We start from the raw sequence: 93,780 nt of genomic DNA on the forward strand, positions 1-93,780 counted from the left end.
TCATGAAGAGCACCACGTCGTTGGTCTTCACCTCGTTCGAAATCCAGTCCTGGATACCGCTCATAGTCGTTCTGTCCTTCCGTTCTTCCGGATTCAAGGTCCGGGGAATCGTCTTTCTCGTGCGATCGTTCGATTTGGTTGCCGACCACCCGCATCCGCAATGCGGGGCAGAAACTTACTCCGGCGCCGAAGTCTGCAGGGCAAGGGCGTGCAACTGCCCTCCCATGTTTCCCTTCAACGCGTTGTAGATGAGCCGATGCTGCTGGACGCGGCTCTTGCCGCGAAACCTCTCCGAAACCACCGTCGCTGCATAATGCTCGCCATCTCCCGCGAGATCCCGGATTTCGACCCGGGCATCAGGAAGCGCCGCCTTGATCATCGATTCGATTTCGCGTGCAGCCATCGCCATCGGCAGTCGCCTCCTCGCCTATCTGTCAGCCCTGTTATCAGCCCATGTAGTCCGGGAACCAATTCTCATGGGCTTTTCGCAGATTTGCAACGGATATGGAGAGGATGCCGTTAACTGTCAAATCCGCGCCGCCGACCGTTCCAAGCCGAACCAGCGAAATTCCGGTTTCCTGCGCCTTCGCTTCGACCGTCTTCGCGCTGTCGGCGGTGAAGATGACGAGATAACGGGCCTGATCCTCGCCGAAGAGACGGGCATGAATCGCCACATCGCTGTCCGGCATAGCGATCTCCGCGCCCTTGTCGCCCGACATCGCCATTTCCGCCAGCGCGATCGCCAGGCCGCCGGAGGAAAGATCGTGGCACGCGGTCAGCGCACCGGAACGGATGAGCCCGCGCACCATGTCGCCGGTCTTCTTCTCTCGCGCCAGATCGACGTCCGGAGCGGAACCCTCGATACGGCCGAGAACATCGCGCAAGTAAGCCGACTGGCCAAGATGCGTGCCCTCCCCGCCTACAAGCGCGACCACATCGCCCTCGTTGACGAAGCCCGCACCGACACGGACCTCCACGTCGGGCAACAGGCCGACGCCGCCGATTGCCGGAGTCGGCAGGATACCCTCGCCGAAGGTCTCGTTGTAGAGCGAGACGTTGCCGGACACGATCGGCATCTCAAGCGCGGTGCAGGCCTCGCCGATACCGCGAATACAGGCCACGAGCTGGCCCATGATCTCCGGCTTTTCCGGATTGCCGAAATTCAGATTGTCGGCCGCCGCCAGCGGCTCCGCACCGACCGCGGTGAGGTTGCGCCAGCATTCCGCCACCGCCTGACGGCCGCCCTGAACCGGATCGGCTTTGCAGTAGTGCGGCGTCACGTCGACAGCAAAGGCCAGCCCCTTGGAGGTGACTTCACCGTCCGAACCGATGACGCGGATGACACCGGCATCCCCACCGGGCGTTGCGAGCGAATTGCCCTGCACCAGCGTGTCGTACTGCTCATAGACCCAGCGGCGCGACGAGCCGTTGGCCGAGCCGACGAGCGCGGTGAGCGCGGTGGCATAATCTTCAGGTGCGGGCACGTCGGCCGCCGCCAGAGCGGCTTCCGGCACCGGCTCAACCCACGGGCGGTCATATTCGGGAGCCTCGTCGCCCAGTTCCTTGATCGGCAGATCGGCGACCACGTCGCCCTGGTGCTTGACGATGAAGCGCAACGTGTCGGTGGTCTTGCCGACGATCGCGAAGTCGAGCCCCCACTTCTTGAAGATCGTCTGCGCCTCGTTCTGCTTTTCCGGAGCAAGCACCATAAGCATGCGCTCCTGGCTCTCCGACAGCATCATCTCATAGGCCGACATGCGCTCTTCGCGCACCGGCACCAGATCGAGATCAAGTTCAATGCCGAGGTCGCCCTTGGCGCCCATCTCAACGGCCGAACAGGTGAGACCCGCCGCGCCCATGTCCTGAATGGCGATGACCGCACCGGACGCCATCAACTCAAGGCAGGCTTCCAGCAGGCACTTCTCGGTGAAGGGATCGCCGACCTGAACGGTCGGGCGCTTCTCCTCGATGGTCTCGTCGAATTCGGCCGACGCCATGGTCGCGCCGCCAACGCCGTCGCGCCCCGTTTTCGCGCCTAAATAGACGACAGGCAGGTCGACACCCTTGGCTTCCGACAGGAAGATCTTGTCGGCATCCGCAAGGCCCGCGGCAAAGGCGTTGACCAGGCAGTTGCCGTTATAGGCGGCGTCGAATTCCACTTCGCCGCCAACCGTCGGCACGCCGAAGGAATTGCCGTAACCGCCGACACCGGCCACCACGCCGGAGACCAGATGCTTGGTGCGCGGATGATCCGGCTCGCCGAAGCGCAGCGCGTTCATCGCCGCCACCGGGCGCGCGCCCATGGTGAAGACATCGCGCAAGATGCCGCCGACACCGGTCGCCGCGCCCTGATAGGGCTCGATATAGGAGGGATGGTTGTGGCTCTCCATCTTGAAGACCACGGTCTGCCCGTCCCCGATATCGACCACGCCGGCATTCTCTCCCGGTCCCTGAAGGACGCGCGGGCCCTTGGTCGGCAGGGTCTTCAGCCATTTCTTGGAGGATTTGTACGAGCAGTGCTCGTTCCACATGGCTGAGAAAATGCCGAGTTCGGTGAAGCTCGGCTCACGGCCGATCAGCTCCACGATACGGTCATATTCGTCCGGCTTCAGGCCGTGGGCAGCGATGAGATCCGGGGTGATGGCGATGTCACTGGGAATCATGGGCGGAATCTTGGGGGTCCGGGAGAATCTGTCTGACGCTTTCGGTGAAGCCGTCTGCTGGCTTGCCCAATAGCAGATCGCGCGCTGAAAGGGGAGGGGAAAGGCAACAGTGTCCAAATCGCGAACCACAAAAGCAATTATCCGCGCCTGAGCCGCACGAGAACAATTTGTTACATTTATAAATAAGTAGAAACACTTATCGAATCGACGCCGTTGCCGCTGCGATCGCGTTGCTTCACGCAAGACGTCTCGATTGCCGCGGTGACTCTGAAAGTACCGCGAAAATTCGAAGGATATGTTTCCCTGTTTCGCAGTCGAAATGTCACAAAATTATCAACCGCCGAGGCCGATAGCTCTGACGCTTTACTTGTGAGCAGCAACGCCTATTCCGAGATTTTCTCGGCATTGGCCAGCCTGGACAAAGGAGAAACGACAAATAACCTCGACAAGTTACGCGACGACGTGGCCTCCGCCCTCCTCGCGTTCCGCCAATCTCTGGCCGGGCGAGATGAGGCAATCCTCCGCCATGCCGTGCAATTTTCGATGCAGGCCAGCGAGGCAATGGCCGCCACGACCCGGATCACCGGCGAAGTTCGCGAAACCGACACGCGGTCGCAGAGCATGGCGGCCGCCGTGGAAGAACTGACCGCCTCCATCGATCAGATCGCGACCACCGCAACCGGCGTCGCCGGATCGATGGAAGAGGTTTCCGCAGGCATGAGATGCGGCGCCCAGGCGACCGAGCAGACGGCGCAGGCAAGCCGAAAGATCGGCGAGGCCTTTCAGCGCATGACCGCGTCAGCCGACCATCTGGCCATCGCGGCGGAACAGATCGGCACCTTTGTCGCAACCATCGACGGGCTAACCCAGCAGACGAACCTGCTGGCGCTCAACGCAACCATCGAGGCCGCACGCGCGGGAGAGGCCGGCAAGGGCTTCGCCGTCGTGGCATCCGAGGTCAAGGTCCTGTCCGGGCATACCGAGAAAGCCACTGACGACATTCGCGCACGCATCGAACGGCTCGGAGAGCATGTCGAGGAGGTGCTGAAGACCGTCCATGACGTTCAGATTCTGGTGGAACAGAGCGTCAGCCAGTCGGAGGATGCGGCAAGCCAGATCGTCAAGGTTCTGGACGATGTCGCGGCCAACGGCGAGCGTATGAGCGAGATCGCCATAGTGCTGAGCCAGCAGAGCGAGGCGGTGCAGGAGATTTCGGAAGGCGCCCAGGCGATCGCCGCCCATGCCGCGCACTCCGACGCCTTTTCCGGCGACGTCATCAAGTCGGTGGGCCAGTCGGAAGAGATCGCGGCCGAACAGCTTCAGGAACTCGAGAAACGCTCGATCCCCAATTTCGTGCTGCACAAGGCGAAGGCGGATCATCTCATGTGGAATAAGCGACTGTCGGAAATGCTGGCCGGGCTTTCATCGCTGCACCACAAGGAGATATCGGATCATCGCCACTGCGATCTCGGCATCTGGTATGCCGCCGTCACCGACGAGCGCATCCGGCGTCATCCCGCATTTTCAGCGCTGCTGCCGGTGCATGAGGCCGTCCACAAATGCGCCCGCGAGGCAGCCCGCCTCCATGCGCAGAGCGACCGCGAAGGAGCATTGGAGGCAGCCAGGCAACTGGATGTCACCTCGCGCGACGTCGTGCGCGATATAGATGCCCCTAATCGAGGTCTGCGAAAGCTGACCGCAAAGGGTGCGAGTGGGAGGGCAGCCGGCGTTTCTTGCCCTCTCACCCCTCCAGAAGTTTCGCCGCCATGGCAAGCCCGGCGGCACACTCCCCGTCATTCCCCTGCCCGTCCGCCAGTCCGTTCAAAGCCGTTCCCGACGCCAGCGAGGCGAAGTCGTAAAGCCCGGTATCGAGCAGATGGCTCGGCCGCGTATCGGGCAGCACGCGGAACATGACCTGCGTGCGGCCGGGTTGCTCGCGTTCCCATTTCGCCAACATGTCCTTGATCTTCTGACGCTGGAGCCCGTCCTGCGAACCGCACAGATCGCAAGGGATGATAGGGAATTGTAGGGCGGAGGAAAACCGCGCGAGATCGGCTTCCGCCGATCCCGCAAGCGGCCGCAGCACCGTCAGATCGCCGTCCTCGTTGAGGAGCTTGGGCGGCATAGCCGCAAGCCGTCCACCGTAAAAGAGATTCAGCAGGAAGATCTCGACGATGTCCTCGCGGTGATGGCCGAGAACGACCGCCTCGCAGCCCTGTTCGCGGGCGATACGATACAGATGACCGCGCCGCAGGCGGGAGCAGAGCGAGCAATAGGTCTGCCCCGGCGCCATCTTGTCGGTAACGATCGAATAGGTATCGCGCCGCTCGATCACGTGCGGAATTGAGTGGCGCTCCAGAAATTCCGGCAGGATATGGGTGGGGAAGCCCGGCTGGGCCTGATCGAGATTACAGGCAATGAGATCCACCGGCAAAAGCCCGCACCATTTCAGATCCGTGAGCACGGCCAGCAGCGCATAGGAATCCTTGCCCCCCGACAGGCAGACGAGCCACTTCGCCCCCGGTCGCACCATGGCGTAATCGGCAAGCGTCTGGCGCACCTCGCGGATGAGGCGCTTGCACGGATTGCGGAAATTGACCGATTTCGGCGCATGCGCAAACAGCGGGTGCTCGCCGCAGTCGGGATCGCCGCCGCTGACTGAGGGCTTCGAGAGGTTCGTCGATTGTATCGGGTGCGCTCATGGGCGGCTTATAGCGTGAAGCGGAAGGCGCGCAAAGCGCTGGCTCACGCGCTCTGCCCGGCCGGGAAGGAAGCGCCGGGACCGGTCACGACGTTCAGTTGCGCCTGCGACCAGGTGATGAACTCGTTCAAGGGAAGCGGCCGGGCGAACATGTATCCCTGCCCGTAACGGATCCCCGCCTTCAGTCAATAGTCCAGATCCGCCTCGCTCTCGATCCCCTCCTCCACCATGGGCAGTTCGAGATCGTCGCACACCCGCGCCATCGCCTCGCCGAGCGCACCGAGCCGCTGATGGACCTCGTGCCCGGCACTGCGTCGGGCAAAACCGCTGCCCGCCTGCACGAAACTGCGGTCGATCTTGATGATGTCCGGCCGCAACGTCTTGAGATCATTAAAGGAGGAGTATCCGGTTCCGAAATCGTCGAGCACCACCCGGATGCCCTTGTCCTGAATGCGCCGGATAATATCGCTGCGGCCGCCGTCGACCTTCAGCGCGACACTCTCGGTCAACTCGATTACCAGCCGGTTCTGATCGATGCCGTTGCAGGCGATCAGATCCGACAGTTCGTTCAGAAAGCTCTCGGAAATCTGCAGGGTCGAGACGTTGATCGACAGATAGAGATCGGGCACGCCGGGAACCATCTGCAGGACCTTCAGCGCCTGCAATCCACGCCCCAGCACATGCAGACCGATCTCCGGCATCAGCCCGCAATCCTCGGCCACGGGAATGAAGGAGGCGGGAGATAGCGCGCCCTGAATGGGATGGTTGAGCCGCAGCAGCACCTCCCCGCCCACCGGCAACCGCGTCTCCAGATCGACGATCGACTACACCGCGATATCGAAATGATCGCCGAAGAGTCCCTCCGCCAGCGCCAGTTCGGTGGAAACCCTCTTGCGGGTGCGCAAACCCAGATGGTGCGTATAGGTTGGCCGGCTGGTTCTCCACCGACTTCTTCATTTCGTACATGGCCGCATCGGCCTTCATCATCAGCGAGGTCAGCACATAGTCGTTGGTCGACGCCACGAAGCCGATCGATCCGATCGGGCGCAGCCGGTGCCCGTTGAGAACCAGTTCGCCACCGATTTCGCGATCGAGCCGCTCCGCCAGTTCCGGCGCCAGCGCATCGACGTCACGGTCCAGCGTCATGACGACGAACTCGTCGCCGCTGAGCCGCGCGGTGACGACATTGCGCGGCGCATTGGCGGCAATGTGTTCGCCGACCGTACGCAGCACCGCATCGCCCACCGTATGCCCGAACGTGTAGTTGATGCTCTTGAAGCGATTGAGGTCGATGAACAGCATGATCACGCCAAGCCCCTCGGCCTGTGCCTGCAACAGCATGGCTGAGGCCACCTCCTCGAACCCCGCCCGGTTCTTGAGGCCCGTGAGACTGTCCTCGCTCGCCGCCCGCCTGAGCCTGGAATTGATCTCCAGCAGCGCCTGCTCGTCGCGGTCGAGCCGCGCCTGCATGGCGTTGAAGCCGTCGATGACGGTGCCGAACTCGCCGTCGGTGTTGAAATCGACGCGGTGACGCGTGCCGTCGCGCCGGGTGCGGGTGATCGCTCCGGTCAGATGCTTGAGCGGCAGGATCACGCTTTTCTGCGCCAGCCTGGAGGTGATGACCAACGCAACCACCGTGGTCGCCAGCGTCAGCAGCAGGCTGTGCAAGCCGATCCACAGCGCCACCCGCCACAGGGCGCGGTTGGAATAGGCAATATGCAGGTGCCCACCACGACGACCGAGTTGGCTTTCCGGTGGACCATCGGCACCTCCTCGACGCCCGCGATATCCGCTGGATCGATCTTCCCGGCGCGCGCCACTTCATAGCCCGTGTCGTCGGTCACCCAGGTGGATTCGATGGAGCCGGAGCGCGGGAAATCGTCGAGCAACGACTGCAGGTGATCGAATCCGAAATCGTGCAACGGCTTGGCGACGGTAAAGACCAGAGACTGCACCACATCATCGCGCGCGGCTTCCACCGTCTTGCCCGCCGACGCGAGCCCCCAAAGGGTCGCACCGCCTGCCACCAGCAGATTGACGACGACGATCCCCGGAATGAGCGTCGTGTAGAACCGGAACGCAAAGCTCTCCTGGCGTCGCTCGCGGAACCAATTGAGCGGGCGCATCGCCTGCACACTCAATGAACGGAAAGGGAAGCGCATGACCCCGCACAATCCTTTTGACCGGAGCGAATGGCTGCGATGAGAGCAGGAACGCTGAAATCGTAGTCGGACGGATCGCCGTACTTGCTGATAAGAAACCGCGAAAAATCAATCCCGTCAAAGGCGGAGCGCACGATGATATCCCCGAGCGCGGCCCGAAACGCCTCGATATTCGCCGCATTCACCGGCGACATCTGAAATCTCAGCGTGCGTGCGGAGCCCGGATAGCCCACGCCGTCAAACAGATCGCACAGTACCACCATAGCCCATGCTCCGGCAAAAAAACGTCCGCCATCGCTCATCAGGAGCGTGCCTTGCGAAATCGCGGTCAGCGCCTCGGGCGACCAGTTGAGCCCAACCACCCCGATATCGATCCCCGGTTGAAGCCTGTGTGCACGCAAGGCCTCTATGGCGTCGAGAGCAATGGGATCGTTCGCCGCCCATACCCCGGACCGGTCGGCGCGTGCCGCTGCGCTCATAGTGATCCAGAACTCGCGACATCAGCGAACGGGCCTTTTCCGCGTGCCAGTCCGCGATCAGCTCGTGATCGAGTTCGAGAGCGTATTCGCCCTCCTCCACCACGTCCCGCAAGCCGCCGTTGCGCTCGATCGAGGCCGGGGTGATCGTATCCCGTAAAGCGCAACGATGGGGCGAACGACCGCCTCCCCGCTTTGCGCGCTCGCATCGTCCGCGCTCAATTCCGGCTGCGCCAGCCCCTTTTCAAGCGCAAAGACGCCCAGCGCATTGGCCATGCGCCGCCCTGCGATTGTCGGGCACGATCGCGCCGATCCAGTTGGGAAATTTCTCGCCGGGCTCCCCGGTTTCGGCCCGGTCCTCGCCAACGATATCGTTGAGCAGCATCAGCACCTTGATGCCGTGCGCATCGGGAACTTTCATCAGATCCCACCCCGGCCTGCTCCTCGTTGACCAGCACGAGAGCATCCGGCTTGCGCTAGCCCAGAATGGTCGCCAGCGCCAGTTCTTTCATGCGCACCCGGTTGCGCTCCGCCATGTCGATGGTCAGATCGATGCCGAACTGGTCCGCGGCGGCCTGCATGGTGTGCGAAACGAGCCGCCAGAACACCTCCCCCGTGGTGCCGGGATTGACGAATACGACCCACGGCCGCTCACCGCTGGCTGCCGAAGCAGACCGAACGAATGCCCCGACGCCCATCGCGATGGCGGTCAGAACCGTGAGCACGAACATCCGTCTGCCGGAATACGCCATTCACTCCCTAACCCCGAGCGCGCACCGATCGAACGCCTGACCGGATCATTGCCGCCAAACAAGCGAAAGCCGCTGCGTAAAATAGCGCACGATGGTTTAAAAATTAGTTAATTTAATTATTGAAATTAATATCTATCTCGTAGCAGAATAATCGGACGCCACTCGGCACCACGCAGAATACGTGCCGCAACCGTCTCGTTCCTAGGCCCCGTGGGTTTCCGCGCGCCCGGACGCCGGGGCAGGTATCCATGACCGGCAAGAGCCCCGTCGACCCGGCCGATCATACCTACCGTTACGGAATTTTATGCCGTAAGGGATATTTTTTAACATATTGACGAGAAACGGAAAATCGACGCACTGGGAGATCCCTCAGTCGCTCCCCGCCCCAATGCCCAATCTCACCGACGTCATCCCAGCCGACAATGACCGCGAGAGCGCTATTCAGAGAGGTCCAGAGGCCCCCCCCCCCACAGGTCGGCGTCGCAATCACCCTCGACCCGGTTTCGCCCCTCCGCCTTGGCCCGATAGAGGCAATTGTCGGCGCGCAGATAGAGATCGTCAGCGTTTTCTCCCGCACGATATTCGGCCACGCCGACGGAAACCGTGACCCGGATGAAGTCCTCCTGCCCCGTCCCGCCACCGCGCGACGGAGCGGAAATCGTCTCGACAACGCGGCGCAGGCGTTCCCCGGTCTTGCATGACCCCGGCGATACCGGTATCCGTCAGCACGACGATGAATTACTTGCCACCCAGCCGTCGGACCCGGTTCGCCTCACGGATGGCACCGCGAATGCGGTCGGCGATGGAGCGCAGCACCTCGTCGCCCACCTGGTGGCCGCACTTGTCGTTGACCTGCTCGAAGTGATCCGCATCGACGACGAGGATCGAGCAGTCGCGCTGATAGCGCTGGGCACGGGACAGTTCCCGCTCCAGTTCGTCGAGAATGGCGCGCCGGGTCAAAACCCTGGTCAGCGCATCGCGGGTGGCAAGCTCGAACAACTCGGCCTAGCGCTGCTTCTCCTCGGTAATGTCGGACAGAAAGCCGACGGTCGCCCCTGAAGCGGTCTTGGTCTCGCTGATGCGAAGCCACCGACTGTTGAGGATCGGCAGATCGCGCGAACCTTCAGGCTCCCGATGATAGGCGAGCGCCTGTTCCAACCACGTCTCCTCGTTGCCGACAGCCTCGGGAAACAGGCCTAAGGTCACGGCGCCGCGCAGCAGGGTTTCGTATTTCTCCCCGCGCCGCAGAATCTCTTCCTCGCGCCCGTAGAACTCGGTCACCCGACGGTTACAATAGACCCAGCCGGTCCTCTTCGTCGAACAACATGAAGCCATCCGACAGCGCCTCCACGGCCGCGTAGAGATCGTCCCGCGCCATTTCCGCCTGAACCTTCTCCCGTTCCGCCAGAACCTTGTCCCGGCGCAAGACGAGCGTGTCCACCGCCATGTTCGCGAAGCCGACAAGTCTGGCCACCTCGTCATCAGTGAACCGGCGCGGGCGCATATCGCAGACGGAAATGGTGCCGATGCGCACCCCCAGCGCAATAATCAGCGGCGCTCCCGCATAGGCGCGTACATGCGGCTCCCCGGCCACGAACACATTGTTGCTGAAACGCGGATCTCGGCGCAGATCCTCAACCAGCAGTGGGTGGTCCCCGTCAATGGCAACGGCGCACCGCATCCCCTCGCGCGGCACCAGCCCGATCCCCAGACCGCTTTCCAATTTGAACCACTGGCGATCCCGGTCGATGAAGGAAAGCGAAGCGATCGACGTGTCGAGGAAGTCCCACGCCATCTCGACCAGCCGGTCAAACGCTCTTTCGCGCGCCGTGTCGAGAACATGGTGGGCAGCAAGGCAGGACAGCCACTCGGCTTCCGATACGGCCCCTCCGGCACGCCCACCGTTATGACGATGCATCATGGCCGGTTCAAGCACACCGATTCCTCCATATAAACAGTAATTACAATAGTAAATCGTCCATAGACATATCTACATTACCCTACGTAAAAGTTATATTAAAATAAATCACCCAAAAGATAATAAATAAATTAATAACAAATTGTTTCAGGACACTTCACTTGCCTGCGTCAACTAAATACCGGCTTTTATTCGGCCCTCTGACCTTAACCCCTTTGGTAGTCGGGCTTTTTCCGCGTCGATCAGAATAGATCACGCGCGGTCCGGAAGCTCCTCCCTCCTCTCAACACCCTAAACGGATGTCCACAGACGCGCTCCGTTGTCGGCACAAGCCTCCCAGCCCAATGCCCGAAGCATGACCGGAGGATGAGACGACGATTCGACGCAAGTCCTGCGCGAGGACGCGGAAACGATATGGCGAATGAGGGAGAACGGGCGGCGGATACGAAAAAGGCCGCCCGAAGGCGGCCTTTTGAAAGCGCCGTGTCGCGGTAAGCGGCGAGGCTTAGCGCGAGTAATATTCGACCACGAGGTTCGGCTCCATCAGCACCGGATACGGCACTTCGGCGAACGATGGGGCGCGGGTGAAGGTGGCGGTCATCTTGGAATGGTCGGCAATGATGTATTCCGGCACGTCGCGCTCAGCCGTCTGAACGGCTTCCAGAACGATGGCGAGCTGCTTGGACTTCTCGCGAACCTCAATGACGTCGCCCGGACGCACGCGGTAGGACGGGATGGTGACCCGGCGACCGTTCACCTTCACGTGGCCGTGGTTGATGAACTGGCGCGAGGCGAAGACCGTCGGCACGAACTTGGCGCGGTAGACGATGGCGTCGAGACGACGCTCCAGCAGGCCGATCAGGTTCTCGGAGGTGTCGCCCTTCAGGCGCGCGGCCTCAACGTAGATCTTGTGGAACTGCTTCTCGGAGATGTTGCCGTAGTAGCCCTTGAGCTTCTGCTTGGCGCGCAGCTGCACGCCGAAGTCCGAGAGCTTGCCCTTGCGGCGCTGGCCGTGCTGGCCCGGGCCGTATTCGCGGCGGTTGGCGGGGCTCTTCGGGCGACCCCAGATGTTCTCGCCCATACGCCGATCTAGCTTGTACTTCGAGCTCTGACGCTTGGACATTCGCGTGGCCCTTGATTGGTCTGGTTATAAGGACAGGCCCTCCTCTGTGCCGTGTTCCCTGCGACCGGAGCCGGGGAATTCGCGACACTGACAGGAACGACGGCAAAGCGTTTGCCGCATCCCGCGGGTGCGTGAAATACCACGCGGGCCCCGAGGGACCCGCATGAACAGGCGTTGATCTAGTCGAATGCGGCCCATCTGTCAAACGCGGATGGGGATTTCCCGCGCCATGACGCGGGATTCAGGCGGCGTAAGGCGGTCAGACGCCGAACTGGACCGGCCCGCTATTGGCGTGCCCCTGCCCCTTGGCGCGCGAGGCGTTGGTGTGGCTGCCCTGGCCCTTGCGGTGCGGTTTGCGACCCCGGCCGTCGCCCCGATTCTCGCCCCGGCTCTCACCGCGAGCTTCCCAGCTCTTGCCGCCGCCGTTCTTGGCGAAACGCAACTTGCGGCCCTCGCCCTCGCGACATTCGCTGCGGTGGTCTGCCCCCTCGCGGCGTTCTCCGTTCTCGCGACGATCGGGACGCGGACCGCGGGCGGCGCGCGCCTCACCGTTGCCGCGCGAACGATTGCGACCCGAGCGGCCGTTCTTCTTCGTCTAGCCTTAGTGGCCAAAGCCCGGCTCGCCGCGCAGATCGCTCGCCGGATCCTCGCCCGGCATCAGATCGAGCGGATGCTTGGTCAGCCTCTCGATATCGCGCAGATAAGCGCGCTTTTCCGGCATGCACAGCGAAATGGCAATGCCGTCGGCACCCGCACGGGCCGTACGGCCGATGCGGTGGACGTAGGTTTCCGGCACGTTGGACAACTCGTAGTTGATCACGTGGGAAATGCCGTCGACATCGATGCCGCGCGCCACGATATCGATCGCGACCAGAATGCGCAGACCGCCGTCGCGGAACGCACCCAGCGCACGCTGGCGCTGGCCCTGGCTCTTGTTGCCGTGAATGGCGGCTGCTTCCAGACCGGCCCGGTCGAGATCGCGCACCACCCGGTCCGCACCGTGCTTGGTGCGGGTGAAGACGATGGCACACTCCACCTCGGCGCTGCCCAGAAGGCTGCGCAGACGGGAGATCTTGTCGGCTTTTTCCAGGAAGATGACGCGCTGATCGACCTTCTCCGCCGTGGGGGGCGACCGAGACCTTGACCGGATCGCTCAGATATTCGGAGGCAAGCTCGGCGATCTGCCTGGGCATGGTTGCGGAGAAGAACAGCGTCTGCCGCTCCTTCGGAACCAGCTTGGTGATGCGCCGAAGATCATGGATGAAGCCCAGATCGAGCATCTGGTCGGCTTCATCCAGAATGAGCGTATGGATGGAGGAGATGGTCACCGCCTTCTGATCGATCAGATCGAGCAGACGGCCCGGCGTTGCCACCAGGATATCGGTGCCCGTGGACAGCCGACGGATCTGGCCGCGGATCGACACACCAGCGCCGCCGCCGACGGTGGTGCGCAGACGCAGATACTTGGCGTAGCTTGTAATATTGTCCGCCACCTGCTGCGCGAGTTCACGCGTGGGCACCAGAATGAGGGCGCGGGTGGAGCGGGGCGCGAGCTTTGCACGCTCCTGCGACAGCTTCTCAAGCAGAGGCAGCGCAAAAGCTGCGGTCTTGCCGGTGCCCGTCTGGGCAATGCCAAGCAGATCGTGGCCTTCCAGAACCTGCGGGATGGCCTGAGCCTAGATTCGGGGTCGGCTCAGAATAATTCTCGTCGGCCAGCGCCTTCAGAAGGGGCGCGCCAAGGGCGAGATCGGAAAACTGGATCAAAGAGATACTTTCGGTTTTGGCCGCAAAGACGTAACCACGCGCCAACAGGCACCGGACTGCAAGGCGGCAGGATAAATCGCAGTTCGTCTATTTGGGAGGAACCGCTCGCGTCGATCGCTGGACACCGCGCCCGTTTCGGCACGGTCCGCCACTAATCCCTTGGTGAAGACAGCTCCTGCTGCCGGGGCGACGCGGTAACGATGGCGTCTTATGTGGCGGGTGCGCCATATAAGTCAAGGTAATTCTAAGTCAAGGTAATTCGCGTAGGGAACCGCCAAAGCGCAGGGCATCCCTCGTGCACAATGACTTGAAAGGCTGCGCGGCACGGAAGGACCATCCCTCGCCGAGACATTCGCAAGCGTCCACGCAATGTCGAACACGCACGATTGTCACCCCCGCGCAGGCGGGGACCCAGTAACCATCGAATCAGATTGTGGCGCGAGAACCACGAACGTCTCTGGAATGCTGGATCCACGCCTGCGCGGGGATGACAGTCGGGGGCAAAACCAGGTCAAATTCCAATTGTCCAGAAACCTGCCCTAGAACGCTTCCCAGTGCCCGCTTTCATCGAAGGCGCGCGGAAAGACCTCCGCGGCGGCGGCGTCGACAGGTAGCGCAGGCTCCCCTGCCCCGCGGGCGCATCCAGGATCAGCGTGGCGAGCCTGCGCGCGATTGCAGGCGCCGGGTAGATCCACGCCACCAGCCAGGGAGCAAGACGCTCGAACACGCCCTGCAGGAAGGGATAGTGCGTGCAGGCCAACACCACCGTATCGGTGCGCGCGCCGTCGCGTTCCACGAAGACCGGTGCGATTTCGGCATCGATCGCTCCGTCCGGCATCTCGCCGCCAGCCAGCAGGATTTCCGCCAGATGGGAGAGCCCCTTGGCCCCCACCAGCTTGACCGCCACATCGGGCGCAAACTGGCGAATCAGCTCGAGCGTGTAGTCGTGCTTGACGGTGCCGGGCGTCCCAGCACGGAGACGAGCCCCGAACGCGTTTCCCGCGCCGCCAGCTTGATCGCCGGAACCGTGCCGACAAAAGGCACGCGGAACTGTTCGCGAAGCGCGGGTAACACCAGTGTGGAGGCGGTATTGCAGGCGATCACCACCGCGCGCGGATTGTGCGTGGCGATCAACCGATCCATCAAGCCGACCACATGGGCAACAAGATTGTTCTCCGCCCAGTCGCTGTAGGAAAAGCCCGCATGATCGGCCGCATAGACCAGATCGAGATCAAGAATCTGCAGCCGCACGTGGCGCAACACCCACAGCCCGCCAATGCCGGAATCGAAGATGAGGACCGGGCGGGTCATTTGAAGGCGGAGCTCATTCTTTTTCGGCTTCCGTGGGTGCCGTCGGCTTGACGCCGCCCAGCAGCGAGCCCTTCGGTGTCACGGCAGGGCCCTTGAGCTTGGCGGCGCGCGGCTTGCGGCCCTGAAGGGCGGCGACGACACCACGAAGCGTCTTCACGTCCTGCTCTGACAGGCCTGCCTTGTGCAGGATGTTGCGAAGCTGGCGCACCATCGCCGACTTCTTGTCCTCGGTGCGGAAGTAATTGGCATCCTCCAACGCACCTTCCAGATGATCGAACAGACGGATCAGTTCCTCGCGGCTGGCCGGCTCTCCATGCGCTTCATGGAAGGGTAGTACGCCGCCGGTGGCGAGCTTGCGCCATTCGTAGGCGATCACTAGCACGGCCTGGGCGAGATTGAGCGAGGCGTAGGTGGGATCGACCGGCAGGGTGACGATTTCGTCGGAAAACGCCACTTCCTCGTTGTTCAGCCCCCAGCGCTCGCGCCCAAACAGAACGCCCGTCGCCAGTCCGTTGCTGCCGTGGGTAACCAGCGTCTTTGCCGCCTCGTCCGGCCCGCGCACGGGCTTGGGGATCTCGCGCGAGCGCGCCGTGGTGGCAAAGGCGAAGTGCAGATCGGCGACCGCGTCCTCCACCCGGTCGAACACCTTCACCGCATCGACCACGTGATTGGCCCGGCTGGCGGCCGCATAGGCGCGCTGATTGGGCCAACCGTCGCGCGGATTGACGATGCGCAGGTCCTTCAGGCCGAAATTGGCCATGGCGCGCGCCGTCGTGCCGATATTCTCGCCAAGCTGCGGCTCGCACAGGATGATCACCGGCGGGAGAATGAGCGAAGGCGGCGCCGGGACGGCGCCGGTATCGGAACCAGTATCTGGAGTTATGTCGGACATGGCCGAGGGGTTTAGCTCAAGCGGCAAGGGTTGGGAAGTGGGAGAAACGGCGGTCACGCACCGGCAGATGGCAGAGCGCCACTTTTCCCGGTGCGCGCCATCTCTCCATCGCCGAAGTTCAGCTTCACCGCCATCATCCCCCGACAAAGTCCGGGGGATCCATCACCCCAAACACATGTCGATCGTGCTGAATTGCCCGGACGAAGCCGGGCAATAACGAAGGAGAGGCGGCAGCCAGGATGTCCGCCTCGCCTCCCCCTTTTCCTCAAAGCTTCGAGAACACCACCGAGGCGTTCACGCCGCCGAAGCCGAAGCCGTTGGAGAGCACGTGGCGGAGCTTCTTCTCCCGAGCGCCCTCGTTCAGCATGTCGTAGGCGCGCGGCCTCGTCCGGCTCGCAGAGGTAGCGAAGGCGGCATGATGCCGGTGATCAGCGCCTTGACCGCCGCAATCGCCTCAGCCGCACCGGCAGCACCCAGAAGATGCCCGATGGCCAACTTTCGACGAGATGGAGAGATCCTTGCCGCGATTGGCGAAGATGGAGTAGATCGCCGTCAGCTGCGCCGCATCGCCCAAAGGCGTGAAGGTCAAGTGCGCGTTGATGTAGCCGATACCGGATTGCGACAGCCCGGCCACTTCCAGCGCATGGCGCCCTTCTGCCCGCGCGCATCTTCCGGCGACGCGGTGACATGGTGCGCATCGGCCGTGGTGCTGTAGCCGGTGATTTCGGCGAGCGGCTCCGCACCGCGCCCTTCGGCGTGCCCCAGCGTCTCCAGAACGAGAACGCCCTCGCCCATCACGAAACCGTCGCGGCCCGCATCGAAGGGACGCAAGGCGCCCTGCTGATCTTCGTTGCGCTTGGTGGACAGGGCACGCACGCGCGGCCGAAAAACCCGCATAGGAGACGGGATCGATGCAGGCTTCCGCACCGCCTGCGACCGCGACTTCCGCTTCACCTGTACGCAGCATGCGGAAGGCATCGCCCAGCGCCTGAACACCGGCCGCACAGGCGGTGACCGGCGTGCCGAGCGGCCCGCGCAAGCCGTGGCGGATGGAAATCTGCCCGGCGGCAAGATTGGCAAGGGAGGACGGCACGAGGAACGGAGACACCCGGCGCGGCCCCTTTTCGGCCACCAGCTTGGCCGCGACCGTCATGGCCGGGAAACCGCCGATACCGGAGGCGATGATGGTCGCGGTCTTTTCGCGGTTCTCATCGGTTTCCGGCTTCCAGTGGGCCTGATTGAGCGCTTCCTGAGCCGCGGCAAGCGCGAAATGGATGAAGCGCTCCATGCGCTTCTGCTCACGCGGTTCGATGAAATCATTGGGATCGAACCCGCCTTCCGGGTCCTCCTCGCGCGTCGGCACTTCCTCGGCCACCTGACAGGCGTGCTGGGAGGCGTCGAAGCGGGTGAGTTTGCGCAAGCCGCTCATGCCGGACACGAGGCGCTTCCAATAGGTCTCCACGCCGACGCAGAGAGGCGTCAATGCGCCCATTCCGGTGATGACGATGCGCTTCATGACAGTGTCCATTCCTTCGAACTGTGTGAGGGCATTGATAAGGGAAAGTGGAGAGGTTCGCGGCAAAGGGCAAGGGGGGGTAGGATGTTTGTCGCAGGCCTCAAAAGGCAATCTTACTCCTTTTTGCGCACGCGACCCGACGTTTCTCAAAAATGAAATTCCGGGCACACCGCATGGTTGCGACGGAACGTCAGGAATGGCCGTGCGGAGGGGACCTCGTCAGAACCGACGGGGGCGAAGGCTCACTGGTGGAAAGCCGAGGCACCCGATCCCGCCCCGCAACGAAACACCGACGCTAGGGTGCTGCCTCCTCGTCTCTCATTCCCTCTCCTCCCCTCCGCTGTCATTCCCGTGAAGGCGGGGATCCAGTAACCACAGAACGCAAGAATTGCTCGAAATCGAGAGGCCTCTGGAATGCTGGATTCTCGCCTTCGCGGGAATAACAATCGAAGACGGGAGAGAGCGTTGTGCTCCAGATGTTACCGAAGCAGGAGAAGACTGCGCTGATCCGCTTGGGCGGCGATTGAAAAGACACAAGTCCCCTCTCCCATGGGAGAGGTAATCTCGCTGCGTTCCCCGAGATGCCTCCGCGAAGCTTCTCGCTCCCTCACGCCTTCGCGCGCATATCCTCCAACACTTCTCAGTCGATCATCGCGTCATCCCTCAGGCGATTGTCGTAGTTCTCCATGCCCATGAAGCGCTTCAGCGCGGCGATGTCGTCGGCGAGCCACAGGCCGCCCTCGCTTAAATTGGAATAACCGCGCGCCGACAGGATCGTCTTCAGCTCCCGCGCCAGATCGCCCGAGATCGGGATCAGATCCTCCTCACGGCTCGGGAAATAGGAAAGCCGGTGCAACCGGTAGCAGCGCACCAGTTACTCGATCGGCTCGGCATGGTCGTAGACGGAAATGTCCACGTGCGCGACCCCCGATCCGTCGTAGCCGCCACCCGCCTTCATGACGAGGACCGCCGCCGATTGCTGACCGCGCAGCTCTCCGCCCGCATCCCAGCCCGCACGAAGTGCTGCGACGAGGCGCTCGGTGAGCTCGCCTTCCACTGCCCCGAAGGCAGTTACCATGTCGGAAAGGACGCAATCGGAAGCCAGGGCGTTGCCCGTGGTGACGCAATGCGCCCCCGTGCAGGAACCGACAGCCCCTTCCCAGCTCACCGCCGTCTCGCCGGTGAAGGCGGCGGGCGGGGTGGTGAGCGTCATGGCCGCGATCTGGCGCTCGTCGCACACATCGTCGTCGCCGGTCAGGATGGCGAGCGCCTCGGCGGGCGTTGCGCCGCGCTCCATCAGGGTGAGACCGTCATCGCCGTGACGCGGGTTGGAAAACGCCTGTGTGGTGAGGCAGGCCGCCCCTTCCCCGCCGGCAAAGACCCGGCCGTGCAGCACGATCGAGCCCACGCCAGGAAACTTCGATTGTACGGCACAGCCGATCTCGCCGGTTTCCGGGTCACGGCCGATGATGGAATAAGTCATGCGCAGGCCCTGTCTGGAAAAGCAATATCCATTCCCTAGGCCAAGGCATGAGCACGGTTCAACCGTACCTTCGCAAAAAATGACCGGCACGCCGGAAAGCATCGCCGGTCAACGGGAACACCCAGAAAGGCGTCGAGCGGCACTCGACCGAAAGAACCTGCCGCCATGAGAATGGCAGGCGTAGATCAGTTGCCGATTGCTACAAATGAGAACTGCTGGTCCTGCTTGTTGTCGCTACCGTTGCCGGTGATGGCCATCGCGTTGGCCGTATTCAGAAACGGAAAGGCGACGTTACCGAGCGAACTCCGGTTCAAAGTTCCATAGCCGGTCTGCGACCCCACGAGCGGCGGGACGGAAGCAAAGCTGGGCTCGAAATCGAGGACGTAGACGCCCTCCTGCTGGCGAGAGATCGAGCAACCTTCGCCCGATATCAGCGTTCCGTCTGCAACAACCGTCCCCCAACTATCCTGGTCATTGTATTTTCCTCCAATTTTCAATTGATGCCCAAAAGGTATACCTTCCGGACGAAAATATTAATAAAATTAAATATGTATGAAATAATGATTTCCAACCATATTTACGCTGCCAAAATAGAATTGCAGCGTTATATTTTGTCCAAAAAAAGAAAAATTATTGTCAATATTAAAAGCTGTATTACACATTTATATGTATTTTTACGTGTAGAGCGCAGCATATGGTTGGCTGCCGATCGCCTGGAGACCATGGCAAGTATTGCACCGCACTCCGCCAGTGAATAAAACAGCGTCGATTCAATTTCGGCCGCCGCCATCCCCTTGGTAGCGGAGCGGCCGGGGCGGTCGGGAGGTCCGCGCGAGAACGACCGTCAATTGCCGACACATTTTCAGGTCACCGTGAGCGGTAAGCTCCACCCGCGTCCCCACCCACGATCCCGACCCGACACCTTCAATCCAAGCGTCAGGAACAGACACGACATGGCCGCACGCCCCGACATCATCTACACCAAGGTCGACGAAGCCCCGCAGCTTGCGAGCGGCTCCCTGTTGCCGATCATCCGCGCCTTCACCGGTCAGGCAGGTGTCACTGTCGGAACGAAGGACATCTCGCTGGCCGCGCGCATTCTCGCAGCCTTCCCCGAGTACCTGAGCGACGAGCAGAAGCAGTCCGATGATCTGGCGGAACTGGGCAAGCTGGTGAAGGAGCCGGATGCCAACGTCATCAAGCTTCCCAACATCTCCGCGCCCGTCTCGCAGCTGAACGCCTGCGTGAAGGAACTGAACGCGCAGGGCTTCAAGATCCCCGCCTACCCGGACGATCCCAAGACGGACGAGGAAAAGGCGATCCGCGCCAAGTTCGACGCGGTCAAGGGCTCGGCCGTGAACCCGGTACTGCGCGAGGGCAATTCCGATCGCCGCGCGCCGAACGCCGTCAAGAAATACGCCAAGAAGCACCCGCACTCGATGGGCGCCTGGAAGACCTCCTCGAAAACCCACGTCGCCACGATGGGCCATGACGATTTCTTCTCCAACGAGAAGTCGGTGACGGTCGCCGCCGCATCCGCCGGCAAGGCTAAGATCGAGTTCGTCGCCAAGGACGGCGGGGTCACCGTGCTGAAGAGCGACTTCGCGCTCGACGAGGGCGAAGTCATCGACGGCACCTTCATGTCGGCCAAGGCGCTGTCAAAGTTCCTCAAGGAACAGATCAAGGACGCCAAGGAACAGGGCGTGCTGTTCTCCGTCCACCTCAAGGCCACGATGATGAAGGTCTCCGACCCGATCCTCTTCGGCCATGTGGTCAAGGCGTTCCTGGAGCCGGTTTTCGCCAAGCACGGTGAGACGCTGAAGGAAATCGGCGTCGATCCCGATTACGGCCTGGCCGATCTCTACGCCAAGGTCGCCACCCTGCCCAACGACGTGCAGGCGAAGATCGAGGTCGACATCGCCGCCGCGCTCGAAGCCGGGCCGGACATGTACATGGTGAACTCCGACAAGGCCATCACCAACCTGCACGTTTCCTCCGACGTGATCGTCGACGCCTCCATGCCCGCGCTGATCCGCGCAGGCGGCAAGGGCTGGGGCCCGGACGGCGAGAAGCACGACACCAAGTGCGTGATCCCCGACAGCTCGTATGCCGGTGTCTACCAGGCGGTGATCGACTACTGCCGCGAGAACGGCGCGCTCGACCCGGCCAAGATGGGCACGGTGCCGAATGTCGGCCTGACGGCGCAGAAGGCCGAGGAATACGGCTCCCACCCGCAGACCTTCAAGGCACCCGGCAACGGCACGGTGCGTGTGGTGGATGCCGCCAGCAACGTGCTGATGGAGCACGCGGTTGAGGAAGGCAACATCTGGCGCATGTGCCGGACCAAGGACGCCCCGATCCGCGACTGGGTGAAGCTCGGCGTCACGCGGGCCCGCCTGTCCGGCATGCCCGGCATCTTCTGGCTCGACAAGAAGCGGGCCCACGATGCCGAACTCATCAAGAAGATCGATCAGTACCTGCCCGAGCACGACATTGACGGGCTGAACCTGAAGATCATGGCGCCGGAAGCGGCCGCCCGCCTGTCGGTAGAACGCATCGCCAAGGGCGAGGACACGATCTCCATCACCGGCAACGTGCTGCGCGACTACCTGACCGACCTGTTCCCGATCCTGGAAGTCGGCACCTCGGCCAAGATGCTCTCCATCGTGCCGCTGATGGCCGGCGGCGGGCTGTTTGAGACGGGTGCGGGCGGTTCCGCCCCCAAGCACGTACAGCAGCTCATCGAGGAAGGTCACCTGCGCTGGGATTCGCTGGGCGAGTTCTGCGCTCTCGGCGCTTCGCTGGAACATCTGGCCAACAAGAACGGCAACGAGAAAGTGCAGGTTCTGGCCGATGCGCTGGATGCGGCGATCGGCAAGCTGCTCGACGAGGACAAGTCCCCGCGCCGCAAGGTCGGCGAACTCGACAATCGCGGCAGCCACTTCTTCCTGGCGAAATTCTGGGCCGAAGCCTTGGCCGCACAGGACAAGGACGCGGAGCTGAAGGCGCATTTCGCGCCCATCGCCAAGGTGCTCTCCGATAACGAGACGAAGATCCTGGAAGAACTGACAGCCGCGCAGGGCGCGCCGGTGGATCTCGGCGGCTACTACCACGCGCCCGAGGCCAAGGTCACCGCCGCCATGCGCCCGAGCGCAACGCTGAACGGCATCTTCGGCTGATCAGGGTTTAGATCATCCGACAAGAATGAAGAAGGGGCGGCCGCGGAGGCTGCCCCTTTTTGTTGTTGTGGTGTCTCTCCAAGGCAGGCCAGAAACGGGCACGCCTCCTCCTGACTGTCATTCCCGTTGCACGCGGGCAACACCCCGCCGTCTCATGACCTGATGGACAAGACAGGGGGTTGCGATCGGCCGCGCAAAAGCGCATCTGAATGGCCCGCCGAAAGCCGGCAATCGCTTTTACTTTGAATACGGGACGCCGCCGCAAATGCACATCGCGAGCCGCTTGCCCACGAGGGCAGCCCCCCTGCGCTAGAGACCGCGTTAGCGGCCCGGCCGGGATATGCGGGACAGGGCACAAGCCCCTCGTACCGACCTCTCCCCGTGTTCAAAGGTATCCCACATGGGCAATCCTTTTGCGGACGACTCTCCGGGCTTCTCCGGCGAGGCGTCCATCCATGCATTCTATTCCGACGCATCCTGGATCGAAGGCGCGGCGGTCGATCAGTTGCGGCAGGTTTCGCGGCTGGAAGGCGTTCAACGGATCGTGGCATTTCCCGATCTTCATCCCGGCAAGTACGGCCCGGTCGGCAGCGCAATCCTGGCGAGACAGCTCTATCCGCACCTGATTGGCAACGACATCGACTGCGGCATGTCGCTCTTCGTGCTCGACATCCCCGCCCGAAAGCTGCGGCTCGACAAGATCGCGGAGAAGTTGAAGGAGCTTGAAGGCGGCTGGGACGGTGACGCTCCGGCCCGTCTTGCAGAAACCGGCCTGCCGCGCGACCTCTTCCTCGAGGCGCTCGGCACAATCGGCGGCGGCAAACACTTCTGCGAGCTGCAGGGCGTGGCAAGCATCACCGAGCCCGAAGCCCTGGCGGCCGCGGACCTCACGCGCGACAGCACGTTGCTGCTCGTTCACTCCGGCTCCCGGTCGCTCGGGATCTCCGTCTTCGACACGATCCGCGATGTGGCCGACGGTCTTGACGGCAGCTGCGAGCGCTCGACGGCATATCTCAGGGCGCATGACGATGCGCGGTCGCTTGGGCGGCGCTCAACCGTGAGGTGATCGCCGAGCGGGCGGCCGAGGCATTGCGTGCCAAGTGTCGTCTGATCGCGAACGTGCCGCACAACCTGATCGAGGTACAGGCGGGCGCCTTCCTCCATCGAAATGGCGCGGCCAAGGCCGACATAGCGCTCGTTCCGATCGCCGGCTCGCGCGATACGCCGAGTTTCCTCGTGAAGCCGACGGCTAATCGCGAGGAGGCGCTTTCCTCGCTCGCGCATAGAGCGGGTCGCAAATACAACCGCAGCTCCATGACGGGGCCGTATCGGTCAGACACGATCGGAGCGTGACAGGCTCGCCCGCAATGCCTCGGGCAGTCTAGTTATCTGCGACGACCGCGCCCTGCTGATCGAAGAGGCTCCGGCCGCTTACAAGAACCCGGTCCATGTGATCGAGGATATTGAGCGGCACGGTCTCGTCACCACGATTGCGACGTTGAAGCCGCTCGTGACCTTCAAGAAATCCGCGTCCCGAGATGAGCGGGAGGTCGAGCAGCGCCCGGCCCGATCAAAGCGGATGCACGAAAAAGGAAGGGCGCGGCGATGAACGATCGACAAAGACTGCGCCTTCTCGTGACGAGCGGCGACGGCCCGCGCGAGTGCCGCCTGGCGGTGACGCTCGTGGTTCGCCGAATGGAACGCGAGGTGACCGAAATGGGGCTGCGGATCTCCGTTGCCCTGCCGAACGACATGCGGATGGAGGACGGATCTGCAAAGGACGTCGCCTCCGCGCTGGTCACCATTGACGGTGAGCACACGGCCACCCTTGCGGATCGCTGGCGGAGAACGGTGCGCTGGGCCGCGCCGAACCCCTTCCGCCCCCACCACAAGCGCCAGAACTGGTTCGTCGGCGTCTTCGCGGTGGAAACGGGAGAGGGCCCGCTTGGCCGGATCGACCGGAACGATCTCAGGTTCGAGATGTTCCGCGCCGGGATCCCCTGCGGGCAGCACCGGAACACCACCGACAGTGCTGTCCGTCTGACGCATCTGCCGAGCGGCGTTTCGGTGATCGCAAAGAACGAACGCTCCCAGCACCGCAACAAGCAGGTGGCGCTGGACCACCTGGCCGCTCGCCTCTTCTTCGCACAGCAGGCGGAGGAGGCGCAGCGGAAAACGGCGGAAAACCGGCTCCACAAGCGAGTGGAACGCGGTAATCCGGTGCGTTGCTTCAAGGGACCGGACTTCCGTGAGACGTGAGCCCGCCGACAAGAAAGGGAGCGGCCGCCTTGGCCGCTCCCCCCTACTATAGGGTGGATCGACGGCGGCAGTGGGACGATCGAACTCTCCGCCGTCATCCCCCGGCTTCGTCCGGGGTATCCATCGCTCTCCGCATATGCTGCAACCCACTGGATTGCCCGGACAAAGCCGGGCAATGAGGGTGGTAGGAATTGTCGAGAAACGTGAAAACACCAAAGATTGCCGGTGGCCGAGGCCCGCCGGGCTCTCAGACCCGCACCTTCCACCTCAAACGCCCAGCGCCGCCTCGATGGCCGCGATCTGGGCGCGGATGTCCACGCGCGCCTCGCTGGTATTCTGCAACCGGCGATCTTCGAGCACTTCCGCATCCGGATGGGTTGCGGCCCAGTCCTGAAGCACGCGGTCACGCTGGACCAAAAGTTCCTCGAACTGCGGGCGATAGAGCACACCACCATGGCGTTCAGCCACTCGTTCAGCGCCCAGTTGGGATGGGCCAGCTCGATGTGGAAGTGATCCAGCAGGAAGATCGCATCGTTGGCCCGATAGAGCGTCTCGTTGGTCACCCAGCGGTTCGTGGTGAAGATGCGCAAGGTCCGTCCCACCCCGTCGACGCTGATCGCGCCGATATGGACGAAGCGGTCGTCCTCCGCCTCCGGCACGAAGGCTCTGGAGAGCTTCCACGGCTCAAGGCCGGGCATGCAACGGGCCGGGCGCCGAACAGATGGAAATGGCCGTTCTCGCCCTCCATCATCTCGCCCAGCGTGTGGGAATGATAGAAATACTGGCTCGCCTCATCCTGCACGTCGCCGCGCGGATAGCGCTTCCAGATCAGGAAATCGCCCTGATTGCGCAGCACTTCCGCCACCACGCTGGTGCCGGATTTGGCAAGCGCACGCTCGCAGGTGAGCACGGTGGAAGCCGCATCGTGCATCGCTTCCAGACGATCCCGTGCAAGGTCGGAGAAATCCGGCACGGCGACACCCGCATCGCCGGTCTGAATGCCCGCTTCCGCAAATCCCATGACGTCACCTCCTCGCGATAGGGTACGAGACCAGAACCTTCCGACCCCGTACAATTGTTCCCGCCACTCAGAGCGGCGGCAGGCCGAGCTGTTCGTGCACCGCAGCTTCGCGGCTGGTCCTCATCCCGACGGTCCAGCCCTCCTGAACCGCGATCTCAGCGGGAACGCCCGAGGCCGCACGATAGAGCGCCCACATGGCGCCAACCCGGTTGGAGAACTCGCAGTGAACGAAGAGTGGATAGTTGCCCGTATCCTCAAGGAGCCCGGCGAGATCCTTGATCTGCTCTGGCATCGGCGCCTTGGATCGGCACCGGTACGTTAATGTAGGTCATGCCGGCGGCCTCAACGAGCGCCTTTTCCGCGGTTGCACCTTCCTCGGCCGTGTTGAGGTTGATGATGGTCTTGAACCCGAGACCGGAAAGAATGCTCATGCCCGCCGGGTTGATCACGCCGCCGGTGCCGATATAGGGCGTGGCGCGCAGGTAGTTCTCGACGATCCCCGGCATCTTGTCGCCGTAGGCCGCCTGGGTGGCCTTGGTGGTCGTGTCATAGGGAGCAGATGGCAAGGCCACCGCATCGGCAGGCTTTGCAGGCGCGGCTGCGGCCGGAGCGCACGGATTGACGGGCTTGGCCACCACCGAGGCGCACGGGTTCAGCAGAACAGGCGCGCAAGGGTTCTTCGGCTGGGCGATGGCAGCGGGCCCCGCCGCCCCCACCACCACGGCCGCGACGGGCACAAGCGCAGCGGTCAGCAGGCTGGTACAGATTTTCTTCATCATAACAAGTCGTTCCTTCCTCTTGAAATCAGATCTTTGGAAACAGGCCTTTGCGTTCAGGCTTCTACGGCCTGTCCTTGTCGTTGGGTGGGGTGCGGATCATCCTCCGCAGGCGTGCAGACTTGTTCGGCCGTGAAAGGCCCGCCGCGCGCGCTCCAGCTTTCTGCCGAGCACGAAACCAAGGGCGGCCACGACCACAAGCACGGCCAGGATCAGCCATTCCGGCAGGTCGGTGAGATCCGTCAGGCGCTGGGCATCGGGGCCCTTGGCAGCGAGATAGAACCCGGTCAGCGGCCCGAAAACGGTGGCGAAAACGATCGTTCCGGCAACCATCCCGGCGAAGAACACCAGCGCATCGATACGGCCGGAGCCGAGACCGACGAGCGAGGTGCCCGGGCAATAGCCGCCGAGCGCGAAGCCCGCGCCGATCAGCACGCCGCCGGCCACCATCGCCCAGAAGAACAGCGTCGGGATATAGACGGCGTTGTTGCCGACGACGCCCGTCAGCCGCAGCAGGTAGAGCCCGATGGCCGCAACGAGGACGGCGGTGAACATCACCTTGAAGACGGCGAAGTCCTTCAGCGTGAACTGGCCGGTCAGCTTACGCGGAGAGCCGAACCCGGCCGCCTACAGTGCAAAGCCGAACAGAATGCCCGACAGAAGGCCGCTGGCGACGCCTGAATCATAAAACGGAATGCTCATTGCCAGACCCTCCGCATGGCCATGGAGACGACGAAACCGGCGATGAAGAACCCGGCCAGAAACACGAACCCGGCCACCGCCAGCGTCACCCCACCGGACAGGCTGAGCCCCGAGGTGCAGCCGCGCACCGAAACCGGTCAGCGCACCGCCGATGAAGGCATAGACAAAGCGCTGGGTGCGGGTGACCTGCGGCCCGCGTTCAGTCTGAACCGAGATACGCCCGGCCGAGCGCGCGCCGAGATAGGCGCCGATCAGCACACCGATCGATTCCCAGGTGATCCACGCAACCAGCGGGCTGCCGGCCTGCACGAACGACCCGAAATAGGCGTTGGCGGCGGTCGCCTGCGGTACGGCCCAGTCGCTGACCTTCGCCGCAAAGCGGGTGACAAACCCGGATGCGCCGAGGCCGTGACCGAAAATCAGAAAAGTGACGAGCAAGGCAAGCCCCAGCGCGATACCGACGGCCAGAACGGCCGCGGCCCAGCCGACCTTGTTCCCAAAGAACGTGAACGTGCGGTTATCCGCCTTTCCCTCCAAGTTACATATTAATATTAGTATGTAATGATGTAATAAAGTTGAGATGGGGTATCAATCGAGTTCGTAGGCAGGCGGGGAGGAATAAAGCGGGCGGACATAGAGGGCAGATCTCTCGCGGTGGACCGCCCCCTACCAGATCCGACAAGAAGAGCGAGCGTCCCGCCCGCGGCTGTCATCCCCGCGCAGGCGGGGATCCAGCATTCCAGAGGCGTGTGCGGCTCGGGTGCCTCAAGGCTGATCCTGTGGTTACTGGATCCCCGCCTGCGCGGGGATGACAATCGTGCACAAGGCAACGGATCGCTCAAAGGGGCATCTCGCCCCTCCTTCCCTCATCCTGCGCCGAAACGCGGCACGGCTTGCGCTATTTCCCGCACTTTCGCTACGTCATGCGGCTCTGCTATAGTGGCATGGGAGAAACGCTCGCGTTCGGAGCGAATAATCGTATACAACAGCACACGATTTAACAGGACGGCGCGTCAACTGCCGTTTCCACCGACCAAGCGAGGACTGCAAAGCCATGGCGAAGATCAAGGTTGAGAACCCTGTCGTTGGACTCGACGGGGACGAGATGACGCGCATCATTTGGTAGTTCATCAAGGACAAGCTGATCCATCCCTATCTGGATATCGACCTGGAATATTACGATCTCTCCGTTCAGGAGCGCGATCGCACGGATGATCAGATCACCGTGGATGCGGCCAACGCCATCAAGAAGCACGGGGTCGGCGTCAAATGTGCCACCATCACGCCGGACGAGGCGCGGGTGGAGGAATTCGACCTGAAGAAGATGTGGCGCTCGCCCAACGGCACGATCCGCAACATTCTGGGCGGCGTGATCTTCCGCGAACCGATCATCTGCAAGAACGTGCCCCGCCTGGTACCGGGTTGGACGCAACCCATCATCGTCGGTCGTCACGCCTTCGGCGATCAGTACCGTGCCACCGATTTCCGGTTCCCCGGCAAGGGCAAGCTGACGATCAAGTTCGTTGGCGAGGATGGCGAGACCATCGAGCACGAGGTCTACGATGCACCTAGCGCGGGCGTTGCGGTTGCCATGTACAACCTCGACGAGTCCATCCGCGACTTCGCCTACGCCTCGTTCAACTACGCGCTCCAGCGCCGGGTGCCGTGTTATCTCTCCATCAAGAACACAATCATGGAAGCCTATGCCGGGCGCTTCAAGGATCTGTTCCAGGAAATCTACGAGGCCGAATTCAATCACAAGTTCGCCGAAGCGGGCATCTGGTACGAGCACCGCCTGATCGACGATATGGTGGCGTCCGCGCTGAAATGGTCGGGCGGCTATGTCTGGGCCTACAAGAACTACGACGGCGACGTGCAGTCCGACATCGTGGCGCAAGGCTTCGGTTCGCTGGGGCTGATGACCTCGGTGCTGATGAGCCCGGACGGCAAGACGGTGGAAGCGGAAGTCGCCCACGGCACCGTGACCCGCCATTACCGCCAGCACCAGAAGGGCGAGGCCACCTCGACCAACTCGATCGCCTCGATCTTCGCCTGGACCCGCGGCCTTGCCCACCGCGCCAAGCTCGACGGCAACGACCAGCTCCCGCTTCGCCGCCACGCTGGAGCGCGTGTGCATCGACACGGTGGAGGCCGGTTAACATGACTAAGGACCTGGCGCTCCTCGTCGGCCCCGAGCAGGGCTGGCTGTCGACCACTGGCTTCCTCGACAAGATCGACGAGAACCTCGCCAAGGCGATGAAAGAGCAGTAGGGCCAGCGACGGGCCGAGGACGCATTTGCGGGTCGGCGGTTGTCGATCCGCGGGCGAATGGAGAGGGCCCGTTTCCTGAAGTGAGGGGAGACGGGAACCTACCGTGGACGCAGCACGCCGCACGGCTCTTCGCATCCCCCCGCACTCTCCTCCGTCATCCCCGGCTTGACCGGGGATCCATTGACGGTGCGACTTTCCGCCGATCTCACTCCGGCGCGCCCGTCGGCGCGCTTCTTCGGCCCCAATCCTCCGCAGCACCTCTCGGGCCGAAGACACGCGCGTGCCGCGCGCCGGAGCAAACAGCACGCCGAACGGACAGGGCAATGGATCCCCGGTCAAGCCGGGGATGACGGAGGAGAGAATGCGGGTCAAACAACAGGCTGCGATCCGCCGCTTGCCTACGCTCCCTTGATCGAGGCCAGCACAGCAGTGACCTGATCCACCTTGACCCGTGCCTCGTTCAGCCCGTCGCCGGAATAGTAGCTCATCCTTTTTTGGGGCCGTTCATCACCGGGAACGACGCCCATTCCTTCGCGAGGTTGTTGCCGAATTCCTCCGCCGACATCTTGGAACTCAGAAAGTCCTCCAACCCGCGCTGGTCCAGCAGCGTTTTCGCCATGTCGTCCTGTGTGGCGGCGTCGAACGCTTCCGTTCCCGAAAGCCCCATCTGCTCCTTCAGCCCGGTCAGTGTCTTCTGGATGATCTGGTATTTGCTCGACGGGCTGCCGGACTGCACATAGGTCTTCTGCCAAGCAAGCACCTGATCCGACGCTCATCGCCGTCAGTTCGGGATCGTTCTGATTACCCGCATGGGCGTAGTAGGCATTGTAGTTGTTGTTGGATTCCGCCTTGCCGATGAGATCGTAAAGCGGTTTCAGATTGCCGGGCGTGCTCATCGGGTGCGCCTGCGGCTTCGTCGTCACCGACGAGGTTTCCGCATTGACCGGCTGCACCGCGAAGGTGCCGCCCGCCTCCTCCACGATCTCATAGGCCACGCCGGGATAGAGTATCTCGTTGACGCCCTTGATCTGTTCCGCCTTTTCGCGGGTCGGAATCCCCTTAACCTTTTCCGCGCACATGGCGCCCTCCCCCTCTCAACGATTTACGGAATGGAGAAATGATCGATCGCCCGCTGCAGGACAGTGGAATCCGTGTTGCCGCTCAGGATGTAGCCGTAGAACGTCTCAGCCTCGCCGAGATCGACCTTCTCGTCCGTGAACCATTGCCGCATTTCAGTCACCCGCTTTGTCTGGATTTCCGGGTTGGCGACATGCAGCCAGTTGAGGATCCGTTCGGCCAGCGGCGTGGGGTTGTACTGCACCGTGTGCAGGGTCTGCTTGTCGAAATAGGTCTGCGCCGCTGACAGGCGTTCAGCCGCCGCGTCCGACGTCGTCTTCAGCCCGCCCTGGGAGCGTGCCGGCATAGGCGTAGTCGTTGAGCTGTGAGAGCGCCAGCGACAGCAGATAGGCTGCGTCCGGCTTGCTGAGCCCCTGCCAGATCTGCGCCGCGATCTTCTTGCGTTCCGCCCGCATCTGGGTGGTCAGGATATCGAGCGTCTTTTCGATGAGAACATCCTTGCGGTAGGCCTTCTCGCCGCCCTTCAGCGCCGTATCCACCCCCGCCAGGACCGATTTCGTCTGCGCTCCGCCGAAAAGCGAGACCGTTCCTGTCAGCGCGATGGAAATTTAGCCCCGCGCATCCCGACAGGGCCGACGCACACACAAAAAGACACAGAACGTGCCGCAATCTGACCAAATAAGCCGCCCTGCCCCTCCACAGGCACTGACAGCCCCATGCGGACGGGAATAAATTGATTGGTCAAAAATCATCTAACCTAGGGTAAAATACTATTCCAAATACCCCTTGTACATATTCATTAATGATTTTTTAACAATTAAGACATCAATCAAAGAAAGCATATAAATGAATATTTGAATGAAGAACGAGAGCATCCGTCTCGCCCTAACCGCGCAAGACGAAACGGCAGATACCTTTGCTCATCTCGTCCAATTCTCCGGCCCCGCTCATTGCCGATCACATAAAAACCGGGAGCGCTCCCGCTCCTGATACATTCTCCTGACCAGTACGCTCACGCACTGGCCCTGAACGAAACCAGCGCCGAGCGCGCCGAGTGACGAAAGACTTCCCGCGCCGAACCGTAGGTCGCCAGAGCAACCGCCCCCTCCACCAACAGCATCATAGAAAAAGCCCCGAACACAGGATCCGGATGGCCGTGCCGCTTCAGGAAATCCGCAAACACCGCACTCACCCGCGTCTTGTGCTGTCGGCTGACGGTGTGCAGCTCCTCCCACCCGGCGAATTCAACCATCGATGTCTGGAAAAGGCAACCGCGCGCGCCGTGCTCATCCGCCCAGTTTTCCAGAAACTCGAAAACGGCCACGATCCCGTCCCGCAGACCTCCCGACACCTCAAGCCTTTCCTCAAGACACCGTTCGAACCGCTCCGCCCGCTCCTCCAGAACCTCGATCGCCAGACCGTCCCGCCCATCGAAATAACGGTAGAAGGTCCCTCGGGAGACGCCCGATTTTGCGAGAATCTGATCGACCAAAGAATTCAAGAAACTGTTTCATAAAAAACCTCGTCACCGGACGAGATGGTTTTCGCACGTGAACTCGTCATGATCCAGGAACTCCGACCCGAGGGTCGCAGACGTGACTTGTCTTTCAAAGAGTTTTATAATTCACGGAATTATGATTATACACTGATGTATTTTTTATAAATTAAGTCTGCGCAAGAGCCGCTACGCAGGTCACAGCGCCCTCGGTCTTGCGGTCGTCGGATTGGGGTTCGGGATCGCGCGTTACGGCTACGGCCTCTTCCTGCCGCAAGCGCGGGTGAGCTTCGATTTCACGCCCGTCATTCAAGGAGCCATCGCCAGCGGCTCTTATGCGACATACCTCGCAGCGACCATGCTCGCCGCCTTCCTCTCCCATCGCAGAGGCCCGAAAATACCGGTTCTGCTCGGGCTCGGCTGTGTGCTTTCGGGAACTCTTCTGGTCGGCCTCAGCCGGTCCACATGGATCTTCGCCCTCGGCATCATTCTGGCGGGCGGAAGTCCGGGCTTAATCTTTCCGGCTCTGTCGGATTGGTCGATCATGATCGGCGGCGGTCTGCGCGACCGCATGTTCGCGATCATGAACTTGGGAACGGGGGCGGGCGTCATTCTCGCCTCCCCCTTCGCCCTTGCGGCCAATGTCGATGACTGGCAGCAGGCCTGGCTGATGTTCGCCGCGCTCATCCTGTTTTTCACGGTGCTGTGCGCCCGTTTCGTCCCCGCGCGCACGGTGAACGGACGCGGCTTCATCGGCTTCCGCCGCGACCTCGGCACCGCAGAAGCCTACAAGCTTGCGGGTGCCCGGGTCGCTGCCGCTTTACGCCTGCTTGCTCATCGCCGGGCTCGTTACCGCGATCTACTGGACCTATGCGGTGTCCCTGGTGTCGACCTACACGGCGTTTACCGGGCTCGTTTCATGTCCGGAAATTCTGCTGTGGCTGATCACCGGGATTGCGGACTTTGCCGGCGCCATGGCGGGAGACGAGATCATCCGTCTCGGCCTGCCCATTGCTCATAAGGCGACCACGCTCGCCATCGCGCTCGTCCTCACCACCGTGACGGTGGACAATGCGGCCTATCGGTCGTGCTGTTGTCCGCGGTGCTGTTCGGCGCCTCGTTCATCTTCATCACGGATTCTGTCCGTGTGGACCATGCGCGTCTTCCGCCACGCACCTTCCATCGGCATCGGCTACACGTTTCTGATCTTCACGCTGGGCGCGATGCTCGGCCCCTTTTTCGGCTTTCGGCGGCATTCTCATCGAAGTCTCCGGCTACGACCCGATGTTCCTGCTGTTCGCAGCCCTCACCTTCATCCCGGTCCTCGTTCCGGCAAGATGGCTTTACCGGCATGCCTCTCCCGATAAGGAGAAAGCAGGGTGCAAACATGAAAAAGGCGGACCGAAGCCCGCCTCCCCGATTGAGGAAACCGTTACCCGCTTACGGGCACGCAACCCGGTAGGGGTTGCCCTAGGCGTCACGCGCCCAACAGTTCTTCGGAGTGGTTGCAGAGCCGATCATCGCACCGGCGGCACCGCCGGCAACCGCGCCCACGGCTGCGCCGCCGCCGGTTCCCGTTGTTGCCACGCCGATGACCGCGCCGGTCGCGGCCCCAAGGCCCGCGCCTCCAAGCGCGCGATCGGACTGGCTGTAGGTCTGGCAGCCAGCGAGCATCAGAGCCGCGGCGCCGGCGATCAGCAATTTCGTATACATGAGTTTAACCCTCCGTACGTCGATAGGTCGGCCGGGCCGTTGAGATCGGCGGGCTGGCTTTTCGAGCACCGGAACCTTTCGATCCGCATGCGCCGATTGGTTACGTGCGACTAACGCATCGAACGCCAATCGGTTCCTTGCCGCAGGGAAATACGCAATCCCGGCCATATTGCGGCTGGGGCACCGGCTCGCGACGACGCGAGCCCGGACACTAACGTTATGTCCGGTCGCCGTCGTCCGTATCCGACCCGACGTCGGCTTCCGCAAGTTCCTTACGTGCCATGTCACCGGCCTGCGTTTCCGCCAGGCGTTCCCGCGCCGCCTCCCGAACCCACCGGGCAATGGCCGTATTGCGCCGCATCAACCTGTGCAGATCGTCCCCATCGAGCACCAGAAGCCGGCAGCGCGAGGTCGCCATGACCGTAGCGGAGCGTTGCGTGCGGTGGAGCACGGCCATCTCGCCGAGGAAATTGCCCTCGCACATGGTGATGGTCCGATCGTTCAGGCTGATTTCGACCGTACCGGAGGCGATGAAGAACATGCTCGTTCCCGCATCACCTTCCCGCGCGATAAACTCGCCCGCTTCCGCCGTCTGCGAATGAAGAAGACCCGTCACCTCCGCGATATCGGCGGCGTTCAGATCTTCAAACAGCGGCACGCGGGCCACCATGCCCCAGGTGATGACGAATTCGCGGCTGTGGATCTCGCGCGCAAAGGCGGTCGCGACCACGCCGATGGGCAGCACCAGCAATCCGTATCCCATCAGCATGACGATGCCGCCCACCACCTTGCCCGCCGCGGTGACCGGCACCACGTCGCCGTAGCCCACCGTGGTGAAGGTGGCGATCGCCCACCAGATCGAGACCGGGATCGAGCCGAAGGCTTCCGGCTGAACGTCGCCCTCGATCAGATGCAAGGCGCTGGCCGCCAGCAGAACGATGCCGCAGATGATGACGAAGCTCGCCACCAGCGCGCGCCACTCGGACACGAGTGCGGAGGCCAGCGAGCGAAGTGCGGGAGAATAGCGGGCAAGCTTGAGAAACCGCAGAAGCCGGAACACCACGAAGGCGCGCAGGTCACCGCCAACAAGCGGCAGCCAGAAAGGTAGCACGGCCAGCAGATCGATCACCGCGAAGGGCTGCATGGCATAGCGCAACCGCGCCCTTTTCCAGGAGCTCGTAGACACGGTGCTTCAAGGGAACGCGCATGATCCCAGCCTCTCCTCCAGATCATCGGCCGCGCACGGGCAGCTCGCCGCCCAAAACTGCGACATCGGCTCGACACACGAGCCGCGAAGCCCTCCTCCCGAGGACCCGCACAGGCGGCACGAAGAAACCGCGCCACCCGGCAGAAACGTCAGTCGACAGCCTTCAGCGCTGCCTCGATCGCATCGAGTGCGGCTTCGGCCTTGGTGCCGTCCGGACCGCCCGCCTGAGCCATGTCCGGCCGTCCGCCGCCACCCTTGCCGCCGAGCGCGGCAGAGCCTGCGCGCACCAGATCGGCCGCATTGTAGCGATCCGTCAAATCCTTGGTCACACCGACAACCAGACCGGCCTTGCCGTCCTCGCTCACCCCGGCGATCGCAACGATGCCGGAGCCGAGCGACGTCTTGGCCTCGTCGACCAGACCCTTGAGATCCTTCGGCGAGATACCTTCGACAGCCCGCGCCATCAGCTTGACGGATCCGACCTCGCGCACGACCGCATCGGCCGATGCGCCGCCGCCACCGCCGAGCACCAGCTTTTTGCGGACCTCCGCCAGTTCCTTCTCCAGCTTGCGGCGCTCATCCATCAGGCTCGTGACGCGCTGGGAAACCTCGTTCTGGGAAACCCTGAGGATTCCCGCCACCTCGCGCAGGCGCTGGTCCTGCTCTTCCAGGTGACGACGCGCGGCCTCGCCGGTAAACGCCTCGATACGGCGCACGCCCGCCGCAACCGCGCTCTCATGCACCAGATTGACCAGACCGATATCGCCGGTGCGCCGCACATGGGTGCCGCCGCACAGCTCCAACGAATAGGTCTTGCCACCCTTCTCGCCGTCCTGCGCGGTGCCCATCGAAACCACGCGCACCTCGTCGCCGTATTTTTCGCCAAACAGCGCCATCGCGCCGGATTCGATGGCGTCATCGACGGCCATCAGGCGCGTCTCCACCGGCGCGTTCTGCAAGATGATCGCGTTGGCGATATCCTCCACGCGGGTGATCTCGTCCGGATCCATCGGCTTGGGATGCGAGAAGTCGAAGCGCAGACGGTCGGGAGAGACTATCGAGCCCTTCTGCGCCACATGGGTGCCCAGCACCTCGCGCAGCGCCTCGTGCAGCAGGTGGGTGGCGGAGTGATTGGAACAGATCGCCGTGCGACGCGCGGAATCGACCACCAGATAGACAGGATCGTCCACCCGGAGAGAACCCTCTTCGACGGTTACCATGTGCACGAACACACCGTCCGCCTTCTTCTGCGTATAGGTGACCCGCGCCTTCAGCGCCGAATTGGCGCCGCTTGCGATGACGCGCCCCGTATCGCCGACCTGACCGCCGGATTCGCCGTAGAACGGCGTCTGGTTGACGATCATCGCGCCGCTTTCGCCCCCCGACAGCTCACGCACTTCCTCGCCGTTGCGCACGAGCCCGGTGACCACGCCTTCCGAGCGCTCCGTCTCGTAGCCGAGGAACTCGGTCGCGCCGAGCCGCTCCTTGAGCGCGAACCACACGCTTTCGGTGGCCGCCTCGCCGGCCCCGGCCCAGGCCGCACGGGCTTCCTTCTTCTGACGCTCCATCGCGTCGTTGAAGCCGGAGAGATCGACGCCGACGCCGCGCGGGCGCAGCGCATCCTGGGTCAGATCGACTGGGAAGCCGTAGGTGTCGTAGAGCTTGAAGGCCGTCTCGCCGTCGAGCGTGTCGCCTTTCTCCAGCCCGACCGCCGCTTTGTCGAGCAGCGACAGACCACGCGTCAGCGTGCAGCCGAAGCGCTTTTCTTCCAGCTCGATCGTCTCGCTGATCAGGCTCTCGGCGCGCTGCAGTTCCGGATAGGCGCGGCCCATCTCGGTCAGAAGCGCGGGCACGAGCTTGTAGATTACGGGACCTTCGGTACCCAGCAGGCGCGCGTGGCGCATGGCCCGGCGCATGATCCGGCGCAGGACATAACCGCGACCTTCATTGGACGGCAGCACGCCATCGGCAATGAGGAAGGAGGTTGCGCGCAGGTGATCGGCAATGACCCGGTGCGAATTGCACTGCTCACCTTCCGCCTTGGCGCCCATAACGGACTCGGAGGCCGCGATCAGCGACTTGAAGAGATCGATGTCGTAGTTGTCGTGCACGCTCTGCAACACCGCGGCGATGCGCTCAAGGCCCATGCCGGTGTCGATGGAGGGATGCGGCAGGTCCACACGCTCTTCCTTCGTCCTCTGCTCGTACTGCATGAAGACGAGGTTCCAGATCTCGATGAACCGGTCGCCGTCCTCTTCCGGCGAGCCCGGAGGGCCGCCCCAGATGTGATCGCCGTGGTCAAAGAAGGTTTCCGAGCACGGGCCGCACGGGCCGGTATCACCCATGGTCCAGAAGTTGTCCGAAGTCGGGATGCGGATGATCTTGTCTTCCGAAAGACCGGCGATCTTCTTCCACAGATCGAAGGCCTGATCGTCCTCGGAATAGACGGTGACCAGCAGCTTGTCCTTGGGCAGACCGAACTCTTCGGTAATCAGCTTCCAGGCAAGCTCGATGGCGACGTCCTTGAAATAGTCGCCGAAGGAGAAGTTGCCGAGCATCTCGAAGAAGGTGTGATGGCGCGCGGTGTAGCCCACATTGTCGAGATCGTTGTGCTTGCCGCCGGCGCGCACGCATTTCTGCACCGTGGTGGTGCGGGTGTAATCGCGCTTTTCCAGACCGGTGAACACGTTCTTGAACTGGTTCATGCCCGCGTTGGCGAACATCAGCGTGGGATCGTTGCGCGGCACCAGCGGGCCGGAGGAGACGATCTCATGGCCGTTACGGCGAAAGAAGTCCAGGAACGTCGATCGGATTTCGTTGACGCCGCTCATCAGAGGTTCGACCTCGTTATTTCGTGTTTCGGATCCCGCCATGCATTTTTGCATCGGTCCCGCAGGTCCCGACGGCCGATTTATTCGCGCGCCGTCACGGACCCATCATGTATTTCTATCGCGCGGGTTTTAAAGCCTTCGCAAGGCAAAGGGAAGCGGTGTGCGCGCACCGATTGCCGGATCAGCACTCGTATACGACAGGTTCACCGCCTCTTGAACCTTTTCAAGGCCTTACTTTGCCGGGATTCCGCCCGCCCACGCATCCCAGTCGCCAATCACCGCATCCGAAAATGCCTTGCCAACCCGGTAGGCATTGGTGAGCGCAGGCCCGAAGCCGCCGGAATTGGCATTGATCGAATCCTGTGGCACCTGGCCCGGATAAGGCTGATCGAAATTGGAGGCGGTGCGCAGGATCGCGACGCGGTCCATATCGACCCGGCCGAACTTCGCCCCGCGGGCGAGCGCCGTCAGCGTCGCGTTGCCCTCCTGCTGGGTCGTGCAATAATCCGCCGCCCCGTTGGTCAGGAGCTTCGCCCAGTCGTTCATCGCGGCGCTGAGCTTCACCCCGTGCCGCCACTGGTCGGCGGAAACCGTGTCGCAGATACCGACCGTGGACGCCGCCTTGGCCGCCTCTTCCGGATAATTCTGCCGGTAGGCCTTGGCCCCGTCGCTATCGGCGAGTTCGACATCCTTCGACAGCTCGAACGCCCGTCCCGTCAGCGCCTCGTTGAGATGATAGACCTCGGTGCCGTATTGCGAGCCGGGCTTCTCCCCTTGCGCCTTGGCAAACATGCCGAACTGGCCGGACGTCCACTCATCGAGCACCTTGCGATCATCGATGCGCCATTGCAGACCACCGTCCACCGCATAGCGCGCCCACATGGCCGAGCCCAGCGTCCCGTTCTGCGGGTCGATCCCGGCAATACCCGCGATCAGGATGTAGGTCTTCGACAGATCGACCTCGTCCGACAGCACGAGTACGGAGACGGAGCTTGCCGCATTGGCGTAGCCCACCGAGGTGGTGATCAGGCACAGGCCCTTGTCGTTGCAGGACAGATCGGGAAAGGCTTCCGAAAGACCGTCGATGGCGGTCTTGTGCTCGAGCGCTTCCTTTTCCAGCCAGTTGCCGACCTCGTGCTTGAACATGGTGATGACCAGCACCTTGGGCGCCACGGGCGCGGCCTCGGCAACGCCGGGGACGCCGCCACCGATCAGGGCGAGCGCAAGAGTTAAGAGGGATGAGATGCATCGCGGGATCCTTCGATAGTCGACCTTTTCGTGCATACGTCCCCCGCCGCGACGCCCGCAAGATGAAACATCGCGCAGAGGCGTTGATACTCAACGGAAATTCTGAGGGGACATTGGGGATGGGCGCGGGAGGAATGGAGTTGAGCGGCGTGGCGCGGAGAGGCGGATGGTTATGTGTCGCGGACAGCGCGCATACTTGCGTCATTGCCCCGCACTCTCTTCCGTCATCCCCGGCTTGACCGGGAATCCATTGACGGCGCGACTTTCCGCTGACCTCTCCCCGACGTGCCCTGCGGCGCGTGTCTTCGGCCCCAATCCTCCTGCGCGACGTCCGGGCCGAAGACGCGCGCGTGCCGCGCGCCGGAGCAAACGACGCACCGAGCGGACAGAGCAATGGACCCCCGGTCAAGCCGGGGATGACGGAGGAGAGAACGGGGCAAGAGCGCACACATGGATCGCGGGTGCGTTTGCGCGAGGCAGGATGCACTCACGCGGACAGAGTTCTCACTGTTCGGCGTGCAGTTCCCCCACCGAACCTGCCCCAACACGCCTTTTTCCGTCGTCATTGCCCGGCTTCGTCCGGGCACTCCAGCGGACAGCGGCATATGCGGAACGTGATGGATCCCCCGGACAAAGCCGGGGGATGACGATGGTGAGGGCCGTGATGACAGCCGCGCTCCCCTCCCCGACTCCAAGCTCCAAGTTCCAAGTTCCAAGTTCCAAGTTCCCGAAGAGGGATGCCAAATCCAATGGAATCCCGAAACGAAAACGGCCGCGCTCTGAGGCGCGGCCGCATAAATTATCAAGTCCGAGGATCCGAAGCCTCCGGATCGCTCGTCGACAAATCAATCGTCGACGGATCCGCTCGAGCCGTCCTCGCCGCCTTCCGGATCGGTGATCTTGTCGGAGATCAGACCGGCGCTCTGGCGGATGGCCAGTTCGATTTCGTTGGTGACTTCCGGATTTTCGCGCAGGAAGTTCTTGGTGTTCTCGCGACCCTGGCCGAGGCGCTGGCTGTTGTAGGAGAACCAGGCTCCCGACTTCTCGACCACACCGCCCTTGACGCCGAGATCGATCAGCTCGCCCATCTTGGACACACCTTCGCCATACATGATGTCGAATTCGATCTGCTTGAACGGCGGGGCCAGCTTGTTTTTGACGACCTTGACCTTGGTCTGGTTGCCGATAATTTCGTCGCGATCCTTGATCGATCCGATGCGGCGAATGTCGAGGCGCACGGACGAATAGAACTTCAGCGCGTTACCACCCGTCGTCGTCTCCGGCGAACCGAACATGACGCCGATCTTCATGCGGATCTGGTTGATGAAGATCACCATCGTCTTCGACTTGGAGATCGAGGCGGTGAGCTTGCGGAGCGCCTGGCTCATCAGACGGGCCTGCATGCCCGGCAGGCTATCGCCCATCTCGCCCTCAAGCTCGGCGCGCGGCGTCAGAGCGGCGACCGAGTCGACCACCAGAACGTCGATCGCGCCGGAGCGCACCAGCGTGTCGGTAATCTCTAGCGCCTGCTCGCCCGCATCGGGCTGCGAGATCAGCATGTCGTCGATAGAAACGCCAAGCTTGCGCGCATAGACCGGGTCGAGCGCATGCTCGGCATCGATGAAGGCGCAAATGCCGCCCTTCTTCTGCGCTTCGGCAATCGTGTGCAGCGCCAGGGTAGTCTTGCCCGAGGATTCCGGTCCGTAGATCTCGATGATGCGCCCGCGCGGCAATCCGCCGATCCCAAGCGCGATATCGAGACCGATCGAACCGGTGGAGATCGCCTCCACCTCCACGACCTGACCCTCGCCAAGCCGCATGATCGATCCCTTGCCGAAGGCGCGCTCGATCTGCGCCAGTGCTGCGTCCAGTGCTTTGGTCTTATCCATTCCCGTGCCCTCGACGAGGCGAAGTGAGGCCTGTGACATCGTTGGCTCCTTATTTCACTCCCGTCAGGCGGTTTCAAACGGCAATCGTGTACATGGTTTGTTCCTTATATTTATCCCCATGTCAAGCAACTGAAAAAGCGGTTTAATAATCAATACGTTCCTCATACGTTCTCAATATCTTCGCAAATCGCGCCAGAGAGCTTCCGTCACGACGCCTTCGGGAATCGCCCGGGGCCGGGATTCTGTCCGGCGGGGCTCTCCTCAATGATCTTTTCCGACGAAGAGGGAGAACGGAGGGAAACATCGTCGCAGCCTTGCGCGAAAGCGACCTCTTTCAGACCAGCAATTTCTGCCGGTGCGGCGGTATGTATTATGGCGCAGCGCAGCATGGGCTGTCACAGTCATGCGGCCATTCCCGCCCGCCCCGTGGACGAGACAAGCCCCGATGCCGCCTTGAGCAGCGCCCCCTTGCCGACCAACCGCAGGGCTCGACCTGGAACAGGCCGTTGACGAAGACGGCCGGGCAGCGACGGCTTGCGGCGATGCAACCGCCCGCCGCCGCGCCCGGACGACTGGTATTGACCGCCCTCCACCTGCGCCTCGACGCTGCCGAGGCCGTGAGAACCGACGGACAGGAGACAGACCGCTAGAAACAACCGGGGAACAAGCCCGTGAACGAATATTTCGTCCCCTCGCTGGAAATCGCCGAGGCCCGCGCTGCGAGCGAACCGCTTGTCGCGCTGGAATCAGCCATCATCACGCACGGCATGCCCTGGCCGAAAAACGTGGAAACGGCGCTCGCGGTAGAGGCCGTTATTCGCGAGGAAGAGGCAGTTCCCACTACCATTGCCGTTCTCGGCGGCACACTACGGGTCGGGCTCGACAAGGACGAGCTGCGCCCTCTGGCGCAAGCCAAGGACATCATGAAGCTCTCGCGTGCCGATCTGGCTTATGTGATCGCCATGGGGCGCACGGGCTCCACCACCGTCGCGGCCACCATGATGCTGGCCCATGCGATCGGCATCTCCATCTTCGCAACGGCCGGGATCGGCGGCGCCCATCGCGGCGCGCACATCAGTTTCGACGTGTCCGCCGATCTTTCTGGAACTGGCCCGCACGCCCGTCTGCGTGGTCTCGGCAGGCCCCCAAGGCCCTGCTCGACCTGCCCAAGACGCTGAAGGTTCTGGAAACCCAGGACGTGCCGGTGATCGGATACGGCACGAACGAACTGCCCGCCTTCTGGACGCGGCGGTCCGGCTTAGAAACGCCCTACCGGCTCGACACGCCGGAGGAGATCGCCCGGCTTTACGCCACCCGCGTCCGCTTTGGCAGTCACGGTGGCATGCTGATCGCCAATCCGGTCCCGGAAGAGGCCGAAATTCCTGCCGAGCAGATGGAGGTTACATCGACGAGGCGGTGCACCTGGCCGAGGCGGAGGACATCCACGGCAAGGACGTCACGCCCTACGTCCTCTCCAAGATCCTGGAGCTGAGCGATGGGCGCAGTCTGGATGCCAATATCGCGCTGATGCTGAACAACGCCCGCATCGCGGTCGCGCGCTGCGCGAGCGGGTTTCAGGTCTAGGCCGGGCGACTTCGGATCGCTGAAAAGACCAGCGACGCCCCATACGAAAAGGCGCCGCAACCGGACCGGTGCGGCGCCTTTGTCATGCGTTGTGCTTCCTCAGTCGTTCTTGCCCGCAGGCACCGGGGTGGAGGAAGTGGCGGCGGCGGCCGGGGCGAGCTGGGTTATGCTTGCCGGAGCCGGACAGGCATTACAGCCGCAGACAGATCCGCTCTGAGCCGCCGGAGAGGCGTTGGTCCACTGGCCGTTCCAGTCGCCATGATCCTGACAGGTGGCGGTGCAGATCGGCGGGGTGGCGGCGTCGCGTCGTAATCGCAGCCGCACTGGTAGTTCTCGCGCACATACGTCTTGAGGATGCCCTTCATGCTGTTGAGCCAGCTCCGCGCATCGCCGTCGAGCGCAAACATCAGCGGATTGGCGTTGGCCACCATGTCGAACATGTCCTGATAGAGCGGGAACTGTTGCGACAGCTCCTGAAACACGCTGGTGCGGGTCGCCATCAGATATTGCGGGACGAGCTCGGTCGCAGCCGCCCCGATACTGTCGACCACCACGTCCTTGGACGCCATCAGGTTGGCGAGCTTCACCGCCAGGGCGCGCGTGCCGCGACTGTTGGTCGTGGTGTTGACGGCAATCACGTCGGCATAGAAGAGCGGTTGCTGACTGCCGTCACCGAACGGCATCACCTTGAAGGCGATATTGGCGCGCGTCGCATCTCTCATCTGGCTCATCGATTCCGTATAGCCGATCGTCGCGCGGCCATAGCCGTCCGAGAACCAGATGCCCTGCTGATAGGAATTGGCGTTGGAGATCGTGGCGCTCCAGTAGCTCGCGGTCGCCAGAACGGTGCGCTGCTCGGTGATCGCAGCCTGTTTCAGGTTCTGCTCGTTGGGCAAGGGCAACGGATAGGCCCCAGTCAGCGCATGCGAGATATCGAGATAGATCGCCGCGTTGGTGGTGTCGGCCGGACATATCCGTCATCAGACCGCGCCGGTCGGGCGGAATCTGGCTGGTATTAGGTGCACTGACTGAGTGTGTTCGACACGTCGTTGAAGGCCGTCGCATTGGCCAGCGACGGATCATTCTTCTGATAGAACAGCACGTTGGAACAGCCTAGCAACGAAATGGCGTAGTACTTGCCGTTCCGCTGAACGCCGTCACGCGCGTATCCCAGCAGATCGCTCGGATCGGAGGTCTCGCTTGCGGCGATTTCCTCCACAGTGTTCCCATCCAGAAAATCCTGGAAGAACATCGCACCGAAACACGTCCGCACTCGCGGGCGGATCCATGTCGTAACCGCCGCCCCACTCGGACGAGGTGAGGAAGTTGAGCTGAACGTTCGGCTCCCCCTGCGTCCAAGCCTGCCGGATCGCATCCTCGAACTGCGCCAGCCGCGGCACCCACGGATAGAGCCCGACGGTCAGCGACGATCGCGCTGCAGCAGGCAGGACGATAAAGAGGGCAAAGAAGAAAACAGCCACGACGGCAACACGCCGCCTTGCGCCATTGAAAGAGGATAACCGGTAATTTCTTGGCATACCCAATCTAATAACATGTTAATTTAAATTTTATTCGGCTAACAAGGAAATACTGAAAACTGAACATAATGTATTACGATTACCGCACCGTGTACATACGAAAATTATAGGAAATATATAAATTATATTTACTTGATGTGACAACAATTCATATTGGAATGTAAGACGGTTCCCTCCCCACCTTTCCGCTCCCTCCGTCGTCATCCCCGGCTTCGTCCGGGGGATCCAGCACTCTCCGCGCATGCCACTGCCCGCTGGATTACCCGGACGAGCCGGGCAATGACGAAGGAGAGTCATGGTCGTAGCGGGCAGATTGTCGACGAGCGAACCGGAACGGGGAACCCTGACGCACAAAGGCCCCGGCTCCATCATCTGGCAGCACGAGGTCCTCGCAGTCCGCATATCCATCCCGGACGCACGATGCGCGCGTCCGGATCTCTGCCACGTTTCGTCCTAATCCAACGACAGCGCGTCCTTCACCGCCGTCGCCAGTTCCTTCAGCGAAAAGGGCTTGGGCAGGAACGAGAATTTCTCGTTCTCCGGCAGGTTTTTCTCGAAGGCACCTTCCGCGTAGCCGGAAATGAAGATGATCTTCAGATCGGGCCGCGTCTTGCGCAATTCGCGAAGGAGGCTTGGCCCGTCCATTTCCGGCATGACCACGTCGGACACCACCAGATCGACACCGCCCTCCGTTTCCTCCATCACGGCCAGCGCCTCGGTGCCCGACCCCGCTTCGTGCACGGTGTAGCCGCGCGAGGCCAGAGCACGGGCCGCGAACGCCCTCACCGCTTCCTCGTCCTCCACCAGCAGAATGGAGGCGGAACCGGTCAGATCGGTCATCGGGCTTTCGCTCACCACTTCCTTGGCCACCTTCGGCTCTTCGGAAATGTGGCGCGGCAGGAAGATGCGGAAGGTCATGCCCTCGCCCTGAACCGAGGAGGGATAGATGTAGCCACCCGTCTGCTTGATAATGCCGTAAACGGTAGAAAGCCCCAGCCCCGTGCCCTTGCCCACCTCCTTGGTGGAGAAGAACGGGTCGAAGATCTTTTCCATGATGTCGGGCGAAATGCCGGTACCGGTATCGGTCACCTCGATCAGCACGTAATTGCCGTCCGGCATGCCGCGCGTATCGTCGAAAGAGTGCGAGGTTTCCTCATCCACATTGCTGGTGCGGATGGTCAGCCGTCCGCCTTCAGGCATGGCGTCGCGCGCATTGACCGCCAAGTTGACCACCACCTGCTCAAGCTGGTTCTGGTCGGCCATGACCGGCCACAGATCGCGCCCGTGCACCACCTTCAGTTCCACCTTCTCGCCCAGCAGCCGGTCGAGCAGGATGGAGAGATCGGCCAGAACGTCGTTGAGCGCCAATTCCTTCGGCCGCAGCGTCTGGCGACGCGAGAAGGCCAGCAACTGACGCACCAGACCGGCGGCCCGGTTGGCGTTCTGCTTGATGTTCATGATGTCCTGGAAGGACGGATCGGTCGGCCGGTGATTGGCCAGCAGCAGATCGGAAAAGCCGATAATGGCCGTCAGCACGTTGTTGAAGTCGTGCGCCACACCACCGGCCAGATGGCCGATCGCCTGCATCTTCTGGCTCTGAGCGAACTGGGCCTCAAGCGCGCGTTGCTTGGTCGTCTCCAGTGCGTAGACGATGGCCGCCTCGCCGTCCCCATCCCCATCCTCGACCGCGGAGAGATAGAAGGTCGCCGAGCGTTCGCCGTCATGGGACAGCTCGATATCCATCGGATGGATCTCGCTGCGCCCTTCGGCCGCCGCCTCGAGCGCCGCCGACAGCGCCTCGCGGCCGCTGGGCGCAACGAAATCGGTGAGCTGACGCGGTCCGCCGTTCTCCTCGCCGCCTTCCGGCTTGCCGAGCAAACGCAGGAACGGAGCGTTCGAGCGCACCACCCGGCCGTCGCGATCGACCGAGGCAATGGCAATCGGCGTGTTGTTGAAGAAGCGCGCAAACCGCACTTCGGCGGCCCGGAGCGCTTCCTGCGCCTCTTCGCCCGGCGAGCGGTTAAGAACCAGCGTGCGGCTTTCCCCGGCAAGCCCGTCCGCCCCGAAAGGCACCCGGTGCAACAGCCGCACCGGCACGGTCTTGCCCTGGCGCGTGACCAAATCGAGATCGATCGTTTCCGATTTGACGTCGCCCGGCTGGCCCGAAATCGAATGGATCAGCTCCGCCCCGTCGCCGCGCACGATATCGGACAGCGACAGCGCGCCCGCCTCGAACTGGGCGAGGTCGTGCCCCAGCCAGTCGGCCAGCGTCGCGTTCAGATAGACGATGCGCCCCTGCCCGTCCGCAGAAAAGAAGCCCGCAGGCGCATGGTCAAGGAAGTTGATGACCCGCTGCAATTCCTGGAAGGAGGATTCCTGCTCCACCCGGTCGCGGGTGATGTCGGCCACCAGCCACATCGTACAAGTGCGCGCGCCGCCCTGATCGTCCACTTCCAGCGGCCGAACGCGGATGCGATACCAGCGCGCAGTGCCCTCCGGCTGACCGATCGGGTGCGGCAGGCGCACTTCTTCCTGCACGCGCACACCGCTCTTTGTCGCCTGCGACAGGCGGAAGATCGCATCCGCCGCATCCGGATCGCGGGCAAAGACGCGCTCCACCGTGCGCACATCCCCCGGCCCGTTGGTGCCGGTGAGATCTGCATAGGCTTCGTTGGCGTAGATGATCCGGCCGGACTTGTCGGTGATGACCGTGCCGATGTCGTTGGTGTCGATGAACGCCTGGGCGATCGAATTGGCGCGGCTCTTGGAGGAGAAGCGCAACAGCCCGATGGTGCCCGCAAACAGACAGAAAACGCCGACCACCGCCAGCAGTCCCAGAAGCCCCAGCACGTAGGGCTCGGCCTGTTCTCGGCTCATCACCACAATCGCACCGGCCGCCACCACAAGGCCCAGCGCCAGCAACACGAGCAGACCAATGCTGCCCGAACGCTCGGAACGGTCGATCACCGGTCCAGACGGTCGCAAGGAGGGTTCGCTCATGGCCGCTCGTTCTCCTGAAGCCCACGTTTCAGCTTGCTGCTGGCCCGCATTCCGCTGGCCGGCTGTCGGCAGGCTCAATCCTTCAAAGTCATGACATCCGATCCGCAACAGCGGGATCGCTGACGCGCCTTATGTATTGATATGCGGGCGCGAAGCTGACGGATACCACGATTCCCGGCAAATCCATGCTCCGTCCCCCAAAAGCAGCCCCGCCTGGCCTCTGACTGCGCCGAAAGGTCACTTGATCCACGAAAGATCACCTGAACCGCGAAAGGTCACTGGGCCCGCCAGGATTCTTCTTGCGCATGCGCAAAACATAGCCGATCACCTCCGCAACTGCGCGGAAATGCTCTTCCGGGATTTTCTGGTCGATTTCCATCTGGGCAAACAGCGTGCGCGCCAGCGGCGGGTTTTCGACGATCGGCACATTCGAGGCCTTGGCGATCTCGCGGATCTTGAAGGCGAACTGATCGGCGGCCTTGGCAACGCAGAGCAGCGCCTGCATGCCGTTTTCGTATTCGAGCTCGACGGCGCGAAGTGGGTCGGGTTGGGGATCACCACGGTGGCCTGCGGAACGGCGGTCATCATGCGCTTGCGCGCCCGCTCCATGCGGATCTGACGGATGCCGCCCCTTCACTATCGGGTCGCCTTCCGACTGCTTGTACTCGTCCTTGATTTCCTGAACGGTCATCTTCTGGCGCTCGTACCACTTGTGGCGCTGTCAGAGATAATCGCCCGCCGCCGCCACGGCCATCAGCGCGATGATGGCTCCCAGCAGCATCAGCGAGATCTCGCGCGTTTCCGGCAGGATCATCACCGCATCGCGCATCACCAGCATGTCAAGTTCGTCGCGCATCGGCCACAGCACCGCGAACATCAGCGCACCCACGGCAAAGATCTTAATGACGCCCTTGGCGAAGTTGACGAGACTGTCCTTGGAGAAGATCCGCTTGGCGCCCGACAACGGCGAGATCTTCGACAGTTTCGGCTTCATGTTCTCCGCCGACCAGACGAAGCGGTGCTGCACCATGTTTCCCGCGATCGCCAGCACGACGAGAAACAGGAACGGCAGACCGACCGCGCCGATGATCATCATGCCGGAGGTGTAGAACAGCTGGCGCACCCCGCCGAGATCGACGGGCATCTGCCACAGGTTCGCCAGGATGCCCGCCATGCCGCGGCCGAGTTTCTCGGCGATCGAGGGGGCGAACATGGCGACGATGAGCGCCGCCCCCACCAGTGAGAACCAAGTCGACACTTCCTGGTTCTTGGCGACATCGCCGCGCTTGAGGGCGTCGTCGAGGTTCTTTTGTGTCGGGTCTTCCGTTTTTTCTGATTGATCGCTCTCTGCCATCCCCGCCCCCTATCGAACAATGAACTGGCCGAGGACCCGCTCGATATGGTCCATGTACCAGGTCATCAGGGTTGCGAGCAGGAGCATCAGGATCGCGATGCCAAAGAAGATGTTGGCGGGCATCGCGATGAAGAAGATATGCATTTGCGGCCTCAGTCGGTTGAGCAGGCCGAGGCCGAAATAGAAGATGAGATCGAACACCATGAACGGCGCGGAGACACGCATGCCGATGGAAAAGGCCGACGCCACCGTATCCACCGCACTTTCCGCCAGATCGCCCACCGGCATCCAGTGGCCGGGCGGAAACAGGATGAAGCTGTCATTGAGCGCGGCGATGACGAGATAGTGCATATTCGCCGCAAAGATCAGCGTCACCGCCAGCAGCGAGAGGAAATTGGCGAACAGCACGCCCTGTTGCGACTGCGAGGGATCTAAGGCCATGGCCATAGCCATGCTCGACTGCTGGGCGATGATCGTGCCCGCGATCTGAATGCCGGCCATGATCAGGAGCACTGACAGGCCGACGACGAACTCGCTGGCGAACATCACCATCAGCGCACCAAAATTGCCCGGCACCACCGTCGGATAGCGCCCGGCCAGCAGCTGATAGAGCAGGATGGCCAGAAGCAGCGCCATGGAAAGACGGATACGATCGGGAATGTTGGATTCGCCGAGAGCCGGAAGCAGCAGCCTCATCGTGCCGAGACGCGCGAAGATAAGCATGAACAGCAGAGCGATCTGGGGCAGAACAGCGACGCTCACAGAAGCCTCCTCACCCCTGAATGATCAGCGCCATGATCTGTTTCATGTACGCCGCCAGCGCCTGCCCCATGAACGGCAGCACCAGCATCAGCGTCAGAAAGATCGCGAAAATTTTCGGAACGAAGACCAGGGTCATTTCCTGGATTTGCGTCAGTGCCTGGAACAGCGCTACGATCAGGCCGACGCCGAGCCCGACGACCATCACAGAGGTCAGCATCCACAGAGGTCAGCATCTTGATCAGGACCCAGAGGCCTTCCCGGCCGATATCGAGCACTTCCGGTCCGTTCACGATCAACCTACCCAGTTCGAAACGCCATCTTCCGGCCAGATGCGCCATCGGTTGCCTATCGAAGATTAACGGCCGTTTACCATCTCCGGCAAAGATCTTTAGCTGAGTCGGAGCGAGATGTACGCCGCTGCGACATGAACGCCGGAGAGATGAACAAACACCTTTCCGATGAGGATACGACCGGCTCCGCCAAGTGCCGTCCCGAAGATGGGGCGACGGACACGCGCCCAATCCTTCGCGCGCCTTACTCCGACGACGTCATGCCGTCAGATCGACATCCGCATGATTTCCTCATAGGCGGAGATCACCTTGTCGCGCACCGAGACCATCGTCTGCAGGGCAACCTCCGTTTCCGAGACGGCGGTGACCACGTCGACCACGTTGGCCTTACCGTTCAGCATCTCCACCGTCTTGTGGTCGGCCTTGTTGCCCTGCTCGACAACGCCCTCCACCGCGAACTTGACCATGTCGCCGAAATTCGGAGACGTGACGTTCTCGCCCGGCATTTTGAACTGAGAACCCTGACCGGCAAGCTTAGCCGCGTTCTGGTAGGCATTGTCTGCCATCGAAGGGAGTGTCATGGCCTTGTCGTCCGTTTTCGGGGTGAGGGCATCCGGCGTGGCCGCTTTTGCGACCGACGGGCGTCAGTATTCAGTCATTCAAGATCAGACGTCGGGATCCGGCGCGAAAACTCAGGCGCTGAGGATCTCGATGTTCCGCTGCAGCATGCGCCGCGTCGACTTGATCACCTTGAGGTTCACCTCGTAGGAGCGCTGCGCCTCGCGCATGTCCACGGTCTCGATCAGCGTGTCGACATTGGGCAGCTGGACGTTGCCGTTCTCATCGGCGGCCGGATTGCCCGACTCGTAGCGAACCTTGAAGTCCGACGTGCCTTCCTGGATGCGACCGAGCTGCACCGTCTCTGCGTCCAACTCGCGATCGAACTTGGACTTGAAGGTCGCGATCTTGCGCCGGTAGGGATCCTCGTCCGGCGTGCGGCCGACGGAATCGACGTTAGCGATGTTTTCCGGGATGACCCGCATGCGCCCGTTCTGGACCTTCAGGACCAAGGCCGCGATCATCAGCGACTTGACGAAATCCATGATCCTCTCCCCTCGCTAGTTTTTGCCGATTGCGGTCTTGAGGAGACCGAGGCCGCGCGAATAGAGCGTCGTGGCCGCCTGATAATCCATCTGGTTGGCAGTGACCTTCATCATTTGCTCTTCCAGCACGACAGAGTTGTCGTCCGGCGTGACCTCGAAGGACCCGACCTTCTTGCCGTCGCCAAACCCGCGGGAACTGAACGCCCGCATGTGCCCCGGCTCGGTCACCGCCTGCACCACCGGCTCCACGCCGGTGTCGTTGAGCGAATCATTGAACTTCGGAGCCTTGAGATCCTGCCCCAGGTAGCCGGGCGCACCGGCGTTCGCGACATTCTCCGAAAGAATGCCCTGGCGCTCCTGATGCCACTGCATCTTGGTCTTCAGCGCCTGGAAGACGGAAATATCGGAAATGCCCACGGGGCTGCTCCTTACGCTGGGCGAGAGCTGTTAACGCTTGGAACATATTGCCGTCTCTAAGGTTAACGAGATGTTAACGCCGTTAAGATTTCGCTAACCACGGATTGGCGCAATTCCACGCCTTTTTACGTAGCCACCCAACGGCAGACGTCTATCCAGAATGTTTCTAACCGGCAATATTTCCCATTTCTAACCGCCCTGTCGACACACCCTGATTCCACCTGTTCGCAACTGCAGGGCGAGCGTGCAGGATGGGAGGCAGCGACTCGCAGGGTATAAATGCGCACCCGCGCGTCCATTCGCGAGGAAGGATCGCTTCGTCCGACAATTTCGCCAGAGGTAGGATTTTGCTCGAAAACGGGACAAAGCGACGCCAAGATTGTAAGAGAAACTCCGAATAGGATGCGGCGCTGATTCAGGCCGCTGCGTACAGACGCACAACGGGCAGCGTAAAAACGACAGTGAGGACTTAATGAACAACTGGCTGGAGGAGGCATTCAACCTCGACCCCAGCTTTGCCCGAGGGGTGCAATTCGTCATCGCCCTGCTGATCGTTCTGGGGCTCAACGCGATTTTCATCTGGATCATGCGACGCATTTCCGGCGGTGGGATCGGGCGCGCTCCGCGCAACCGGCAGCCGCGCATCGCCGTCATGGACCATGCCGCGCTGGATGCGCGCCGCCGGCTGATTCTGATCCGGCGCGACAACATCGAACACCTGCTGCTCGTCGGCGGCCCTTCGGACGTGGTCGTGGAACAGAACATCGTGCGCGGCCAGCCCACCGCCGGGTATTCCCGCATCGGCCAGGACCATCAGCCGCAGCACCAGCCCCACATGGCGCCGCAGCACATGGAGCCACCGCAGGCCACCCCGGCGCCCCACGCGCGCCGACCGCCGAAGCGCCACATTACGCCCAGCGCCCGCAGCAACAGCCGCAACCGCCCCGGCCCCAGGTCATGCCGCCGCATCCGGGCGACACGACTCATCAGGGATATCCGGGCGCGATGCGCCAGCCTGCGGCTCCCGAGGTCGGGCGCCGTGCGGAGATGCATCGCGCAGCGACTCCGGAAACAGCCTGACATGAGCCGACACAGCATGAACCGCTCCGGCACGAGGCTGTCCACCACGCAAAACCGGCGAAACCGGAAGCACCGCTGGCAGCGGAGAAGGAAGAGATCCAGCCGCGCAAGCGCCTGTGGCCGTTCGACGCACAGCAGCACAAGACGGCAGTCGAAGAGCCCGCCGACAAGCCCGCAGCAGATACGGGACGCGGCGTGGGCATGATGCGCGCCGGTTCCGCCGTTGCCGGAGCCGCACAGGCCGTCGCCCGCTTCCGCACCGGTTTTGCGGAAAAGCGTGCCGCAACTGAAACGCCGTCGACGCCGGAAGCACCTGCACAGACCGGCCGCGCGCCCACCGGACAGCCGAACCCTGCGCCCCGACAAGCTCATGAACCGGCACCTGCGCCGCAACCCCGCCCCCATGTGCGGGCCGAGGCCCCGGCAGAGCCGAAGCACGAGCCGCATCATGAGGCTCGCCCGGAACCTCGTCACGAGCTTCGGCCGGTGCCCGCATTCGGGACGCTAAACCAGCCCTATCGCCCAGCACGGCAACGGCAACGGATTGCACGGAACAACGGCGGAGAACGGCAAGCGCGATCACCGTCAGGAACCGCGCTTAGAGGAGATGCCCCGCAGCATGCCCCGGCCGGTAAAGGTCGACGTGCCGATCCCCGCGCCCGCCGCCAAGGCTCCCACGCCCGCGGTGAGCGCTCCGGTTCAGGAGCCGCTGCACGCGCAGGAGCCCGCACCCGAGGCCAAGGCAGCCCCTGAGACTCCGAAAGAGGCTCCGGTCGAAAAGTCGGCAGCCGAGCCGAAGGTGGAAACTGCGAAGATCGAGGCCCCGAAGTAGGCTCCAGCTGAAAGGCATGCGCCGTCGGCCGGTGATCTCGATATCACCGCAAGCCTTGAGGAAGCGCTTCTCGGCCCCGCACCGGAGCCCGCGAAGGCCCCCGAGCCTTGCAAAGGCAGAGGCAGCCGCGCCTTCGAACGGACAGAAGGCGCCGGAGCCGAAGAACGGCAAGACTGAGGAAAAGGCCGGGAAGGCAGAGGCCGCAAAGGCGGAAGAGCCGAAGGCTGAGGCAGCACCGGAAGCCTGGCAAAGGCCGAGCCGCAGGAACAGCCTCAGAAGGCTCCTGAGGCGCCGGAAGCCGCCGCCGCGAAGGAGAGCGCCGCAGACGCCAAGGCGGAAACGCCCGAGGTCAAGGCGCCCGAAGCCAAGGTGGAAGAGGCCAAGCCGGAGCAATCTGCCGCCCCGGCCGAAAAGCCCGTCAAGGCCGCTCCTGCCGACAAGACGCCGTCGGAAGCTCAGGTCGATGACGAGAACACCGGTCTGTCCGAAGATGTCACCATCGACACGATCGAGGAAGAAATGACCAAGCTCATGAAGGAGATCGGCGGAAACTCGAAGTCATGATCGAACTGCGTGGCGGCCGGATCGCTCGACCGACCGTGATTGCGATTGCGGTGCCCAAGGGGTCACGATCAACTTCGACGACAACACGACGCTCACGGAACGCGCGGTTCAGGGTTCAGCTCGTCGCGCTCCTCACCGTCCTGAGCTTTGCTCCCTCGATCCTCGTCATGGTGACCAGCTTCACGCGGATCATCGTTGTGCTCTCGCTTCTGCGCTCGGCCATCGGTCTGCAGACCGCGCCGCCGAACTCGGTGATGATCAGCCTCGCGCTGTTTCTCATCGCCTTCATCATGGCGCCCACCTTCCAGACGACCTACGAGACCGGCGTGCAACCGCTTGTCGCCGGGGAGATCGATTTCGAGCAAGCTTTCGAGCGCTCCGCCGTACCCTTCCATGCCTTCATGCGCGCCAATGTGTGCGAGAAGGATCTGGAGCTCTTCATAGAGATGGCCAATCAAGAACCGCCCGACCGGCCGGAAGAGCTGTCGCTACTCATTCTGGTACCCGCCTTCATGATCGGCGAACTACGCCGCGCCTTCGAAATCGGCTTCCTGCTCTATCTGCCGTTCCTGATCATCGACCTGGTCATCGCCTCGGTGCTGATGTCGATGGGCATGATGATGCTGCCGCCGGTGGTGATCTCGCTGCCGTTCAAGCTGATCTTCTTCGTGCTGGTCAACGGCTGCAACCTGATCGCGGAAAGCCTCGTGAGGTCGTTCATAGGAGGGTGAGCCGCCCGTTCGGCTCCCCCACCTCCTCTCCTCAGTTCGCCTTCGGATGCGGCACGGACACGGCGATCATGCCGCTTGCCAGCATCACCAAGGCAGCGCCCGAAAGAATGGCGAAGCCCATCCCCCACATGCCCGACCACTGGTGCAGCCAGCCGACGATCGCCGGACTGACCGAGGCCACCGTGTAGCCAAGCCCCTGCACGAAGGACGAAAGCGGACGATTGTCCTGAAGGTAGACGGCGCGCTCCATGACGAACACGAAGACCACGACAAACCCGCCACAGCTGCCGAAGTCGCCGAAGATCGTCCACAAGAGCCACAGATGAGGCGCGAGATAGGTTCCCGCCGACATCAGGAATCAACTCCCCGCCACCACCACGAACAGCGACCTGTTGGACAGGTGCAGCTTCGAGGAGAGCCAGGGAACCCCGAAGCACCCCAGAAAGTCGAGCATCTGGAAGAGCGATTCCGCTATGCCCGCATTGGTCGTGCTGACCCCAGCAGTTCCGGTGAGAAACACTGGCAACCAGGCCGTCAACCCGTAGAACATGAAGGTTTGACAGGCGAACGCCACCGCCAGCAGCCAGGCGGCGAGACGACGGGCCGGCGAGAGCGCGGCCTGGCGTTCCTTTTCCTCCCGGGATGTCGCCGCCGACTTGTCGCTTTCCTTGTCGGCGTCGGTCTTGGAGGGCTCTGACGGCACGCCGATCAACCAGTTCTTCGCGATCCACAACCCCACGCCCACGACCGCCAGGATCGCCCAGAACGCCATGGAGAACCGCCATCCGGTGAAATGGCCATCGGCACGGTCAGGGCCGACGTCAATGTCGCTCCCAGGCTCATCGCGGAGACGAGAACCGCCGTCATGATGCTGTGGAAGCGCTGGAAGTCGCGCGCGATGACCTGAAGGACGACGATATTGCCGAAGGTCAGCGCCATGCCGATCACCAACGTACCCGCCATCGCCATCGAGATCCCGTCCACCGAGCGCAGGATCGATCCGAGAACGACGCCCCACAGGGTGACGAAGATTGCCTGTTCGATTGAAATGCGGCGCAGGACAAAGGCCGCCAGCGGCGTTCCGATACCGAAGCAGAGCACCGGCAGCGTGGTGAGAAAGCCCGCCACCGCCTGATTGATGCCGAGATCGCTCTGCAATTGCGAGATGATCGACGGGAGCAACGTCAAAGGCCCCCTGAGATTGGCGGCCAGCGTGAAGAACGCGAGAAGAAGGAGAATCCTGTGCGCGACGCTGAGCGTCGCGCCGGATCTAGGGCCGGTCGTGTCTGAAGAAGATGCGTCAGATGGGGCGTCGGCAGGATTGGCAGATGATATGAGATCGTATTCCGAACAGGGCGCAGCCGAACGCGCCGCGACCCCGTCTAACCGGCGCCCACTCCCCCGTTGTGTCCGTGCATACGTGTTTGTTGTCTGAACCTATGGTCCAAACACGCAAGACTTGCAAATATTGCTGATTTGTTTCCGGTTTCCGGGGCCTTGCGACCGCCAGTTCCCCGCCCTCAGGAGGCGTTCGCTCCCGCCTGGGCCATGCCGACATTGGCATCGTTGGTGCGGTCGGAATTCAGGTAGTGGCGACGATATTCGGCGAGGAAGCTCTCCATCGTGTTCACCGCCGCGATGTTCTTCACCACGCTCGTGAATTCCACGCCCTTGGCATCGATCGGGCGGGTCACGACCTCGAACGCAGCCCCGCTCGGGCTGTTCGACATTTTCGAAACGTATTTGGACCGCAACCGATCGAGCCCAAGCTGATCCTCGGCGAAGGAATAGGCAATGGCCGAGCGCAGGATATCCAGCCGCTCCTGATCCTCCAGCGGGATGTCGTCGGCCCAGCGCACGCCGTGCATGCGCTCAAGCTGCTCGCCCGCCTTCTGCCATTGCTTCGACTGCCACAGCGTATCGGCCCGCAGCCGGTCGACCTCCGGACCACGCAGATTGGAGATCAGCTCCATGGAGAGATCCGCCTGGCCGGCATCTGCCAGCGCCCGCGCTTCCACCAGACGGCGCTGACAGTCGAGCGTTTCCGGCAGTTGCGCCTGCCGGGTGCGGTTGAGGACCGCAAGCGCCTGTTCGGGCTGACGATCGAACAGATAGACGAGCGCGAGGTCGGCGGCAATCTGGGCGCGCGCCACGCCCTTCAACCGGTGATCGACCTGATATTGCAGAAGCTCGACTGCCTGATCGAACAGATCAACCGAGATCAGCCGGTCGGCAAGACGGCGCACCATCTCGTCGCCGTCTGAGCCGATCGGCGTCAGTTCGCGGAAATCGTAGTAGAGCGCCAGCACATCGATCGGCTCCAGTTCGTCCGCCTTGCCGTCAAGAAAAAGGGACCAGAAGACGGCGTGCATCTCCTCCTACAGGAACCGCGTGGTCTGGGCGTTCGACGCCGCCTCCACCGCAGAACACATCGCCTCGAAGGCCTCGCGATAATCGCCGTTCTGCGCGGGAAGCTGGGCGAGGAAGCACAGCGCCTTCAGTTCGGTCTCGTCACCGCGCCGGATCGTCATCAGCCCTTCCAGACGCTTCTTGGCTTCCTCCGCATCGACGCCCCCGTCGCGGTAGCGGATCCGCAGCGCGCGGTAGGTCGCCTCAGCCGCACGCGGCCGGTCGGAGGAGCGGGCAACGATATCGAAGGCCCGAAGCGCCTCTTCCGAGCACCCCGCCGCATCCGCCACCCGCCCGCGCAGCACGTCGTAACGCGCGGCCTGAGACCTGCTCAGCGTAGTAGGATCCAGTTCGGACAGGAAACCCGAAGCGGTGCCGAAATCGTTCAGTTCCACCAGCACCTTGGCGTCTGCGAGATTGAACTCGGCTTAGAATTTCGGCGGATAGTTGGCGATCACCGTCTGCGCGGAGGGAATGGCAACGCGCGCATCCGCCCATTTGTTCAGCGCGACATCGGCCATCATCCGCCACACCGCGGCGTCGGGACTGTCTTCCAGAATGGGCTGCTCGAGATATTCCAACGCATCCTTGGACCGTGCGGCCATGACATTCGCCGCCCCGCCGGTGAGATTGTACACTGCGTCGTTGGCAATGGCCGGGTTATCGCTCTTCACGAGATCGAGCAAGCCGAGCGCTTCGGCCGCGAAATTGTTCGCCACCTGAAACTGGGCGAGATCGAGCCGGACGGGATCGCGCTCGCCTTCCGGCAGGGACGCCAGCGCCGGTTCACGGCGGCGCAACTCTCGTGCACGTATTCGGTCGTGGTCGGCGCCACCAGCCACATCAGGTCGCCTTAGCTCGGCGCCGTCATCTGATCGCCGTTGCCCAGATACGCCCCTCGACGCGCATTCGTGCCCGAAAGGGACAACCCGCCGTCCTTGCGCTGGACGATGACGTCATCGCCGGAAAAGACGACCTCCAGATCATCGACATGGGGAACCATCGCCGGACCGTACGCCGAGGACAGCGTCTTCAGCTCCACCATCGACTGGCCCTTGAGCAAGCCGCGTGCCGGACCGAACCCGGTGACCACCTCGATCTTGTCGCCGTCTCGGGATCGACGAGCACATGGTGAGCGACCGGCTGGCCGAAGGGAATGCGCAGGATCGAGCCACCGTTGCCACGCATGTTGCGCTGAACCTCAAGCGGCTTAGACGGCTCCAAGATCATTTCGCCGATGGTCAGGACCCAGCCCGCGCCATCCGTGCCCACTGTCGTCAGAACCCGGTCGGACAACTGGATGAGCAGCGCCTGCCAGCCCTCATGCTCCTCGATCTCCATGGAGGTCGACGTTCCCTTCAGCGCGGTGCGCGCAGCACCCAGATCGATGGGAACTTTGGTATCGAAGACCAGCCACGGCGGAAGACGGCGGAGGACACCGGATCCAGGAACGGGAAGACGACCCGGACCGTATCCCCGATCCGCCGCGCCTCGATGCTGACGAAATTGCGGATTTCCGCGAACTGATCCTCATTGACGAGTTCGGGATTGGGCCGCGCGGCAGGCAGGTTGACGGGCGGCGAAGCGGCCTTGTTTTCCTGCGGGAACGTGTTCTGGTCGATAAGCTTGGATATATCGTTGCCCGACGGCGTCTCCGTTGCCTGATCGGGCGCGGCCGCAGGCGCACTCGCCGGCTCGTTGGCGGCCGTGACGGTCGGTTCGGGTACCTTCGGGGTCTCGGGCGTGGGCGTCATCGGCTCGGCCGCAGGCGCTTCAGGCTGCTGTGCAGTCGCTTCGCTCGGTTGCTCAGCCGGTTGCGCAGGCGCGGCCGGTGCGGTCGCAACCTCGCTCGGGGCAGCCTGAGGAACGGCAGTTTCGGCGGCCACTTCGGCACGATCCAGCTTGGGTTCCAGCATTCCACGCCCAGCGTTGCTGCTAACAGCAGGAGACGGTGCAGGCGGCGTTACCTGAGCTTGGGCCAGTGCGGAAGCAGGAGCAGGCGTTTCGGCGGCCTGCGGCTGGGCAGGCGTTTCCGGCTGCTGCTACGGCGCGGTCTCGTCGACGGCCAGTGCGGCATCGTCAGCAAAACGCGCGATGGCCGGTTCCTCGGGGTCCCTCGCCGTCTCCATGATCGGCGGCGGCGGGTCGTTGTCGATACCCGAGGCGGAGATCACTTCCTTCGCCCCGCGGGGCACACCGTCGGAAAGAACGGCCGACACCTTGGAATTGACGGGATCGACCGGCCCGGTCTGACCGCGCACCACGTCGAGCACGTAATTGTTGCCCTCCCGAAACGCGCGGATATCGACGGCAGGGTCGGCGCGCAGCAGGAAGTTCAGCCGATCCTGGGCCGTGAAGGCCGTGACATCGACCAAGCCCGGCGGCAGATGAACCTTGAGGTCAGAAATATCGATATCGACCGCGTGGTTGAACAGGACCTTGACCAGATCCCCCTCGCGCACGAACTGGGAATCGAAGGACACCGTCCACTCGAAGACGAGGCGCGTGAAGATCGGATGTTCGCCCACGCGCAGGTCGACGCGCGGCAGCGTGCGATTGTCGAGCGCGGTCTGCTCCAGTTCGCGCAGTTTCTTCATCGCCTCTTCCGCACGGCTGGCCAGTTCCCTGACCGCATCGTCCGGCAGGCTCGGCGGCATGCCCGTCCAGTTCGAGGGCAGCACGTCGACGAAAAGCTTCTCCCCCGCTTCCATCGTGTTGATGCGCGCATCGCTCGACAGTGCCAGCCGCAGGCCGGAGCCGTCCGGATCGAGCCGGGCGACGGACACATAGGTCGACAGGGCGCTGTTGATCGAACCCTGCACGCGCAGATCGACGGGGTCGGGGGACGTTATGCGCAGCACGCCGCTGGCAATGCGCGCGTCATAGGTGGGCAGCAGCGTGCGGTCGTGGAAGGTGATGACGATCCGGCCGTAGCCGTTTTCCTGACTTGCCCGAATGTCCGCGACCGGGCGGTCGGCGGCATGTGCGCCCGAGCTTAAGGCCAGACCGAACGTCAGGCCGAAGATCAGAACGGTTCTGCCAGAAGGAGGAGGAAGGAGGCAACGAGGCCTAGCAGGCGGCGATGGCCCGCATCCATTGCCGACATCAGCGAAAGCGAAACTCCACGCGCGCGACGGTCGCCGGAATTCGGCGCTCCATCATGGCTTCGCAACACGGGTGAACGCTCCGTCATGCACACTCAATCCATAGCCCGGAACCCCGCCTCGATCCGTCATCTTATGCAAGCGGGCTTAACATGCCGTTACAACAACCATCCAAAGTTGCGACAACCGGCTAGTTGCCGCGGATTTTGGGCAGGCTTTCCATCGAGGTGGTAGAGCCTTCAGGCTGGCCGACGGCCAGCTGGATCGTGAGCCGTTCCGCCACTTCGGGTTTCATCTTCGCCATGATGTCGGCCACCTTGGCCGGCTTCATCGCGCGTGCAACCTTGACGAGCATGGTCAGATCCAGCCGGTCGAAGATGCGTGCCACATCCTTGGCCCGCATGGATTCGTACATACGCGCCAGGGTCTTGAACTCTTCTTCCTTTTTCTCCTCTTTTTCGTCGACGGCAGCACCGATGCGCTCTTCCAGCTCCTTCAGTTCGCTGACGCGCTTTTCGATACTTTCCTCCGCCGCTTTCAGAAAATCCTCGCGCAGCTGCTGGTGTGCTTCGCGTTCATCCAGTTCCTTGCGCCGGGCGTGAAGGCGTTCGAGCACCACGCGTTCCGAGCGCGACCGTCCGAGATCAGATCCCTGAATGACCGTGCCATCGACCGGCAATTGTCCATTACCCATGCCCGCCACATCGCCGCTGTCGGGAAGCGTGCCGTCCGCTGCCGGCATATCCGCAGGCGCATCCGGCATTGCGCCATCGGCACCCGCCGCATCATCCGGGAGCGGTTGCGTCTCTCCATCACCAGCCGACGCCGGATCCGCTCCCGGCACCCTGCGCCGATGCTTCCAGCACCGGGCTCAGCGCGAAACCGGACATGGTGACGATGCCGATACCCTTGAACACCAGCAGCGCACCCGTCGCCAGGAAGACCAGATGAAGGAGACGCAGTCTGCTCAAGCCGCCCGCTCCCCGTTACGCTGACGGAAACGCTCCAGCCGCGCCGCAGCTTCCGCAGCCGCAGCCCGCGGATCCTGGGCGGAGATGGATTTCGGCAGCTGCGAAGCCGTGGCCGTCGCATCGCCCGGGGCGCGCGCCTCGCGAGCGCCGTGGGCCGGGGTTCCCTGGGCCGGGGCGCGATGCGCACTCGCGGCACTCACCGCCCCCGCCTGCCCGGCGGCTTCGGCGATCTGCGTAATGCGAGACAGCACGGACTCGCCGGTATCGAGCTGACGCTCCAGTTCGGCGGAAAGCCGCTCGGCCTGGCTGAGACGCTCCGCGAGCGTGCTGTCGCACTCTGCAGCCGTCGTCTTGAGACCGAGGATCGCCCGCTTGGCGATTTCCGTGGTGGTGATCAGTTCCGAAATCGTCGCCCGCAACGCCTGCTCATCGGAGCACAAACGCTTCAACCGGCGGTTCAGAACCGCGCAATAGGCGATGGTCAGCACGAAGAGGACGGCAACGAAGCTTTCGATGACCAGGCCGAGGGGAAGATGGCTCACGACGACTCCATGTCCTTCTGCATCGCCTTCTCGAAGGCGGAAAGTGTCATTTTCGGCTTGCGCAGACCGCGGCTGACCGCGATCGCGATGTTGTCTTCCACTCGGCCGAGATGGCCTTCAGATAGCGGCACGTTACCGGCCTTGATGGTCACCAGATCCTGCGGGCTGAGGTCGAACATCAGCGTGTCGCCGAGTTCCAGCTTCATGATCCGGCTGATCGGCCCTTCCGTCTCGTAGAGCACCGCATCGACCTCGATCTCCGCGGCGTGGATCTCCGTTGCCAGATGGCCTTCCCACGTCGCATCGCGGCCAAACTTTTCGCCCATGAACTGCTGCAACAGCAGATCGCGGATCGGCTCCACCGTCGCGTACGGGATCATTATCTCGATCTTGTCGCCACGATCCTCCATGTCGATACGTAGCTCGACGAGGATGGCCGCGTTGGCAGGACGCGAAATGGCTGCGAAGCGGGGATTGGTCTCCAGCCGCTCCAGATTGAAATGAACCGGCGACAGCGGCGCGAAGGCAAGCTAGGCATCCACCAGAATGATTTCCATCATCCGCCGGACCAGATTGATCTCGATGGTGGTGTAGGGCCGCCCTTCCACCCGCACTGACGCACCGCCGCGCCCGCCGCCCAGAAGCCGTCCCATTCCTCCGTCTTGAAAACGGTGAGGATGGCCGGCAGCGGGATGGAGTTCAGATAATCGCCGAAACGCACCGAAGTGATGTAATCGAGCGATACCTCGACGTTGTCGGAAGTGAAGTTGCACAAGGAGGTCGTGGTCAGCCGCACTAGGCGGTCGAACACGATTTCCAGCATCGGCAAGCGTTCGTAGGACACCATCGACGAGTTGATCAGCGCGCGGATGCCGCTGGTCTCGCCCGAAATCGTGTCCTCGATGTTGAAGCCGAGGAGGTTGTCGATTTCTTCCTGGTTCAGGATTCGGTCGGCGCCGCGCGAGGCGGTTTCGAGTTCCGGCTCGCTCTGATCGACCATGGAGGCCCAGTGCGCCGCCATGTCGTCGGCGCTGCTGGCGCCCTGTTCCTCAAGGGCCGCCCCCCATGCAGCCGCCAGATCATCGTCTTCCGAATCCCCTCCGCCCTGTTCGGCGAGCGCATCGCCCCAGGCCGCGTCCAGGTCTTCGGTCATCAGGCCGTCGTCGTCTTCGTCGGCCATGATATTCGTTCCTACTGGACCAGGATTTCCTTGAAGAGAACGCCGTCGACGCGCGCCGGATAGACGGCCACGTTGATGCGTCTCAACAATTCTTCCTTGAGCCGGCACAGACCGGCGGAACCTTCCAGATCGGTCGGACGCAACTCGCGCAGGTACACCTGAAAGACATCCATAACGCGCGGCAGGAAAGGCTCGATCTGGTTAGCCACTTCCCTGTCGGCCACTTCGAGCGACACGCGAACCTTGAGGTAGGCTGCCTGCCCCTGCGTGGCGAGATTCACCGTCACTTCCGGCAAATCGTAGAAATAGATTTCCTTTTGCGGAACGAATTCGGAATCGCCGTCGCTGCCTGCCGGCCGCTCGGCCGTCGTGGTCTCGCCACCGCCGATCGCCAACAGCACCACCACTACGGCAGCGATGAGGATGATCTTCTTCTTTTTGGACGGCGCTCCGCCGTCGGCAGCGACCTCTTGTTCGGTCGCGCCCTGTCCCGCACCAGACATTAATGGTTCCCCGCCGTGTTGTCGACGCGCATTGCTCCTCGTGCGTCCGCGTTCCCATTCAAGGCCACAATGGTTAACGAATGGTTTCTAAATCATTGCTGTAGTGTCCCGTATGGGGTCTCGGGAGCGTTTTCCTCAAGGCAGAAAAAGAGAGAAATTTTTGCCGCGTATTAACCCTATCGTTCCGATTTTTCCTTTGTTTTCAATGGTCCAAAAACTGGCACGGCTCGTGCAGTTAACAGGGCGACCGCGTCGTCTGGGGAGATTGACGCGGTACTGGGGAGCATAAGTAAAATTAACGATGTAGAATGCGGAGCTCATCGGGCTGTCGCGTCAGACCGAACTCAAGCGGCAACTGGCCGTCGTCGCCAACAATCTCGCAAACCTCAACACGAGCGGGTTCATGAACGAGAATCTGCTGTTTGAGGAATACACGATGCCGGTCGCGAAAATGAGCGAGTTTCCGCGGCTCGACCGACCTCTATCCTACGTTCACGACTTCTCGTCCTTCCGCGACATGTCGGCGACACCGAAAGCTAGAGCCCGGCCCACCACCAGTTTTGAGGAGATGAGCCAATGAGGGCGCTCCATATCGCAGCTACGGGCATGAAGGCCCAGGAACTCAACGTCGAAGTCGTTTCGAACAACCTCGCGAACACGCGCACCACCGGCTACAAGCGCCAGCGTGCGGAGTTCCAGGATCTGCTCTACCAGAACCTGCGTCGGGTCGGGACGAACACCTCCAATGCAGGCACCCTGGTGCCGACCGGCGTCCAGCTCGGTTCCGGTGTGCGTACCGCCGCCACCAGCCGCATCATGTCCCAGGGTGCCGTGGAACAGAAGGAAAAAGAAATCGACATCGCCATCAAGGGCGAAGGGTTCTTCCAGATCGACCTGCCGGACGGCTCCACCGCGTATACCCGCGACGGCTCGTTCGAACGCGATGCTGACGGCCAACTCGTCACCGTCGACGGCTACGCCGTGCAGCCGGGTATTACCATCCCCGACGATGCGCTCGACATCACCATCAACACCGAGGGCACCGTCAACGACGTCGTCCAGGATTTCGGCCAGATCCAGCTTGCCCGCTTCACCAACAAGGGCGGTCTGCAGGCAATCGGCGACAACCTGTTTCTGGAAACGGAAGCCAGCGGCGCGCCGATCACCGGCAATCCCGGCCGACGACAGCAACGGCACCCTGCTTCAGAACTACCTGGAAGCGGCCAACGTGGAAGCCATGACCGAAATCACCGACCTGATCTCCGCCCAGCGCGCCTACGAGATGAACTCCAAGATGATCCAGGCCACCGCCGAAATGATGCAGACCAATACTCAGCTGCGTTAACGAACGGGAGCCGGATCCATGATGCGCACTCTCATCCTCACCGCCCTCGTCGCGGCCCTGCCGCTGGCCGGCATGCATGCCGGCGAACGACCCACCTTGCGCGGTAACGTTACCGCGACCCACGACGTCGTCACCATCGGGGACTTCTTCGACCACGCCGGTTCCCATGCCGAGCGGGTCCTGTTCCGGACCCCCGACCTCGGGCGCACCGGCACCGTTCCCGCCATCGACGTCCTGAACCGCGCCCGCGCCGCCGGTCTCGTCCATGCCGATATTGCCGGGCTGCGCCAGGTCATCGTGCATCGCGCGACCCTGACCGTCGGGCCCGACAAGCTGAAAGAGATGATCCGCGCGCCTCTGCTTGAGCGCGCGGGCGTCGACGAGCCGCAGGATCTGAAGATCAGCTATGACGGCCAACTGCCGACCGTGACAGCCGATCCTTCGGCCCGCGAACCCGTCAAGCTCGCCCGCCTCGCCTATTCTGCGCCGATCGGCCGGTTCGACGCTCTCTTCACCATGCCGATCCAGGGCCTGGACCTCGTCTTCTCCGTCTCCGGCACGGCCGTGCGTACGGTTGAGATCATGACGCTGGCCCACCGCGTCGCCCGCGGTGCCACGGCCACCGCCCACGATCTGCAGATCTTCCGCGTGCCCCGCACCAGCCTGCGCGACGACACGGTCACCGATCCCGACAGGATCGTCGGCATGGCGCTGCGCCGCTCGCGGACGTCCTGCAGCTTTCTGATGGCCGATGACTTCGAAGAACCGCTGGCGGTCGAGCGGCGGGGCAAGATGATCATCACCTACAAGGTCTCCGGCCTCACCCTGACCGTCCAGGGACAGGCCATGGCCGATGCCGTGACGAGTGACGTGATTGACGTTCTCAACATTCAATCTCAGCGCACCATCCAGACCGTCGTGACAGGTCCGGGCCGCGTTTCCGTCCAGCCGCGCACGGGCGCGCTTCGTACGTCTTGAGGAGCCCCTCCAGTGACCTCCTTCCGCATTCTCCTCGCATGCTTCGCGGCCATGATGGTTGCCGGGTACGGCACCATCGACAAGCTGAAGAACATCGGCAAAGAACCGGAGCTGAGCGCCATCAAGGATCCGATCACCACGCCGGACTACCGGCCGGTGAAGATGCCGATGCCGCATCCCGAACCCGTCCACTACGCCGCCAACTCGCTCTGGCAGTCCGGATCGCGCTCCTTCTTCAAGGATCAGCGCGCCCGCCAGGTCGGCGACCTTCTGACCGTGGTCGTCACCATCACCGACAAGGTGGAAATCGACAACGCCACGACCCGCGAACGCTCCGGCTCGGATTCCGTCGGCGCGGGCGGTGCGGTCGGCTCGGTCATCGACAAGTACCTGCAGCCGTCGGGCTCGAGCGTCTCCGATCTCGCCTACGTCTCCAGTTCGTCGAACCAGTCCGGCTCCGGCACGGTCGACCGCAGCGAAACCCTGGAAACCACGGTCGCCGCCGTGGTCACCCAGGTCCTGCCCAACGGCAACCTCGTCATCGAGGGCCGTCAGGAGGTCCGGGTGAATTTCGAGGTTCGCGAACTGATCGTGGCGGGCGTGATCCGGCCTGAGGATATCGGGGCGGAGAAACACCATCGACAACTCCAAGATCGCCGAAGCCCGCATCGCCTACGGCGGACACGACCAGATCACCGATGTCCAGCAGCCGCGCTACGGCGCGCAAGTGCTCAATATCCTGCTGCCCTTCTAGCGACAGCCCTTCAGATCAAGAGGTGCCGCCGATCCGTCAGGCAGCACCTTTTCCCAGGCTCCCCAAGCTGTTCCCTCCCGCTCCCCAGGCAGGACAGCTTTACAAGGGCGCGGTGCCATGCTCCCCAAGCGCACCGCGCCCATTTTCTTTTTGTATGACGTGTTGCGAAACGGTGAGAGACCAACGGACACCTTTCTCTCTCCGTGTGGGGAGAAAGCTGCTCAAGGGCTCATTGGCAGCCCCGATCCGGTGTTTTCTCCGGAGCACAAAAAGAAAAGGCCGCCCGAAGGCGGCTTTTAATTCAGTCTGTCGATGAAGGTTGTCTATCGATCGGCGGGCTTGTGCAAGCGCCCGTCCTTTGCCCGGATCAATCGTCCCGATAAACGCGTTCACGCCGCTCGTGACGTTCCTGAGCTTCCAGCGACAGGGTCGCGATCGGCCGGGCGTCGAGGCGCTTCACCGAGATCGGCTCACCCGTTTCCTCACAATAGCCGTAACTACCGTCCTCGATCCGCTGCAATGCAGCATCGATCTTGGAGATGAGTTTACGCTGCCGGTCCCGAGCTCGAAGCTCAATCGAACGGTCGGATTCCGACGACGCACGATCGGCAAGATCTGGGTGGTTTTGACTTTCTTCCTGTAAATGAGTGAGAGTTTCTTTGCTCTCACGCAGAATATCTTCCCTCCAAGCGAGCAGCTTCGAGCGGAAATACTCGCGCTGCCTCTCATTCATGAACGGTTCGTCCTCATGAGGACGATAATCAACTTCGACTTCAACCGTCATGGATCACTCCTAAAAACCTAACGAGGCCGCGCGGAATATAGCGATCACACCCCCTCCCCGCAACGACGATGTCGGGAAAAATCTAACCCTTTCGTGATATTAGGTAGTTATGGGTATACGAAGAGCCGCTCAGCATCATCCGACGCCGCGTTTCGTGCACCTTGCCGGGCCCTACCGATTCCCGATTGCCCATTTCAAGCCCCTCGCCCCAGGCGTGCATCGCCTCAATCGAGGAACCGTCCGAGCTTGGCCAACTCCACCCGCGCCCCGAGGTTGATCTCGTCGATCACCGCCTCAAGCTGCGGATCGCCGGAAGGAAAGCGCGACTGGACCAGGTTTCAGGATCCGCTCAAGACGGGCTTCGGGAATGACCCCGGCCAAGAGATCCGCCTTCATCTTTTCCAGCGCATAGAGGAGATCGTGGCCGCGCTTCGTCGCGCCCTTCCTCTTGCCGGTAAGCGGATCCTCGACCTCCTGTAGCGACAAAAGCGCATCGACCCCGTAGACGGCGCCAGCACCACTCGAAACGCTCGCCTGCTCCGTTTCCTCCGCAGAGGCAGGTGTGAACGTGGAACCGGATTTAGCCGGTTCCTTCGCGCTCGATCGTTTCTGAACCTTTGAGCCAGACGTCGGTCCGCCAATCCGCATAACGTTTGCCCCGTCTTGGTCTTGCCCATCGGCAGCCTGATCTCTCAACAAGTCGCCCGGAAGCGACTCGGAGGGCAGAAATTACCGAAAACTTAAGGTGTTTCGGAGCACTAGGCAGATTTTGCCCGGTTTCCACCGTGTTTCGAATCTTATCAGTGGAAACATATCACTCCAAATCGCTTTCAATTTCAATCTGTTAAAGACGGGACGCACATGAATGCGCGGTTGGCACGTTCCTCGCTACAGGAAGCGGGTACACGAAACACCTTTACGGATTGCCTTCACAATGTCCCTGGTTTCCAGTCTTCGCCTCTTCGTCCTGATGACCGCGACGCTCGCCGCCACCGCGGCCTGGCCCGCCTCGCGCATCAAGGACATTGACGACTTCGAAGGCATCCGCGAGAACCAGCTCATCGGTTACGGCCTCGTCGTCGACCTCCAGGGAACCGGCGACACGCTGAACAACTCGCCTTTCACCAAGCAGAGCCTGCAGGCCATGCTGGAGCGTCTCGACGTCAACATCCGCGGCACCGATCTCAAGACCCAGAACGTCGCCGCCGTGATGGTCACCGCCAACCTGCCCGCCTTCACCACCCAGGGCACCCGCATCGACGTGACGGTGAGCGCCATGGGCGATGCCGACAGCCTGCAGGGCGGAACGCTGCTGGTCACCCCGCTGATCGGCGCCGACGGCGAGGTCTACGCCATCGCGCAAGGGCCGCTGGCCATCGGCGGTTTCTCCGCACAAGGCGCAGCCGCTTCGATCACGCAAGGCGTGCCGACCTTGGGTCGCATTTCCAACGGCGCGGTGGTTGAACGCGAACTGAAGTTCCGCCTGGCTTCCATGACCTCCCTGCGCCTGCAGCTTCGCAATCCGGATCTGACCACCGCGCGCCGAATCGCGCTGGCCGTCAACAAACTGATCGGCCTGCCGACGGCCGAGCCCACCGACCCGGCCACCGTGCGCCTGACCCTGCCGCGCGACTTCGACGGCAACATCGTCGACCTCATGACCGACATCGAGCAATTGCGCATCGAACTGGATCTGCCGGCCAAGATCGTCATCGACGAGAAGTCCGGCATCATCGTCATGGGGCAGAACGTGAAGGTCTCCACCGTCGCGGTTGCCCAGGGCAACCTCACGGTGACGATCGCGGAAAGCCCGATCGTTTCCCAGCCGCAGCCCTTCGGCGAAGACCAGCCACCGTCGTACCGCGCACCGACGTGACCGTCAGCGACGGCTCCGACAAGAAGGTCGCCTTGGTCCGCGAGAGCGTCACGCTTCAGGAACTCGTGGACGGACTGAATGCGCTGGGGATCGGCCCGCGCGACCTGATCTCCATACTTCAGGCGATCAAGGCGGCCGGCGCCCTCCAGGCGGAAATCGAGGTGATCTGATGAGCGACAGCGCCGCATCCCTCCTCCCCCAATCGACGCTCAGCAACCTGAACGCCTCCAGGGCCAGCGCGCTGAGCAACAAGAACACCTCCAAGACCCGAGAGGCCTCCGAGGAGTTCGAAGCCGTGTTCCTGCACCAGATGAGCGACGCCATGTTCGAAACCATCGAGGGCGGCGGAACTTTCGGCGATTCAAACGCTTCTGAAACCTGGCGGGGCATGCTCTCCGAGCAATACGCCTCAGCCATAGTCGACGCGGGCGGCATCGGCATTGCCGACACCGTCCAGCGCGAACTCATTGCCATGCAGGAAGGTTCATCGCTATGACCGCGACATTGAACCGGGGAACCGGTGGCCAGGGTTCCGGCTTCGGAACGAGACAAGACAACGACCGCCACCCGATCGCCACGCGCGGAAGCGGAACACGAATGCGCCGAACTGCGGCGCACCATGGATAGCCTGCTGGCCGTCATCGAGCAGGAAACGGCGCTGCTGCGCGCCGGCAAGCTGCGCGAGGCGGGCGAAATGCAGCCGCGCAAGGCCGAGCTGATGCAGCACTACATCCAGTGCCTGAACCGCACCCGCGACAATTCCGTGGCGCTCGGCAATCTCGCCCCCGTCGCGGTGGCGGACCTGCGCTGCGATCATGCCGAATTCCAGGCGGTACTGAAGATCAATCTCACGATCCTGTCCACGGCGCGCGAAGTTGCCGAGAAGCTCGTGCGCTCCGTCGCAGAGAGCGTCAGCGTTGCCGAGACGCCCAAGACCTACGATCGCGGAGGCGTGCGCCCGCCGGCCAACTCCACGCGCGGGATCGCGGTCAACCGCAATCTGTGACCTTTCAACGCGGTCACGTGTCGTAGAGACGGGACGGCGCCTGTCGTAGCGCCGTTCCACTATTGTGCAATGGAACGAGGAAGGCCTCGAAGCCCCCTTTTCCCCTGCAGCGCAGCCCGATACCGGCATTTTTGCAAAAAACAAAGATTCCAAAGCCTTGTCGCGAAGCACATTTTACCGCTTGACCGACAACCTGCCTTCACCCTGCCCCCTCGGCTTTTGGGAAGCCTCTGATTTATAAGCGTTATTATTGTCATTTTTCTCAATGACGGTCTTTCGAATTGAATTGGTCGAATTTCGGAGGCTGGACCTCTTAAATTTTGCTAAATGTTTACCTCTTTCCAATCCAATCAGAAACACGCTATATACTTGGCCACAGTAATATTGGGCATCATGAGTATTGAGCCCTAAGGAGGTTGCCATGGACACGGGATTGGCAAAGCCCGTTTCGGCATTCACTCAACCCGTCACATCGCAAGCACAGTATGCATTGCGAACGGAAGCAATAGCGGAAACGGAGTTGCCGACGGGAAGCGTCGTGACGCAGGTCGCTGACAGCGATGAGAGCGCGCGCTCACGCCAGGAGGAGGAACGCCGGGCTGCCCCGCCGCTCAAGCGCGAGAACTTCTTCGATCAGGAAACGGACTCGCTGATCTTCCAGGCGACCGGTCCCGAGATCGGGGAAGTCGTGCGCCAGACTTCCGGAAGAAGCGCTCCTGCGCCTCCATCAGGCCCTGGCCGAACAGATTGCCGCCAGCTCCTCGACGACCGGCCTCGAGATGGAAAGCGCCAGCCAGTCGAGCGTGGACCGCACCTTAGTGATGCCCGGCGGCGCGGAGATCCGCCCCCCAGGCTCGTTATTGCCTATTTTTTCAAAAACCTCCCGCATCCCTCCCCCTTCAATCCTCCCCCTTCAATCCTCCGCCATCTTCCGAAAGCCGCGCCACGCACCAACGTCGCCTCGCGATACGAAGCGGGCGTTCCAGGATGCGTTCTGCCCGGAAATGCAGGCGGAGGCGCGCAGCGACCTGACTGCGGGCGAGACATATTGCATCCCTAACGCCGAATGAGATCGACCGGCTGCAAAAGACAAAGTGCGCGCCGGAGACCGGCACGCGCTTTGGAAAATCAGATCAGATCAAGGCAGCAAGAGGTCAGGCGCGCCCGCGCAGCCCTTCCGCGATATTGCGGTTGATGGAAATCAGCGAGCGAGGCCAGGCGTTGCCGATCGGGCTGATACATCACGTCCAGCATCCGGTTCATGATGAACACGCCGAGATTGGTGATGTTGACCTTGATCGGATCGGGCAACTGATTGTCGGCTTCACTGATTGCCGCAAGCAGAAAGGTCCACAGCCGTCGGTTGTAGGTCAGCTGTTCGTTCAGATCGGCGCGGGACACGTCATCCCAGTTGTCCATGACGTTTTGCAGCTTACCTGCCGCCTTCATCAACAACGTCGCTTCCAGATCGCGAGGGTTCACCCCCGTCTGGCTCATTTTCTGATAGGCCGTCGTTGCCTGATTGTACATGCCCGATCAGCTCCTGCTCGTAGTCGATAATCGCTCTCGCTTCTTTGAGAGCGTGGTACAAAGATCCGATTAAGATATTATTATTAATTCGGTCGATGACCTGAAACATACTAGGCTCTGTATCAAGTACATATTTTACAAGGTCAAAATATATATCCTGATGCGCCCCGGAACCCTGGTCGAGATACATGAGCTGGATGACCAGATATATACGCTTGGCCGGGGTGTCCGCAGTTTCCTTTGTAAGTATATCTTTTTCGCGCAGAATGGGTGCTTTTCCGGAAATAAACAGCCTGGTCCGGTGGCCCCCATTCGTTATAACGCTGGGGCCCAGTATGAACTTTTCGCCGGGTTTTAGCTCGATTTTCAACACCATGACGAAGAGTTTCACTGCTTTTGGTTGAAGGATGTTTACCAACTGTGCCGAGCAGGGACAGTCATGCGATTTGAATCGCCGCTCTGCACGTTAGCGCGAAAGAGCGCCGCGCGATACGCCTGTAGACCTTCCGTTTCAATTGAACCGGTCCGACCGGCCGGACCGGGCGCAACCCATTGCATTCAATCCGCTTTCCGCCCGCTTTGAATGACGGGCGAAAAGCACGTTCCTGCTAGAACAGGCTGAGCGGCGCCTGGTCGGCCTGCGAGGCCAGCGACAGCGCCGTGGTGGACAGTGCTGACGGTCGTCTTGCAGAGCCAGCATGTTCGCCGCTTCCTCGTTGCCGTTGGCCAGAACCAGGTTGTCGGCCCCGGTCTCCAGCGTGTTCATCATCATCTTGGTAAATTCGGTGCGGTTCTCCACGATAGGCAGATTGGAGCCGAAGGTGGAGGCCTGCGAGCGCACCGTGTTGAGCACTTCCTTCACCTTGGCCAGCAACGTGTCGATGTCGTCGTCGAAATCCAGATCGGAAGCTTCCAGATCGCTCAAACCGAGATAGGCGGCGTTGATGATCTCGCCGTCCTTGGTCTGGATATTGATCGTCGACGTGCCGGTCTCGTTGAAGGTTAGCTTCAGATTATCGCCACGCAACAGATTGATACCGTTATAGGAACTGTCGTCGGACAACTTGTCGAACTGGCCGCGCAACTCGTCGAACTGCTCCGCGAGATCCGAACACACCCCGTTGCCGTCGATCGACGTTGTGCCGGGGTCGAGCCGTCCGCAACGCCCGCGGAGGTCGTGCCGGTAACGGTCAGATCCCCTGTCGACTAATTCTCGATGCGCAGCTTGCCGTCATCGTTGGAAACGCAAACCTTGTCTTCAAGCGCGGTCGTGTTGTCGTGTTGTTGATCTCGTTAACAATCGAAGCAACGGTGCGCTGAGTGATATTGGAAATACTGTCGGCAGCCGCTGCAAGACCGGAGTCCGAGGCGCCCGCCAGCGTTTCGGCCACGTTCATCACGCTCACCGCAGCGACGGAACTGTTGGCGACCACATCCGCCGTCAGCACAAGCTCGCCACCGCTCGTGGAGGCCGTGATGCCAAGCCTTTCGGCATCGAAAAGCGAGTTCAGCGCACTGGACAACTCCCCGGCGGTCACCGCCTCGACGTCCGCGACGCCGAAGGTGACGACCGTACCGCCATCGAGCGTCAGCGAGAGAGTATCGGCATCGCTCGCCGTAATGGCGACGGACTGAGCCGTACCGCCGTTCAGGGCGACGTCGAAATCGAGCGTACCGGCGTAAAAGTCGTCGGCCGCGCTGTCGAAGTCGAGCGCGGAGAAGCCGCTGCCGGTCGAAACGCCCTGCGCTTCCGTCAGATCGATATCGACCGGCGTGGTGCCGATGGCACCGTCGGACAGGGAGAGCAACTCCGTTCCGGCCGGCGTATCGCCCACATCAAGCGTACAGGCCGCGGTTTCGTAGATCTTGTCCTGGCGCGCCTGACGCAATGTCGACTGCATCGATTCAAGCGCGTTGGTAATCGCGGTCAGGCCGTTATCCGCCGCCTCCAGCGTCTTCACGCCGTTGGTCATCGGATCATGAGCTGCGAAAGGTCGTTCGCACGCGACTGGAGAGATGAGGAGGTAAAGAAGTTCGTCGGATTGTCGAGCGCGGAATTAACCTTCTTGCCGGTGGCAAGTCGGTTCTGGGTCGTCGCCATCAGATCCGCAGTGTTCTGCAGAGAGAGGAGATTCTGCCGCACGCTAGAGGAGAGGGTGATGTCAGACACGGTCGCCATCCAATCCTGAAAACGCAGGAGTTCGTTAAGACATGTTAATTGATGACACAGAAATGGTTAACGGTTTGTAAACACCTGGCTGAAAAACGCAACATTCACCCCGTTATACGTAAAAAAAATCTAACCGGGCTCATTTATTCGTAGAAAAGCAGAATGCGAGCATCTTTTTTATCAACGTAACGGGCGAGACTTCTCCTGTAAGGCAAACACCGGATACCAGGGACAGCAGGAAAGTCGACAACGAAAAATGGCAGAGCTGAGCCCCGCCGTTCAAGTGCTATCGCGAATTCTCTCGCGAGTATTCCGCGTGGGATCGTCTTAGAACAGGCTGAGCGGAGCCTGATCGGCCTGCGAGGCCAGCGAAAGAGCGGTCTAAGACAGCTGCTGACGGGTCTGCAGGGCCAGCATGTTCGCCGTTTCCTCGTTGCCATCGGCCAGCACCAGGTTGTCGGCGCCGGTCTCCAGCGTATTCATCATCGCCGTCGTGAAGTCCTGACGATTTTCCACGACGGAGAGGTTCGAACCAAAGGTGGACGATTGCGAACGGACCGTGTTGATCGCATCCTTCACCGAGGTCAGCAACGCATCGATATTGGTGTCGCTATCCAGATCTTCCGCCTCGATATCGGCCAGACCCAGAGTGCCGGCGTTGATCGTCTCGCCGTCCTTGGTCTGGATGTCGATGGTGGAAGTGCCGATCTCGTTGAAGGTGATCGTCAGGTCGTCACCGCGCAGCAGATTGATGCCGTTGTAGGAAGCATCATCCGAGAGCTTGTCGAGCTGGTCACGCAGTTCGTTGAACTGATCGGCCAGGGTCGGCGCGCACATCGTCGCCGTCGATGGTCGTGGTGCCGGTGGACCCGTCAATGGTCGTACCGAAGGAGTTGACGCCGGTCACGATCAGATCCTGCGTCGACTGGTTTTCCAGACGAAGCGTGCCATCATCGTTCGACGCACGAACCTTGTCGTCAAGCGGGGTGTTGGCGTTGATCTCGGTAACCAGTTCGTCGACGGTCTTGGCTTCGACGTTGGTGAGCGATTCCGCGCCGCCGGACAGGCCACAGAGTCGGAAGAGCCCGCCAGGGTTTCGGCAACGTTCGAGACGGCAACCGAAGCGGTGTTGCTCGAAGACGCCGTATCGGCCGTCAGTACGAGTTCACCACCGCTGGTGGAGGCCGCGATGCCCAGGCTTTCCGCATCGAAGAGCGTGTTCAATGCATCGGCCAGCTCGGTAGACGTAATCGCTTCCACGTCGGCGACGTCAAAGGTCACGGCAGTGCCGCCATCAAGCGTCAACGACAGAGTATCGGCATCCGAAGCGGTGATCGCGACGGTCTGCGCCGTGCCGCCATCGAGCGAGACGTCGAAGTTCAGCGTACCGGCGTAAGAGTCTTCGGCCGCGCTGTCGAAGTCGAGGGCTGCGAAGCCCGAACCCGTGAAGGTACCGGTCGCCTTGGTCAGGGCCGTATCGACGGCCGTGGTGCCGACGGAACCACCGGACAGAGACAGGGTCTCGGTGCCGGCCGGGCTGGAACCCACGTCAACCGTGTAGGACGCGGTCTCGAAGGACTTGTCCTGACGGGCCTGACGCAGGGTGGATTGCATCGACTCGAGCGTGTTGGTGATCGACGTCAGACCGTTATCCGCAGCCTCAAGCGTCTTGATGCCGCTGGACATGGAGTCCATCAGCGAATCGAGATCGCCCGCACGCGATTGTAGCGAGAAAGAGGTGAAGAAGTTGGTCGGATTGCCGAGCGCCGAGTTGACCTTCTTGCCGGTGGCAAGACGGTTCTGGGTCGTAGCCATCAGGTCAGCAGTGTTCTGCAGGGAGAGCAGGTTTTGACGGACGCCGGAGGAGAGAATGATGTCAGATATTACAGTTTTCCTTGTTCTGGAAACAGAGCACCCGTTCTGGGTGAACGCGAGGAACTTAAGTTTTAGATCTTAACGAAAAGTAAAAAATCATACGATACGTTAAGTAATATGCAACACTAATGTCATTTATTACACTTTTTATTAGGACCTGAATCGGCTAATAATTTTTTATTTTTCACTATTTACGGTTCTTTGATTTCTTACAATTTGTTTATTTATTAAAATAAATTGATTCATAATACTTCCATAGCCCATAAAAGGAGGTATATCCCGGGGTAGTTCCCCCTCCCGCACGCGACACCTTCGCGCAAAGCTTCGCCCTCACCTCCCGCACGAACGCGGTCGAGGCGGCTCAATTGACCACGTGGAAAGGTCGGTATCGCAGGAAAAGCGGAAAAGACGCAGCGCCCTCCTCCGACTCATCGTGCGACGAGCGCGCTCGTAAGGCTTGGCGGGCAGCTACAGACAGAGAAACGGGCGCGCCGGGGAGGAAACCTCTCCCAGGCATGCCCGTCGGATCGGCACGGCATATGGTTCAGGGGCGCCGCTTCGCTTGCGACACCCGTACAGAGCCTTGCTACAGGCAGTTCGACAGCAAGAGCTGAAAGGTAATGGCTGTCGTCTGGTAACTGATCTCCATCATCGACTGGAGTTGCAGCACCTGCGCGGCGACCTCGTTGGCATCGATGCCTTCGATGTCCTCCACGGCGGTCACCAACGAGTTCTGCGTGGTCGTATGGCGCTCATCCACCCGCTGGACGGCGAGATGGGTGGTGGCCAGCTCCATCTCGATCTTCTCGATCCCGGAAGTTTGCCCGCCCGTATTTTGCAGCTGAGTGCGCGAGCGTTCGGCCATGGCCGTATAGAAGGCATGGTCCTCCTCGCTCTCGTCAGAGAAGTCGGCCGCCACAAAGGCTGCGATCGACTGCACCACCTCGCGAATGCCGTCCTCGTTGGCGCGCACGCCGTAATTCACGGTGAACGTAATTCACGGTGAAATTGTCATCGATCACCGCGCTCGACCCGGATCGCGGGTCGGCAACCGTCTGATCGCCCACATACCAGGCGACCGTGTCGGCACTGCCGTCGCGCGTCGCCGTGGCCGTGTTGTAGGGAGGCCCGTCGACACGGTCGACCACCTTGCCTTGATAGGTATCGAAGAAGGTCTCCGAAGCCCGCATATGCGAGGCGGCTTTCAACTCGCTGCCGGCCTTTTCCGCCAACGCCTCGTCGAGCGCGATCTGGAAGTTCGCGTCCGTATCGGCGGAGGTTGCCCTCAATTCGAAGCCGTTATTCTCGCCCGCACTTTCGGCAACGTGCAATTCGATGGTGGTCTGCGTGCCATCGGGAAGGTCCAGATAGACCTTGATCGTCTACCCCACCTCCGGCTGACCGGCAAAATCGATATCCTGGCTGGCTGGCGGACCGGCCGTGTAGGTCGTCGTGACGTTTGTAAGATCGGAGGTGACGTCGGCGATCTTGAAGCCGAAATCGTGCGTCCCGTCCTCCGCCAGCGTCACGGTCGTGCCGGCGAGTGTATTGGTCAGCCGCCCGTTGTCGAGCCAACCGGCATCGGCCTGGACATATTCGACGATCACCTGCGTGAGCCCCGCATGGATCAGATCGCCGTCCATGATCAGGTCGTAGTCGGCCACGGGCGCACTATCGACCTTGGCGCCGCCATAGAGCTGACGGCCGCCGACATCGCTGTTGAGCAGCCCGAGCATTCCACCAGCGAGACCTTGGCGGAAGTCTGACTGTTCGTCCCCCCGTCGGCCTGCTGCACGAAATTGTTGGGATCGATGGCGGTGCGCGCTTCCGACCGGATCTCGTCCATGCGTGCGATGGTCTGGTCGAGCACGTTCATCCGCAGATCGACGAAATCGATCGTCGACTGATAGGACTCTACCTCGCCCATCCGCTGCTTCAACGACAGATCCAGGCTGCGGTTCAGACCGAGCCCCGCATAGGTCGTGGAATTCTTCTGCGTGGAAAGCTGACGCTGCAGATCGTCGAAGGTCGACCGCATCTGAGTGAGCTGGTCGATCAGCGAGGAATTTTTGAAGAAAACGGTGTTAACGGCCATGATGCGCCTCACGCATTCATCAGAACATCGAACAGTTCGCGAACGGCGGTCATCACCCGGGCATTGGATGTGTAGGCGTTCTGCAACTGTATGAGCCGGGCGAGTTCCTCATCCATGTTGACGGCGGAGGAGTCGTCGAGCCGGTCCTTCAGATTGTTGGTGACGACCTCCTGGCCCGACCGCGCACTCTCAAGGTTCGCCGCCTTGGCCGACTGCCGCCCGATCACCTCCGACAGATAGTCTGTGATCGTTCCGCTGAAGGGCGCAGTCGAGGTTTCCACCCCGGCCGCACTGTCGAAGTCAAAGGAGCTCTGCGTCAGCGCGTTCAGCATCGCCAGCGGCCGGGTCGAATCGCCGTCTTCCGTCGGCGTCGCGGTATCGAAGATCACCAGCCGCGAGATGTCGCTGAGAAGATCGGGATTGACCGAGATCCGCCCCGCATAGCCGACCTTCTGGTCGCGCCCTTCAAGCACATCCGTATAGATCTCGCCGGACAAGCCGTCGATGAAGAAGGGTAATGCCTCGCCCTCCCCCGTCAGCCCCGTCGCCGTGACGATTGCATCGAGCCCTATAATGGTGGAGGTGGTGCCTCCGTCATCGACAAAGCTGAACACCGACACGGTATTGGAGACGGTGAAACCCGCCGCGGTCAGAGCCGCCTGCATCTGGGTCGCAGCCGCCGCGTTGCCGCCGGAGAAATCGATGCCGTAGACGGTGTCGTTCGGATCGGCGGTGGCGGTGTCGTCCAGAGGAAGTTGCGTGGCGTCATCGACGCGCAGAAAGCTGATGGTCTGCTCGTCGCCCGACCCCGCATCCGTATAAGGTCAGCGTGACCTTGTTGCCCGACTGCAGCGCGGCCAGATCGACCTCAAGTCCCTGCTGGGGCAAGATCGCGCCCGCGTCCGTGCTTTCCACCGTGTAGCTGGACAATGCCAGCGACATCTGGCTGGCAAACTCGTCGAGCTGGTCCTGAATCTTCCACCAGATAGTCGTCGCGCAGATCCACCAGCGCGCCCAGCGTGCCGAACGTGACGCCATTGGTGGCGATCATGTCGATGGCGGAGCCGCCCGGCATCACCAGCGTCAGCGTGCCGGCACTGCTTAGTGCGGGATCCTCGTCCCACTGGGCTTCGGCCGAAATCGTCGAGCGCCCGTCGAAACACAGTTCGGAGGCGTAGACATCCAGCAACGGCAGGCCGTTCTGGGTATAGAGCCGGACCGAACCGTTCTCGTCGTTGCGGATGTTCAGATCGATAAAACCCGACAGCTCATCCAGATTGCGATCGCGCTCATCCTCCAGATCAGCGACCGACTTGCCGCCCGACTGCTACGACACGATCTGGTCGTTGGGATCGTCGATCGTAGATGATGAGCTGATTGATCCAGTCGACCGTGTCGCCGATCGAGGTTCCCACCTGCTGCCGCAGCTCCTGGACGGAGGATGTGGCGCTGTTCAGTTCAGACGCCAGCGCCTGCGCGCTCTGCACCACCTGCAAGCGAGTCGTGTAGTCCTCGGGCGAGGTAGTCAGCGCCGACAGATCGGAGACGAACTGGGTTCATCAGTTCACTGAGCGAGCCCGAATCCTCGAGCGAGCCGAGCAACTCGTCGACGCGCGAGGAATAGGTCGCCATCATGTCCGCATAGGACATGTCCGCATTGGCGTCGCGTTATTGCCGCTGAACGTTCTCATCAAGACTGCGCGTGATCTCATCGGACACCACGTCGATAACCTGGCCGTTGCTGCCATAGGCCAACCGAGGCCTGGACACTCTTCTTGGTGTAGCCGACCAGTATCCGCACTGGCGATATTGGCCAACGTCACATCCAGCTGCCGCTGGCTGTAACTGAGATCGTAAAGAGCGGTATTGAGCGCCGAACTCAGACCCATGGTACAACCGTCCTGACGAAAGGGTTATATGGAGCCGCCGGTCATAGGTCCCAATTACCGGACCATGTTGAGGGCTTCCTGCAGCATCTCCTCGCCGGAGGTGACAATGCGGGTATTCGCCGAATAGGCCTGGTGGGTGATGATCAGCTTGGAGAACTCGTCGGCGATATCGGTGTTCGACGCCTCCAGGGCATTACCCACGACGGAGCCGGTCGCGCTGTAGAGAGGCTCGCCGGAATCCGTGGTCCAGGCGAAGGCACCGCCGTCCAGGCGCTCAAGCCGGTTGTCGGCCTCGAACGAGGCGATCGAGATCTCGTAGAGATCGCGCGTCTGGCCGTTATTGTAGGTGGTCACGATCCGGCCGGCCGAGGAGATCTGTACGCCAGTCTGCTCGCCGGAGGCATAACCGTCCTGCGACAGCGTCTTGACCTTCACCGAGCCGTTGGGATCGGCGTACTGGGTCAGACTGTTGGAACCGTAGGTGAACAGCACGTCTCCAGCGTCATTGCCGTCCACCTTCAGGTTGGAGATGGTGATGTTGCTGGCCGCCGGAGAGAGGAACGATCCGTCGGAGTCGAACGTGAACTGCTGCACGTGCGTCCAGACGGGATCGGTGCCGGTGGCATCCGCATCGGTCAGATAATAGAGCTCCCACTGAGCGTCCTGCGGCACGGAGGAATCCGCGTTCTGCGACTTCGCCCAGCGCATCTGCACGTTCACGGGCGAGCCGTTGTCGTCGTAGATCGTGATGGCCTCACCGGCCAGAGACGTCTGCAAGAAGGCCGTTTCATCGGCCGCAGTAATGTCATCGCCCGGCGTGATCTAGCTGTCCAGCAGCTCGGAGCCCGTCACGGTCGTATCGGCATTCGCGGTCAACGGATACGTCGGCAGGTTCGCGCGATATTCAATCTCAGTCGTCGCATTCGCTGCCAGGAAGTCGTTGCTGATCTGAATCAGCTCCGGCACGGTACCTGTCACGTTGCCGGTCGTCTCGTCGATCGAACTGCCGAACAGATAGTAGCCGGCACCGTTGACGAGATAACCTTACTCGTTGATCTCGAAATCGCCGCGACGCGTATAGACGTTGTCGCCGGAGAAGATCGAACGCCCGTCGGTCTCGCCCACCTTCGACTGCACGACGAAATAGCCGTCGCCGTTGATCGCCATGAAGGTGTCGATATCGGAACGCTGAATGTCACCGACAATTTCGTTCGTCGCCCGCGAATTCGACGTCACCGTACCCGCAATCTGCGTGGTCTGATCGTTGCCGCCGCTGGCGACGAGATCAGCGAAGCTGCTGTCCAGGCGCTTGTAGCCGACGGTCTGGGAGTTGGCGATGTTGCCCGAGATATTCTCAAGCGCATAGGACTGCGCTTGCAGCCCCGAGATTGCAGCATTGATGGCACCGTAGATGCCCATCGACTTCTCCTCACGAGTGATCGCTAGTCAGCGAGGGGTACAAAAACTCGAACCCTTCATCGCAACGCCCGTGCCAAGTCGAAAAAAGTGCGCCTGGTTCCCGCAATCTCAACGTATTAGGCGTGTTCAGTGGTTTTTTTATCCTGGCTTCAACCGGGACAAACGTGCCGCCTTCAGGCAAACGTTGCCGGGCGGGCGGTAAGTTTTGACGTCGAAAATGACCCTGCGGCTTGGCGACGCCGCCGGTTGCGGCTTGTGCTCCGCCGACCCTTCCAATGTCAGAACAGCCACCCTCAACATCAGAACACCCGAATGCGTTTCGAAGGCACTGCCAACTACGTCGCGACCGAGGATCTTGCGCATTGCCGTGAATGCGGCCATCGCCCTGGAACGACCGTTGCTGGTCAAGGGCGAGCCGGGAACGGACAAGATCGTTCTAGCCAAGGAAGTTGCCGCAGCTCTCGATGCACCGCTGATCGAATAGCACGTCAAGTCGACCACCAAGACGCAACAGGGTCTTTATGAATATGACGCGGTCTCGCGCCTGCGCGACAGCCAGCTCGGCGACAAGCGCGTCCACGACATCAAGGATTACATCAGGCGCGGCAAGCTGTGGAACGCCTTCGTCTCCGAGCGCCGCCCCGTCCTCCTCATCGACGAGATCGGCAAGGCCGACATCGAATTCCCCAACGATCTGCTGCTCGAACTCGACCGCATGGAGCTCCACGTCTACGAGACGGGCGAGACGATCCGCGCAGAAGTCCGTCCGCTGGTGATCATCACCTCCAACAACGAGAAGGACCTGCCGGACGCCTTCCTGCGCCGCTGCTTCTTCCACTACATCAAGTTCCCCGACGACGAGACCATGCGCGAGATCGTCGAGATTCATTTTCCGGGCCTGAAGGGCATGCTGCTGCGCGAGGCACTGTCGCTCTTCTATTGTCGCTCTTCTATGAGGTGCGCGAGGTGCCGGGGCTAAAGAAGAAGCCGTCGACCTCGGAGCTGCTCGACTGGATCAAGCTTCTGGTCAACGAGGACATCGACCCCGAGACGCTGAAACAGCGCGACGCCTCAAAGCTGATCCCGCTGCTGCACGGCGCCCTGCTAAAGAACGAGCAGGACGTTCATCTGTTCGAGCGCCTCGCCTTCATAGCGCGCCGTCAGGGACGCTAAGCAATGCGCCGAAGCCCCCTGTCGCTCATTGCCGCACTCCTCTGCACGCTCGCACTTCCCGCGGTGGCACTCGTGAGCGGCACCCGCCCGGCGGCGGCCGACGAAGGCTGGCGTCAGGATTTCGGCAGCCTGTCCCACTATACCGGCCTCACCTGCCCCGACCGCATCGGCGCGCTGGAGCGTTTCGAGGTCGCGGGCACGACCGCCACCATGCTGGCGAGCTGTACCTACCGCGCCGGCGAAATCTACGTCGTGGTGCAGCTTTGGGAGCAGGGACACCTCAAGCACGTGCTGGAGGATTACCGCAACCGGTTCAAGCGGATCGGCTTCAAGCAGGTCGCAGGCACGAGCGTCACCTCACGCGGGCTGACATTCGTCGTCGGCCATGACGGCAAGATGCAGCGTCGCGAGACGATCTGGCCGCTGTCCATCGGTCAGCGCGGCCTGATCTTGTGGATGAACTATGCCCATCCCGTCGACAACGAGACGATAATGATGGCCTATACTGACATGGTGGATCTGCTGCGCACCATGAAATGACGGCATGCCCGAAGAGAGACAGCCTATGCCGCGTCTGATGCTCCTGCGCCATGCCAAATCCTCCTGGGCGGAGATGACGACTTCGGACTTCGAACGACCGCTCGCCTCTCGCGGGCAGAGAAACGCGCCCCTGATGGGCCGCTACATGGAAACCAACGCACTCCTGCCGGACCGGGTTCTGTGTTCCTCCGCACTCAGAGCCCGCCTGACCTTCTCCGGCCTCCTCCCCTTCTTCGACATCGATTTCGACACCCTCTTCCTGCGAGACATCTACGACACGCTTGATGACGACTACATGCCGCTGATCCGGCATCACGGCGGCAATGCACAGTCGCTCATGCTAATCGACCACAATCCGGCGGCGATCCACGAGACGGCCCTCGCCCTCGTCCAGAACGGCACGCCGGAGGACATCAAACGTCTGGAGGAGGGCTTTCCCACCGCCACCCTCGCGGTGATCGACTTCGATTGCGAGGACTGGGACTCGCTCGAACCGCAATCGGGACGGCTGGTCGCCCTCATCAAACCGCGCGATCTGGAGGTAATGGTCGTCAGCTAGGATCGGGGGCGGGATTGGGGCTAATCGAATGGCGACGCCCTCTCCGCCATCATCCCCCGGCAAAGTCCGGGGGATCCAGCACTCACCGCACATGCCGCTACCTGCTGGATTGCCCGGACAAAGCCGGGCAATGACCACGATAGAGAAGTCGACGCACGGCAAACTTCGCCTCCGTCGAAGCCAGTCGGGCAGCTTCCATTTGCAGTGGGCCTTGCAAATTCCTACATCAGCGCAACAACCCTCGAGCGAACCATCGGGGACTTCAGATAAACTGGAACCATCGGTTCCGGCCTCAACGACGCGAGGAAGCCCCTTTCGAAACACCGGCTGGGCGACCGATGCAACCCGATCGTGGAGTGATCCGGCCGTTGATCAAGCTGACCTCAATCGCCGACGGGACACTGAACGCCTTCGATAATATCGTGGACGGAGCTCAGGCGCTTGCCATGCCCAATCTGCGCCTCGGCGTGACCGGCCTGTCGCGCGCGGGCAAGACCGTCTTCATCACGGCACTGGTTCACAACCTCGTTCACGGCGGCCGCCTGCCCCTGTTTCAGATCGCAGCCGAAGGCCGCATCGCGCGTGCCTTTCTCCAGCCCCAGCCCGACGACACGGTGCCGCGCTTCGACTATGAAGCCCATGTCAACACACTGCTAGACGAACGTATCTGGCCGCAGTCGACCCGGCAGGTGTCCGAATTACGGCTGACCGTGGAATACGAATCCGCCACCTTCATGAAGATCATGCTGGGGCGCGGCACACTCAATCTCGATATCGTCGACTATCCCGGCGAATGGCTGCTCGATCTACCCTTGCTCAACAAGAATTTCCGCACCTGGTCGCGCGAGGCGTTGGCGCTTGCCTCCGAGCCCGCACGCAAGGGGCTCGCCGCCCCCTGGCTGGATGCTTTGGCAAAGACCGATCCTCAGACGGAGGCAGACGAGACCCAGGCACGCGACCTGGCGGCCCGGTTCACCGCCTATCTCGGCGCCTGCCGCGATGACGACTACGCCCTTTCGCTGCTGCCCCCCGGCCGTTTCCTGATGCCCGGCGACATGGAAGGCTCGCCTGCGCTGACCTTCTGCCCGCTTGATCTGGCAGACGGCACGTCCGCAAAACGCGGCAGTCTGGCGGCGATGATGGAGCGGCGGTTCGAAGCCTACAAGAAGCATGTGGTGCGCCCGTTCTTCCGCGAGCATTTCGCCCGGCTTGACCGGCAGATCGTGCTGGTCGATGCGCTGTCCGCACTGAACGCGGGCCCGGCGGCGGTGCGCGACCTGGAGGCGGCGCTGGCAGGGATCCTCTCCTGCTTCCGGCCGGGTCGCAATTCCTGGCTGTCGCACATTCTGGTTCACCGCATCGACCGCATCCTGTTTGCCGCCACCAAGGCCGATCACCTCCACCACACCGACCACGACCGGCTGGAAGCCATTCTGGCCAAGCTGGTGGAAAAGGCCGTCGCGCGGGCCGAATTCGCCGGAGCCGAAGTCGAGGTATCGGCGCTGGCCGCAATACGCGCCACCCGCGAGGCGCAGGTACGCGAGGCGGGCGTGACCCTTCCCACCATTCTCGGCACGCCGCTGCCCGGCGAACGGCTGGAGGCGGAAACCTATGACGGGAACAGCGAGATCGCGCTCTTTCCCGGCGACCTGCCGGACGATCCGGCCGCGATCTACGAGCCCGCGCAAGGCCCCGCGCCCGATCTGCGTTTCATCCGTTTCCGCCCGCCCAAGCTGGAGCGCACGGCAGAGGGACTGACCCTGTCGCTGCCGCATATCCGGCTGGACCGGGCCCTGCAATTCCTCGTTGGAGACAAGCTCGCATGAGGGACGAACCAACGCGCCGCGCCCCGCGCGCCTTTCATGTCGACGGCAACCGCATCGTCGAGGACGAAGCCCCGCGCGAGGAACCCGGCCACGCCCAGACAAGCCACGCCCGGCGCAGGGTAGCGGCCGAAATCGTTCCCGAACCAGCGCTGCCGGAGGAGGAGATCCTCCCCGCCCCGATGCCGAAGCGTCGCGCGACGCATTGGGGCCGGTGGCTGGCGGTCGGGCTCGGTGGTCTGATCTCACTGGCGGTCGGACTGGCCGTCGACAACCTGATCCGCGATCTCTTCACCCGCACCGACTGGCTCGGCTGGACCGGCATCGCGCTCGCCGCATTGGCCGTTCTCGCCGTGCTGGCGATCATCTTGCGCGAAATCGCCGGGCTCTCGCGGCTAAAGCAGATTGATCGCCTGAGACAGAAATTCGCCGCAGCAGCCGAAGCCGACGACCGCAAAACGGCCGGAGCCGCGCTGAAGGAACTCACGGCGCTTTACCCTGCCCGTCCAGAGACCGCGCGCGGCCGCAGCGCCATGACAGCCCATACCCGCGAAATCATCGACGGGCGCGATCTCGTCATCCTGACCGAACGAGAACTGTTGAGCCCGCTCGACGCGCAGGCGCGAAACCTCGTCGGCAACGCCTCAAAGCGGGTCTCCGTGGTCACCGCCATCAGCCCGCGCGCCATCGTCGACCTGCTGGTCGTCGGCATCGAGAACCTGCAGCTCATCCGGGCCCTGTCGCAGCTTTACGGCGGACGGCCGGGCACGCTCGGCATCTTCCGGCTGGTGCGCCATGTCTTTGCCCACCTCGCGGTGACCGGCGGCATGGCGGCGGGCGACAGCCTGCTCCAGCAGGTCCTGGGTCAAGGCCTCGCCGCCCGCGTTTCCGCCCGCCTCGGCGAAGGTGTGATCAACGGCCTCCTGACGGCCCGCATCGGCGCTGCCGCCATCGACGTCTGCCGCCCGGTTCCCTTCATCGGCACGCAGGCCCCTCGGGTAACGGACTTCGTCAGCTCCCTGCGCAAGGCTGCCGATACGGTGGAAGAGAAAGAAGTTCGGACCGATTAGGGTGTGTCATTTTAACCGAGGCGTCAACAAAATAGTCAGCGTCATGCCGTAGATCTGCTTTCGTTCAGCGATTGCATTTTGCGAGTTTTACGGAATCAGCGAGAAACAAATGGCGATTTCCGATACCGGACATCTTGAAACCGATGGCTTTTCTTCTTCATTTTCAGATAAATATGCCTGACTTCTGGCCTTCTAGGGCGTTCTGCTCCCCAATCTCCCGTTTCTGGCGCTGATGACATTCGCCTGCCCGAACCGGTCGGGCGCCGTTCTCCTCTACCTGCTGGTGGCAATCGCTTCCCGCAAGGTGCCGGGATGGCTGGCCGTTGCGCTGCTCGTTCTCGCAGTCTGCATCGACACGTTCATGGTGATCGCCGGGATCTTCGATCTCGCGCCGAGCCTTTTGCTGGAATCGATCCGCTACGCCGTTGCCTTCGATTTTTTCAGCTCCACTGCCTATCTGGTGGCAGTCGGCGTTCTGGTCGCCAGCACCGCGGCGACCGCGTGGATGCTGATCCATTTCCGCAAGCAGATGCAGATGGCGAGGCTGTTGCCGGCAATCCTCACCACGGTTGCCATTTTCGCCGTCGACGTTTCGGTCAATATGCCGACCAAGAACTTCGAAGGCCTGTTCGGCTCCCTTTATTCCTCGCGGGTTCCCTTCACCTCTGCGATGGAGGAGATCGGGCTCGAGCAATCGGCGGTTGCCGACGGGCACAACCTGCTGATGGTCGTCGTGGAGGGCATGGGCGCTTTCGAGACACCCGAGCATCAGGCGTTGCTCACCAATCTCCTTGAGACGCGAGAGCTGAAGAGCCGTTACACTGTCACGTCCGGCACTTCATCCTATGTGGGTTCCACGACCGGCGCGGAATCGCGCGAGTTGTGCGTTACATGGGGCGATTTCCGCGATTATCTCGGCAAGCCCCACTACGATTGTCTGCCCGCACGCATGGCGAAGGCCGGTTACGAGACGACCGCCTTGCACGCCTTCACCGGAAACTTCTTCCAGCGCAACGCGTGGTATCCGCATGTCGGCTTCCAGCACCAACACTTCCTGGAAGATCTGGTCACCGACGGCACCGATCCAAATCCCTCCTTTTGCGGTCTGACCTTCAGGGGCCTGTGCGATGGCGATGTCGTACAAAGGTCCGCTCCTATCTCGACGGGGCGAACGGCAAGCCACGCTTTGCCTACTGGCTGACGCTCAACACCCACATGCCGATTGCTCCCGACACAGGCACCCCGCGCCTTGCCTGCGACACTGACAATCCGTTTGCCGATCACATGGTCTGCGACATGACGGAGATGTGGATGGACGTGATGGACGACATCGCCGCCATCGCCAACGATCCGGACTTGCCGCCCACCGACATCGTCATTGTCGGCGACCACACGCCCCCGCTATGGACGCGCAGCGGCCGCAACGCCTTCGCACCCGGCAAGGTGGCCTGTTACGCCCTGAAGGCACGGACGAACCGACAAACCGCCCACAACGAAACAACCCGGCCTTGACCTAAGGGACGGGGCAAGGAAGTCTGATCCGCCAAACGTTCTCAGGCGGACGGGAGGCAACAGCCACCCTCCCCGCCTCGAACAGGGATCAGCGATGTTCGTCCACTTCTTCCAGGAACTGAAATCGGCGGGACTGCCGGTCTCCTTGCGCAAATATCTCATGCTGATGGAGGCGCTGAAGGCGGATCTGGCCGAGCGGCGCGTCAAGGACTTCTATTATCTCGCCCGCGCCTCTCTGGTGAAGGACGAGGCCGATCTCGACCGTTTCGACCGGGTCTTCGGTCATGTATTCAAGGGCCTCGATCTGATGAGCGAGGCGGTGGAGACCGCCGAAATCTCCGAGGACTGGCTGAAGAAGCTCGCCGAAAAGCATCTCTCGGAGAAAGCATCTCTCGGAGGAGGAGAAGGCCCAGATCGAGGCGCTCGGCGGCTGGAACAAGCTGATGGAGACACTGAAAAAGCGTCTTGAGGAACAGAAAGGTCGTCACCAGGGCGGCAACAAGTGGATCAGCACCGCCGGAACTTCGCCCTTCAGCGCCTACGGTTACAACCCGGAAGGCGTCCGCATCGGTCAGGACGAGAGCCGTCATCACCGGGCGGTGAAGGTCTGGGACAAGCGCGAGTTCAAGGACCTCGACGACACAATCGAGCTCGGCACGCGCAACATCAAGGTGGCGTTGAAGCGTCTGCGCAAATTCGCCCGCACCGGCGCCAACGAGGAACTCGACCTCGACGACACCATCAACGCCACCGCGCACAAGGGCTATCTGGACCTGAAGATGCGGCCCGAACGGCGCAACTCGGTCAAGGTGCTGCTGTTCTTCGATATCGGCGGTTCGATGGACGACCATATCCGCATCTGCGAGGAGCTGTTCTCCGCCGCCCGCACCGAGTTCAAGGTGATGAAGTATTTCTACTTCCACAATTGCCTTTACGAGGGCGTGTGGAAGGACAACCGCCGCCGACATTCCGACGTCACGCCGACCTGGGACGTGCTGCACACCTATCCGGCCGACTACAAGGTCATCTTCGTCGACGATGCCTCCATGAGCCCCTACGAGATCTCCTATGCCAGCGGCGCGGTGGAACACTGGAACGCGGAAACGGGCGAGGTCTGGATGAAGCGCGTCACCGATCTCTATGCCCGAGCGGTCTGGCTCAACCCCGTCCCGCAGCAGCACTGGAACTATATCCAGTCGATCGAGATGATCCACCAACTGATGGACGGCCGCATGTACCCGCTGGCGCTGGAAGGCCTCGATGCGGCGATGAAGGAATTGGTGCGGTAGAGCCCGGAGACGAATTTGGATGGCAGAGGCAAAGCCTTAGAGATAGCATCATCAGGCGCACTAAACGTCTCGTCCGTAATCGGCACGTTTCGCCCCTGACTGTCATCCCCGCGCAAGCGGGGATCCAGCACTCCGTGAACCGGCATTCTAGCCGATGAGCAAAACCCTGTGGTTACTGGATCCCCGCCTGCACGGGGATGACAGATGTGTCTGTGGCTTTTTGTAGACGCAGACGTCGGCATCGCAACGAGGGAACGACGAAGCGTTGTTTCCGGATCGGCCCCTCGGGACCGGTTTCTCGTCCGGAAACCGGAGCGTCCCTCAGTCCCGCACCACCAGCACCGAGCATTCGGGATGGCGCACGATCTTGGCTGCGTTGGAATCCAGCAGGTAGGACGCGAAACTCGGACTGTGCGAGGCGAGGATGATCAGATCCGCGTTGTATACGGCCGCCTCCTCCAGAACCTCGTGGTAGATGGCGCCTGAGCAGACCGAAACGCTCACCTGCTCTTCTGACAGCCCGGTCTTCGCGGAAATGCGCTCGAGCTCTTCGCGCGCATCGGCCGCGATGCGGGCATCGTAATCGGCGTCCAGCGCTTCGGTCACGAATCCCTGTATCGGCGAAATGACCGAAACGAGCCTGAGAACGGCGCCGTACTGCTTGACGAACTTGACAATCTTCTCAAGCGCGCGATCAGCGAAGTCGCTTTCAGCCGGGTCTACCGGCACGAGAATTGCGTCGTACATTGCTAGCCCATTACCCGAACAACAGCCCCGATTGACGTCTCATGGTCAATCCAAGGTGCTACCATCACATTGATAATTTTAAAAAATTTTTAGTGAGTAATAATACGAATCACGCACCTCCCCCACCATATGCCGACTGTTCCCGCTTGACGCAAGCGCATCCGGAGCGTTTTGTCCATGTCGTTCAATCCGATGGAGACCCCGCGTGCCGGTCGAAGACCTCGCCACCCACATCCCCTCAAGTCCCGCCGACGCGATCCGTTGGCTGCGCGAGGCGCGCATCGGCGAGGTGGAGTGCATCGTCCCCGACATGAACGCGATCATGCGCGGCAAGATCATCCCGCGCGAGGATTTCATCCGCCTGATCGAGGACGGCGTCCGCCTGCCGGAATTCCTGTTCTTCCAGGCGGTGACAGGCGACACGGCGGATGAGAGCAGCATCGTCAATCCGCTCGATCGCGACGTCCGCGCCATTCCCGATCTCAGCACGATGCGGCTGGTGCCCTGGTACGAGGAACTGACCCGCCCAGGTCATTTGCGACTGCGTCTTCATGGACGGATCCCCGGTCGATTTCGCCCCGCGCCAGATCCTGCGCAAGGTCCTCGGGCTTTATGCCGAGCGGGGATTGAAGCCGGTTGTCGCCCCGGAACTCGAGTTCTACCTCACCGGCCAGAACAACGACCCGGACATGCCGCTGAGCGTGCCGGTGGGATTGTCGGGACACAAGGAATTCGGCCACCAGGCCTACGGCATCGAACATGCAAACGACTACGACCACGTCGTCAACCTGATCTACGACTATTGCGAGTTGAGCCGCATCGAGATTGCCACCGTGGCGCACGAGGCAGGCCTGGCCCAATTGGAAATGAACTTCCGCCACGGCGATCCGATCGAACTGGCCGACCAGACCTTCCTGTTCAAGCGCACCGCACGCCTTGCCGCGCGCAAGCACAACATGGTCGCCACCTTCATGGCCATGCCCTATCAGAACATGCCGGGCTCCGCCACCCATATCCATCAGTCGATCGTGCGTCTGGAGCACGGCTCCAATCATCTTCGTCAATGCCGACGACACGGATTCGCCCGCGCTCCTGCACTATATCGGCGGGCTGCAGACCTACGTTCCGGCCGCAATGTCGGTGTTCTGTCCGAACGTGAATTCCTACCGCCGCATCCGCATGGAATCGGATGCCCCGATCAACATTCACTGGGGACGCGACAACCACACCTGCGGCCTGCGCGTGCCGGATTCCAGGCCCGTCTCGCGGCGCGTGGAAAATCGCGTAATCGGCGCCGACAGAAACCCCTATCTCGCCATGGCGGCAACGCTTGCGTGCGGACTTCTGGGACTGGAGAAAGAACGTCAGCCGGAACTGATGGTGGAGGTCGACGCCCATACGCTCGGCGTCTCGCTGGCCTGGCACATCCATCAAGCGCTGTCGGTCTTGCAGGAATCGGAGCCGCTGCGCCGCATTCTGGGACCGCGCTTCGTGGACGCCTTCGTCGACGTGAAGCAGCTCGAATGGCAGCTCTACAACAAGGTCATCTCGTCGTGGGAGCGCGAGTATCTGCTGCTGAACGTGTAAGAGGCGTTAGGGGCAAGGTGAGCGGAGGGATGCACTCGTGCCTCCAACCACCTGTCTCTCCACCGTCATTGCCTGGCAAAGTCCGGGCAATCCATCAGGCAGCGGCATACACGAAGAGTGCCGGATCCCCCCGGACTTCGCCGGGGGATGACGACGGGAAAATCGATGGTCTGACAGCCCCGAACAGGCTCAGGCCTGCCGCTCCGGGATGTGCACCACGAGGCCGTCCAGCTCGTCCGTCACCTTGATCTGGCACGACAGCCGCGAATTCGGACGCACGTCGTAGGCGAAATTCAGCATGTCCTCTTCCATCGACTGCGGAGAACTGGTGGCCTTGCTCCACTCCGCATCGACATAGACATGGCAGGTCGCGCAGGCACAGGCGCCGCCGCACTCCGCCTCGATGCCGGGAACCATGTTCTTGATGGCGTTTTCCATGACTGTGGTGCCGACGGCGGCCTCCACGGTTTTCCGCTCGTTACCGTCCACGCTGACATAAGTGATCTTGGGCATGAAGCTTCGCTGGCTGGATTGCTGGGGATAGTCGGAAGACATTCCGACATAACCAATCCGCAGCCACAGTCAAGTCAAGTAACGGTTTAAAATCGCAGAAGACGCTTCGGAAGGTCGTTATTTTTCCCGACTGAGCAAAGCGCGGGTAAACGCGTTGGTTGCACCGATCGCCGCTTCCAGATCGCCCGACAGGTCTTCGGTGCCCGTCTGCGCGCTGTTTTCCAGCTGCTCGGCCAGCTCGGCCACCTGCCAGGCGCCAATACCACGCGCGGATCCCCGGATGGAATGGGTCGCCTCGCTGCGCTCACCCGCATCCGGCGCCTACTTCAAGCGCTCTATCCAGGCCTGCGACTGATGCGCGAAAAGTCCCAGAACTTCCTGCTCGAGCGCACGATCCCCGAAGGTGAACCGCTCAAGATGCGCGAGATCGACGGGACCTTCCCCCTTTTCCTTTTCGCGCATGTCTTTTGAAGCCAGACCGGAAGAAGCCATGATCCTCTCCTCAACAGCGCCCGGGATGACATCACGACGACGGCAGGATGGTTGAACGCCCGCCAGCATGAGACGTCCCGGCGAAAACGGGGTTAAGATTACCTCCGGTTTTCCCCGTAGTGATGCCCCTGAGCACCAACAAAGTGAATCTTTGGTTAACGGCACCGGTTGCACCTCCCGTCACCGTTGAACGGACGCAACGGCACGCCGCATTCGCCTCCTAGATATGCCCCTCACATCCGCCCCTGTCCTGCTCATCTCATTCTTTAATATATCATCATCGCGTGCCATCACGCGCGCCTCGATGCAATTTGCGACTGACTAAATTTTGACTCAAAAATTACATATGTTTATATGGAAACAGTAACCTTCCAGGCGTATGCATGGGCCGCTACATCCGCAGGATAAGCACTTGCAACAGCGGTACGATGACACCGCAAATTCCGGCCACGGCGCGCCCAACCAGGATCCGTGAAAGCGTTCCGCGAGACGTCGGTTTCGGCACGAACGGCGAGCTTGAAAAGGCCTTTTGAGCAATGGCGTACCGCCTTAGACAAGCTGAGATTCCTTGTCCATTTACCCTGTTTGTGCCATTACCATTAGAGGTCTGGCTTAATGCGGAGAACCTGCTTTCAGCACAAGGCGTTATTAAGGGCCGTTGTGATGGCGGGGGAAGGTATTCCGGGACGGGGCACAATTCTATCTTCGGACCGCGGGGTCGTGCCCAACATTGACCATGATGACAAGGTTCATGGCGGGCGAGTCTGAAATGGCCGCATTTGCGATCGGTTCGGCGGTGGCGGCCGCCGGGCTATTCGACATGCATCACGAGTGCGACAACGGCGAAAGGCAATCTGTCGCCGATAAGTACAGAGTACCGACAGAGGCGATCTGACATGGCGGGAAAATCGCATAAGTCCACAGATCCGGTGGAGGCGGCCCTTTCGGCCGTCGAGGAGGCGCTGAAGCTCGAGTTCGAGAGCGACAAGCGGCCTTCCACTGATACGGATGTGAACAATGGAGGCAACGGAGCCTCGGGGGGAGCTTCGAGAGAAGGCGACGCGGTCGATGCAATCGCGGCGGCCGTGAGCGCGCGCGAGCACGACGAAAAGAGCACGTCGCGACGAGGACGCCGGGCACGCTCTGCGCGCTCCACGCGCCAGAGTGCGGCCAATGACGATCGTCGCTCGATCGGCAACCTGATCTACGCGCTGCAGCGCCAGCCTTCCACCGCACCGGTCTGGACCGCTTTCCTGCTGTCCATCGCCTGGGTCGGCATCGGCAGCGGGGTCGTCTGGTCGGCCTTCAACGCAGAAATCGATTCCATCACCACGCTGAGCCAGATCACCCAGTTCCCTGCGCTGATCGCATCCGGCATCGCGCTGATTCTTCCCGTCCTGTTCTTCCTGGTGCTGGCGATCATGATCCGCCGCGCGCAGGAAATGCGCATCGTCGCGCACGGCATGACCGAGGTCGCCCTGCGGCTGGCCGAGCCGGAAGACATCGCCAGGAAATCGGTGCTCAACGTCGGGCAGGTCATCCGCCGCGAAGTCGCGGCCATGGGCGACGGCATCGAGCGCGCCATCGCACGCGCCAGCGAACTGGAAGTGCTGGTGCACAACGAGGTCGCCTCACTTGAGCGCTCCTACAACGACAACGAGCTGAAGATCCGTGCGCTGATAGATGATCTGGTCAGCCAGCGCGAGGCAATCACCGCCAATGCCGACCGCGTGCGCACGTCCATCTCCGGCGCACACGAAAGCCTGGCCACGCAGCTGTCCACCACCGCCGATCAGATCGACGAAGCGGTGGGCTCCGCCAACAGCCGCCTAACCGAGACTTTCGATTCCCGCGCGATGAACTTTACCAACGCGGTCGATCAGCGCATCGAGGACATGAACGCCTCGCTCGACGAGGCCGGACGCAGCCTGGTCGATTCCCTGTCCTCGCGCGGCGAGGATTACGTCGAGCATCTGACCCGCTCCTCCACGGAGCTGTCCGACGTGCTGAGCAAGCGCGGCAGCGAGATCAACGTCCACCTGTCGGAAACCGCCCACAGCCTGGTGACCACGCTGATGGATCGCGGCAACGCGATTTCCAAGCTGCTCAGCAAGACCGGCGAGAACGTTTCGGAAACGATCGGCCTGCGCTCTGCGGAAGTGAACGACACGCTCACCATGGCGGGTTCGACGATCACCGAAGCGTTTGCACGCCACTCCGAGGAACTCACCTCACGCCTCGACACGACGGGCCGCACCCTCATCGACAGCATCGACGAGAAGGTCACGACCCTCGACGAGAACATGCAGGCGACCGGCGAGAACATCATCTGCACCATCACCCATCACGGTGGCGATGTGG

At 62.0% G+C, this 93,780-nt stretch carries 111 protein-coding genes and 18 pseudogenes (1 of these 129 only partly in view); 36 read left to right on the forward strand and 93 right to left on the reverse strand.

Annotated elements, in window-relative coordinates; genetic code table 11:
• The 3 genes from grxD to purL form a co-directional block, all read right to left on the reverse strand.
• Positions 1 to 64, reverse strand: partial view of a Grx4 family monothiol glutaredoxin gene (gene grxD / locus QNJ43_RS15870; RefSeq protein WP_300471579.1) — the 5' end (the start) only. The gene continues 275 nt to the left of window position 1, outside the view; the window shows 64 of its 339 coding nt (coding positions 1-64); it begins with the start codon at positions 62 to 64; the stop codon falls past the left edge of the window.
• Positions 65 to 175: 111 nt separating this feature from the next.
• Positions 176 to 409 carry a BolA family transcriptional regulator gene (locus QNJ43_RS15875; protein ID WP_300471580.1) on the reverse strand — a complete coding sequence of 78 codons (234 nt, stop codon included), beginning with the start codon at positions 407 to 409 and terminating at the stop codon, positions 176 to 178.
• Positions 410 to 446: 37 nt separating this feature from the next.
• On the reverse strand, positions 447 to 2,663 hold the full coding sequence (gene purL / locus QNJ43_RS15880) for a phosphoribosylformylglycinamidine synthase subunit PurL (protein ID WP_300471582.1): 2,217 nt from the start codon (positions 2,661 to 2,663) through the stop codon (positions 447 to 449).
• A 717-nt stretch (positions 2,664 to 3,380) separates the two neighbouring features.
• Between purL and QNJ43_RS15885 the strand changes: the two are divergent.
• Positions 3,381 to 4,226 (forward strand): annotated as a pseudogene (locus QNJ43_RS15885) (methyl-accepting chemotaxis protein); the annotation flags it as partial.
• Between the two features lie 178 nt (positions 4,227 to 4,404).
• On the opposite strand, the gene ttcA reads toward QNJ43_RS15885, so the two are convergent.
• The gene (gene ttcA, locus QNJ43_RS15890) at positions 4,405 to 5,286 is read right to left on the reverse strand and encodes a tRNA 2-thiocytidine(32) synthetase TtcA (protein ID WP_300471694.1); all 882 of its coding nucleotides are present in this window, start codon (positions 5,284 to 5,286) and stop codon (positions 4,405 to 4,407) included.
• A gap of 263 nt (positions 5,287 to 5,549) precedes the next feature.
• The gene (locus tag QNJ43_RS15895; RefSeq protein ID WP_346433016.1) at positions 5,550 to 6,185 is read right to left on the reverse strand and encodes an EAL domain-containing protein; all 636 of its coding nucleotides are present in this window, start codon (positions 6,183 to 6,185) and stop codon (positions 5,550 to 5,552) included.
• Between the two features lie 232 nt (positions 6,186 to 6,417).
• Here QNJ43_RS15895 and QNJ43_RS15900 point away from each other — a divergent pair, with 232 nt between their 5' ends.
• Positions 6,418 to 6,711: a hypothetical protein gene (locus tag QNJ43_RS15900; RefSeq protein ID WP_300471584.1), complete on the forward strand. Its 294-nt coding sequence runs from the start codon at positions 6,418 to 6,420 to the stop codon at positions 6,709 to 6,711.
• Complete coding sequence (locus tag QNJ43_RS15905) at positions 6,704 to 6,895, forward strand: hypothetical protein (protein WP_300471586.1); 192 nt, start codon at positions 6,704 to 6,706, stop codon at positions 6,893 to 6,895. The genes QNJ43_RS15900 and QNJ43_RS15905 overlap by 8 nt, the downstream gene beginning before the upstream one ends.
• Before the next feature lie 118 nt (positions 6,896 to 7,013).
• Here the strand turns inward: QNJ43_RS15905 and QNJ43_RS15910 are convergent, their stop codons facing one another.
• The 21 genes and pseudogenes from QNJ43_RS15910 to QNJ43_RS16010 form a co-directional block, all read right to left on the reverse strand.
• Complete coding sequence (locus QNJ43_RS15910) at positions 7,014 to 7,490, reverse strand: hypothetical protein (protein WP_300471588.1); 477 nt, start codon at positions 7,488 to 7,490, stop codon at positions 7,014 to 7,016.
• An 11-nt stretch (positions 7,491 to 7,501) separates the two neighbouring features.
• A complete protein-coding gene (locus tag QNJ43_RS15915; RefSeq protein WP_300471590.1) occupies positions 7,502 to 8,005 on the reverse strand; it encodes a hypothetical protein in 504 nt (167 codons plus the stop codon).
• 57 nt (positions 8,006 to 8,062) lie between these two features.
• Complete coding sequence (locus QNJ43_RS15920; RefSeq protein WP_300471592.1) at positions 8,063 to 8,278, reverse strand: hypothetical protein; 216 nt, start codon at positions 8,276 to 8,278, stop codon at positions 8,063 to 8,065.
• Positions 8,247 to 8,423 carry a hypothetical protein gene (locus QNJ43_RS15925; protein WP_300471594.1) on the reverse strand — a complete coding sequence of 59 codons (177 nt, stop codon included), beginning with the start codon at positions 8,421 to 8,423 and terminating at the stop codon, positions 8,247 to 8,249. Before QNJ43_RS15925 ends, QNJ43_RS15920 begins: the two co-directional genes overlap by 32 nt.
• Before the next feature lie 55 nt (positions 8,424 to 8,478).
• Positions 8,479 to 8,754: a hypothetical protein gene (locus QNJ43_RS15930; RefSeq protein ID WP_300471596.1), complete on the reverse strand. Its 276-nt coding sequence runs from the start codon at positions 8,752 to 8,754 to the stop codon at positions 8,479 to 8,481.
• Positions 8,755 to 9,191: 437 nt separating this feature from the next.
• Positions 9,192 to 9,473, reverse strand: a complete 282-nt coding sequence (locus tag QNJ43_RS15935) for a diguanylate cyclase (protein WP_346433017.1) — start codon at positions 9,471 to 9,473, stop codon at positions 9,192 to 9,194.
• A 19-nt stretch (positions 9,474 to 9,492) separates the two neighbouring features.
• Positions 9,493 to 9,753, reverse strand: a complete 261-nt coding sequence (locus QNJ43_RS15940; RefSeq protein ID WP_300471598.1) for a GGDEF domain-containing protein — start codon at positions 9,751 to 9,753, stop codon at positions 9,493 to 9,495.
• A gap of 6 nt (positions 9,754 to 9,759) precedes the next feature.
• Complete coding sequence (locus QNJ43_RS15945; RefSeq protein ID WP_300471600.1) at positions 9,760 to 10,035, reverse strand: hypothetical protein; 276 nt, start codon at positions 10,033 to 10,035, stop codon at positions 9,760 to 9,762.
• A gap of 7 nt (positions 10,036 to 10,042) precedes the next feature.
• A complete protein-coding gene (locus QNJ43_RS15950; RefSeq protein ID WP_300471602.1) occupies positions 10,043 to 10,690 on the reverse strand; it encodes a GAF domain-containing protein in 648 nt (215 codons plus the stop codon).
• A gap of 487 nt (positions 10,691 to 11,177) precedes the next feature.
• A complete protein-coding gene (gene rpsD / locus QNJ43_RS15955; protein ID WP_300471604.1) occupies positions 11,178 to 11,795 on the reverse strand; it encodes a 30S ribosomal protein S4 in 618 nt (205 codons plus the stop codon).
• 259 nt (positions 11,796 to 12,054) lie between these two features.
• Positions 12,055 to 12,237, reverse strand: a complete 183-nt coding sequence (locus tag QNJ43_RS15960) for a hypothetical protein (RefSeq protein WP_300471606.1) — start codon at positions 12,235 to 12,237, stop codon at positions 12,055 to 12,057.
• Between the two features lie 159 nt (positions 12,238 to 12,396).
• Positions 12,397 to 12,831, reverse strand: a complete 435-nt coding sequence (locus tag QNJ43_RS15965; RefSeq protein ID WP_300471607.1) for a helicase-related protein — start codon at positions 12,829 to 12,831, stop codon at positions 12,397 to 12,399.
• A gap of 196 nt (positions 12,832 to 13,027) precedes the next feature.
• Positions 13,028 to 13,462 (reverse strand): annotated as a pseudogene (locus QNJ43_RS15970) (DEAD/DEAH box helicase); the annotation flags it as partial.
• Positions 13,463 to 14,070: 608 nt separating this feature from the next.
• Entirely contained in the window at positions 14,071 to 14,466 is a 396-nt protein-coding gene (locus QNJ43_RS15975; RefSeq protein ID WP_300471608.1) for a hypothetical protein, read from the reverse strand.
• A 20-nt stretch (positions 14,467 to 14,486) separates the two neighbouring features.
• Positions 14,487 to 14,870: an aspartate/glutamate racemase family protein gene (locus QNJ43_RS15980; RefSeq protein ID WP_300471609.1), complete on the reverse strand. Its 384-nt coding sequence runs from the start codon at positions 14,868 to 14,870 to the stop codon at positions 14,487 to 14,489.
• 13 nt (positions 14,871 to 14,883) lie between these two features.
• The gene (locus QNJ43_RS15985; protein WP_300471610.1) at positions 14,884 to 15,762 is read right to left on the reverse strand and encodes an RNA methyltransferase; all 879 of its coding nucleotides are present in this window, start codon (positions 15,760 to 15,762) and stop codon (positions 14,884 to 14,886) included.
• Positions 15,763 to 16,122: 360 nt separating this feature from the next.
• On the reverse strand, positions 16,123 to 16,257 hold the full coding sequence (locus QNJ43_RS15990; protein ID WP_300471611.1) for a hypothetical protein: 135 nt from the start codon (positions 16,255 to 16,257) through the stop codon (positions 16,123 to 16,125).
• A complete protein-coding gene (locus QNJ43_RS15995; RefSeq protein ID WP_300471612.1) occupies positions 16,217 to 17,278 on the reverse strand; it encodes a beta-ketoacyl synthase N-terminal-like domain-containing protein in 1,062 nt (353 codons plus the stop codon). The genes QNJ43_RS15990 and QNJ43_RS15995 overlap by 41 nt, the downstream gene beginning before the upstream one ends.
• Before the next feature lie 640 nt (positions 17,279 to 17,918).
• Positions 17,919 to 18,149 carry a putative peptidoglycan binding domain-containing protein gene (locus QNJ43_RS16000; protein WP_300471613.1) on the reverse strand — a complete coding sequence of 77 codons (231 nt, stop codon included), beginning with the start codon at positions 18,147 to 18,149 and terminating at the stop codon, positions 17,919 to 17,921.
• A 3-nt stretch (positions 18,150 to 18,152) separates the two neighbouring features.
• On the reverse strand, positions 18,153 to 18,761 hold the full coding sequence (locus QNJ43_RS16005) for a DUF1028 domain-containing protein (RefSeq protein ID WP_300471614.1): 609 nt from the start codon (positions 18,759 to 18,761) through the stop codon (positions 18,153 to 18,155).
• Between the two features lie 185 nt (positions 18,762 to 18,946).
• Positions 18,947 to 19,258: a hypothetical protein gene (locus QNJ43_RS16010; RefSeq protein WP_300471615.1), complete on the reverse strand. Its 312-nt coding sequence runs from the start codon at positions 19,256 to 19,258 to the stop codon at positions 18,947 to 18,949.
• 456 nt (positions 19,259 to 19,714) lie between these two features.
• Between QNJ43_RS16010 and QNJ43_RS16015 the strand changes: the two genes are divergently transcribed.
• From QNJ43_RS16015 to prfH, 5 genes are all read left to right on the forward strand, one after another.
• Positions 19,715 to 21,940 (forward strand): NADP-dependent isocitrate dehydrogenase, encoded by a 2,226-nt coding sequence (locus QNJ43_RS16015; protein WP_300471616.1) that lies wholly within the window; start codon positions 19,715 to 19,717, stop codon positions 21,938 to 21,940.
• A gap of 400 nt (positions 21,941 to 22,340) precedes the next feature.
• Positions 22,341 to 23,006 carry an RtcB family protein gene (locus tag QNJ43_RS27310; protein ID WP_346433008.1) on the forward strand — a complete coding sequence of 222 codons (666 nt, stop codon included), beginning with the start codon at positions 22,341 to 22,343 and terminating at the stop codon, positions 23,004 to 23,006.
• A complete protein-coding gene (locus QNJ43_RS27315) occupies positions 23,003 to 23,293 on the forward strand; it encodes an RtcB family protein (RefSeq protein ID WP_346433009.1) in 291 nt (96 codons plus the stop codon). Before QNJ43_RS27310 ends, QNJ43_RS27315 begins: the two co-directional genes overlap by 4 nt.
• 58 nt (positions 23,294 to 23,351) lie before the next feature.
• Entirely contained in the window at positions 23,352 to 23,549 is a 198-nt protein-coding gene (locus tag QNJ43_RS27320; protein WP_346433018.1) for a hypothetical protein, read from the forward strand.
• Positions 23,546 to 24,199 (forward strand): peptide chain release factor H, encoded by a 654-nt coding sequence (gene prfH, locus QNJ43_RS16025; RefSeq protein WP_300471617.1) that lies wholly within the window; start codon positions 23,546 to 23,548, stop codon positions 24,197 to 24,199. The genes QNJ43_RS27320 and prfH overlap by 4 nt, the downstream gene beginning before the upstream one ends.
• Before the next feature lie 267 nt (positions 24,200 to 24,466).
• Here prfH and QNJ43_RS16030 read toward each other — a convergent pair whose 3' ends face one another.
• The 6 genes and pseudogenes from QNJ43_RS16030 to QNJ43_RS16055 all read right to left on the reverse strand — a co-directional run bounded on the left by QNJ43_RS16030 (position 24,467) and on the right by QNJ43_RS16055 (position 27,235).
• Positions 24,467 to 24,667: a hypothetical protein gene (locus QNJ43_RS16030; RefSeq protein WP_300471618.1), complete on the reverse strand. Its 201-nt coding sequence runs from the start codon at positions 24,665 to 24,667 to the stop codon at positions 24,467 to 24,469.
• Between the two features lie 91 nt (positions 24,668 to 24,758).
• Entirely contained in the window at positions 24,759 to 25,220 is a 462-nt protein-coding gene (locus QNJ43_RS16035) for a hypothetical protein (RefSeq protein ID WP_300471619.1), read from the reverse strand.
• A 67-nt stretch (positions 25,221 to 25,287) separates the two neighbouring features.
• Positions 25,288 to 25,512 (reverse strand): hypothetical protein, encoded by a 225-nt coding sequence (locus tag QNJ43_RS16040; RefSeq protein ID WP_300471620.1) that lies wholly within the window; start codon positions 25,510 to 25,512, stop codon positions 25,288 to 25,290.
• On the reverse strand, positions 25,475 to 25,999 hold the full coding sequence (locus QNJ43_RS16045) for a hypothetical protein (RefSeq protein WP_300471621.1): 525 nt from the start codon (positions 25,997 to 25,999) through the stop codon (positions 25,475 to 25,477). The genes QNJ43_RS16040 and QNJ43_RS16045 overlap by 38 nt, the downstream gene beginning before the upstream one ends.
• 96 nt (positions 26,000 to 26,095) lie before the next feature.
• Positions 26,096 to 26,602 (reverse strand): annotated as a pseudogene (locus tag QNJ43_RS16050) (DUF6691 family protein); the annotation flags it as partial.
• A gap of 21 nt (positions 26,603 to 26,623) precedes the next feature.
• A complete protein-coding gene (locus QNJ43_RS16055; protein WP_300471622.1) occupies positions 26,624 to 27,235 on the reverse strand; it encodes a YeeE/YedE thiosulfate transporter family protein in 612 nt (203 codons plus the stop codon).
• A 517-nt stretch (positions 27,236 to 27,752) separates the two neighbouring features.
• On the opposite strand from QNJ43_RS16055, the pseudogene QNJ43_RS16060 reads away from it, so the two are divergent.
• A pseudogene (locus QNJ43_RS16060) lies at positions 27,753 to 28,969 on the forward strand (NADP-dependent isocitrate dehydrogenase).
• A gap of 398 nt (positions 28,970 to 29,367) precedes the next feature.
• Here the strand turns inward: QNJ43_RS16060 and QNJ43_RS16065 are convergent.
• The 4 genes from QNJ43_RS16065 to QNJ43_RS16080 all read right to left on the reverse strand — a co-directional run bounded on the left by QNJ43_RS16065 (position 29,368) and on the right by QNJ43_RS16080 (position 31,538).
• Positions 29,368 to 30,048, reverse strand: coding sequence for a hypothetical protein (locus tag QNJ43_RS16065; protein WP_300471623.1), 681 nt, complete (start codon positions 30,046 to 30,048; stop codon positions 29,368 to 29,370).
• Between the two features lie 23 nt (positions 30,049 to 30,071).
• Positions 30,072 to 30,392 (reverse strand): hypothetical protein, encoded by a 321-nt coding sequence (locus tag QNJ43_RS16070; protein WP_300471624.1) that lies wholly within the window; start codon positions 30,390 to 30,392, stop codon positions 30,072 to 30,074.
• Positions 30,340 to 30,585, reverse strand: a complete 246-nt coding sequence (locus QNJ43_RS16075; protein WP_300471625.1) for a hypothetical protein — start codon at positions 30,583 to 30,585, stop codon at positions 30,340 to 30,342. The genes QNJ43_RS16070 and QNJ43_RS16075 overlap by 53 nt, the downstream gene beginning before the upstream one ends.
• 473 nt (positions 30,586 to 31,058) lie before the next feature.
• The gene (locus QNJ43_RS16080; RefSeq protein WP_300471626.1) at positions 31,059 to 31,538 is read right to left on the reverse strand and encodes a TetR/AcrR family transcriptional regulator; all 480 of its coding nucleotides are present in this window, start codon (positions 31,536 to 31,538) and stop codon (positions 31,059 to 31,061) included.
• 232 nt (positions 31,539 to 31,770) lie between these two features.
• Here QNJ43_RS16080 and QNJ43_RS16085 point away from each other — a divergent pair, with 232 nt between their 5' ends.
• Together QNJ43_RS16085 and QNJ43_RS16090 are read left to right on the forward strand one after the other, a co-directional pair.
• Positions 31,771 to 32,562: an MFS transporter gene (locus QNJ43_RS16085; protein WP_300471627.1), complete on the forward strand. Its 792-nt coding sequence runs from the start codon at positions 31,771 to 31,773 to the stop codon at positions 32,560 to 32,562.
• Positions 32,516 to 32,908 carry a hypothetical protein gene (locus QNJ43_RS16090; protein ID WP_300471628.1) on the forward strand — a complete coding sequence of 131 codons (393 nt, stop codon included), beginning with the start codon at positions 32,516 to 32,518 and terminating at the stop codon, positions 32,906 to 32,908. Before QNJ43_RS16085 ends, QNJ43_RS16090 begins: the two co-directional genes overlap by 47 nt.
• Positions 32,909 to 33,011: 103 nt before the next feature.
• Here QNJ43_RS16090 and QNJ43_RS16095 read toward each other — a convergent pair whose 3' ends face one another.
• From QNJ43_RS16095 to QNJ43_RS16120, 6 genes are all read right to left on the reverse strand, one after another.
• The gene (locus QNJ43_RS16095; protein ID WP_300471629.1) at positions 33,012 to 33,254 is read right to left on the reverse strand and encodes a glycine zipper domain-containing protein; all 243 of its coding nucleotides are present in this window, start codon (positions 33,252 to 33,254) and stop codon (positions 33,012 to 33,014) included.
• A gap of 217 nt (positions 33,255 to 33,471) precedes the next feature.
• Complete coding sequence (locus QNJ43_RS16100; RefSeq protein ID WP_300471630.1) at positions 33,472 to 34,410, reverse strand: cyclic nucleotide-gated ion channel; 939 nt, start codon at positions 34,408 to 34,410, stop codon at positions 33,472 to 33,474.
• Positions 34,411 to 34,610: 200 nt separating this feature from the next.
• On the reverse strand, positions 34,611 to 37,292 hold the full coding sequence (gene alaS / locus QNJ43_RS16105; protein ID WP_300471631.1) for an alanine--tRNA ligase: 2,682 nt from the start codon (positions 37,290 to 37,292) through the stop codon (positions 34,611 to 34,613).
• Between the two features lie 231 nt (positions 37,293 to 37,523).
• Positions 37,524 to 38,576, reverse strand: coding sequence for a purine nucleoside permease (locus QNJ43_RS16110; protein WP_300471632.1), 1,053 nt, complete (start codon positions 38,574 to 38,576; stop codon positions 37,524 to 37,526).
• Positions 38,577 to 39,385: 809 nt separating this feature from the next.
• Complete coding sequence (recA, locus tag QNJ43_RS16115; protein ID WP_300471633.1) at positions 39,386 to 40,468, reverse strand: recombinase RecA; 1,083 nt, start codon at positions 40,466 to 40,468, stop codon at positions 39,386 to 39,388.
• Positions 40,469 to 40,830: 362 nt separating this feature from the next.
• On the reverse strand, positions 40,831 to 41,022 hold the full coding sequence (locus QNJ43_RS16120) for a hypothetical protein (RefSeq protein ID WP_300471634.1): 192 nt from the start codon (positions 41,020 to 41,022) through the stop codon (positions 40,831 to 40,833).
• Positions 41,023 to 41,100: 78 nt separating this feature from the next.
• On the opposite strand from QNJ43_RS16120, the pseudogene QNJ43_RS16125 reads away from it, so the two are divergent.
• Positions 41,101 to 42,013 (forward strand): annotated as a pseudogene (locus tag QNJ43_RS16125) (pseudouridine-5'-phosphate glycosidase).
• A 164-nt stretch (positions 42,014 to 42,177) separates the two neighbouring features.
• Here QNJ43_RS16125 and bcmE read toward each other — a convergent pair.
• From bcmE to QNJ43_RS16170, 9 genes and pseudogenes are all read right to left on the reverse strand, one after another.
• Complete coding sequence (gene bcmE, locus QNJ43_RS16130; RefSeq protein ID WP_300471697.1) at positions 42,178 to 42,987, reverse strand: thiamine pyridinylase; 810 nt, start codon at positions 42,985 to 42,987, stop codon at positions 42,178 to 42,180.
• Between the two features lie 41 nt (positions 42,988 to 43,028).
• The gene (locus QNJ43_RS16135; protein ID WP_300471635.1) at positions 43,029 to 43,265 is read right to left on the reverse strand and encodes a hypothetical protein; all 237 of its coding nucleotides are present in this window, start codon (positions 43,263 to 43,265) and stop codon (positions 43,029 to 43,031) included.
• A 739-nt stretch (positions 43,266 to 44,004) separates the two neighbouring features.
• Positions 44,005 to 46,551 carry a response regulator gene (locus QNJ43_RS16140; RefSeq protein WP_300471636.1) on the reverse strand — a complete coding sequence of 849 codons (2,547 nt, stop codon included), beginning with the start codon at positions 46,549 to 46,551 and terminating at the stop codon, positions 44,005 to 44,007.
• Positions 46,552 to 46,807: 256 nt separating this feature from the next.
• Positions 46,808 to 47,905, reverse strand: a pseudogene (locus QNJ43_RS16145) (flagellar type III secretion system protein FlhB).
• A gap of 9 nt (positions 47,906 to 47,914) precedes the next feature.
• Complete coding sequence (locus QNJ43_RS16150; RefSeq protein WP_300471637.1) at positions 47,915 to 48,667, reverse strand: flagellar biosynthetic protein FliR; 753 nt, start codon at positions 48,665 to 48,667, stop codon at positions 47,915 to 47,917.
• A 10-nt stretch (positions 48,668 to 48,677) separates the two neighbouring features.
• Positions 48,678 to 48,957: pseudogene (locus QNJ43_RS16155) on the reverse strand (flagellar biosynthetic protein FliQ).
• A gap of 266 nt (positions 48,958 to 49,223) precedes the next feature.
• Positions 49,224 to 49,538: a flagellar hook-basal body complex protein FliE gene (locus QNJ43_RS16160; protein ID WP_300471638.1), complete on the reverse strand. Its 315-nt coding sequence runs from the start codon at positions 49,536 to 49,538 to the stop codon at positions 49,224 to 49,226.
• Between the two features lie 111 nt (positions 49,539 to 49,649).
• Positions 49,650 to 50,060 (reverse strand): flagellar basal body rod protein FlgC, encoded by a 411-nt coding sequence (gene flgC / locus QNJ43_RS16165; RefSeq protein WP_300471639.1) that lies wholly within the window; start codon positions 50,058 to 50,060, stop codon positions 49,650 to 49,652.
• A 15-nt stretch (positions 50,061 to 50,075) separates the two neighbouring features.
• On the reverse strand, positions 50,076 to 50,477 hold the full coding sequence (locus tag QNJ43_RS16170; protein ID WP_300471640.1) for a flagellar basal-body rod protein FlgB: 402 nt from the start codon (positions 50,475 to 50,477) through the stop codon (positions 50,076 to 50,078).
• Positions 50,478 to 51,063: 586 nt separating this feature from the next.
• Here QNJ43_RS16170 and QNJ43_RS16175 point away from each other — a divergent pair.
• A pseudogene (locus tag QNJ43_RS16175) lies at positions 51,064 to 51,183 on the forward strand (hypothetical protein); the annotation flags it as partial.
• Between the two features lie 107 nt (positions 51,184 to 51,290).
• On the opposite strand, the gene QNJ43_RS16180 reads toward QNJ43_RS16175, so the two are convergent.
• Positions 51,291 to 52,007, reverse strand: coding sequence for a hypothetical protein (locus tag QNJ43_RS16180; RefSeq protein WP_300471701.1), 717 nt, complete (start codon positions 52,005 to 52,007; stop codon positions 51,291 to 51,293).
• 94 nt (positions 52,008 to 52,101) lie between these two features.
• Between QNJ43_RS16180 and QNJ43_RS16185 the strand changes: the two genes are divergently transcribed.
• The 3 genes from QNJ43_RS16185 to fliP all read left to right on the forward strand — a co-directional run bounded on the left by QNJ43_RS16185 (position 52,102) and on the right by fliP (position 53,684).
• Complete coding sequence (locus QNJ43_RS16185; protein ID WP_300471641.1) at positions 52,102 to 52,389, forward strand: hypothetical protein; 288 nt, start codon at positions 52,102 to 52,104, stop codon at positions 52,387 to 52,389.
• A gap of 369 nt (positions 52,390 to 52,758) precedes the next feature.
• Positions 52,759 to 52,953, forward strand: a complete 195-nt coding sequence (locus QNJ43_RS16190; RefSeq protein ID WP_300471642.1) for a hypothetical protein — start codon at positions 52,759 to 52,761, stop codon at positions 52,951 to 52,953.
• Positions 52,950 to 53,684, forward strand: a complete 735-nt coding sequence (fliP, locus tag QNJ43_RS16195; protein ID WP_300471643.1) for a flagellar type III secretion system pore protein FliP — start codon at positions 52,950 to 52,952, stop codon at positions 53,682 to 53,684. Before QNJ43_RS16190 ends, fliP begins: the two co-directional genes overlap by 4 nt.
• Before the next feature lie 31 nt (positions 53,685 to 53,715).
• Here the strand turns inward: fliP and QNJ43_RS16200 are convergent, their stop codons facing one another.
• From QNJ43_RS16200 to QNJ43_RS16270, 15 genes and pseudogenes are all read right to left on the reverse strand, one after another.
• Complete coding sequence (locus QNJ43_RS16200) at positions 53,716 to 54,036, reverse strand: hypothetical protein (RefSeq protein ID WP_300471644.1); 321 nt, start codon at positions 54,034 to 54,036, stop codon at positions 53,716 to 53,718.
• 6 nt (positions 54,037 to 54,042) lie between these two features.
• Positions 54,043 to 54,423 (reverse strand): MFS transporter, encoded by a 381-nt coding sequence (locus QNJ43_RS16205; protein WP_300471645.1) that lies wholly within the window; start codon positions 54,421 to 54,423, stop codon positions 54,043 to 54,045.
• Positions 54,393 to 54,866 carry a hypothetical protein gene (locus QNJ43_RS16210; RefSeq protein ID WP_300471646.1) on the reverse strand — a complete coding sequence of 158 codons (474 nt, stop codon included), beginning with the start codon at positions 54,864 to 54,866 and terminating at the stop codon, positions 54,393 to 54,395. The genes QNJ43_RS16205 and QNJ43_RS16210 overlap by 31 nt, the downstream gene beginning before the upstream one ends.
• Positions 54,867 to 55,204: 338 nt before the next feature.
• Positions 55,205 to 56,056 (reverse strand): hypothetical protein, encoded by an 852-nt coding sequence (locus QNJ43_RS16215; RefSeq protein WP_300471647.1) that lies wholly within the window; start codon positions 56,054 to 56,056, stop codon positions 55,205 to 55,207.
• A 6-nt stretch (positions 56,057 to 56,062) separates the two neighbouring features.
• Positions 56,063 to 56,488 (reverse strand): hypothetical protein, encoded by a 426-nt coding sequence (locus QNJ43_RS16220; RefSeq protein WP_300471648.1) that lies wholly within the window; start codon positions 56,486 to 56,488, stop codon positions 56,063 to 56,065.
• Positions 56,489 to 56,521: 33 nt separating this feature from the next.
• Complete coding sequence (locus QNJ43_RS16225) at positions 56,522 to 56,935, reverse strand: hypothetical protein (protein WP_300471649.1); 414 nt, start codon at positions 56,933 to 56,935, stop codon at positions 56,522 to 56,524.
• 11 nt (positions 56,936 to 56,946) lie between these two features.
• Entirely contained in the window at positions 56,947 to 57,138 is a 192-nt protein-coding gene (locus QNJ43_RS16230) for a hypothetical protein (protein WP_300471650.1), read from the reverse strand.
• A complete protein-coding gene (locus QNJ43_RS16235) occupies positions 57,126 to 57,434 on the reverse strand; it encodes a hypothetical protein (RefSeq protein ID WP_300471651.1) in 309 nt (102 codons plus the stop codon). The genes QNJ43_RS16230 and QNJ43_RS16235 overlap by 13 nt, the downstream gene beginning before the upstream one ends.
• Positions 57,435 to 57,451: 17 nt before the next feature.
• Positions 57,452 to 58,009, reverse strand: coding sequence for a hypothetical protein (locus tag QNJ43_RS16240; protein WP_300471652.1), 558 nt, complete (start codon positions 58,007 to 58,009; stop codon positions 57,452 to 57,454).
• 126 nt (positions 58,010 to 58,135) lie between these two features.
• A complete protein-coding gene (locus QNJ43_RS16245; protein ID WP_300471653.1) occupies positions 58,136 to 58,954 on the reverse strand; it encodes a hypothetical protein in 819 nt (272 codons plus the stop codon).
• Positions 58,955 to 59,387: 433 nt separating this feature from the next.
• Positions 59,388 to 59,960: a hypothetical protein gene (locus QNJ43_RS16250; protein WP_300471654.1), complete on the reverse strand. Its 573-nt coding sequence runs from the start codon at positions 59,958 to 59,960 to the stop codon at positions 59,388 to 59,390.
• Between the two features lie 49 nt (positions 59,961 to 60,009).
• On the reverse strand, positions 60,010 to 60,168 hold the full coding sequence (locus QNJ43_RS16255) for a hypothetical protein (protein WP_300471655.1): 159 nt from the start codon (positions 60,166 to 60,168) through the stop codon (positions 60,010 to 60,012).
• Positions 60,165 to 60,710 (reverse strand): DUF6468 domain-containing protein, encoded by a 546-nt coding sequence (locus tag QNJ43_RS16260; RefSeq protein ID WP_300471656.1) that lies wholly within the window; start codon positions 60,708 to 60,710, stop codon positions 60,165 to 60,167. The genes QNJ43_RS16255 and QNJ43_RS16260 overlap by 4 nt, the downstream gene beginning before the upstream one ends.
• Positions 60,707 to 61,863: pseudogene (locus tag QNJ43_RS16265) on the reverse strand (flagellar motor switch protein FliM). The gene QNJ43_RS16260 and the pseudogene QNJ43_RS16265 overlap by 4 nt, the downstream one beginning before the upstream one ends.
• A gap of 38 nt (positions 61,864 to 61,901) precedes the next feature.
• Positions 61,902 to 62,393 (reverse strand): flagellar basal body-associated FliL family protein, encoded by a 492-nt coding sequence (locus QNJ43_RS16270; protein ID WP_300471657.1) that lies wholly within the window; start codon positions 62,391 to 62,393, stop codon positions 61,902 to 61,904.
• Between the two features lie 325 nt (positions 62,394 to 62,718).
• Between QNJ43_RS16270 and QNJ43_RS16275 the strand changes: the two are divergent.
• From QNJ43_RS16275 to flgH, 5 genes and pseudogenes are all read left to right on the forward strand, one after another.
• A pseudogene (locus tag QNJ43_RS16275) lies at positions 62,719 to 62,784 on the forward strand (flagellar basal body protein); the annotation flags it as partial.
• Between the two features lie 12 nt (positions 62,785 to 62,796).
• Positions 62,797 to 62,973 carry a hypothetical protein gene (locus tag QNJ43_RS16280; RefSeq protein WP_300471658.1) on the forward strand — a complete coding sequence of 59 codons (177 nt, stop codon included), beginning with the start codon at positions 62,797 to 62,799 and terminating at the stop codon, positions 62,971 to 62,973.
• A pseudogene (gene flgG, locus QNJ43_RS16285) lies at positions 62,970 to 63,738 on the forward strand (flagellar basal-body rod protein FlgG). Before QNJ43_RS16280 ends, flgG begins: the two are co-directional and overlap by 4 nt.
• Before the next feature lie 18 nt (positions 63,739 to 63,756).
• Positions 63,757 to 64,716 (forward strand): flagellar basal body P-ring formation chaperone FlgA, encoded by a 960-nt coding sequence (flgA, locus tag QNJ43_RS16290; protein ID WP_300471659.1) that lies wholly within the window; start codon positions 63,757 to 63,759, stop codon positions 64,714 to 64,716.
• 51 nt (positions 64,717 to 64,767) lie between these two features.
• A pseudogene (gene flgH, locus QNJ43_RS16295) lies at positions 64,768 to 65,470 on the forward strand (flagellar basal body L-ring protein FlgH).
• A 367-nt stretch (positions 65,471 to 65,837) separates the two neighbouring features.
• Here the strand turns inward: flgH and dksA are convergent.
• Together dksA and QNJ43_RS16305 are read right to left on the reverse strand one after the other, a co-directional pair.
• The gene (gene dksA, locus QNJ43_RS16300) at positions 65,838 to 66,254 is read right to left on the reverse strand and encodes an RNA polymerase-binding protein DksA (RefSeq protein WP_300471660.1); all 417 of its coding nucleotides are present in this window, start codon (positions 66,252 to 66,254) and stop codon (positions 65,838 to 65,840) included.
• Between the two features lie 294 nt (positions 66,255 to 66,548).
• Positions 66,549 to 66,902: a flagellar assembly protein FliX gene (locus tag QNJ43_RS16305; RefSeq protein WP_300471661.1), complete on the reverse strand. Its 354-nt coding sequence runs from the start codon at positions 66,900 to 66,902 to the stop codon at positions 66,549 to 66,551.
• Positions 66,903 to 67,224: 322 nt separating this feature from the next.
• Here QNJ43_RS16305 and QNJ43_RS16310 point away from each other — a divergent pair.
• The 4 genes and pseudogenes from QNJ43_RS16310 to QNJ43_RS16325 all read left to right on the forward strand — a co-directional run bounded on the left by QNJ43_RS16310 (position 67,225) and on the right by QNJ43_RS16325 (position 70,206).
• Positions 67,225 to 68,300: pseudogene (locus QNJ43_RS16310) on the forward strand (flagellar basal body P-ring protein FlgI).
• Positions 68,300 to 68,626: a rod-binding protein gene (locus tag QNJ43_RS16315; RefSeq protein ID WP_300471662.1), complete on the forward strand. Its 327-nt coding sequence runs from the start codon at positions 68,300 to 68,302 to the stop codon at positions 68,624 to 68,626. Before QNJ43_RS16310 ends, QNJ43_RS16315 begins: the two are co-directional and overlap by 1 nt.
• Before the next feature lie 123 nt (positions 68,627 to 68,749).
• The gene (locus QNJ43_RS16320; protein WP_300471663.1) at positions 68,750 to 69,136 is read left to right on the forward strand and encodes a flagellar protein FlgN; all 387 of its coding nucleotides are present in this window, start codon (positions 68,750 to 68,752) and stop codon (positions 69,134 to 69,136) included.
• A 779-nt stretch (positions 69,137 to 69,915) separates the two neighbouring features.
• A complete protein-coding gene (locus QNJ43_RS16325) occupies positions 69,916 to 70,206 on the forward strand; it encodes a hypothetical protein (RefSeq protein ID WP_300471664.1) in 291 nt (96 codons plus the stop codon).
• 58 nt (positions 70,207 to 70,264) lie between these two features.
• Here the strand turns inward: QNJ43_RS16325 and QNJ43_RS16330 are convergent, their stop codons facing one another.
• The 18 genes and pseudogenes from QNJ43_RS16330 to QNJ43_RS27335 form a co-directional block, all read right to left on the reverse strand.
• A complete protein-coding gene (locus QNJ43_RS16330; protein WP_346433010.1) occupies positions 70,265 to 70,666 on the reverse strand; it encodes a flagellar biosynthesis regulator FlaF in 402 nt (133 codons plus the stop codon).
• Positions 70,569 to 71,057, reverse strand: coding sequence for a flagellar biosynthesis repressor FlbT (flbT, locus tag QNJ43_RS16335; protein WP_346433011.1), 489 nt, complete (start codon positions 71,055 to 71,057; stop codon positions 70,569 to 70,571). Before flbT ends, QNJ43_RS16330 begins: the two co-directional genes overlap by 98 nt.
• A gap of 120 nt (positions 71,058 to 71,177) precedes the next feature.
• Entirely contained in the window at positions 71,178 to 71,783 is a 606-nt protein-coding gene (locus QNJ43_RS16340) for a hypothetical protein (protein WP_300471666.1), read from the reverse strand.
• Positions 71,784 to 72,558: 775 nt separating this feature from the next.
• Positions 72,559 to 72,836, reverse strand: a pseudogene (locus QNJ43_RS16345) (flagellar hook protein); the annotation flags it as partial.
• 381 nt (positions 72,837 to 73,217) lie between these two features.
• Positions 73,218 to 73,673 (reverse strand): flagellin, encoded by a 456-nt coding sequence (locus tag QNJ43_RS16350; RefSeq protein ID WP_300471667.1) that lies wholly within the window; start codon positions 73,671 to 73,673, stop codon positions 73,218 to 73,220.
• Between the two features lie 72 nt (positions 73,674 to 73,745).
• Positions 73,746 to 74,720: a hypothetical protein gene (locus QNJ43_RS16355; RefSeq protein WP_346433019.1), complete on the reverse strand. Its 975-nt coding sequence runs from the start codon at positions 74,718 to 74,720 to the stop codon at positions 73,746 to 73,748.
• 577 nt (positions 74,721 to 75,297) lie between these two features.
• A complete protein-coding gene (locus tag QNJ43_RS16360; RefSeq protein ID WP_300471668.1) occupies positions 75,298 to 75,651 on the reverse strand; it encodes a hypothetical protein in 354 nt (117 codons plus the stop codon).
• Positions 75,611 to 76,000, reverse strand: coding sequence for a hypothetical protein (locus tag QNJ43_RS16365; protein ID WP_300471669.1), 390 nt, complete (start codon positions 75,998 to 76,000; stop codon positions 75,611 to 75,613). The genes QNJ43_RS16360 and QNJ43_RS16365 overlap by 41 nt, the downstream gene beginning before the upstream one ends.
• 93 nt (positions 76,001 to 76,093) lie before the next feature.
• Positions 76,094 to 76,375, reverse strand: a complete 282-nt coding sequence (locus QNJ43_RS16370) for a hypothetical protein (protein WP_300471670.1) — start codon at positions 76,373 to 76,375, stop codon at positions 76,094 to 76,096.
• Positions 76,357 to 76,806, reverse strand: a complete 450-nt coding sequence (locus QNJ43_RS16375; protein ID WP_300471671.1) for a hypothetical protein — start codon at positions 76,804 to 76,806, stop codon at positions 76,357 to 76,359. The genes QNJ43_RS16370 and QNJ43_RS16375 overlap by 19 nt, the downstream gene beginning before the upstream one ends.
• Before the next feature lie 8 nt (positions 76,807 to 76,814).
• Positions 76,815 to 77,471: a flagellar basal body rod C-terminal domain-containing protein gene (locus QNJ43_RS16380; protein ID WP_300471672.1), complete on the reverse strand. Its 657-nt coding sequence runs from the start codon at positions 77,469 to 77,471 to the stop codon at positions 76,815 to 76,817.
• A 100-nt stretch (positions 77,472 to 77,571) separates the two neighbouring features.
• Positions 77,572 to 77,694 (reverse strand): hypothetical protein, encoded by a 123-nt coding sequence (locus QNJ43_RS16385; RefSeq protein ID WP_300471673.1) that lies wholly within the window; start codon positions 77,692 to 77,694, stop codon positions 77,572 to 77,574.
• Positions 77,675 to 77,995 (reverse strand): hypothetical protein, encoded by a 321-nt coding sequence (locus QNJ43_RS16390; RefSeq protein WP_300471674.1) that lies wholly within the window; start codon positions 77,993 to 77,995, stop codon positions 77,675 to 77,677. The genes QNJ43_RS16385 and QNJ43_RS16390 overlap by 20 nt, the downstream gene beginning before the upstream one ends.
• Positions 77,996 to 78,107: 112 nt before the next feature.
• Complete coding sequence (locus tag QNJ43_RS16395) at positions 78,108 to 78,302, reverse strand: hypothetical protein (RefSeq protein ID WP_300471675.1); 195 nt, start codon at positions 78,300 to 78,302, stop codon at positions 78,108 to 78,110.
• Positions 78,265 to 78,456, reverse strand: a complete 192-nt coding sequence (locus QNJ43_RS16400; protein ID WP_300471676.1) for a hypothetical protein — start codon at positions 78,454 to 78,456, stop codon at positions 78,265 to 78,267. Before QNJ43_RS16400 ends, QNJ43_RS16395 begins: the two co-directional genes overlap by 38 nt.
• A gap of 293 nt (positions 78,457 to 78,749) precedes the next feature.
• A complete protein-coding gene (locus QNJ43_RS27325) occupies positions 78,750 to 79,472 on the reverse strand; it encodes a flagellar hook-basal body complex protein (RefSeq protein ID WP_346433012.1) in 723 nt (240 codons plus the stop codon).
• A 45-nt stretch (positions 79,473 to 79,517) separates the two neighbouring features.
• Entirely contained in the window at positions 79,518 to 79,673 is a 156-nt protein-coding gene (locus tag QNJ43_RS27330; protein ID WP_346433013.1) for a hypothetical protein, read from the reverse strand.
• A 66-nt stretch (positions 79,674 to 79,739) separates the two neighbouring features.
• Complete coding sequence (locus QNJ43_RS27335) at positions 79,740 to 80,114, reverse strand: flagellar hook-basal body complex protein (protein ID WP_346433014.1); 375 nt, start codon at positions 80,112 to 80,114, stop codon at positions 79,740 to 79,742.
• Between the two features lie 312 nt (positions 80,115 to 80,426).
• On the opposite strand from QNJ43_RS27335, the pseudogene QNJ43_RS16410 reads away from it, so the two are divergent.
• The 8 genes and pseudogenes from QNJ43_RS16410 (at position 80,427) to QNJ43_RS16445 (ending at position 88,080) form a co-directional block, all read left to right on the forward strand.
• Positions 80,427 to 81,287: pseudogene (locus tag QNJ43_RS16410) on the forward strand (MoxR family ATPase).
• A 3-nt stretch (positions 81,288 to 81,290) separates the two neighbouring features.
• Positions 81,291 to 81,827, forward strand: a complete 537-nt coding sequence (locus QNJ43_RS16415) for a hypothetical protein (RefSeq protein WP_300471677.1) — start codon at positions 81,291 to 81,293, stop codon at positions 81,825 to 81,827.
• Positions 81,828 to 81,852: 25 nt separating this feature from the next.
• Entirely contained in the window at positions 81,853 to 82,386 is a 534-nt protein-coding gene (locus tag QNJ43_RS16420) for a histidine phosphatase family protein (protein ID WP_300471678.1), read from the forward strand.
• Between the two features lie 338 nt (positions 82,387 to 82,724).
• The gene (locus tag QNJ43_RS16425) at positions 82,725 to 84,212 is read left to right on the forward strand and encodes a YcjX family protein (protein WP_300471679.1); all 1,488 of its coding nucleotides are present in this window, start codon (positions 82,725 to 82,727) and stop codon (positions 84,210 to 84,212) included.
• Entirely contained in the window at positions 84,209 to 85,279 is a 1,071-nt protein-coding gene (locus tag QNJ43_RS16430; RefSeq protein WP_300471680.1) for a TIGR01620 family protein, read from the forward strand. Before QNJ43_RS16425 ends, QNJ43_RS16430 begins: the two co-directional genes overlap by 4 nt.
• Positions 85,280 to 85,511: 232 nt before the next feature.
• Positions 85,512 to 86,480 (forward strand): hypothetical protein, encoded by a 969-nt coding sequence (locus tag QNJ43_RS16435; RefSeq protein WP_300471681.1) that lies wholly within the window; start codon positions 85,512 to 85,514, stop codon positions 86,478 to 86,480.
• 14 nt (positions 86,481 to 86,494) lie between these two features.
• A complete protein-coding gene (locus QNJ43_RS16440) occupies positions 86,495 to 86,791 on the forward strand; it encodes a hypothetical protein (protein ID WP_300471682.1) in 297 nt (98 codons plus the stop codon).
• 94 nt (positions 86,792 to 86,885) lie between these two features.
• Positions 86,886 to 88,080 (forward strand): annotated as a pseudogene (locus QNJ43_RS16445) (VWA domain-containing protein).
• 321 nt (positions 88,081 to 88,401) lie between these two features.
• On the opposite strand, the gene QNJ43_RS16450 reads toward QNJ43_RS16445, so the two are convergent.
• The 3 genes from QNJ43_RS16450 to QNJ43_RS16460 form a co-directional block, all read right to left on the reverse strand.
• A complete protein-coding gene (locus QNJ43_RS16450; RefSeq protein ID WP_300471683.1) occupies positions 88,402 to 88,827 on the reverse strand; it encodes a universal stress protein in 426 nt (141 codons plus the stop codon).
• A 238-nt stretch (positions 88,828 to 89,065) separates the two neighbouring features.
• A complete protein-coding gene (locus QNJ43_RS16455; RefSeq protein WP_300471684.1) occupies positions 89,066 to 89,362 on the reverse strand; it encodes a hypothetical protein in 297 nt (98 codons plus the stop codon).
• Positions 89,310 to 89,870, reverse strand: coding sequence for a hypothetical protein (locus QNJ43_RS16460; RefSeq protein WP_300471702.1), 561 nt, complete (start codon positions 89,868 to 89,870; stop codon positions 89,310 to 89,312). The genes QNJ43_RS16455 and QNJ43_RS16460 overlap by 53 nt, the downstream gene beginning before the upstream one ends.
• Here QNJ43_RS16460 and QNJ43_RS16465 point away from each other — a divergent pair.
• Positions 89,764 to 90,414 (forward strand): hypothetical protein, encoded by a 651-nt coding sequence (locus QNJ43_RS16465; protein ID WP_300471685.1) that lies wholly within the window; start codon positions 89,764 to 89,766, stop codon positions 90,412 to 90,414. The two genes, QNJ43_RS16460 and QNJ43_RS16465, sit on opposite strands and share 107 nt — an antisense overlap.
• A 189-nt stretch (positions 90,415 to 90,603) precedes the next feature.
• On the opposite strand, the gene QNJ43_RS16470 is transcribed toward QNJ43_RS16465, so the two are convergent.
• The 3 genes and pseudogenes from QNJ43_RS16470 to QNJ43_RS16480 all read right to left on the reverse strand — a co-directional run bounded on the left by QNJ43_RS16470 (position 90,604) and on the right by QNJ43_RS16480 (position 91,419).
• Positions 90,604 to 90,927 (reverse strand): 2Fe-2S iron-sulfur cluster-binding protein, encoded by a 324-nt coding sequence (locus tag QNJ43_RS16470; RefSeq protein ID WP_300471700.1) that lies wholly within the window; start codon positions 90,925 to 90,927, stop codon positions 90,604 to 90,606.
• 117 nt (positions 90,928 to 91,044) lie between these two features.
• Positions 91,045 to 91,212: pseudogene (locus QNJ43_RS16475) on the reverse strand (Hpt domain-containing protein); the annotation flags it as partial.
• A gap of 36 nt (positions 91,213 to 91,248) precedes the next feature.
• On the reverse strand, positions 91,249 to 91,419 hold the full coding sequence (locus QNJ43_RS16480) for a hypothetical protein (protein WP_300471686.1): 171 nt from the start codon (positions 91,417 to 91,419) through the stop codon (positions 91,249 to 91,251).
• A gap of 751 nt (positions 91,420 to 92,170) precedes the next feature.
• Here QNJ43_RS16480 and QNJ43_RS16485 point away from each other — a divergent pair.
• Both QNJ43_RS16485 and QNJ43_RS16490 read left to right on the forward strand, forming a co-directional pair.
• Complete coding sequence (locus QNJ43_RS16485) at positions 92,171 to 92,314, forward strand: hypothetical protein (protein ID WP_300471687.1); 144 nt, start codon at positions 92,171 to 92,173, stop codon at positions 92,312 to 92,314.
• 1 nt (position 92,315) lies between these two features.
• A pseudogene (locus tag QNJ43_RS16490) lies at positions 92,316 to 93,780 on the forward strand (antitoxin); the annotation flags it as partial.

The sequence above is a fragment of the Breoghania sp. genome, from assembly GCF_030066895.1.
GTDB lineage: Bacteria > Pseudomonadota > Alphaproteobacteria > Rhizobiales > Stappiaceae > Breoghania.

Excerpts from the sequence above, each read along its gene's own strand:
- QNJ43_RS15875 (WP_300471580.1), bottom strand. The coding sequence starts at position 409 with ATGGCGATGGCTGCACGCGAAATCGAATCGATGATCAAGGCGGCGCTT.
- purL (WP_300471582.1), bottom strand. The coding sequence starts at position 2,663 with ATGATTCCCAGTGACATCGCCATCACCCCGGATCTCATCGCTGCCCAC.
- QNJ43_RS15905 (WP_300471586.1), top strand. The coding sequence starts at position 6,704 with ATGGCTGAGGCCACCTCCTCGAACCCCGCCCGGTTCTTGAGGCCCGTG.
- QNJ43_RS15910 (WP_300471588.1), bottom strand. The coding sequence starts at position 7,490 with ATGCGCCCGCTCAATTGGTTCCGCGAGCGACGCCAGGAGAGCTTTGCG.
- QNJ43_RS15915 (WP_300471590.1), bottom strand. The coding sequence starts at position 8,005 with ATGAGCGCAGCGGCACGCGCCGACCGGTCCGGGGTATGGGCGGCGAAC.
- QNJ43_RS15920 (WP_300471592.1), bottom strand. The coding sequence starts at position 8,278 with ATGGCCAATGCGCTGGGCGTCTTTGCGCTTGAAAAGGGGCTGGCGCAG.
- QNJ43_RS15925 (WP_300471594.1), bottom strand. The coding sequence starts at position 8,423 with ATGAAAGTTCCCGATGCGCACGGCATCAAGGTGCTGATGCTGCTCAAC.
- QNJ43_RS15930 (WP_300471596.1), bottom strand. The coding sequence starts at position 8,754 with ATGGCGTATTCCGGCAGACGGATGTTCGTGCTCACGGTTCTGACCGCC.
- rpsD (WP_300471604.1), bottom strand. The coding sequence starts at position 11,795 with ATGTCCAAGCGTCAGAGCTCGAAGTACAAGCTAGATCGGCGTATGGGC.
- QNJ43_RS15980 (WP_300471609.1), bottom strand. The coding sequence starts at position 14,870 with ATGACCCGCCCGGTCCTCATCTTCGATTCCGGCATTGGCGGGCTGTGG.
- QNJ43_RS15985 (WP_300471610.1), bottom strand. The coding sequence starts at position 15,762 with ATGTCCGACATAACTCCAGATACTGGTTCCGATACCGGCGCCGTCCCG.
- QNJ43_RS15995 (WP_300471612.1), bottom strand. The coding sequence starts at position 17,278 with ATGAAGCGCATCGTCATCACCGGAATGGGCGCATTGACGCCTCTCTGC.
- QNJ43_RS16005 (WP_300471614.1), bottom strand. The coding sequence starts at position 18,761 with ATGACTTATTCCATCATCGGCCGTGACCCGGAAACCGGCGAGATCGGC.
- QNJ43_RS16015 (WP_300471616.1), top strand. The coding sequence starts at position 19,715 with ATGGCCGCACGCCCCGACATCATCTACACCAAGGTCGACGAAGCCCCG.
- QNJ43_RS27310 (WP_346433008.1), top strand. The coding sequence starts at position 22,341 with ATGGGCAATCCTTTTGCGGACGACTCTCCGGGCTTCTCCGGCGAGGCG.
- prfH (WP_300471617.1), top strand. The coding sequence starts at position 23,546 with ATGAACGATCGACAAAGACTGCGCCTTCTCGTGACGAGCGGCGACGGC.
- QNJ43_RS16035 (WP_300471619.1), bottom strand. The coding sequence starts at position 25,220 with ATGGGATTTGCGGAAGCGGGCATTCAGACCGGCGATGCGGGTGTCGCC.
- QNJ43_RS16040 (WP_300471620.1), bottom strand. The coding sequence starts at position 25,512 with ATGCCAGAGCAGATCAAGGATCTCGCCGGGCTCCTTGAGGATACGGGC.
- QNJ43_RS16045 (WP_300471621.1), bottom strand. The coding sequence starts at position 25,999 with ATGATGAAGAAAATCTGTACCAGCCTGCTGACCGCTGCGCTTGTGCCC.
- QNJ43_RS16065 (WP_300471623.1), bottom strand. The coding sequence starts at position 30,048 with ATGTGCGCGGAAAAGGTTAAGGGGATTCCGACCCGCGAAAAGGCGGAA.
- QNJ43_RS16070 (WP_300471624.1), bottom strand. The coding sequence starts at position 30,392 with ATGCCGGCACGCTCCCAGGGCGGGCTGAAGACGACGTCGGACGCGGCG.
- QNJ43_RS16090 (WP_300471628.1), top strand. The coding sequence starts at position 32,516 with ATGGCGGGAGACGAGATCATCCGTCTCGGCCTGCCCATTGCTCATAAG.
- QNJ43_RS16095 (WP_300471629.1), bottom strand. The coding sequence starts at position 33,254 with ATGTATACGAAATTGCTGATCGCCGGCGCCGCGGCTCTGATGCTCGCT.
- alaS (WP_300471631.1), bottom strand. The coding sequence starts at position 37,292 with ATGAGCGGCGTCAACGAAATCCGATCGACGTTCCTGGACTTCTTTCGC.
- QNJ43_RS16110 (WP_300471632.1), bottom strand. The coding sequence starts at position 38,576 with ATGCACGAAAAGGTCGACTATCGAAGGATCCCGCGATGCATCTCATCC.
- recA (WP_300471633.1), bottom strand. The coding sequence starts at position 40,468 with ATGTCACAGGCCTCACTTCGCCTCGTCGAGGGCACGGGAATGGATAAG.
- QNJ43_RS16135 (WP_300471635.1), bottom strand. The coding sequence starts at position 43,265 with ATGTTCTTCCAGGATTTTCTGGATGGGAACACTGTGGAGGAAATCGCC.
- QNJ43_RS16140 (WP_300471636.1), bottom strand. The coding sequence starts at position 46,551 with ATGAGCGAACCCTCCTTGCGACCGTCTGGACCGGTGATCGACCGTTCC.
- QNJ43_RS16160 (WP_300471638.1), bottom strand. The coding sequence starts at position 49,538 with ATGACACTCCCTTCGATGGCAGACAATGCCTACCAGAACGCGGCTAAG.
- flgC (WP_300471639.1), bottom strand. The coding sequence starts at position 50,060 with ATGGATTTCGTCAAGTCGCTGATGATCGCGGCCTTGGTCCTGAAGGTC.
- QNJ43_RS16180 (WP_300471701.1), bottom strand. The coding sequence starts at position 52,007 with ATGATGCGGCTCGTGCTTCGGCTCTGCCGGGGCCTCGGCCCGCACATG.
- fliP (WP_300471643.1), top strand. The coding sequence starts at position 52,950 with ATGATCGAACTGCGTGGCGGCCGGATCGCTCGACCGACCGTGATTGCG.
- QNJ43_RS16200 (WP_300471644.1), bottom strand. The coding sequence starts at position 54,036 with ATGTCGGCGGGAACCTATCTCGCGCCTCATCTGTGGCTCTTGTGGACG.
- QNJ43_RS16215 (WP_300471647.1), bottom strand. The coding sequence starts at position 56,056 with ATGCACGCCGTCTTCTGGTCCCTTTTTCTTGACGGCAAGGCGGACGAA.
- QNJ43_RS16230 (WP_300471650.1), bottom strand. The coding sequence starts at position 57,138 with ATGGTGGAGCTGAAGACGCTGTCCTCGGCGTACGGTCCGGCGATGGTT.
- QNJ43_RS16235 (WP_300471651.1), bottom strand. The coding sequence starts at position 57,434 with ATGGAGATCGAGGAGCATGAGGGCTGGCAGGCGCTGCTCATCCAGTTG.
- QNJ43_RS16240 (WP_300471652.1), bottom strand. The coding sequence starts at position 58,009 with ATGCTGGAACCCAAGCTGGATCGTGCCGAAGTGGCCGCCGAAACTGCC.
- QNJ43_RS16250 (WP_300471654.1), bottom strand. The coding sequence starts at position 59,960 with ATGCCGGATGCGCCTGCGGATATGCCGGCAGCGGACGGCACGCTTCCC.
- QNJ43_RS16270 (WP_300471657.1), bottom strand. The coding sequence starts at position 62,393 with ATGTCTGGTGCGGGACAGGGCGCGACCGAACAAGAGGTCGCTGCCGAC.
- QNJ43_RS16280 (WP_300471658.1), top strand. The coding sequence starts at position 62,797 with ATGAACGAGAATCTGCTGTTTGAGGAATACACGATGCCGGTCGCGAAA.
- flgA (WP_300471659.1), top strand. The coding sequence starts at position 63,757 with ATGATGCGCACTCTCATCCTCACCGCCCTCGTCGCGGCCCTGCCGCTG.
- dksA (WP_300471660.1), bottom strand. The coding sequence starts at position 66,254 with ATGACGGTTGAAGTCGAAGTTGATTATCGTCCTCATGAGGACGAACCG.
- QNJ43_RS16305 (WP_300471661.1), bottom strand. The coding sequence starts at position 66,902 with ATGCGGATTGGCGGACCGACGTCTGGCTCAAAGGTTCAGAAACGATCG.
- QNJ43_RS16315 (WP_300471662.1), top strand. The coding sequence starts at position 68,300 with ATGAGCGACAGCGCCGCATCCCTCCTCCCCCAATCGACGCTCAGCAAC.
- QNJ43_RS16320 (WP_300471663.1), top strand. The coding sequence starts at position 68,750 with ATGGATAGCCTGCTGGCCGTCATCGAGCAGGAAACGGCGCTGCTGCGC.
- QNJ43_RS16325 (WP_300471664.1), top strand. The coding sequence starts at position 69,916 with ATGGAAAGCGCCAGCCAGTCGAGCGTGGACCGCACCTTAGTGATGCCC.
- QNJ43_RS16330 (WP_346433010.1), bottom strand. The coding sequence starts at position 70,666 with ATGTACAATCAGGCAACGACGGCCTATCAGAAAATGAGCCAGACGGGG.
- QNJ43_RS16350 (WP_300471667.1), bottom strand. The coding sequence starts at position 73,673 with ATGTGCGCGCCGACCCTGGCCGATCAGTTCAACGAACTGCGTGACCAG.
- QNJ43_RS16375 (WP_300471671.1), bottom strand. The coding sequence starts at position 76,806 with ATGGCCGTTAACACCGTTTTCTTCAAAAATTCCTCGCTGATCGACCAG.
- QNJ43_RS16380 (WP_300471672.1), bottom strand. The coding sequence starts at position 77,471 with ATGCAGGCGGCTCTGACCGCGGCGGGTTTCACCGTCTCCAATACCGTG.
- QNJ43_RS16400 (WP_300471676.1), bottom strand. The coding sequence starts at position 78,456 with ATGTCCTATGCGGACATGATGGCGACCTATTCCTCGCGCGTCGACGAG.
- QNJ43_RS27335 (WP_346433014.1), bottom strand. The coding sequence starts at position 80,114 with ATGGGCATCTACGGTGCCATCAATGCTGCAATCTCGGGGCTGCAAGCG.
- QNJ43_RS16415 (WP_300471677.1), top strand. The coding sequence starts at position 81,291 with ATGCGCCGAAGCCCCCTGTCGCTCATTGCCGCACTCCTCTGCACGCTC.
- QNJ43_RS16420 (WP_300471678.1), top strand. The coding sequence starts at position 81,853 with ATGCCGCGTCTGATGCTCCTGCGCCATGCCAAATCCTCCTGGGCGGAG.
- QNJ43_RS16425 (WP_300471679.1), top strand. The coding sequence starts at position 82,725 with ATGCAACCCGATCGTGGAGTGATCCGGCCGTTGATCAAGCTGACCTCA.
- QNJ43_RS16430 (WP_300471680.1), top strand. The coding sequence starts at position 84,209 with ATGAGGGACGAACCAACGCGCCGCGCCCCGCGCGCCTTTCATGTCGAC.
- QNJ43_RS16435 (WP_300471681.1), top strand. The coding sequence starts at position 85,512 with ATGACATTCGCCTGCCCGAACCGGTCGGGCGCCGTTCTCCTCTACCTG.
- QNJ43_RS16440 (WP_300471682.1), top strand. The coding sequence starts at position 86,495 with ATGCCGATTGCTCCCGACACAGGCACCCCGCGCCTTGCCTGCGACACT.
- QNJ43_RS16450 (WP_300471683.1), bottom strand. The coding sequence starts at position 88,827 with ATGTACGACGCAATTCTCGTGCCGGTAGACCCGGCTGAAAGCGACTTC.
- QNJ43_RS16455 (WP_300471684.1), bottom strand. The coding sequence starts at position 89,362 with ATGACCTGGGCGGGTCAGTTCCTCGTACCAGGGCACCAGCCGCATCGT.
- QNJ43_RS16470 (WP_300471700.1), bottom strand. The coding sequence starts at position 90,927 with ATGCCCAAGATCACTTATGTCAGCGTGGACGGTAACGAGCGGAAAACC.
- QNJ43_RS16480 (WP_300471686.1), bottom strand. The coding sequence starts at position 91,419 with ATGGCTTCTTCCGGTCTGGCTTCAAAAGACATGCGCGAAAAGGAAAAG.
- QNJ43_RS16485 (WP_300471687.1), top strand. The coding sequence starts at position 92,171 with ATGGCGGGCGAGTCTGAAATGGCCGCATTTGCGATCGGTTCGGCGGTG.